This is a genomic window from Arthrobacter sp. S39 (assembly GCF_004320525.1).
In the GTDB taxonomy this organism is placed as follows: Bacteria; Actinomycetota; Actinomycetes; order Actinomycetales; family Micrococcaceae; genus Arthrobacter.
The window spans coordinates 57,062-172,404 of the sequence record NZ_SIHX01000002.1; the positions used below are offsets into that span (position 1 = coordinate 57,062).

The window sequence follows — 115,343 nt, forward strand, 5'->3', positions numbered from 1 at the left end:
CGCCCGGGAAGTACATCTGCGTGATGATGCGCTGGGTGAACTCGGTGCCGAACATCGAGAAGTGGATGTGGGCGGGGCGCCAGGCGTTGAGGTGGTTCTTCCACGGGTAGGCGCCGGGCTTGATGGTGGTGAACCGGTAGGAGCCGTCCGGGCCGGTGATGCAGCGGCCGATGCCGGTGAAGTTGGGGTCCAGCGGGGCCGGGTGCTGGTCGCGCTTGTGCATGTAGCGGCCCGCGGCGTTGGCCTGCCAGATTTCCACGAGCTGGCCGGCAACGGGGCGGCCGTCGCCGTCGAGGACCTTGCCTGCGACGATGATGCGCTCACCCTGGGGTTCGCCGTTGTGCTGGATGGTCAGGTCCGACTCCAGGGCGTGCACGTCCTGGTGTCCGAAGGCGGGCGAGTACAGCTCGATGGTCTCCGGGTCTGCGTGCTGCAGGCTCTTGGTGGGGTGCCGCAGGATGCTGCTGCGGTAGGGCGGGTAGTCCAAACGGGGCTGGGTCTCGGCGGGGGTGCCGTCCTTGAGCGCCCGGGCATACGCCTCACCCATGGCGTTAATCTCTGCACTGAGATCGGCCTGGGTCTCGATGGCGCGGTCCAGGGGCAGGTGCCCGGCATGGGGTTCGGCGGCCGGTACGAGCTCGTCGGTGTCAAGCTGTTCGGTAGTGATGTGCTGCGGCACGGCTGGCTCCTTTCGTGGTTGCTGTTGTTAAAGGTGCTGGGATTCGGTGGACGGGTCAGGTGCGGTGCAGGAGGTCGTACTGGACTGCGTGCCGGACGGGAGCGTTGGGGGCGCCGTAGCCGTCATAGTTTCCGCGGCGTTCCACCATTTCGAAGAACACGCTTCCCACGGTGGCCGTGTAGAAATGCAGGAACTCGCCGTCGGCGTCCCGGTCATACAGGAGGTTCAGTTCCTGCAGCGTGGCCAGGAACTCCGGCGCCAGTCCGAACCGTGCGTCCAGGTCCTCGTAGTAGTTCGCCGGGATCTCCAGGAACTCCAGTCCGCGGGCCTTGCAGTCCCGCGCGGTGGCCACCAGGTCGTCCACGGCGAAGGCGATGTGTTCCTGGTAGGTCCTGCGCGCACCGGTGCCCCCGCCGTCGGACTCCGCGGCGCCAGAACCACCGGAAGCGCCGTCCTGCTGGATGAGCGGGGCGAGGTTCAGCACGAGCCGCACGGCGCGGTTTTCGGTGAGCATCACCTGCGAGCGGACCAGGCCCGTGGGGCTGGGAACCTCCGCGAACGGCTGCGGTTCCAGGGCCAGGGCGCTGGTGTAGAAGAGGACTGCCTCGTCAAAGTGCTGCCAGGGCTGGGCCAGGTTCACGTGGTCGATCACGGCCGGGGCGCCGGCGGCGGGCACTTCGAGGCCCTCGCCGAATTCGCTGGTCCAGGCCGCGGTCCCGTCGGGGCTGCCCTGGCACAGGAAGATCTCGGTGGAGTCCGGGGCGGCGAAGCCCTGGAACACCTCCTCGTTCGCCTGGCTCTTGCGGGGCACCGCCGGGGCCTTGAGCTGCTGGGCACGGGCCGAGGCGATCACGGGTGAATCGACGTCGAAACCAAGGGCAGCAATACCGGCCGCTGCATCCCCGGCGTCGGGGCCGGCCTCGTTGATGATCACCCGGGCGTGGCCCATGGTCCACAGCTGGACGTCCTTGGTGCGGTGGCGGCCGTTGAACTCGAAGCCCAGCTGGCCCAGGACTGTTTCCAGCCCGGCGGTGTCGGCCGCCTTGACCTCGGCGAAGTTGAAGCCTGCCGGTTCGGCCACCTGCGGGAGCGTGGCCAGTTCCATCGGATAACGACGGCGGCCCGCGGCCTGGGTGCCCGCCCCGGCGCCCGGCGCGGCGCCGGACAGCACCGGGGCGCTGGCGTCCAGCCACTTGGCGCTCTGTTCCTCCAGCCAGATCAGCGAGCGCATGCCGTCGACGGCGGTGCGCTCCACGTCCGACTGGCGGAAGACGTCGTTAAAGATCTCGAGTGACACGGGGCCGGCATAGCCGGCGCGGACCACGTGGCCCATGAACTTGGCGAGCCCGAACTGGCCTTCACCCGGGAAGACCCGGTAGTGCCGGCTCCAGGACAGCACATCCATGGAGAGCTTGGGGGCGTCCGCCACCTGGACGAAGAAGATCTTCTCCGGGTTGAACGCCTCGATGGGTGCCGTGTCCCAGTCGCGGGACAGGATGTGGAAGGAGTCCAGGCAGGTGCCCAGGTTGGGGTGGTCCACGGCTTCCACCAGCCGGTGCGCGTGCTCGTAGTCGCTGACGTACTTGCCCCAGGCCAGGGCCTCGTAGGCAACCTTGACCCCGTGGTCGCCGGCCAGTTCGGCCAGGCGTCCCAGCTGCTCGGTCCGGAGGTCGTCGCTGTCGATGCTGGCGGTGGCCACGTTGGAGCAGACCAGGATGGTGTCCATGCCCAGCCGGGCCATCAGCCTGAACTTGGCCTCTGCGCGGCGGAGGTTGGCGGCCAGGAGGTCCTCGGACACGCTGTCGAAGTCGCGGAAGGGCTGGTACAGGTCAAGGGTCAGGCCAAGGTCCGCCGCCATCTTGCGGACATCCTCGGGCGTCAGCGGCGAGGTGACCAGGTCCTGCTCGAAGATCTCGATGCCGTCGAAGCCTGCGATGGCGCAGGCCTGCATCTTCTCCTTCAGCGTGCCCGAAAGGCAGACGGTGGCGATTCCGGTGCGCATCAGGCGGCCACCTCTTCCGCCGCCACAAGTTCCAGGAAGTGCGAGCGCATCCGGTCGGCGTCGGCTGTCAGCCCGGTGAAGATCCGGAAGGCATCCGCCGCCTGTCCCACGGCCATGCGGCCGCCGTCCAGGACGTCGCAGCCTTTGGCGCGTGCGCCGCGGACCAGTTCGGTGTCGATGGGGCGGTAGACGATGTCCGCCACCCAGTGCCGGGGTTCCAGCAGGTCCAGGTCCAGCGGGACGCCGGGGTGGGCGGCCATTCCCACGGGGGTGCAGTGGACCAGGCCGTCGGCGAGGGGCAGCAGCTGCGGCAGCTCCGCCGTCGTCCGGGCTGTGACGGTGCTCTGCGGGAAGAAGCCGGCCAGTTCTGCGGCCTTTGCGGCGCAGCGGGCGGGGTCCACGTCCACCAGGTCCAGGGCCTTAACGCCCGCGGTGAGCAGGGCGTAGGCGACGGCCGATCCGGCGCCGCCGGCACCCAGCTGGACCACGCGGTCCAGCTTCGCAGCGGGGAGGCCGGAGGCGAGGGCAGCGGCAAAGCCGGAGAAATCGGTGTTGTGGCCGATGAACCGGCCGTCCTCGATCACCACGGTGTTGACGGCACCGAGCCGGAGGGCGTCCGGGGAGACCTCATCCAGGTGCTGCAGCACCAGCTGCTTGCAGGGGTGCGTGATGTTCAGGCCGTTGAAGCCAAGGCTGCGGGCGCTCTGCAGCAGGTGGCCGACGGATTCGCCGGGAAGTCCGAGTTCCAGCAGGTCGATGGGGCGGTACAGATAGCGCAGGCCCTGCACGTCGCCTTCGCGTTCGTGCATGTGGGGGGTGAGCGACGGCATGACGCCATCCCCGACCAGTCCCACCAGGTAGGACTCAGTTCGATTACTCATCCGTGCAGCTCCTTTGGTAACGGCACCGGGCGGTCGGCGCAGGCCAAGGCGAGCGCCGCGGGTCCGGTGTTAGGGATTACAGTACAGCACATGTTCACATAACGCACTATTGTTCGAGATACGAACATGAGAAGGGTTTGGGTTGCCAATTGCCAACGCCCGCCGCTTCCTTCACGGCCGGGGTCAGCGCTGCGGGAGCCGGGCAGCCAGCTCGGCCGCCGCCTCCTGCAGCACGGGAACATGGGCAACCAGGGCCTCCAGGCTCAGGCGGAAGACCGGGACTGCCGTGGCCAGGGAGGCGAAGGCGTGGCCCTGGGAGTTGAAAAGCGGGACGGCCACGGCGCGCATGCCGGTCTCGTTCTCCTCATCCATGACCGCGAACCCCTGGCGCCTGACCTTGTCGATTTCGGCGCGGAAGGCATCCCTGTCGGTGATCGAGTGCTCGGTGAGTGGATCCAGCTCCAGCTCGGCCAGGAGGCGTTCCCGCTCCGGGTCCTCGGCGAACGCCACCAGCGCCTTGCCCACCGCAGTGGTGTGCAGCGAGCCGAGGTGGCCGAGGTCGCTGGTCACCCGGAACATCTGCGGGCCGTCCACCTTGTTGACCGTCAGGTGGTGGTGGCCGTCCCTGACGCTGAGGATGGTGGCCTCACCCGTCTGCTCCGTCACGCGGCGGAGGACCGGCATGGCCGTGCCGGCGAAGCCGTGGTGGTTGGACACGCGCTGGCCCAGCTGGAAGATGCGCAGGCCCAGGTGGTAGCGGCGGCCATCGGGTTCGTAATCCACAAAACCGTCCCGCGTGAGCGAACCCAGCAGGCGGTAGGTGGTGCTGAAGGGCAGGTCCGCGCGGCGGGAGATTTCCGCGGCACTGGCGCCGCGGGGCTCGTCCCCCAGGAGGACCAGGAGGCCCAGGGCCTTGCCCACCATGTCCGTCCGGTCACCTTTGGCCGGCTTTGGCTCGGGGGTAACGTCGTCGACCTCTGTGGCTTGGTTCACACTCATACGTCGATATTGCCACATGGTGGCAACTATTTCTAGATGGTGATTATTTTCTTGACAAGTGACTGTACTCACAGCCATCATTGCTATATCGCACAAGTAGCTCCCACCATGTGGCTACTGTCCGGGTTTCCCCCGCACCTCCAGCCGTGCCGCGCCAAGCCTTACCCCAGGCAAGCGCCGGCTGCGAGCCCCCTGATCCATCCGCGACAAAGTCGTCACATCAAAGGAATTCCATGAGCCAGAAACTTCCGTCCGCCGAGCCAGGCATCGCTGCCCCGGCCGGGACGCCGAAGAAGGCAGCCCTCGCAAGCTTCCTGGGCAGCGCCGTCGAATACTACGACTTCTTCATCTTCGGTTCCGCCGCCGCCCTGATCTTCCCCACGGTCTTCTTCCCGAATGCTGACTCAAACGCGGCCATCATGTCCTTCGCCACCTTCGGCTTCGCCTACGTGGCGCGGCCGGTGGGCGCCGTCATCCTCGGCCACTTCGGTGACCGGGTGGGCCGGCGGAAGGTCCTGATGTTCACCCTCCTGCTGATGGGTGCCTCCACCTTCCTGATCGGCTGCCTGCCGGACTTCAACACCGTTGGCTGGTGGGCTCCTGCCCTGCTGGTGCTCGCAAGGCTCTGCCAGGGCCTCTCGGCCGCGGGCGAACAGGCCGGCGCCTCCTCCATGACCCTGGAGCACGCTCCGGACAACCGCCGCTCCTTCTTCACCTCCTGGACCCTCACCGGTACCCAGGGCGGCCAGATCCTCGCCGCCCTCGCCTTCATCCCCGTCCTCGCCCTTCCGGACGACATCAAGTACGGCATCGGCTGGCGCGTCCCGTTCTGGCTCAGCGCCGTCGTCGTGATGGTTGCGTTCTTCATCCGCCGCACGCTGCACGAACCCCCGGCCTTCGAGGAAGCCCAGAAGAACGCCGAGATCTCCAAGCTCCCCGTGGCCGACTTGCTCAAGAGCCACTGGCGCGACGTCCTCCGCGTGGTCTGCTGCGCGTTCATCGCCGCCGTCTCCACCGTGTTCGGCACCCTGGCCATCAGCTACGCCAAGACCGTTGCCGGCGTTGACGGCACCACCACCCTGTGGCTGGTGGTGGGCGCCAACCTCGTGGCACTGGGCACCCAGCCGCTCTTCGGCAAGCTTGCCGACAGGATCGGCCGCAAGCCTGTCTTCATCTACGGCGCACTTTCCAGCGCCATCCTCACGCCGGTGTTCCTGCTCAGCCTGGAATCCGGCAGCGTCCCGCTGATGTTCCTCGCAGCCATCGGCTTCTTCTCCTGCGGTTACGCCGCCTCAAACGCCGTGTGGCCGTCCTTCTACGCCGAGATGTTCAGCACCAAGGTCCGGTTCTCCGGCCTGGCCATCGGCACGCAGCTGGGCTTCCTGATGGCAGGCTTCGCCCCGGCAATCGTGGCAGCCATGGGCGGCATCAAGCCCGGCGGCTGGGTCCAGATCAGCATCTTCACCGCCATCATCTGCTCCATCGCGGCCATCTCCGCGCTGACGGCCAAGGAAACCTTCAGGGTCCCCACCAAGCAGCTTGGCCTGAAGTAACGCAGCAGCCCGGTTTTGGGACCGGAAAGCCCGCCATTCAATCGAATGGCGGGCTTTCCCCGTTAAAAAGTGGGCTAGTCCGGCAGCAAGAGCACGACGGCGGACGGCCAGGTTGTTAGGGCCGCCCGGTCTCCAGCACCGAAGCGAGGTCGAAGTTCACCGGCTCCTCCAGCTGCTCGTAGGTGCATGACTCCGGGTCCCGATCCGGCCGCCAGCGGTTGAACTGGGCGGTGTGCCGGAACCTCTCGCCCTCCATGTGGTCGTACCTGACCTCCACCACCAGCTCCGGCCGCAGCGGCACGAACGACAGGTCCTTGCCGGCGCTCCAGCGGCTGCCTTCGGCGTTCCGCGGCGTCCGGTCGCCTTCCTCCTGCTTGGCCCACGCCCACGGGTGCCCGTCGAAGTCGGTGACCAGTTGCTGCAGTTCGGAAAACAGTTCCTGGCGGCGCTTCATCGGGAAGGCGCCGATCACGCCCACGCTGGCCAGGCCGCCGTCGTCCTTGTACAGGCCGAGCAGCAGCGAGCCGATCACATCCGGGCCGCTCTTGTGCACGCGGTAGCCGGCAACGACGCAGTCGGCCGTGCGCTCGTGCTTGACCTTGAACATCACGCGTTTGTCCGGCTGGTATGAGCCGTCCAGCGGTTTGGCCACGATCCCGTCCAGGCCGGCGCCCTCAAACTGCCGGAACCACTGCTCGGCGGTGTCCTTGTCCTGGGTGGCGGCGGTGAGGTGGACCGGTGCCTGGCTGCCGGCGAGCGCCTGCTCCAGTGCGGCCCGCCGTTCGGAAAAGGGCCGGCCGGTGTAGTCCTCGTCCCCGAGGGCCAGCAGGTCAAAGGCCACAAACTTCGCCGGCGTCTGCTCGGCCAGCAGTTTCACCCGGCTCGCGGCGGGATGGATGCGCTGCTGCAGGGCGTCGAAGTCCAGCCGGTCCCCTGATCGGCCAACCAGCACAATCTCGCCGTCCAGCACGCAGCGCGGCGGCAGGTTCGCCTTCAGCGCTTCCACGACTTCCGGGAAGTACCGTGTCATGGGTTTCCCGTTGCGGCTGCCGATCTCCACCTCGTCGCCGTCGCGGAAGATGATGGACCGGAAGCCGTCCCATTTGGGCTCGTAGCTCAGTGCGCCGTCCGGCATTCCACTGACAGCCTTGGCGAGCATCGGCGAAACGGGCGGCATCACGGGAAGTTTCATAGGCCCCATTCTTGCCCGGCGGCCGCGCCGGCGGTAGGGCCTGGATCGGCAATGCCCGGCTGAAAGGCCTCGACACCGCAGTCCGCGGGCCTGTAGACCTTAACGATGGTCACCGTCGGCTTTCACGCCTCGCATGAACAGATCAGCCCCGCACAGCTTCTGAAGGACGTCCAGCACGCCGAACAGGCGGGTTTTGACGCAGCCATGTGCTCGGACCACATTGAGCCGTGGTCCGCCCGGCAGGGCCATTCCGGTTTCGCCTGGTCCTGGCTGGGCGCGGCGCTGGCCACCACCAGCCTCCGCTTCGGTGTGGTGACCGCCCCGGGCCAGCGCTACCACCCCGCCATCACCGCCCACGCCTCCGCCACCCTGGCCGGCATGTTCCCGGGCCGGTTCTGGCTGGCGCCCGGAAGCGGCGAAAATATGAACGAGCACGTCACGGGAGATGCCTGGCCGCCGAAGGAGACCCGCCAGCGGCGGCTTGAGGAGTGCGTGGACATCATCCGCCGCCTGCACCGGGGCGAGGAGGTCACCCACCACGGCCTGGTGACGGTGGAGCAGGCCCGGATCTGGGATGTGCCGGAGCCTCCGCCGCCGCTGATCGCGCCGGCCATCAGCGTGGACACCGCCCGCCGTTCCGCCGCCTGGGCGGACGGCCTGGTGACCGTGAACCAGTCGCCGGACAAGCTGAAGCACATGCTGGCCGCGTACCGGGACAACGGCGGCCAGGGCCACGCCATCCTGCAGGTGCACCTGTCCTGGGCGCCGCGCGAGGAGGATGCCGTGGCCACCGCGCTGGACCAGTGGCGGACCAACACTTTCGCCCCGCCCGTGCCGTGGGACCTGCCCACCGCGGCCCATTTCGACGGCGTCAGCGGCCACGTGGGCGTGGACCAGGTCCGGAAATCGGTGAACATCTCCGCCAGCCTGGACCAGCACGCCGAGTGGCTGGCAGGGTACGCGGACCTGGGCTTCGACGAGCTGTACCTGCACTTCGTGGGCCAGGACCAGGCCCCGTTCATCGAGGCGTTCGGCGCCGACGTGCTGCCCCGACTGCGCCCGGCGCACTTTCCGGACCCACGCGTGAAAGAGGCAACGTCGTGAGGATCGCGGAAACCTCGGACCTCTGGTGGAAGAACGCCGTCATCTACTGCCTGGACGTGGAGACGTTCTTCGATGACGACGGCGACGGCACCGGTGATTTTGCCGGCCTCACCCAGCGGGTGGACTACCTCGCGGCGCTGGGCGTCACGTGCATCTGGCTGATGCCGTTCTACCCGTCGCCGGACCGCGACGACGGCTACGACGTCACGGATTTCTTCACCGTGGATCCGCGGCTGGGCACCATGGGCGACCTCGTGGAGTTTGTCCGCAGCGCCAAGGACCGGGGCATGCGGGTGATCGCGGACTTCGTGGTCAACCACACCTCCAACCAGCATCCCTGGTTCGTGGAGGCCCGGAAATCGAAGGACAACCCGTACCGGGACTACTACGTGTGGCGGGCAGACACTCCCCCGGACACGTCCTCGGAGGTGGTGTTCCCCGGCGAGCAGACGTCCCTGTGGACGAAGGATGACGCCACCGGCGAGTGGTACCTGCACATGTTCGCCGAGCACCAGCCGGACCTGAACGTGACGCATCCCAACGTCCGGAACGAAATCGCCAAGGCGATGGGGCTCTGGCTCGAGCTCGGCCTGGACGGTTTCCGGCTGGACGCCGTGCCGTTCTTCCTCGAAACCCGCGGCCAGCCCAAGGATGAGGCCGCCAACCTGGACCCGCATGAGTACCTCAGCGCGCTGCGCAGCTTCCTGGGCCGCCGCAACGGCAGTGCCGTGATGCTCGGCGAGGTCAACCTGCCCTACAAGGAGCAGCTGGAGTACTTCGGCGGCGCCGAGGGCAACGAGCTGAACATGCAGTTCGACTTTATGACCATGCAGCACCTCTACCTGTCGCTGGCCCGCCAGGATGCCCGGCCGCTTGCCGAGAACCTGAAGAGCCGGCCGCCGCTGCACCCCGACAACCAGTGGGCCATGTTCGTCCGCAACCATGATGAACTCACGCTGGACAAGCTCAGCGACGCCGAACGGCAGGAGGTTTTCGCCGCCTTCGGCCCGGAGAAAAACATGCAGATCTATGGACGCGGCCTCCGCCGCAGGCTGCCGCCGATGCTCGGCGGTGACGCCGAACGGATCCGGATGGTGTACTCGCTGATGTTCTCGCTCCCCGGTACCCCGGTCCTGTTCTATGGCGAGGAAATCGGCATGGGCGAGGACCTGCGGCAGAAGAGCAGGGCCGCCGTCCGCACCCCCATGCAGTGGAACAGCACCAAGAACGGCGGATTCTCCAGTGCGAAGGCGTCCGATCTGGTGGTCCCGCTGGCCCGCGGCGACTACGGTCCGGCCAACGTCAACGCGGCCGCTGCCAAACGCGACCCGGATTCGCTCTGGAACTTCATGGCCAGGCTGATCCAGCGCTACCGGGAGTCCCCCGAACTGGGCTGGGGCGGGTTCGCCGTGATCGACCAGCCCGAACCAGCGGTCTTCGCGCACACGTGTACTTCGGACGGGGCCACCATGGTGCTCCTGCACAACTTCGGCACGGGAAAGGTAAAGATCGCCGGCAAGGTGGGCGGGGATGCGCCGAAACGGACCTACCGGGGTGCCACCCTGCTGGACGTGCTCGACGGCGGCGACGTGCCGTTGGAGCCCGACGGCGGCTTCACCGTTGAGCTGGGCCGTTACGGCTACCGGTGGTTCCGCGTGCAGCAGCCGGGCGACCGTCTGGCGCCGTAGCGAGCCACAGCTACCGGTTCCGGCGCAGAACCCGCACTTCCCACGGCCGGAGGTCCGTGCCGCCGTCGGACGGGTAATTTCCCAGGACCTGGGCGGCGCCCGCCCAGGCGGGATCCCCGGCGTCGGACTTTTGGACTGAACCGGAGAAGTTGCCCAGCACCAGCAGCTCCGCGTCCGGCAGCGAGCGGGTGAACGCGTAGACGTGTTCGTCGTCGGGAAGCAGCATGGTGAAATCCCCGTAGGCCACCACCGGATCCGTGTGGCGCAGTTCAATGACCCGGCGGTAGAAGCTGTAGACGGAGTCCGGGTCCTCCACCTGCGCGGCAGCGTTGATGGTGTTGGCGTTCGGATTGACGGCGATCCAGGGCGCACCGGTAGTGAAACCGCCATGGCGGCTGGCGTCCCACTGCACCGGGGTGCGGGCGTTGTCGCGGTTGAGCGGGGCCAGCGCGGCCAGGACCTCGGCGTCGGTGTGGCCGAGGTGGGTGGTGGCTTCCCGGTGGTGGTTGAGGACCTCGATGTCCCTGTAGTCGCTGATGGCTCCGAAGGTCATGTTGGTCATGCCCAGTTCCTCGCCCTGGTAGACGTAGGGCGTGCCGCGGTGCAGGTGCAGGACGGCGGCGAGCATCTTGGCGGACAGCTCGCGGTACTGGCCGTCGTCGCCGAACCGGGACACGGCCCGGGCCTGGTCGTGGTTGCCCCAGTAGAGGCTGTTCCAGCCGTGCTCCCCCAGCGCTTCCTGCCAGCGGCCCAGGGACTTCTTCAGGTCGGTGAGCAGGAGTTTCCGGGGCCGCCATTTGTTGCCGCCCTCCTGGTCCAGGGCCACGTGCTCGAACTGGAACACCATGTCCACCTCTTCCCTGGCAGGATCGGTGAACAGCACGGCGTCCTCCACGGTGACGCCCGGCATTTCGCCGACGGTCAGGAGGTCTTTGTCCCGGCCTTCGAAGACTTCCTGGTGCATCTCCTGGAGGAACTCGTGGATCCGCGGACCGCAGATGTAGTGCGGGCCGCCGTCGCCGAAAAGCATCCCGTCAGACCGGGGACCGTCCGGCAGGGACTGGTCCTTGGAGATGAAGTTGATGACGTCCATCCGGAAGCCGTCCACGCCCCGGTCCAGCCACCAGTTCATCATGTCGTAGACGGCGGCCCGGACCTCCGGGTTTTCCCAGTTCAGGTCGGGCTGCTTCTTCGAGAACAGGTGCAGGTAGTACTCGCCGCTGGCGGCGTCGTACTCCCAGGCCGGGCCGGAGAACGCGGATCCCCAGTTGTTCGGTTCCGCCCCGGGCGCACCCGGCTCCGCACCGTCCCGCGGAGCCCGCCACCAGTACCAGTCCCGTTTGGGGCTGTCCTTGGACGAGCGGGATTCGACGAACCACGGATGCTCGTCCGAGGTGTGGTTGACCACCAGGTCCATCACCAGCTTCATGCCGCGGCTGTGCAGCCCTTCCAGCAGTTCGTCCAGCGTGCCGAGGTCGCCGAACACCGGGTCGATGTCCCGGTAGTCGCTGATGTCGTAGCCGTTGTCGTCCTGCGGCGAGCGGTACACAGGGGACAGCCAGACGACGTCGACGCCCAGGTTCCGGAGGTAGTCCAGCCGGCCGATGATCCCGCGGAGGTCGCCCACGCCGTCGCCGTCGGAATCGGCGAAACTGCGGGGGTAGATCTGGTAGACCACAGCACTTTTGAACCACTCCCGGCCCGCTCGGCGGGCTGTTTCCGGCTGGGTTTCCTGGCTGGTCATGGCTTCCTCCTGGGACGCGGCGCGGCGGGATGCAGGCTCAGTGAAAGTCTGGTTCCCGCGGGTACTGCGGTCAATGGCCCCGGCTGTGAAAAGATCAACCATGCGCGCTATGCAACACTCCAGCAAACTCCAGAACGTCCGGTACGAACTCCGCGGGCCCATCCTCCAGGCGGCCAAGAACATGGAGGCCGAGGGGCACCGGATCCTCAAGATGAACCTTGGGGACACCGCGCCGTTCGGCATGGAAGCGCCGGAGTCCGTGGTGGTGGACATGATCCACCACTTGAGGGGCGCCCAGGGCTACAGCGATTCCAAGGGCATCTTCTCCGCCAGGACCGCCATCTCGCAGTACTACCAGACGCGCGGGCTCATGCAGATCGGCGTGGAGGACATCTTCATCGGCAACGGCGTCAGTGAGCTGATCTCGATGTGCCTGCAGGCGTTTATGGAAAACGGCGACGAGATCCTGGTCCCGGCGCCCGACTACCCCCTCTGGACGGCCGCGGTCACCCTGACCGGCGGCAAGCCCGTGCATTACCTCTGCGACGAGGCGGAGCACTGGTGGCCGGACATGGCCGATGTCGAGTCAAAGATCACCAGCCGCACCAAGGGGATCGTGATCATCAACCCCAACAATCCCACGGGTGCGGTGTACCCGCGGCACATCCTGGAACAGTTCGCGACGCTGGCACGGAAGCACAACCTGGTCCTGTTCTCTGACGAGATCTACGAGAAGGTGCTGTACGAGGAAGCCACGCACATCCACACAGCCTCCGTGGCTGAAGACGTGTGCTGCCTGACCTTCAGCGGCCTGTCCAAGGCCTACCGGATGCCCGGATACCGGGCAGGCTGGGTGGCAGTCACCGGCCCCCTCGCCGCCACCGCCGCCTACCGCGAAGGACTCGAGCTCCTGGCCTCGCTGCGCCTGTGCCCCAATGTCCCGGCCCAGCATGCGATCCAGACCTGCCTGGGCGGCTACCAGAGCATCGAGGCGCTGGTGCGGCCCGGTGGCAGGCTGCGCGACCAGCGCGACCTCGCGTACAAGCTCCTGACCGCCATTCCCGGCGTCACGTGCGTCCCCGCCGCCGGAGCCATGTACCTGTTTCCACGCCTTGACCCGGAGCTTTACCCCATCAGGAGTGACGAGCAGTTCGTCCTGGACCTCCTCCAGGACCAGAAGATCCTGGTCTCCCACGGCTCGGCCTTCAACTGGCCGGCGCCGGACCATTTCCGCTTTGTGATCCTCCCGTCGGTCCTGGACATCGAGGAAGCCGTCCGGAGGATCTCCACGTTCCTGGCAACGTACCGCAGCAGCGTCGCGGACTGACCGGCATCCTGGGCGCCGAGATCTAACCGGCCCCTAACCGTCAGGAAACGCGGGCGCAACAATGCCCCGCCACACTGGAACTGCCGGCAAGCGCAGGCGCCCAGCTCCAGTCCAGGAGGCCCCAGCCATGTTGAAGGAAGTCAAAGCCCATGTAACCCGGGTCCGCGCCCTGGACCAGCTCCACCGCGGCGACGAAATCGAAGCCCGCCTCTCAGTGGGGCCAAGCTACGACGACGTCGTGATCCGGCGCGGAAGCGTCCAGGAGACCGCCCCGGGCATCGGCGTCGTCTGGATCATGGACCGCCACACAGGAATGCGCAAGGCGATCAATACGGACGAATGCAGCGTGTGGCGCATCGCCTGAGAGGGCAACCGGCGTTCCACACACCAGCAGCACCACAACGGCGGGCGTAGTCAGTCAGGACTGCCCGCCGTTTTGGAGCCGCCCGGCTTAGCCGCCGGCCACCGACTGGATGATCAGCACTTCCTGGCCGTCCGCCACTTCAGTTTCCAGGCCCTGGAGCCTGCGCACTTCGTCGCCGTCCACGTAGATATTCACGTAGCGGCGCAGCGCGCCGGTCTCGTCCCGCAGGCGCCTGGCCAGCACCGGGTAACCCCCGGTCACCGAGTCCAGGAGCTTCCCCACCGTCACCGGCCCGTCGGCGGGCGCAGTCAGGATGGACTGCCCGCCGGCCAGCGGCTGCAGGATGCTCGGCAGCACCACGCTGATATCAGGCACCCTGGGCCGCCGCCGTTTCCGGAATGCGCGGCTCCGGCAGCCCCGCCCCCGCGACGACGGCGGCGCGGACACACAAAACGTCCGGGAGATGGCTGACCACTTCAGCAAACGTGTCGCCCTCATCCGCGCTGGCATACACCGCGCCGCCGCGGGTGCCGAAGTAGACTCCGGCCGGCTCGGCCGAATCCACGCCCGCGGCGTCCCGAAGCACACTGTTGTACTCCCCCTCAGGCAGGCCCGTAGCCAGGCGCTTCCAGGTGGCCCCGGCGTCGTCCGTACGGTGTACGGCGAGCTTTCCCTCCGGCGGGATGCGTTCGCCGTCGGCCTTCAGCGGAACCACCCAGGCAGTCCCTTCCCGGCGGGGGTGGGTGAGCATCACAAAGCCGAAGTCCGCCGGGAGGCCGTCAGCGATCGATTCCCAGTGCTCGCCGTTGTCATCGGTGCGGTAGACACCGTGGTGGTTCTGCGCGTAGAGGCGGCCTTCGACGGCGGCATCTGCGGCGATCTTGTGCACGCACTGGCCGAATTCGGGGTAGGGATCCGGATTGAAGCGGGCCGAAATCCCCTTGTTCCTGGCCTCCCAGGAGGTTCCGCCGTCGAGCGAGCGGTATACGCCGCCGGTGCTCATGGCGATGTGCACGTTGTCGCCTGCCGGGTTGACCACGATCGAATGGGCGGCGGCGCCGCCGTAGCCGGCACCCCACTCGCTGCGGTGCGGGTGGTCCCACAGTCCGCGGTTCAGTTCGAAGTGCTCGCCGCCGTCGGTGGATTTCCACACGGAAATGGGTTCGGCGCCTGCCCACACCACGCCGGGCCGCGACTCTGAGTCCGGATAGATCTGCCAGATGCGCTCGACGGCGGCTCCGGTGTCCTCGGGAAACATGATGGCTCCCTGTTCCGGCTCGGTCCACGTAGCGCCAAGGTCGTCTGAGTGGGCCACGGTGGGGCCCCAGTGCTCGGACCTGACGCCCACCATGATCCGGGTCCGGCCGTCCCGGGTATCTATGCCAATGCTGGGAATCTCGCTCATCAGGAAGTGCGGACCGGAGAACGACCACTGCTTCCGGTCCCGGCTGGTAGCCAGCCAAAGGCCTTTTTTGGTTCCGATCGCCAGGACAAAGCTCTCTGTGGTTGCCATGCACCCCATGCAACCACTCAGGCCGGAAGGCTGCAACGGTTTTTGGGCAGCAAAGGCTTACGCCCGGCTTACCCCCGACCGCCTAGTCCACGAATTCGGACTGGGTCTCGATGAAATCCCAGTCCGCCTCCGTGAGGACCGCGACGGGATTCTCAGGGTGGGGTCCTCCCGCCTCGGCGATCCCCTGCAGCACCGCCAGGGGCAGCTCCTCGGCACGCAGGTTTTCCCGGAGCCATTCCTTGGATGCCAGCTCCAGGTCCAGCCACCACATGTAGATTTCCATGCCCGTCACGCCCTTTCGTATGACTCAACGTTAGGCGCGGCCATGGCCACGTTCAAGGGTCCCGATATTGGGGCCCGGCTGCCTGTCGGCGGAACAAGTAGTGTTCCCCCGTTTCCGCGTAGTGGCAGGTATCGCCGCATTTCAGCGGCTTCCAAAGTCGAGTACCCTCTACTCGCGACTGCCTCTTGCGGCCACCCTAGCCTGAAGTGACATGCAAGCTGACCGTGCTGCTGGGGCACTCAGAGTCATCGCTACTCCCCCTCATCATGGTCCGTTTCAAACTACTGGGGAGAAGAAAACAATGAAACGTACCTTTGCCACACTGGGGGTCATGGGGTTGGGGCTGATCAGTCTGACAGCACCGGCCATGGCCGCTCCTAATCAGGTGGTCGTCTGCCATGCCGGCGGAACAGGCGCAACCGTGTGGGATGCAATTGCATTCAACGTGAACGGCCTGAGCGGCCACGCCGGGCATCCCGATGACATCATCCCGCCGAACTCGTCCATACCGGGCGGCCTGAACTGGACGAACGACGGGAAGATCACCTACATCGCCAACTGCGCACCGCTGCCTCCGGGCGAGGAACCTCCGGTTTACCCGCCGGTGATCCCGCCCGTCGTGGTCCCACCCGTCGAACCTGTCGTTGTCGTACCGCCGGTCGAACCGGTCGTTGTAGTACCGCCGGTCGAACCGGTCGTTGTAGTACCGCCCGTTGAACAGACGGTGGTGGTTCCGCCCGTTGAACAGACGGTGGTGGTTCCGCCGGCCGTTGTGGAAGCACCTGTGGTGCAGGCACCGGTCGTGGTCCAGGCACCGGCGACGACAGCCGTCACGGGTAAGACGCCGGCGGCCACTGGGGCAGTCGCTGTCAGCCAGGGAACCAACCAGGGCTTCAATGCGCAGACTGCCGTGGGCGGAAGTGACAGTGCCCCCACCTGGCTCGCGGGCCTGGGCGTGATGCTCGGTGCGGGTGCAGTGGTTGCGATCCGCCGCAGGTCCCTGGAAGCACAGGCAGACTAAGGCCGCAGTTCGGACTGGGCCGAACTGACACGCAGGGCGCCCCGCCAGCTCACGGCGGGGCGCCCTTCCTGTAAGCACACTTTCCAAAACGGTGAGGAGCATCGTGGCAAAGCAAACCGGACGGCACGAAGTGCCGAAGCGGCGCCGCGGTTTGAACCGCGCAGACATCGCCATCCTGGCCTGCGGCATCATGGGTTTCCTGTCCTTCACGTTTGGTGGCCCGCTGCTGGACCAGCACGGGGCCCCAACGCCGGAAACAAACACGGCCGCCTATTCCGCCGGGACGTCGTCGGTCTTCGAACTGCCGTTGCCCCTGGCGGTTTCGGGTGTCCCTGCCACCCCGGCGGCATCCGCGCCGGCTGCGGTACCGGTATCCGCAGGGCCCGTCCTTCCGGAGGCTTCGGCCCCGCAGCGCATCATCTACCCGAAAGCTGCCATGGACACGGCCGTCCATCCGCTGGAACCGGACAGCACCGCCGTCGAAAGCCAGACGATCGTGCCGCCCACCACCAAGGACGGTTACTGGCTGACGCCGTTCGGTGTTCCGGGGGACGGCTCGAAGAACACCACCTACGTCATCGGCCACAGCTGGGAAGGCCAGGATGCCCCGTTCAACCACCTGAGCTCCGCGGCGGCCGTTGGCGACGAATTCGATGTCGTCACCGCCACCGGAACCATCCGATACCGCGTGGACAGCGTGACCACGTACCTCAAAGCCGCCCTCAAGGACAGCCCCATCTGGGACATGGTGCCCAGCCGGCTTGTCCTGATCAGTTGCTACACGGAAGACCCGTGGGGGAAGAACGTGGTGGTCTCCGCCTCACCCGCATAACGAAGCCCCTGCTCAGGGGCCTGTTCAAGTACGCCTGCCGGGCAGAGAATGAGCTATGACTCCAGAACGATTCAGCGGTCCGCCTCCACTGTTAGTCGGTGTGATGCCCGATCAGCACCCCGAGGTCCTCCGTACGGCAACGCAGCTGGCGGCGCGGCTCTCCGCCCCGATGCTCTGCGCCTATGTTGATGAGGCGAGCTACCTGGTGGAGTGGGATCCGGCCCGCTCCGCGCACAGGTTGTCCCTTCATCCCGAGAAGGATGATGAGGACGTCCGTGCCGTGACGATGGGGATCCGGGCAGTCATTGAAGACGCCGTCGGTACCGCCGGAGACCCCGCCGTCAACTGGACCCTCCGCACCCTGGCAGGCGATCCTGCCCGCGCCCTCGCCCGGCTTGCCGCGGAGACCAACGCCCCCATGATTATCGTGGGGACATCGGAACGGGGGCTCGCGCACCGGATTTCGGAAGCACTCAACGGCTCAGTTGGAGCCTGGCTCAGCCATCACCAGAGCCGGCCGGTCCTGGTGGTTCCGTACCGGATGCCTGCACACGAGGACGCCGGCTGAGGCCACAGGTGCCGCGAAAACAGTGCCTGAGGTGCCTCGAAATAATAAAGCGAAAGTAGTTATTCGAGGTGGTGGCGGACGGCTCTACCGGCAAGTAAGCTGATTCAAGCAGAACGATCCAGCCCAATGGAGTGGATCGCTAATCTGCCCCAAATACTGCTCCGGAGTGCGTATCCCCCAATAACGCACTCCGGAGCTTTTTAATGCCCAATTTCAGGCGCCACGATTGCCGGAGCAAAGGCGATGCCGGCATTTACCAGCCTGCTTACCTTTGGATGAATACCCCCAGGGGGTACTTGCGGTATACCCCCATGGGGTATATGTTGGGACTATGAATGCACCGGAAGACGCTGTTTTGGAGCCGGCCCACGGACCAGGCTCCCCGCCTGAGCATGGCTACACCGGAAACAAAGAGGCTTACCTGCGCCGGCTCAAACGCATTGAGGGCCAGGTCCGTGGCATTGCCCGCATGGTTGACGAGGACAAGTACTGCATCGACATCCTGACCCAGGTCTCGGCCGTCACCAAGGCCCTGCACGCCGTCAGCCTTGGGCTCGTGGAGGAGCACATCGGCCATTGTGTCGTCGGAGCCGCCTCTGAGCCCGATCCCGCACTCCGGGCCGAAGCTATCGACGTCAAGGTCAAGGAGGCGGCCGATGCCATCGGCCGCCTGCTTCGCTAAACCACCCCTTCGCCGGCACCGCGCCGGCCCCCACAAAGGAGCCAGCCATGAGCACCACCTCCACCACTGTCAGCGTTTCGGGTATGACCTGCGGCCACTGCGTCTCTTCGGTCAGCGAAGAACTTGAATCCCTCGCCGGCGTCGAAGCGGTCGACGTCGACCTCAACGCCGGCGGCATCTCCACGGTCACCATCACGTCCAGCCAGGAACTCTCACCCTCCGAGATCGGCGAGGCCGTAGCCGAGGCCGGGTACCTGGTAATCGCCAACGAAGCCTGAGTTTTCCACCGAACAGAGGAAACGCCGTGAGCACTGAGCATCTCCATCCTGGCGGGAGCCGGGTGGTTGACCTTGATATCGAGGGCATGACCTGCGCCTCCTGCGTGAACCGGGTGGAGAAAAAGCTCGGCAAACTCGAGGGCGTGGAAGCCTCGGTCAACCTCCCCCTGGAATCCGCCCACGTAAAAGTCCCCGCAGGCATTACAGACCAGCAACTGGTGGACACGGTAAACGCCGCGGGCTACAAGGCAAGGCTCCGCCAACCGCGCTACCCGAACAAGAGTGCCGGCCACGGAGCCGATGCGCTCGGCCCGCGGCCCCTGAGCGGCGACGCCGGCCACGACCAGAGCCAGCACGGCGGCACGGAAGGCGGGCACAGCGACGACGCCGGGGACTTGCGGCAGCATGCGTCTAAGCGAGGCACGAGCGAGCATGCCGAGCAAGTGGCCGGTGGCGCCGCGCAAGGTGACCACGTGGCGCACACCGGCGGTGCGCAAGAGGACCACCTGCGGCACGGCGGCAGCGCGCAACAGCTGCGGCCGCGCCTCATCGTGGCAGCCGTGCTTACGGTGCCGGTCTTCCTGATCTCCATGGTCCCTGCCTTCCAGTTTGCAAACTGGGGCTGGGTGGCGGGGGCTCTCGCGTTGCCCGTGGTCAGCTGGGCGGCGTGGCCGTTCCACCGGGCCGCGGCCATCAATGCCCGCCACCTGGCATCTACCATGGACACGCTGGTCTCCATCGGAGTGATTGCCGCTTACGTCTTCTCGGCCTGGCAGCTGTCCAGCAACCCCCGGATGACGGAACACCCGCGGATGGAGGGGATGGAACCTGGCGGACTCTACTTTGAGGTGGCTGCCGTCGTCACCACGTTCCTGCTTCTCGGCCGCTTCCTGGAGGCCAATGCCAAGCAGAAAGCCGGCGACGCACTCCGGGCACTGTTGAACCTGGGCGCGAAGGACGCCACGGTCGTGCGCAGCGGCAGCGAAACCAAGGTCCCGGCCGAAGAACTCCAGGTGGGTGACGTCATCGTGGTCCGTCCCGGCGAAAAGATCGCGACGGACGGCGTGGTGATCGAGGGCAGCTCCGCAGTGGACGCGTCCCTGGTCACCGGCGAGTCGGTACCTGTGGAGGTTGGCCCGGACAGCACGGTCACCGGAGCCACCATCAACACTTCGGGCCGTCTACTGGTCCGCGCCACCCGCGTGGGTTCCGAAACCACCCTGGCGCAGATGGCCCGGCTGGTTTCCCAGGCCCAGACAGGCAAGGCACCGATCGCCCGCCTGGCCGACCGGGTCAGCGCCGTGTTCGTGCCGGTGGTCCTGGTCATCGCCGCCCTGACTTTCGCGGCGTGGCTGTTCCTGGCCGGCCCGGCCGTCAGCGAAGCCGAGCTGCGCGCCGCCTTCACCGCCGCCGTCGCCGTCCTGGTCATCGCCTGCCCCTGCGCGCTGGGCCTGGCCACCCCGGTGGGGCTGCTCACCGGAACCGGCCGCGGCGCCCAACTGGGCATCCTCATCAAAGGCCCGCAGGTGCTCGAGGACACCCGTACCGTGGACACCATCCTGCTGGACAAGACCGGCACGGTCACCAGCGGCCAGCTCGCCGTTGACGATGCCATGGCTTTTGAGGGCTTCACCGCGTCCGAGGTCCTGCGCCTCGCCGGCGCCGTGGAGGCAGCCTCGGAGCACCCCATCGCCCATGCGATTGCCGCGTCCGCCCTCGCGCAGATCAGTGAACCGGCGGCCCTGACGGCGCGTCCGGCTCGGAGCCGGGACGGCCAGAACGACGACGACGGGCGGCTTCCCGCCGTCGGGCAGTTCCGCTCGGCACCCGGAGGGGGCGTGGCCGGCACCGTGGAAGGCCGCACGGTGCTGGCCGGCCGCACCGGCTGGCTGCAGGAGAACGGCGTCCACATCTCCCGCGAACAGCAGGAAGCCCTGCAGGCTGCCGAGGCATCCGGGGCCACGGCCATCTGGGTGGCGCTGGACGGGACCGCGGCTGGCATCATCAGCCTCCGGGACACCATCAAGCCGGGATCCGCGGAAGCCATCAGACGGCTTAAGGCCCTGGGGCTCCGGCCCATCCTGCTGACAGGTGACAACGCCGCCGTCGCCGCGCAGGTGGCTGACGCCGTCGGCATTTCACCGGAGGATGTGTATGCCGGAGTCCTGCCGGCCGGGAAAGTGGATGCTGTCCGGAGGCTGCAGTCCGGCGGAGCCATCGTGGCCATGGCGGGGGACGGTGTCAACGATGCCGCGGCGCTGGCGCAGGCGGACCTCGGGATCGCTATGGGATCGGGCACCGATGTGGCCATCGAGGCCGCGGACCTCACCGTGATGGGCAACGACCTCGGCCAGGTGGCGCAGGCCATCGAACTGTCCCGCCGGACCCTGGCGACGATCAGGACCAACCTGTTCTGGGCCTTTTTCTACAACGCGGTGGGCATCCCAGTGGCTGCTTTGGGCCTGCTGAACCCGATGATCGCGGGGGCCGCCATGGCCGCGAGCTCGGTCCTGGTGGTGGCGAATTCGCTTCGGCTGCGCAGCTTCGGCAGGTAACAGCCTCCCGCGGGTGACCCCGCCGGCAGGCCGTCAGGCGGTACCGAAGCGCACCGCGGCCCTCGCCCTTGCTTTGGCGGCCTCCTCCTCGCGGTCCTTGGCCGGCGCATGGCTGACCAGGGCGTCCAGGAGATGCTGGGTGATGTGGGCGATCTCGTGCACGGCCTCGGCGAAAGCTTCCTCGTTGGCTTTCGACGGCTTGGTGCTGCCGCTGATTTTGCGCACATACTGCAAGGCCGCGGCGTGCACCTCCTCAGAGGTGGCGTGCGGTTCAAAGTTATGGAGGGTTCGGATATTCCGGCACATAAGGCCATGCTAGGCTCTGGAACGCCTGGGATCGACCCCCTGCTTCGTGCTTTTGGAGGCCTTCCGCCCATGGGAACTGGTGCATGGGCAGCGGTCCCCATCGACAGTGTTTTGGGGCCGGGATAGGTTCTAGGTAATGGATCTTCCGGATCAGCCGGGGGCCGCTGGGGATGCCGATCTGGATCGGATCCAAGACTAAGGAGAATACTCATGGCTTTGTGGGGCGCAGATGTAGAACAGCTCAGGACTCTCGGCACCAAGCTGCAGCATGGTGCAAACGAGATTGAGCAGCAGAAGAACAACCTGAACACCCTGCTGAACTCCACGCAGTGGATGGGCCCGGACGCGGATGCGTTCAAGCAGCAGTGGTCCGGTGAGCACATGACGCAGCTGACCCGGGTCGCTGAATCCCTGAAGGAAGCCAGCCAGAAGGCCACGCGGAACGCCCAGGAGCAGTCGGACGCTTCACACTAGCCACAGCAGCATTACCAACGGGCCCGGACACAACACAGTGTCCGGGCCCGTTGGCGTTTACGCAGCAGTCAGCGCAGTTGGAGGCGGACCGGCTGTCAGGGGACGGGTTCGACGTCGTTCGCGTGCTCCAGCGGTGAGGGCGCCTTCCGCCGGGGTGCTTCGTCGTCCACCACCGGGGTGATGGCCTTGGCCTGGCCCCGCAGTTCATCGAGTCTGACCAGGATGACGCCGCCAACAATCAGCGCTCCGCCCAGGAGCTGGATGGCACCCGGCAGTTCCCCGAGGAGCAGCCATGCCCAGATCACGGCGAAGAGGACTTCGGTCAGCGAAACGAAGGATGCCACCTTGGAGCCGAGGGCACGGGCGGCCATGATTCCGGAGACGTAGGCCAGGACTGTTGCCAGCACCACCAGGCCGCCCAACGAGACCCACCACGGCGTGATCCACGGACCAAGTTTGGTGTCCGCCGTGCTGAAGGCCATGGGAAGCAGGCCGGTTGCGGCTGCCAGCCACATCACGGCCGCTCCCACCATGAGGCCGCTGGAGGCGAGGACGATGGGTGGCAGGGAGTCGTTCTCCCTAGCGGTGATGAAGAAGTACATGGCCAGGCACACCGCTGCCGCTATCCCCCACAACACGCCGACCACATCGATCTTGACGGTGCCGGTGAGGTCAAGGACCAGTACCAGCCCGGCGAGGGACAGCAGCGTCCCGCCGAAGGTCAGGGCGCGCGGCCGCTTCCGGCTCGCGGCCCAGAGCCAGAGAACAATGATCACCGGGGCCAAGTACTCCAGGAGCAGGGCCACTCCGACCGAAAGGCGGGCCACCGCGTTGAAGTAGAACAGCTGGCAGGCGGCCACCCCGATGAGGCCGAACAGCCCGATCGCGACCCAGTTGTCGCGCAATTGGTGCCACTTGCCGCGGAGGGCTGGAATGGCCGGAATGGCAAGTATCAGGGCGGCGCCGGTGAGGCGCGCGGTCACCGCGGCGCCGGGAGACCAGCCCGTTTCCAGGAGCGCTTTGGCGAAAGATCCGGAGATTCCAAAGACCGCGGAGGAGAACAACGCGATCCCAAGGCCTGAGGCCAAAAAGCCGCGGCTGGCTGTGATGTGGCCGGCTGTCGCGGCCGGGTTGGTGGCGGCAGTCATTGTCGCCTCCTGTCAGGAGTAAAGTGGGGTAATGGTCATGACATTACGCCCGGCCCTGTAAGGAGTCAAGATGGTTTTTGCCCCTGACACTGAGGTGGCGCTGCGCACCGTGGTGCATCTGATCAACAGCGCCGCGAATGGCAGGGAAACTCTGGGTAGCGTGTCGGACCTGGACCGCTTCCTTGAAGCCGAGGGCTTCAGCGGGGCCCGGGCGCGCGACGCCGCAGAACTGGCCAGCATCCATCAACTGCGCAGCGAGCTCGCAGGTGTATGGACCTCGGATGAGGATTCAGCGGTGGAATCCGTGAACCGCCTGCTGCGCGATGCCAGCGCATTGCCGCAGCTGATGAAGCACGACCAGTGGGACTGGCACCTGCATGCGACCACCCGCGAGGCGCCGTTGGCGGACAGGATGGGCACCGAGGCGGCCATGGCCCTGGTGGACGTGATCCGGAGCAAGGAGATGGACCGCATGCTGGTGTGCGAAGGGGATGACTGTGATGCGGTGGTCCTGGACCTGACCCGCAACCGTTCGAAGCGGTACTGCGACACCGGCAACTGTGCCAACAGGGCACATGTCGCGGCTTACCGGGCCCGCCAGGCACAGGCCGGCTGAGGCTGTCAGGCCTGCTGGCCGCTAGAAGACGGGACGGGCCCGGACCGTCGGGTTGCAGGATCGATTGCTCCGCAAGGGCCCTTTTGAACCCTCACAAGGGCCTCACAAGGCCTTTACGGAGCAATCGATGCAGCGGGCTTAGCGCCCGGATGGCCCGTCGGCGTCGGGTGTGCCAGGCTCAGAAGTGCCAGGCCGGGAACCATCCTGGCCCTCGCGGCCGGACTGCGGAGACGTTCCGCCGAACCCGTGGGAGGGCTTGCGGGCGGAGCTCAGGTTCACACCCGAACCCTTGCCAAGGTGCTCGGCGTTGTCCTTGTAGCTCATCGAGAGCATGGCGGCGATGACCAGCGTGACAATGAACGCGATTCCGGCGCCGGTGAAGGCCAGGTCGAACCGCGGGGCGCGTGCGCTGCCGCCGGAAGCGAAAATGAGGACCGCAATAAAGGCGATGACGGCCCAGAACGCGGAGAACATCAGCGGCCCCTTCACCGAGGTCCGCATCTTGCGCGGTTTTCCTGGTTGCTGGTCTGCCAAGGTGGTTCCTCCCCTGCAGGCACGGCGCGGAGGCGTGCCCGGTTCGAATGGTGCGTTGGGTCTGTACGGCGAAACTTCTACACTGGGTAGAACCGTACGCTTCTAGTTTACGGCTTCACGACGGCGGCCCGGGCATCGTGCCGCAGGGTCAGCGCGGACAGCACCCAGAGCACACCGGCGATGATGGCGCCGCCGCCGGCGACGCCCAGCAGGGCGTGGGCCCCCAGGCCAATGAAGAACGGGATCGCCACAGCTGTTCCGATGCCGATGACGCCGGAGGCCAGCCAGTCCCGGGCCAGCACGTGTCTGCGGCGGTTCCGGAGTCCGCACAGCAGTTCGATCACGCCTGCAAAACCCAGGCCCAGCGCTGCGATGATGCCGAAGAGCAGGTCGCCCTGGAGCAGCAGCAGCGCCACGCCGGTTCCAGCAAGGATCAAACCTGCGGCTGAAAACAGCGTCCCGGGCCCGTCTTCGCGCCGGAAGCCGGCCTTGGGGACACCCCAGAGCACCAGGATCCCGGTGGCCAGCAGGTAGATTCCGCCGGCCCACGCCATGACCCCCACCGACGGTGCAGCCCAGAAAATCGTCACCGCCCCGAACACCAGGGCAACAATGGCACGCAGCAGCACGGGTTTCCACAGGTCCTTCTGGGGGGCGGTACCGTGGGCGGCTTCAGCTGGCGTCAATGGGCGGGTCACCGGTCCAGTTTAGTGGGCGCGGGTGCTACGTCGAACCGAGCACCATCCACCGGTCGGACCTGGCGCGTGCCCCGAGGGTCACGGCGCGTGCTGCCATGTACCCCAGGGCGAAGGCCGCCCACAGCCACCCCAGCCCCGGCACGCCGGAGGCGCCCGAGCCGGCGACCGCCAGGAGCAGCGGAACGTACACCGCAAGGTTGACGACGCCGGCAATTGCCAGATACTTCGCATCACCGGCGCCGATCAGCACTCCGTCGAGGACGAACACATAGCCTGCGACCGGCTGCCCTGCGGCGAGCACCCACAGTGCAACGGTCAGCGCGGAGTGGACGCCGGCGTCGGACGTGAACAGGAGCCCCGCCCAGGGCGCGGCCACCGCGAGGAGGACCCCGGTGGCGACGCCAAAGCCGATGCCCCACCTGATCATGATGGTGGTGAGGAGCCGCGCCTTGGCGGGGTTGGAGGCCCCCAGTTCCTTGCCGATGAGTGCCTGCGCGGCGATGGCCAGGGCATCCAGGGCGAAGGCCAGGAACGAGAAAATGGTCATGGCCAGCTGGTGCGCCGCCAGGTTGACCGGACCCTGGGCCGTCACCACCAGCACCGTGGCCAGAATGGCGATGCGCAGGCTGAGTGTGCGCAGCATCAGCCACGATCCGATCCGCGTCATGGCACGGATGCCCCGCCAGTCGGGGAGCAGGCTGACGCCGTGCCGGGAGGCATTGCGCTGGACCATCACGAGGTAGACGGCGGCCATGGCCCATTGCGCGATGCTGGTGCCAACAGCAGAGCCGGTGACCGACCAGCCAAGGCCGTAGACGAGCCAGAGGTTCAGGATGATATTCAGGGCGAACCCGGCCGTAGCGACGACCAGCGGCGTGCGGGTGTCCTGGAGCCCGCGGAGGACGCCCGTTCCGGCGAAAATGAGCAACATGGCTACAAGTCCCGGCATGGACCAGCGGAGGTAATCGGCGGCAAAGACCCGGACAGCGCCGTCCGCACCCATGAGTCCCACCAGCGGATCGGCCGCAAAGAAGCCTGCGGCAGCCAGGAGGACGCCCAGCAGCAGCGCCAGCCACACGCCGTCGCGCCCGGCCGCCAGCGCCTTGCCCAGCTGGCCGTCGCCGAGTGCCCGTGCCACGGCCGGCGTGGTGGAATACGCGAGGAAGACCATCAGGCCAACAGCGGTGTGCAGCACGGCGGACGCAAGGCCCACTCCCGCCAGCTGGGCCACCCCCAGGTGGCCGACGATCGCGGAATCCGCCAGGAGGAACAGCGGTTCGGCAATCAGGGCGCCAAACGCGGGGACGGCGAGCCGCAGGATTTCCCGGGAGTGGCCGGCAGTTGTTTTTGCGGCAGCAGGGGCGGATTGGTGTGGCACGGTTGCCAGCCTATCTGGGCGCCCGGACATCGCGCCCGCCGTTGGGGCGCAGAGTCGAAAGGGCTCCGTCCGGCCATGATAAACAACACACCGGCACACAATTTGTTGACACTTCAACTATAAGTCTGGAAGACTCGGTACTTCAAGCTTCAACGCTGCGATCCGGCCCGCTTGTACGCAAACAGCCCCGACCGACATCCGAAACGGTGAAACTCTTATGAACCAGACCCCGCTTACCACCACCGCAGTAACTATCCTGCGCGTCATCCTCGGCTTCCTCTTCGCCGCCCATGGCTGGCAGAAGTTCAACGAATGGACCATCGCCGGCACCCAGGCCGCCTTCACGAAGATGGGTGTTCCCGCCGCCGAAATCGCCGCTCCGACGGTGGCCGTCCTCGAACTGGCCGGCGGAGTTGCCCTCATTCTGGGCATCCTGACCCGGATCGTCGCACTCCTCCTGGCCCTTGACATGCTGGGCGCCCTGCTCCTGGTGCACGCCTCAGCCGGCGTGTTCGCGGCAACCGGCGGCTACGAACTGGTGCTGCTCCTGGCAGCAGCCGCCTTGGCCGTAGCCCTCACGGGCGCCGGCCGCATCTCCGTGGACCGCGCCCTCTTTGGCCGCGCGAACTCCAAGCTGGCCATGCTGGCCTAATCAGCTCACACAGCAGCGAACGACGGCGGCGGGGCACCCAGGTGCCCCGCCGCCGTCGTTTTTTGTTGTCCTCCCGCGTCTGCCGGACGGTCAGCCAGTGACGCCCGTCAGTTCATTGGGGACGCGGTCAAGGTCGGCGCTCCTGGCCACCTTCCCGGATTTCAGGTCCACCGCATGGATCTTTGATCCGGCCGGATCCGTAACGTAAGCCACGGATCCCTGGACGAACAGGGTGGGCCGCGGATCCTGCCACTCCACGGGCTCCTCCCATGCGGGAACCACGGGAATGGAGCCGGTCTTGTTCCCCGTCAGCGGATCGATCACATGCAGCGCCCCGTCGGTGCCGAGAACCAGCGCCTCCCCTGCCGGTCCGCGCCCCAGGGAGCGGAAGGAATAGCTGGCCCCAAGGTCCACGAGCTGCAGCTGGCCGGTATCCGTGTTGACGAGCGAGATGCGGGTGGGCCGCTCCAGGTCGGCATCCTTGTCCACTTTGTAGTCGCCAAGGATCACGGGCGAAGCGTCACTTCCTGCCTGATTGCCCATCCGGCCGTAGGGATCGGGGCTGGCAACCTTGGTGATGGCGCCATCCCTGTAGACCAGCATGCCGTCTTCGCAACCCACCACCACGGCTTCCTCACCGGCAACCGCCTCGCCGTGGACGCCGGGGCATTCCTCGTTGCGGAGCAACTCCCGCCGCTCCCCGCCCGGCCCGTCCGGCGCACTCAGGAGGGCCAGGCCCGTACGGCTGTCCTCGTTGCCCACGGTGACCAGAAGCCTGCCGTCCGCCAGCTCGACAGCGACACCGTGATGGGCTTCGGGCGTGGTGTACGAAGCAGTCGAGGGGAGGCCGGTCTTGAGTGCCTCAGTCAGGGTGGCAGGGTCGAAAACCTCGACCTTGCCGGACCCGTCGCTGAACAGCACCGTCTTGCCGGCGTGGCGGACCACATGCCCGGACTTGCTGGCACTGAAAGCCCGGTCCGTCAGCTGCGGCGCTGCGACATAGGAGTGCCCGTGATCCCCGTGCGCCTCGGTCCACACGCCGGCGTCGAAGACGCGGAACGAGTCCCCGGTGGCCACCAGGACATGGCGGCTGTCCCCGGCCGGGCTGAGGCGGTTGAAGCCCTCCAGGGGCGTATCCCCCACCGCCTTCAGTGTCTTCGCGTCAAGGACCGTAATGCCGGAGTCATGGGTCATGACCAGCCGGGGGGCGGGGGCCTGGCTTTCCTTCGCCTGGCCTGATGGGGCCGTGCCGGCTGAGTCGGCGCCGTTGCTCGACGGCGGCCCGGCGCCTTCACCGGGAGCGGCCCCGCACGCTGTGAGGAGAAGGGCCGAAACCGCGAGAACTGCCGGGAGCGCGGGCCGATAAGGGCGCAGCAGCCTGGGGCGTAGTTGAGTAATAGTCATGTCGCTAACGATAGTCATTATCAATAGTGTTGCAAGTTGAATGACGTCGACTGCGTCACGGCGAACCCTTCGCGGGGGTCCGGTGCACCAGAACAACACACTCGATATCAAAAACTCCCAGAAAACAATCAGGAAACGCTTGACCTCTACAACGTTGCACTGATAAACCTGTGAGCGATCACATCACCCGGCCCCTGGGCGCGAACTAGCAGCTAATGACGTCAAATTCCCCTCCTGAGGGGAATAGCTGCCAGTTCGCGCATGCAGGGCACACAAAAGCAGCACCCGAATAGTTTCCGTTCGAATTGAAACGATCCAAGATCCGACACAGTGGTTGGATCCCGCCACAGCCCATCAAAGGAGATGCTTGTGAACCATCCCCCTCAAGACAGCCCGTTCGGCAAGGACGGTCCTCCGCACCGCAGCAGCAGAAGGCGCCTTTCCACGGGCACCAAAGCCGTCACGGCAGCCGTCGCCTCCGCGGCCATTGCCTTCACGGGCCTGCCGGCCGTCGAGGCCACCACGTCCCTGCCACCCGTGGGCAGCGGATTCCGCTTCGACTTCGGCCCCGGCAGCACCGAAGCCGGCTACACCCATGTTGACGCCGGCACTGCGTACTCCGCCGCCGGCAAGTTCGGCTTTACGGACACTGCCGTGACATCCGGGGTGGACCGGGCCACCGGCGACGCCCTCCGCTCCGACTTCGTCCAGGCACAGGGCAGCAGCTTCCTGGTGGACCTGCCTAACGGTGACTACACCGTCAAGCTCATCGCCGGTGATGCCGCCGAAGCAACCAATATCGCCATCACGGCAGAGAAGGTGGCCAAGGTCCAGCTCACGGACAAGGCGGCCGGCCAGTACCTGGAGATGGAATTCCCCATTTCCCTGGTGGACGGCCAGCTGAACCTGGACTTCTCCGGCACGGCGGCCAAGATCAACTCACTCGTGATTGCCGCCCGCGCACCGCGGACTGCCACCACTGACCCCGGTGTCTACCTTGCCGGGGACTCCACCGTCCAGACCTACGACGCCGGCTTTGTTCCCCAGGCGGGCTGGGGCCAGATGATTGACCGCTTCTTCGATGACAAGGTGGCCTTCAGGAACCACGCCATCGGTGGCCGCAGCTCCAAGAACTTCATCAGCCAGGGACGGCTCGACGAGATCCTGCGGGTCATCAACCCCGGCGACTACCTCATGGTGCAGTTCGGCCACAACGATGCCACCATCGGCGTGGATGACCGCTACGCGTCCCCGGCGGACTACAAGGAATACCTTCGGACCTACGTCAACGGTGCCCGTCAGCGCGGCGCCACCCCTGTGCTGGTCACCCCCGTGGGACGGCGCGACTACGACGAGGCCACCGGCAAATTCAACGTCAGCTTCCCCGAGTACGTGGCCAAGATGCAGGAACTGGCCGCCGAAGAGAACGTGGCACTGGTGGACCTGTCCGCCCTGAGCCGCGCCTACTACGACGCCATCGGCCCGGAGGACACCAAGTCCGTATTCCTCCACGTCGACGCCGGCGTGTACCCGAACCGGCCCACCGGCACCGTGGACAACACGCACTTCCAGGAATACGGCGCCATCCAGATCGCCCGCCTGATCGCGGGGAGCGTGAAGCAGCTCAGCCTGCCGCTGGCATCGCACATTGAGGAGATCGCACCGCCGTCGGCCGTTCCCGCGAAGCCGCAGGGCCTGGTGGCCGGCAGTGTGTCCAACGCCGGGGCGCTGCTGAAATGGCAGCCCGTTGCAGATGCGGACATCTACAAGGTGTACCGGAAACTTGCCTCCGAACCGGACAGCTCCTGGGCGCTGGCCACGACGGCCACTGTCCCAACGGCCAACCTCACCGGGCTGGCCGAAGGCACTGCCTACAACGTCCGCGTCGCCGCCATGAACGGCAAGGGCCTGTCCGAACCCAGCGACACCCTGAACGTGACCACCCAGGAAGCAAAGTACCGCTTTGACTTCGGCCCGGTAGGGGCGCCGGTCGAGGCCGGATACACCGAGGTCAACCGCACCATGGCCTACACGCCTGAGCGCGGCTTCGGGTTCAAGGACCTCGCAGTGCTGAGCGACCGCGACCGCGGTGCCGTCACCACCAACCTGCTGCGCGACTTCGTCCTCAGCGGTTCCAGCTTCGAATTCCAACTCGACGTCCCGAACGGCACCTACGCGCTCAAGACGTACCACAGTGACTGGATCGGCTCCACCCGGACCGATGTCGCCGCCGAAGGCACGCCCTACGGCCAGGTCGCCTCCAGCAAGGCCTCATCCGCTACCAAGATCATCAACCAGGTCCTGGTGTCCGATGGCCAGCTGAACCTCACCATCAGCGGCTCGGGCCAGCGGCTTAACGGCCTCGAGGTCACCCCACTGCTGGTTGGCCCCACCAACCTGCACACCACGGCCGTGGATGCCGGCGCTGAACCGCCGGCTGTTGACCTCGCCTGGGATGCAGTGGGAGACGCAGCCGGCTACAAGGTGTTCCGCCAGGCCTCATTCGAGACCGGGCCCCAGCTGATCGCGGAAAACGTCACATCCGCTTCCTACCGCGACAGCACGGCCTTCGCCGGCCTGAAGTACAAGTACTTCGTCACGGCCGTGGACAACACGGGCCTGGAGTCCGTTCCGTCCAACACCTTCGAGGTTGCCTTGGTGGACCCGGGCACGGCGGTCCCCGCGGCAACCGCAAAGCTGGACGTCAAGGCAGTCGAGAAGAACAGCGTCTCACTCAAGTGGCAGAAGGTCGCCGGAGCGGCCGCCTACCAGGTTTACCGGTCAACGTCCCCTGACGGGCCGTTCGAGTACGCCGGCCGGGCCACCGAGGTGAACTTCACGGACTTCTCAGTCCTGACCACCATCAAGTTCTACTACCGCGTGACCACAGTGAACAAGGGCGGCGAATCCGCTCCCTCGGCAGTCATCGGAACCCAAAAGGTCACCGTGGTGAACCGGCAGCTGGAGAACCTGGACCGCGCGCCCGTTGCGCTCCTGACCGAACAGGGTGTCCGCGTGGGCTGGCGAATGCTGGGCCTGGATACTGAGCAGATCGGCTTCCACATCATCCGCGACGGCGTCCAGCTCACCGAGGAGCCCATCCGGAACAGCACCACTTTCCTCGACCCAACAGGCACCGCCGCGTCCCGGTATGTGGTCAAGGCCGTGGGCAACGGCGGGGACCAACTCACGACCGAGTTCACGCCGCTTGCCCAGGACTACCTGGCGGTCAAGCTGGACAAGCCTGCCGACGATTACACGAAGGACGGCCAGCCGTACACCTACTCCGCGGGTGATTCCAGTGTTGCCGACGTCGACGGCGACGGCACGTACGAGATCATCCAGATGTGGTCCCCGTCCAACTCCAAGGACAACTCGCAGGCGGGCTACACCGGCACTGTCTACGTGGACGCCTACAGGATGGACGGCACCAAGCTCTGGCGGATCAACATGGGACCGAACATCCGCGCCGGCGCGCACTACACGCAGGTGCTTGCCTACGACTTCGACGGCGACGGAAAGGCCGAAGTCGCGATGAAGACGGCGGACGGCACACGCGACGCCGCCGGCACCGTGATCGGAAACGCCACTGCGGACTACCGCAACAGCAGCGGCTACGTGCTGACCGGGCCGGAGTTCCTGTCAGTCTTCCACGGTGCCACCGGCACCATCATGGACACGGTGGCCTACGAACCTCCCCGCGGCGACGTGGCCGCCTGGGGCGACGCCTACGGCAACCGCGTGGACCGGTTCCTCGGCGCCGTCGCCTACCTCGACGGCGAACACCCCTCCATGATGTTCAGCCGCGGCTACTACACCCGGACCGTCCTGGCCACCTACGACCTCGTGGGCGGCAAGATCGTCAAACGCTGGATCTTCGATTCAGACATCGCCGGAACCCAGTACCGCAGCCAGGGCAACCACAACCTGTCAGTGGCGGACGTTGACGCCGACGGCAAGGACGAGTTCGTCTTCGGTTCCATGACCATCGACGACAACGGCAAGCCGCTCTACAGCACCGGCCTTGGCCACGGTGACGCCATCCACACGTCCGACCTGGACCCCTCCCGGCCCGGACTCGAAACATTCGCGGCCCACGAGGACATGGGTTCCAGCGGCAACAAGGGCGCCACGTTCCGCGACTCCCGGACCGGCGAAGTCCTCTGGAGCATCCCGGCCACCAAGGACACCGGCCGCGCGGCCGCCGGTGACATCGACCCCCGGTACGCCGGGGCCGAGGGCTGGGCGATCGGCGGCGACGCTGCATGGAACTCCCCCGTCGGTGAGCTGCGCTCAGCCAAGGGTGAACTGATCGCCAACAACATCCCGGCAGCCAACTTCCTGGCCTGGTGGGACGGTGACCTGCTCCGGGAGATCGTTGACCATGACTGGGACGCCACCACCAGCAAGGGAACGCCCAGCATCTCCAAGTGGAACTGGGAAACCGGATCCAGTGACCGGCTCCTGACCGCCGCCGGCGCGAAGTCCAACAACAGCACCAAGGGAACCCCGGCCATCCAGGCCGATCTCCTCGGTGACTGGCGTGAGGAACTCGCCTGGCCGTCGTCGGACAGCACCGAACTGCGGATCTACACCACCACTGCGGGCACCGGCGTCCGTCTCCGGACGCTGATGCACGATCCGGTGTACCGGCAGTCCGTTGCACGCGAGAACATCGCCTACAACCAGCCGCCGCACCCCAGCTTCTACATCGGGGCCGGCATGGACCTGCCCGCGCAGCCGGACATCACCTACACCGGCGCGAAGTAACCACCGGCCGCTGGGCCCTGCCAGCCAGCTGAACAGCCCCGTCCGCCGAAACCGGCGGGCGGGGCAGTTCCTGTTGCGGCTATGTGTCAGCCCCAACCCCCGGGTAACCGGCCGCGTCAGTAAGATCGCAGCATGACTGAGACCGCAGCCAACTCCGTAACCCTCCGCTTCCTGGCCGCCCCCATGGATGTGGGCCACAGCGGGTCCGTGGACGCCGGGACCGTCCTGGAGTGGGTGGACAAGGCCGCGTATGCGGCCGCCGTCGGCTGGGCCAAGTCCTACTGCGTCACCGCCTACGTGGGCAACATCCACTTCGCGGACCCGGTCAACAGCGGCGACATGGTCGAGGTGGAGGCCACCATCGTGTACACGGGACGGTCCTCCATGCACATCCGCACGGTCGTCTCCTCCGGGGATCCCAAGGGCGGCCCGGCCACCATGAGCAGCCAGTGCATGGTGATCTTTGTGGCTGTGGGCGAGGACGGCAAGCCCATCCCCGTCAAACAGTTTGAGCCGGTCACGGCCGACGAGATCGAGCAGCGCGACCATGCCCTGGCCAGGGTCAAGGTCCGTGAACAGATCGTTGAGGCCATGAACGCCCAGGAATATACCGACGCCGGAACGGCCGAACGCGTCACGCTGCGGTTCATGGCGGCCCCCACGGATGTGAACTGGGGCGGCAAGGTCCACGGCGGGATTGTCATGAAGTGGATCGACGAAGCCGCCTATGTCTGCGCATCACGGTATTCCGGGAAGGACACTGTCGCGGTGTTCTCCGGCGGCGTCCGCTTCTACCGTCCGCTGCTCATCGGACATGTGGTGGAAGTGGAGGCGCGGCTGGTCTACACGGGGACCAAAGGCATGCACATTGCCGTACACGTCCGCTCCGGGGATCCCAAGGGCAAGGAACTGAACCTCACCACCTACTGCCTCACCGTGATGGTGGCGCGCGACGCCGAAGGCACGTCGGTGCCCATCCCCCGCTGGGTGCCGGTCTCGGAGGAGGACAAGCGGCTGCACGCACACGCACGCGAGCTGCTGGAAATCCGGGGCACGGCCCCAGGGAACCGGCTGCCCAACCACCTGCTGGCGCACGGCTAAACCAGTTGCGCCCTGCGGTGGCCGGACCTTAGAAGCCGCCGCCGCCGGCGTCGGCTGCCATGTTGGCGAACCGCGAGTAGTGGCCCTGGAAGGCCACCACGATGTCCTTGGTGGGGCCGTTACGGTGCTTGGCGATCAGGATGTCCGCCTCGCCGGCGCGCGGTGATTCTTTGTCGTAGACGTCCTCGCGGTGCAGCAGGATCACCATGTCGGCATCCTGCTCGATGGAGCCGGATTCACGAAGGTCCGAGACCATGGGCCGCTTGTCCTGCCGCTGTTCGGAACCACGGTTCAGCTGTGACAGCGCAATCACCGGGACCTGGAGTTCCTTGGCGAGCAGCTTGAGCGCACGCGAGAACTCCGAGACTTCCTGCTGGCGGGATTCCACTTTCTTTCCGGAGCTCATGAGCTGGAGGTAGTCCAGGATCACGAGTTTGAGGTCGTGCTGCTGCTTCAGGCGCCGGCACTTGGCACGGATTTCCATCAGCGACATGTTGGGGCTGTCGTCGATGAACAGGGGGGCATCGTTCATCCGGCCCATGGTGGTGGCGATCTTGGACCATTGCTCGTCCTTGATGGTGCCCTTGCGGAGGTCCTGCAGCCCGATGGTGGCCTCGGCGGACAGCAGGCGCATGGCGATCTCGTTCCGGCCCATTTCGAGCGAGAACATCACCGTGGCCAGGTTGTTCTTGATGGCCGCCGAACGGGCGAAGTCCAGCGCGAACGTGGACTTACCAACAGCCGGGCGGGCAGCGATGACGATCATCTGGCCGGGGTGCAGGCCGTGGGTGAGTTCGTCGAGTTCGTAGAACCCGGTGGGCACGCCGGTCATGCCTTCACCGCGGTGGCCGGAGGCTTCGATCTCGTCCACCGTGGATTCCATGACGTCCTTCAGGACGACATAGTCCTCGGCGGTGCGGCGCTCGGCCACAGCGTACACCTCGGCCTGGGCCTGGTTGACGAGGTCTTCCACTTCGCCGTCGGAGCCGTAACCCAGCTGGACGATCTTGGTTCCCGCGTTGACCAGGCGCCGCAGCACGGCGCGTTCGGCCACGATTTCGGCGTAATAGCCGGCGTTGGCTGCAGTGGGCACGGTCTGGATGAGTTCGTGCAGGTAGGCGGGTCCGCCGATCCTGTTGATCTCGGCGCGTTTGGTCAGCTCATCCGAGACGGTGACCGCATCCGCGGGCTCGCCGCGGCCATAGAGGTCAATGATGGCTTCGTAGATGGTTTCATGGGCTGGGCGGTAGAAGTCCTGGCCACGGAGGATTTCCACGACGTCGGCGATGGCGTCCTTGGAGAGCATCATGCCGCCCAGGACGGACTGTTCAGCCGGGATGTCCTGGGGAGGCTTCCGGCTGCTTTCGGATCCGCGGGTGCCCTCGATCGGGTCCAGGTGCGTTACTGACAAAGCTGCCGTCCTCCATTGTGTGCCGCAGCGGAACGAGAAGGTTCCACCGTGGTTAAGCTGTTCTTCCTGTGGGGTGCGGGCGTCTTGGACATCCGCAACACACCCAACAGGTCAGGTCTACCGGAGGGCACCGACAATTACTGTCCGGCCGCCCTCTCGGGCCCATGGGCTTTGTGCACAAAGAGTTATCCCCAATATCCACAGGTTATCCACAGAAGTGTCCGCCGCGGCGGGATCCAGGGATCCGCCGTGGTGGTCCGCGTACTCCGCCGCAGCGTTTTCGCCCCCCAAAAACAGGTATTCCGCTACGCTAGCCCTCCTTTCCCAAAGGGCAAAGCCCACTGTCCCCACGGCCTGTGGAAAACCTGTGCACTAAGCGGCATAGCTTGTGCACAGCCTGTGGGTGACCCTGTGGAAACAAAAAAAGTTTCACTTCAAATATGCGTCTGACCTGCGGAAACTCCGGTTCGAGCGTGTGGAGGAAATATTCTTTTGCCAAACCTTCATCCACAGCTTGCAGGCCAGGGCTATTGATTGTGGACCGAATTCGGGGCCCAATCGTGGCCGGATATCCCTGGACCGTGATCAATTCCACAGCAAGGGCGCCGAATTGACGCCACACCCGGCGGACTGTATGCGGGTCGCGGAATATGCTGTGGATAACAGCGATCTGGCATAAGCTCTATACATGGGCGAAATACTGATGGTGCTGTTGCCTGCGCTGGTTCTGGTGGCGGTAATCTGGGGTCTTTCAACAGCCCTCAGCCCCCGCGATTCCGGAATTTCCGACGCCGAAAAATACCAGCAGGACCTCGCGATGCGCTCGGCCGAACACTATGCCAACCAGGTCCGGGTCGCCACAGCTGCCCGCGCCCGGCTGGACGCCAATACCCGCCCCAGCCAGAACGAGGCGCAACAGAGCCAGCAGGCGGACAACGCACGGGCCGCACTTCACGCACAGGCAGGCGGCATGCCCGGCCAGCATGGATACACGGCACTTCCGGGTGGGCAGCTCAACCCCCAGTTCGCCCTGCAGCTGCAGTCCATGGCCCGCGGCGGGCAGAAGCTCCAGGCCATCAAACTCCTCCGCCAGGCGACGCACTTTGACCTGGCCACGGCCAAGAAGTACATAGATCGGCTTTAGAAATGGAATCGCTTGTGATCCCCGCCTTCATCATGGTTGTTGTGGCTGCCGGTGTGGCCCTGGGTGCCCGCGCCATCAGCAGGCGCCTGAAGGCTTCCGCAGCGGCCGGCGCCGCGGCCCCCGCCAGTGACCCCGTGGAGTTGGCCCGGACGGCCGCCGCGAAGCTCACTGAGGACCAGCACCGCCGGCTCTACGCCCTCATCGCCCAGGGCCAGGCCATGGCGGCCATCAAGCTCTACTATGAGGCCACAGACGCCGGCCTGAGGGCCTCCCGGGATGCCGTGGGCGCGCTGGCAGCCCACCCGCAGCCGTACCGGACTCCCGCGTCCGCGGAGGCGGCGCAGGAGGCCGACGACGACGATACTCCCCAGCGCTTTCCCTACCGCTACCGGGCCATCGCCAGCAAGGGTGACGTGACCCGGGAAGTCAGCAGCAACATGCTCAACGACGAGATTTACGGGCGGATCCGCACGCTGGCGCGCAGCGGCGACACCGAAGGCGCCGCCACGGCCCTCACCCGGCACTCGGACATCACCCTCAAGCAGGCCCGGGAGTTCATCGCCCTCCTGGACGACTAGGGCAAAGCGGCCGGCAGGGCCCGTCGGCCCGGCTAGAAGTCGAAGAGATCCCCCAGCCAGCCTTCCTTTTTCTTGTGCCCGCGGCGGTCATAGTCACGGTCATGGCCCTGCTTGCCGTACTTGCGGTCGTCGTAGCGCGGTTGCTCGTAGCGGGGCTGGTCGCGCCGCGGTTCAAAGTTCGGGTACAGCGGAGGCGGCGTCGGGCCTGGAGCCGGGGCTGCCGGGGCCGGCGCAGGGGCTCCGCCGCCCATTGCCCCGTTGGCGCGGTCGATGATCTTGTCGAGCTCGCCGCGGTCGAGCCAGACGCCGCGGCACTGGGGGCAGTAGTCAATCTCCACACCGCTGCGTTCGCTCATGATCAGGTCAATGGAATCCACAGGACACTTCATGTCCCGGTCAACGATCGGAAGGCCCGGATAGTTCGGTTGCAGGATCCTTTCGCGCGGCGGGCCTGCCTCAGCGCCCGCCGGAGATGCCGGCCAGGAGCTGCTCAAACGGCAGCGACTCCAGGGCCGCCGGCTTGCGGCCGGGCTGTTCCCCCGTCAGGAGGCCGGCGAACTCAGCCGCCGCACGGTCGATCCGGGACGAAAGGGGCGTGCCGCCGTCGTCCGTGTTTCCCCAGTCCTGGGGGCCGGCAAAAACTCCGGTCGCCGCCGTCCGGGTGCGCAGGTAGCTGAACAGCGGCCGCATGGCGTAGTCCAGGACCATCTGGTGGCGGTCGGTACCGCCAGTGGCCCCGAGCAGGACGGCCTTGCCGTCCAGGGACTTGGGGTCCAGGACGTCAATGAACGATTTGAAGAGGCCGCTGTACGACGCGCTGAACACGGGACTGACGGCGATGATGCCGTCGGATGCCTCGATCCCCGCGATGACCTCCGCCAGGCGCGGGGCCGCGTAGCCGGTGACGAAGTTGTTTGCGATGTCCACGGCGAGGTCACGGAGCTCGACCACGTCCAGCTTCACTTCATAACCGGCGCCCGCGAGCCTGCGTTCTGCTGCCGCCGCGAGCTGGTCTGCGAGCAGCCTGCTCGACGACGGAACGCCGAGGCCGGCGGACAATACGGTGATGCGGCGGGTTTCCACTGTGGACTCCTGTTGTTCGGTTCGGACTACGTTACATGTATTTGCATGTACCGACGTAACCGGGGGCTGTCCGCGTTTATTCCACTGCCCTACAGGACCACTGTCCCGCTGATGCACGTGATGGAGTTGCCGCCCACCCAGATGTCGTGGTCGATGGCGTCCACGTGGACCATTCCTGCCCGGCCCAGCATGGTGCCCTGGGCGGCAGTGTACGACGCCGGGGCACGACCGCTGCCGATCAGCCACTGCGCCGCGCCTGCGTTGAAGCTCCCGGTGACCGGGTCCTCGGCGGCTGCGTCTCCGGGGATGAATGCCCGCACCTCAAAGTCGGCGACTCCCGCGGCGGCATACGGCCCGATCACGCCCACTTTCAGGCCCTCCATGGCGGCATAGTCCGGTTTGATGTCCAGGACCTGTTCGGCGGACTCCAGCAACACGCCGATCCAGTCCGGCCCGTTGACCAGCCACGTGGCATCCAGGAGGGCCTGGCGGGGCAGCCGGAGACCTGCAGCGATCCTTGCCATGTCGGGCTCGTCCACGGGTCCGGAGCGCGTCAAGGGCGGCGCAGCGAAGGCCAGGCGCCCGGCGTCGCGCTTGACGCGCACCAGTCCGGCGCCGCATTCCTGGATGAGCACACCCTCCACTTTGGGAACGCCGCCGGCCTCCAGCCAGGCGTGCGCGGATCCGAGCGTGGGATGCCCGGCGAAGGGGAACTCCTCGTGCGCGGTGAAGATCCGGACCCGGTAATCCGCCTCGGGGTGGGTGGGCGGCAGCAGGAACGCGGTCTCGGACAGGTTGGTCCAGTTGGCGAACTGCTGCATCTGCCCGGTGGTGAGGTCGCCGGCGTCGACCACCACTGCGAGCGGGTTGCCCCGGTAGTGTTCGGCGGTGAACACATCCACCTGGGCAAAGGGACGACGGCGGCGGACGGGGGCTGGCTTCTGGCTCACCGCTGCAGGCTACCACTGCGGAGCGGCCCCGCTGACAAGTCCCCCGCGCTCTGCCAGACTTCCAGCATGGCTGAAAACAAGACCCAACCCACCAACGTGGCTGCGGAAGAATTCCTGGCCGCCGTGGAGCATCCGGGGCGCCGTGCGGACGGCTTCGAGTTGCTGGAGATGATGCGTGGCATCACTGGCCAGGAAGCCGTTATGTGGGGTCCCACCATCGTGGGATTCGGCAGCTACCACTACAAGTACGACAGTGGGCGGGAGGGCGACGCAGCCGCCGTCGGATTCTCACCGCGCAAGGCGAACCTGGTGCTGTACGGCGTCACCGAGGGGCCCGACGCAGACCGGCTGCTTCCCGAACTCGGAAAGCACAGGACCAGCACAGCCTGCCTCTACGTCAACAAACTGGACGATGTGGACCGTAATGTCCTCGCCGAGCTGATCCGGTCGGGCTACCGGTACGTCACCACGGAACTGCAAAACCACTGACCTCCCAGCCCCAAACAGCAACGCGGGGTCACTTAATGCCCCTCTGGAGGCAATTTTTGGGCATTAAGTGACCCCGCGTTGCATACGGCGGGACACAGAAAACCCCCGCTGCCGGGGCAACGGGGGTTTTCGTGCAGTTCAGGACTGCGCAGCCGGAAAGGCTACTTGCCTGCTACTACGTCGAGTTCGATCACAGCGGCAACGTCGTCGTGCAGACGGACGTTGGCCTGGTAGGAACCAACCGACTTGATGTGTGCCGGCAGTTCAACCTTGCGCTTGTCGATTTTGCCAAGGCCAGCGGCCTCAACAGCGTCGGCCACGTCGGCCTGCTTGACGGTGCCGAACAGGCGTCCGGTCTCGCCAGCCTTGACAACGAGCTTGACCGGCTTGGCGGAGAGTGCCGCGGCCTGCTTCTGCGCATCTTCCAGGGAAGCGTGCGCGCGGGCGGCGCGGGCAGCCTTGATGGACTCAACCTGCTTCTCGCCACCCTTCGACCAGGTCAGGGCGAAGTTGCGGGGCAGCAGGAAGTTACGTGCGTAACCGTCCTTGACCTCGACAACGTCGCCAGCAGCACCGAGACCGGTTACTTCGTGGGTCAGAATGAGCTTTGCCATGTTAGTTAATCCCTTCCTTAGCCGCGGCCAGCGCCGGAGTAAGGCAGCAGGGCAACTTCGCGGGCGTTCTTGATTGCCTGTGCGATCTTGCGCTGTTCCTGCACCGTGACGCCAGTGACGCGACGGGCGCGGATCTTTCCGCGGTCGGAGATGAACTTGCGCAGCAATGCTACGTCCTTGTAGTCGATGACGGTGATGTCAGCGGCCTTCAAGGGGTTGGACTTTGGTTTGGGCTTACGGAGTTCAGCCTTAGCCATCGTGGAGCTCCTATTCTATGGAGCCCGTGGATATTGATCCACGGGATGGTGGTGGTCCGACGGCGGCAGTCGCTTCGGTGCCGTACGGCACCCAAGGCGGTCCCGGCGTCGGGCCTTAATTTTTAGTGTTTAGAAGGGAGGTTCGGAATCGGGGCCGTTGCCCCAGCCGCCTGCGTTGGAGACACCGGGCGTTGCCCAGGGGTCTTCCTGCGCAGCCTGCTGGTTGCCGCCACCGAAACCGCCACCGGAGTTGCCGCCCTGGTTTCCACCGGAGTTGCCGCCTCCGAAGCCACCGCCGCTGTTGCCGCCGCCGAAGCCACCCTGACCACCCTGACCGCCGGAGCGCTGGGTGCGGTTGACCTTGGCATTGGCGTAGCGCAGGCTCGGGCCGATTTCGTCGACTTCGAGCTCAATGACGGTGCGCTTTTCGCCTTCTTTGGTTTCGTAGGAACGGCTCTTCAACCGGCCGGAAACGATCACGCGCATGCCCTTGGTGAGGGACTCGGCGACGTTCTCGGCTGCTTCACGCCAGACTGCAGCGCGGAGGAACAGGGTTTCCCCGTCCTTCCACTCATTGGACTGGCGATCAAAGGTGCGTGGGGTGGAAGCGATGGTGAAGTTCGCTACTGCCGAACCTGACGGTGTGAACCGCAATTCCGGGTCATTGGTGAGATTACCGATGACCGTAATGGTGGTCTCGCCTGCCATCTACTGCCTCCTTGTTCGATCCTGGATGAAGAATTCGATCCTGCGGGGTGAAGAATGAAAATCGGTGCTGAAATTACTCAGCAACAACCTTCTGCTCTTCGGGGCGGGTGATCTTGGTGCGCATGATGGTCTCGTTAAGAGACAGCTGGCGGTCAAGTTCCTTGGCGGTGTCCGGCTTGGCGGTGAAGTTCACCACGGCGTAGATACCTTCGGACTTCTTCTTGATGTCGTAGGCCAGTCGGCGACGGCCCCAGATGTCAACCTTTTCGATGGTTCCACCATCGTTGGTGATGACATTCAGGAACTTCTGAAGCGACGGCTCAACGGTACGCTCTTCGACCTCGGGGTCGATGATTACCATCAATTCGTAAGGACGCATATGTGAACCCACCTCCTTTGGGCTAAGCGGTTACGGCATTTCCGTAACAGGAGGTTCATTTGCGATGCCATGCACATGCCCGGCCACCGGAACGGAGGCAGGGCGCAGCACAGACTTCAATATCTTAGTGCATTTGGACCGGATAGGCGATTCGCGCTTGACTCAAGGCTAGGCGCCTGGGTTCCTCTTGCGGAAGCGGTGCTGCGGGTATGTGGAAAACCGCGCCGTACGGGCGGGTTGGCGCCGGCGGGCGCGGCTAGAGTACAGACCATGGATGCCGCGCCCCGCAACGCCCCACCGATCCGGCGCAGCCGGCTCCGGTTCGGGGCCATGGTGGTGGCCGGAATAGGAGCTTCCCTGGCCACCGGCGTCGCGGGGTTCTGGGTGCAGGCGCCCGCCGCCGGGTGGGCGACGGCGGCCCTGGTCTACGTCGGCTGGGTGTGGCTGGTGATCGGCCGCATGGATCCCGCCCAGACCAAGGCCCACGCCGTCGCGGAGGACCCGTCGCGGCCAACCACCGACCTGCTCATCCTCGCGGCGAACATCGCCTCCCTGGCGGCAGTCGCCGTCGTGATTGTGGACTCGCACCAGCGAAGCGGTGGCACGCAGCTTGGCGGGGCCGCACTGGTCCTGGCCAGCGTGGCCCTGTCCTGGATGCTGGTCCAGACGCTTTTCACCCTTCGGTACGCAGAGCATTTCTACGGCGGGGAGAGCGACGGCGGCGTCGGTTTCAACCAGGACGAGCCGCCGCAATACACCGACTTCGCCTACCTGGCCACCAGCATCGGGATGACCTACCAGGTCTCGGACACTAACCTGGAGAATCCCCGCATCCGGCGCGAGGCGCTGAAGCACAGCCTCCTGTCCTACCTCTTCGGCACAGTCATCCTGGCCGCCACGATCAACCTGGTGCTCGGCCTGGCGGCCTAAGCGCCGCGGAGCTTACGACGCCGGGCCGGCACCGACGGCGGCATCCTCGTCCTGCGGAGCCTCAACAGCGGGTCCGGCCGGGCCACCCTTGCGGTAGCGCCAGACTCCGATGCCCACCACAACGGCGGCCAGTGCCAGCGACAGCATCAGGGACTCCCGGGTGGACTCCAGGATTACCATGCCGATCAGCAGTGCCACGATGCTGGCGATCGATACCCAGGTCAGGTAAGGGAAAAGCCACATCTTCAGGGCGAGGTCCTTGGCGGCCGCCCCCATGCGCTTGCGCAGGATCAGCTGGGAGGACGCGATGACCAGCCAGACAAACAGTGCGATCGCGCCCGACGTGTTCACGAGGAACAGGAAGACGGTGTCCGGGGCAACATAGTTCAGGCCGACCGTCACGAAACCGACCACCGTTGAAGCCAGGACTGCTGCCGCGGGAACGCCGCGCTTGGAAATCCGGGTCCAGGCCGTCGGTGCGTCGCCGCGCTTGGAGAGGGAGAAGAGCATGCGGCTGGCGGTGTAGAGGCCGGAGTTCAGGCAGGACAATACGGAGGTGAGCACCACGATGTCCATGATGGTTCCGGCCCCGGGGATGCCGAACAGTTCAATCACGGCGACGTACGGGCTCTTGGCCACGTTGGCGTCATTCCAGGGCAGCAGGGTGACAACAATGGCGATGGAGCCGATGTAGAAGACGAGGATGCGCCACACCGTGGACTTCACGGCCTTTTTGACTGCGTCAACCGGGTTTTCGGACTCACCGGCGGCGATGGTGGCGATTTCCGCGCCGAAGAAGGAGAAAACGACCACCAGGATGCCGGCGAGGACGGCGCCCGGACCGTTGGGAAGGAATCCGCCGTTCTCGACGAGGTTGCTCAGGCCAGGCGCCGGGACACCCGGGACGAGGCCCAGGATGGCCGCTACGCCAAAGAGCAGGAACAGCACAATGGCGGCCACCTTGATGGAGGCGAACCAGAATTCGAACTCGCCGTAGGACTTCACAGAGCCAAGGTTGGTCAGCGTCAGCAGGACCATCAGGATCAGCGCCCAGACCCACTGGTCTATGCCGGGAACCCAGCGGTGCATGATCGCTGCCCCGGCCGTGGCCTCGATCCCCAGCACGATGATCCAGAACCAGGCGTACAGCCAGCCGATGCTGAAGCCGGCCCACCGGCCGAGTGCCTTGTCCGCATACGTGGAAAAGGACCCCGTCTCGGGGTTGGCTGCTGCCATCTCCCCGAGCATCCGCATCACCAGGATCACCACGATTCCGGCGGCCATATAGGCCAGGAGGATGCCCGGGCCCGCCTGCTGGATCGCGGCACCTGACCCCACAAAGAGGCCTGCCCCGATCACGCCGGCAATGGCGATCATGGAGAGGTGCCGCGGCTTGAGCGACTTGGAGAGTTGCTGGTCAGCGTGCATGGGTGCGCCGTCCTCAGTGTTGATGCGGGAAATTTGTTTGGCTGCCTTGCGGCGCCAGGGTGATCGGCCGGGAGGCCTTCCGGGTTCCGGCCCCCGTGCGGTGGATCACACCTTTTATCCCACCCTAGACGCGGCTTCCGCGACGGTTGATGTGCAATAACACAGAACGGCGGACCCCAAATCAGATGTTTTCACAGGAGGGGACACCAGTGCGAATCATCCGCTGCCCGTCAGACAACTTGGTAATACCCTCGAAACCTGAGTACCGGGTGCCAAAACCTGAGTACTGGGGTGCCCCAATTACTCTGGTGCCCGAACCGGATCGGGGCTATATTGACATCCAACGGTTGGGTACCGTGCTGGTCGTGACGAAGCGGCCAGGATTTCGGCCCGCGCAGTCACGGCAGTAACTGGACGTGGCTCTCGGCGATACACACAGGAAGTACAGGGCAATTTCGGTCTCCTTCAGCGATGGATGGGGACCGCATGTCGTTAATAGGGCGAAGCAAGGAGCTGGACCGGATCCTCTCGGTGATCCGGGGCCCAAAGGAATCCGCCCTGACCGTGATTGGACGGCGCGGAGTGGGTAAATCTGCGCTTCTGTCCGAGATCCCGCGGCTTTCCGACTACCGGACCGTTTTCCTCCGGGCGAGTGCCTCCGAATCAGACTGGCCACTCTCCGGCCTCACCGCATTGCTAAACGGAATCGATGATCCTGTCCTCAACCGATTTGCCGACGAACTGCTGCGGGATTCCACCGGCGCCCTGGATGTGCCCACGGTCTCCACGATGCTCCTGAATGGGCTCCATCAGCGATCGTCGTCACGCACTGTTCTAGTCATCGACGATGCCGACCAGCTGGATCCCAGCAGCCAGGCTGTCATCGGATTCCTCGCCCGCCGCCTGGCCGGGACGGACGTGGCACTGATCACGAGTGTCCGTGAAGATTTGCCGGAGAGCCCATTCGGCGGCCTTCCGGCCATGTATCTGAAGGCGCTGAATTACAACGACACTGTCCGGATGCTGGAGTCGATTCCGGCGCGGCATACCGCGACAGCGGCGGTCCACGCGGTAGCCGCCACAACCCAGGGCAACCCGCTTGCTGCCGTCGAGCTTTACACCTGCCTACTGGAACGCCAGGCCGAGGGGAAATATGCCCTCCCCATTCCGTTGCCCTGCAAGGGGAGCTTCGAGTCCGAATTCGCCGCAACGGTGGGCGGAATCACCCCGGCAGCACGGCAGGTCCTTGACCTGATGTCGCTGTCCTGCCGGAGCGACATCGCCACCCTCGAAAGGGTCTGTGGCGAGTTGTGGACGGGGGTGGACGAGCTGCTGGCCAACGGAATGGTGAGCAGGTCCGGACCCCATCTGCGGATCCAGGACCAGCTTCTGCGGGGCTTCGTGTTTGCCGCCATGACGCCGGCCATCCGGACCACCAACCACCGTGCCCTGGCGGAAGCCGCCGGGGAGACGGACCCATACGCAAAGCGGTGGCATCTTAGCTTTACGGCCATGGAACGCCAGACGCCGTTTGGCCTCCTGCGCTTCGCCGTTGACCTGATCCGCAGCGGGGAAGTGTCCTTCGCTGTGGAATACATCGAACGGGCCCTCACCATCAATCCCTGGGAAGCAGAGACTGCGGCACGGCTCACCACCGTGGCTGAACTGCTGTTCAACAGGGGAGAGTTCGTTTACGCCAGGCGGTACCTGGAATGGGCGCAGCGCGTGACGCGCAATCCAGCCCTCATCCTGCGTCTGACCGGCCTTGATTTTGAGATCCAGTTCATCCAGGGCGCCGCTGTGCGGTCAAGCATGGTGCTTCGCCTGGTGAAGGAATTCGGCCAGCATGATCCTGCTTATGCGGCCACCCTGCTCGCCGTCGGGTCGCTGTACTACGCGGAACGGTGGGAGCTGGAAGACGCGGCCCGCCTGCTCCGCCACGCCGGGCAGTTCCGGGACGCTGCATCCAAGGACTGCCTCGCAGTGACGGACCGCGCCGAACTCCTGATCGAGGCGATCAGCGGCAACAGCGAGCATTTGGGCCGCAAGCATGACGCCGGCGGTACCGTGGCCACCCTGTTGGTGCAGGGTCGCGCCCTGAGCTACGCAGAGCACCACGAACTTGCCCAGGAGGCCTTCGCGATGGTGCGGAACTCCGTTGAGGCGAACAATGTCAACTGGCGGGAAACCGCAGACTACCTGGCCGTGGACAACGAGATCCGGGCGGGGAATGTGCGGACGGCCGTCCGGCTCATCGAGGACCTCGAACTGACCGAGCCGGAATCCAAGTACCATCGCGGGATGCGGCACATCTTCCGGGTATGGCGTGCCCACTCGCTGGGCGACGAGGCGCTGGCTCGGTTTTACGTAGCGGATGCACAACATTTCTCCGGCGCGGAAAGCCACCCGGCCATCACTGCCCAGCTGGCCGCCTGCCAGGGCCACTTCGCACTGATGCGCGGCAACCTGGCCGAGTCATTCGCACAGTTGTCGCGCGCCGCGGAGATCGGCATGGCCTTCGGCAACCCGACGCTGCTTCGCTGCGAAGCGGACCTGGTGGAAGTGCTCGTCCGGCTGGGACGGCACCGCGAAGCCACCCAGGTCCTCTACCGCCTGGAAAGCCGCTCCGTGGGCCTCAGATCCCCGTGGCTGCTCACCGCCGTGGCACGCAGCCGTGCCATGCTTGCCGACGGTGAACACTCGCTCCAGCTGTTCAGCCACGCACTCGAGAGCAGGAGTGCCCACGACCCCCTGTTGGAACGCGCCCGGACGCTGCTGTGCTACGCGGAGCGGCTGGGTGCGTTCGGCCGGCTGCGGGATGCCAGAGACGGTCTGCTGCGTGCCAAGGTGATGTTTGACGAGGTCGGCGCCGATGCGTGGACCCAGCACGTGGATTCGCTGCTGCTGGACGAGCGCGTTGAACCCGCCCGGGCACCAGGCAACCCTGCCATGCTCATGCTGGCCGATCACGAGCGCGCCCTCGCGCAGATGGTGGCCCGGGGCATGCGCAACAAGGAAATCGCAGCCACGCTGTACGTCTCCGTGCGGACGGTGGAAGTGCGCCTGACCGCGATCTACCGCAAGCTGGGTGTGGAGTCCCGCGCACAGCTGACCGCCCTCGCCGCCGGTAAGGATTCCGCTGCCCGGGAACCCTACGTCCTGCCTGTCTTTTAGGGACAAAACACTGCAATTGCAGGTACCCGCAGTATCCACACTGTTCCCTTCCCTGTACCACAAAGCGCCCGCTGTTCCCCGTAATAACCGCCGTTTCCGGGCTAATTTTGCTTCACAAGCAGGACCCAAAACGGACTTTGCGGGAAGCGATCATCATGGCGGAAATTCCAGTAGCCCCCTTCCGGAGTGGGGCCTTTGACTGGCCGGCTGAACCCCTGGCCGCGCAAAGGACCGCAACCTCGCCACTGCGTTCACCGGAGGCCTCAGCGAAACGGACTCTGCTGCCACCGGATGCCGTCCCGGCGAAGCCCGGGCGCAAGGCGACGGCAGCGTGGATCTCCACGCATATCAATCTTCTGCGCGTCACTGATGCAGTGATGGTCTCCGGCGCCGTGTTCGCCGGGTTGCTGATCTCCGGCGTCGGATTCACCCCACGGATTGAGAGCGAGGCAGGCGGAGTCCTCATTGCCGCCACGGTCACGCTGCTCTGGCTCATGGCACTGGAAATTTATCGGACCCGTGACTCCAAAGTCCTGGGTGTCGGCGCGGACGAGTACAAGCGCGTCGCCTCCGCAACCCTGCGGATCTTTGGGCTGATGGCCATCGCCGCCGTGGTGTTTTCGGTCCATGGCGGGGCCGCGTTCGTTACCGTTTCCCTGCCGCTGGGGCTGGTGGCCCTGACCGGCAACCGCTGGGTGTTCCGGCGCCGGCTCACCAGGGAAAAGGCCCGCGGACACCACCTCTCCAGGGCCATCGTGGTGGGGGAACCTGAGGAAGTTCGCTATGTGGTCCAACAGATAGCCAGGAAATCCGGTCCTGTGTACAAGATCCTGGGAGTCTGCCTCCCCGGTGCCCGGCGCGGGGCCAGCCTGCGCGTGGATGGCCAGCAGATCCCAGTTCTTTCCTCCACCGACGACATCGCCCGGACCGCGCGGCTGTCTGACGCTGACGCGGTCATCGTTGCGGGTCCGCTGCCCGGCGGAAACAGGTTTATCCGCGAACTCGGCTGGAAGCTGGAGGAATGCGCGGCGGAGATGGTCCTTGCTGCCACCCTCACCAACGTTGCGGGTCCCCGCATCCACTGGCGCCCGGTGGAAGGACTCCCCCTCATGCACGTGGACATTCCCCAGTACTCGGGGGCGAAACATGCGCTGAAGCGGGTCATGGATGTGGCGGTGGCGCTGGCTGCCCTCCTCGCGCTGTCGCCGCTGCTCCTGGTGCTTTCCGTGATTGTGCGGCTGGACAGTCCAGGTCCGGTATTTTTCCGGCAGGACAGGGTCGGCAAGGACGGCACCAGGTTCGGGATGTTCAAGTTCCGGTCCATGGTGGTGGACGCCGAGGCCCGCCTGGCGGCACTCACTCAGCAGAACGAAGGTGCCGGGGTGCTGTTCAAGCTGCGCGACGATCCGCGGGTCACGCGGTGCGGGCGCTGGATGCGGAAGTACTCGCTCGATGAACTGCCGCAGCTCTGGAACGTGGTGCTCGGCAACATGAGCATGGTGGGGCCCCGCCCGCCGCTGGACCGGGAAGTCAACGGATACGAACGCCACACCCACCGCCGATTGCTCATCAAGCCGGGCATCACCGGCCTCTGGCAAATCAACGGCCGCTCGGACCTTTCCTGGGACGAGGCAGTGCGGCTGGACCTCTATTACGTCGAGAACTGGTCCATCGCCGGGGACCTGCTGATCCTGTGGCGGACGTTCCGCGCAGTGTTCCGCCCTTCCGGCGCCTACTAGACCGGGCGAGAGGAAAGAAAGACATGAAAAGCTTCATTGATCCGTTTCACACACCGGCCCATCGGCAGCCCGCCCGAAAACTGACAATCGCCGTCGTCGGTGCCGGATACTGGGGCCCGAACCTGGCCCGCAACCTTCAGGCGAGTCCGGTCTGGGACCTGGTTGCCATCTGCGATGTGAACGCCGAACGTGCGCGCGCACTGGGTACCCCGTTCACCGACGTTGCCATCGTCGAATCCCTTGATGAACTGCTCGACACTTTTGAGGTGGATGCGGTTGCCATCGCGACCCCGGCCCGCGCCCATTACGGGACGGTCATGACGGCCCTCCGGGCAGGAAAGCACGTTCTCGTTGAGGAGCCGATGGCCGACAGCCTTGAGCACGGACTTGAGATGGTGGCGCAGGCGCAGGCCAACGGGCTGGTGCTGATGGTTGACCACACCCATTGCTACTCGCCGGCGGTGCTGAAGATGCAGGAACTGGTGCAGGCCGGCTCGCTGGGTGACATTCTTTTTCTGGACTCCACCCGGATAAACCTGAGTCTGGAGCAACCCGAAGTTGACGTATTTTGGGACCTCGCCCCGCACGACCTCGCGATTCTGGATTTCGTGCTTCCCCAGGGCCTGAATCCGATCGAGGTCTCCGCATTTGGGGGTGACCCGCTTGGTACCGGGCGGAACTGTGTTGGCCACTTGAACTTCAGGCTCCGAAACGATGGCGCGGCCCACTTGCACGTGAACCTGTTGAGCCCCACCAAAATACGGCAGATGATCATCGGCGGCTCGCTCAGGACATTGGTCTGGGACGACCTGAACCCGAAGCAGCGGCTCAGCGTTTTTGACAGGAGCGTCTCGCTGGACCGGTCACCAAAGTCGGCCAGCGAAAAGAGGACATCCGCCACCGCATTCAGAATGGGCGACATCTGGTCTCCCGCCCTGCCGGAGCGCGAGCCCCTGGGCCAGGTCATTGAGGAGCTGGAATTCTGCATCCGCAACAAGCGTGAGTCACGCACCGGCTGGGATTCGGCATTGCGCATTCTCGCGGTGTTGGAAGCGGCCACGCGGAGCCTCAGCCGTGATGGCCAGACATCGCTTGTCGCCAACACCGAACTCGCAGACTCAGCCCTTGCGGGGGCCGAGATCCGGCACGGGCGTGCACTTTGAGCGGCCGACCGGACATTTGTGCAAACAACAAGGACGAGACCGCCGAGAGAAGGAAGTTGGTGTCCCATGACTGCTGAAACAGTCCTCGCCGGGATTAGCGTGATGAAGCCGTGGCTCGGTGATGAAGAAGTACGTGCACTGGCAGACGTTGTGGCCTCCGGCTCGATAGCCCAAGGGCCGAAGGTCAAGGAGTTCGAGGGCAACTTCAGCTCCTCGCAGGGTGTCCGCTACGCCGTCGCGACCTCGAACTGCACGTCGGCACTGCACCTGGCCCTGATAGTGGCGGGCATCGGGCCCGGTGACGATGTGGTGGTGCCGTCGCTGTCATTTGTTTCCACGGCGAATGCGGTGACTTATGTAGGTGCACGTCCGGTGTTCTGTGACGTCGACCCTGCCACAGGCAACGTGACTGCCGAGACCATCCATGCGGCGCTCACCCTGGACACCCGTGCCGTGATCGTGGTGGACCAAGGCGGTGTTCCGGTGGATCTGGACCCGATCCGCGAATTGTGTGACCGGCATGAGATCACCGTCATCGAGAACGCCGCCTGCGCAATAGGCTCCACATATAAGGGCAGCCCCGTGGGCACCGGTGCTGACGTGACTGTGTGGTCCTTCGACGAGCAGAACATCATGACAACCGGCGAGGGCGGCATGCTCACGACCCGCCGCGCTGACTGGGCTGCCCGGGCGCGAACGCTCCGCGACAACGCGAGGAGCGTTTCGGGCATGGACCGTCGTGAATCGCTGACGGAACTGCCCGAGGTCTACCTTGAGATCGGCTACAACTACCGGATGAGTGACCTTCAGGCCGCCGTCGGAATCGTCCAGCTGGCCCGACTCGCCCAGGTTGTGGAGCGGCGGCGGGTACTCGCCGGCCGGTACGTTGCCGGCCTGGCCGGCCTGAGGGGTTTACGTTTCGTGGCGGATCCGCCGTATGGCACCACCAACTTCCAGTCCTTCTGGGTTGAGGTCCTGCCGGGGTTTCCTGTCAGCCGTGAGGAGTTGCTGGGCCGGCTGGCAGACTCCGGCATCTCCGCCAGGCGGGCGCTCATGGCGGCGCACCGCCAGCAGGCATACCGTTGGCGCGACACCGGCAACGCAAGGCTGCAGCACACCGAGCGCCTGACCGACCGGACACTCATCCTGCCCGTCTTCCACGAGTTGGACACTGTCAGCATGAACCGTGTCATGAACACCATCCATGCCGCCGCCAACGGGGTGGGCAGGTGAGCGAGCTAATTCTCATCGCTGCGAGCGGGCTGGCCCGCGAGGTCTTGGCGATGGTCCGCAGCAGCGGCCAGTACGACGTCGTCGGGCTGCTCGATGACGACAAGGAGATGGCTGGTGTCACCGTGGACGGGGCGCCTGTCCTGGGGACAATCGACGACGCACCCAAGTACACCCACGCCTTTGTGCTGGTGTGTCTGGGCTCCGGAAAGGCGCGGGAGGCAGTGGTGGAGCGGCTCACGGCGATGGGATTGCACGAGACGCGGTACGCCACCGCGATCGACCCTTCTGTCCAGTGCCCGGAGGGATGCCGGATCGGCCGGGGCAGTATCCTGCTCCGCAACGTGACCCTGACGGCGTCGGTGACGCTGGGTTCGCACGTTGTGGCCATGCCATCGGTAACGTTCACGCATGACGACGACGTGGCGGATTTCGCCACGTTCGCTGCGGGAGTGTCGTTGGGCGGCGGGGTCCGGGTTGGCCGGGCCGCTTACCTAGGTATGAATTCCAGCGTCCGGGAACGGACGTCGGTGGGTGCCTACGCCACGGTTGGGATGGGTGCCGCAGTGCTTAGCAACGTGCCCGACGGTGAGACCTGGGTAGGCGTTCCGGCCCATGAAATCGACCGCGAAATTTTCTGCTTTGGGAGCGGACGATGAGTGCCGGTGATTGAAGCCCGGATCCCATACCGGCACACCTGCCGGCCTAGGCAGCCGTCCGGAAAAACAGCTCCGTGACCGCGGCCAGCCGCTGCGGGTCCTCCACACCGCAGAGCTCTCGCGCGGAGTGCATCGAAAGCAGCGGAACTCCGACGTCGACAGTCCGGATCCCCAGCCGGGTGGCGGTCAGCGGGCCGATGGTTGACCCGCACGGCATCACATTGTTGGACACGAATTCCTGGTAAGGCACCTTCGCCTCCCCACAGAGCCGGGCCCAGAATGCCGCACCGTTGGCGTCGGTGGCGTACCGCTGGTTGGCATTGATCTTCAGCAGCGGACCGCCGTTGAGCACCGGGTGGTTGGCGGGATCGTGCCGCTCGGCGTAGTTGGGGTGGACTGCATGGCCCGCATCCGCGGATACACAGAACGACGCCGCCAGCGCCTGACGCCGCTGGCTCACTGTTGCGCCGAGGCCGTCGGAGATCCGCACCAGGACGTCCTCCAGGATCGGTCCGCAGGCACCGGAACGGGAGTTGGAGCCGATTTCCTCGTGGTCGAACGCCGCCAGGACGGCGATGGGGGAGCCGGCACCGGCAGCCCCGCCGGAAGAAGAACCATGCGCAATCAGCGCCGCCAGCCCCGCGTGCGTCGCCGAAAGGTTGTCCAGCCGCCCGGAGGCGAAGAACTCCCCCTTGCCCCCGAAAACCGCAGGTGGCTGTGTGTCCGCAATAACGACGTCGTACCCGCCAATCCCGGCAGGATCAACCGAGGCGCCTCCAGGCACATGCGAGGCCAAAACAGCCAGCAGGTCCACGTCAGCCGGGTTGCCCAGCCCCCACACGGGATTCATGTGCCGCTGTTTGTCGAGCGTGAGCCCGTCGTTCACGGCGCGGTCCAGGTGGATGGCCAGCTGCGGGAAGCGCAGCATCGGGCCGGTGGCCGTGAGGTGCTGCGTGCCGTCCAGCATGACCAGCCGGCCGGCCAGCTGCAGCTCCCGGTCCAGCCAGGAATTCAGCAGCGGCCCGCCGTAGACCTCGACGCCGGCCTGCAGCCAGCCGTGGGCACCGGTGGTGGGCTTGGGCTTGAGTTTGAAGGACGGGGAGTCCGTGTGCGCCCCCAGGATGTTGAACCCGGTGGTGGGTCCGGCGCCTTCCGGAACCACCCAGGCAATCAGGGCGCCGTCGCGGACGATGTAGAACGAGCCCGCGCCGCCTTCCCAGGGTTCCAGCTCGTCCAAGCCCGTGAAACCCGCCTCGTCCAGCCGGCGTGCGGCCTCGTGGACGGCGTGAAAGCTCGACGGCGACGCGCTGACGTACGCGCCAAGGTCCCGGATGTGGTCTGCGGCGCTGGAATTCGAAGGCATGGTCTCGAGTCTAACGCCGGGCCCAGACAGGGCCCGGCAGCCTGCCACGGCTTTCTAGACGGTCACATTCAGACCGGCCGTATACCCGGCGGAGGCCGATCCGGCCATGGTGGCCAGCTGGTAGATGCCACCGTCGTCACCGAAGACGTTGTCCGACTTCAGCGTCGTCCGGGGAAAGTTCCGGGCGCTCGTCTCGTAGCCGGCGGTGGCATAAACGTCGTCACAGGCGGCCTGGGTCAGGGCGACCTGGGATACCGCCAGCACCTGCCCCGCCGCCGTCGCGTTGCTCATGGATTCGAACACCTCAAAGTGGATGTGCGGCCAGCGGCCGGAGTAGGCGCCCGGGAAAATGGAAGTGAACGTGACCTGCCCGTTGGAGTCTGCTTCCTGGACGCCGCGGAGATAGTTTTCGTTGGCGAGGCCGGAGTCGTACATGGAGTATTTTCCGTCCCGGTCGCAGTGCCAGGCGTAGACGGCCGCTCCGGCCAGGGGAACACAGCCGTTTGAGTTGTCGAGCAGCGTCAGCGTGAGGGTCAGCGGCACGCCTTCGGCCTTGGCGGACCCTGTCCCGAAGCTGGAGGTAATGTCCTGCCGGACCACGCCGGAGGTTTCCAGGACGTTGGGCCCGTTGGAGCCGTCCCCGGGGTACGGCCCGGCGGTTTCCTGCGGGATTTCCGCCGTGCATTCGGCGATCGCCCGGGTCAGGGTGGGCGTCGCGGATGGTGAGGCGGCGGCCGTCGCGGTCGCGGTGGACGTTGCCGTGGCGGTAGCGGTCGACGCCGGTGTGCTGGCTGTGGAGGTCGACCCGCCGGGCGTGCAGGCAGCCAGCGCCACAGCCGCACCGCCTGCACCGAAGAACATGCCCAGCGAGCGGCGGCTCATCAGAGTGGACAGGTCGAATTCGAGGCCACGGTCGTGGTTGGGGTGGGGCTGGTGATTGGTCATGCGTCCATACAACCGTCCGCGCCTATGTCATGCATAGAGCATTCCTGTGAGCATGCTGTGTGCCGAAAGGAAGCTGTCCGGGACTCAGTAATCCGGGTTGCTCGGCACTACCAGGCCGGTCTCGTAGGCGTACACCACGGCCTGGACGCGGTCGCGCAGGTGCAGCTTGGTGAGGATGCGCCGGACGTGGGTCTTCACGGTGGCTTCGGACAGGAAGTACCGGTGCGCGATTTCGGCGTTGGACAGGCCCTCGGCCATGGCCTCCAGCATCTCGGTTTCGCGGGGCGTCAGGTCCTCCAGCAACGGATCACGCGGTGCTGCGGCAGGGGCAGGCCGGGCAGCGCCGCGGACGTAGGTCTCCAGCAGCCGCTGCGTTACCCGCGGGGCCACCACCGCGTCCCCGCTGGCCACAACGTGCACAGCGTGAATCAGTTCCGAGGGCGCAACGTCTTTCAGTAGGAACGCGGACGCACCTGCCTGGAGACCCGCAAACGCATATTCGTCCACGTCAAAGGTGGTGAGGATGATGATCCGGGCACAGGATCCGGTTGCGGTGATGGCGCGGGTGGCCTCGATGCCGTCAAGCACGGGCATCCTGACATCCATCAGCACCACATCGGGGTTGAGCTCGCGGACCTGCCTGACGGCCTCCGCCCCGTCGGAGGCTTCCCCCACGATGTGGAGGTCGTCCTCGCCCTCAAGGATGAGGCGGAAGCCCATCCGCAGCAGCGGCTGGTCATCCACCAGCAGGACGGTAATCGGTTGGTTCTCGGTCACTTTTTGCCTTGCAGTTGGTGTGGACGGTTGGCCGGAGCCGCGGGTTCGTCATCCGGCCAGCTGAGGACGGCACGCACCCGCCAGCCCCGGCCGCTCCGCCCGGCTTCCACGGTGCCGGAGTAGATCCGGGCCCGCTCCGCCATTCCTGCCAGCCCCTGGCCTGACCCGGGAAGTCCCGGGCCGGAGCCGGAACCCGGCCCGCCGCCGCCGTCGAACGTTCCAGGACCTGTAACCCCGGTGCCGTCGTCGAGCACTTCAATGGTGACCGTTGAGCCGGCGCGGACGATGCCCACATCCACGCGGCCCAGCGACCTCCCGTAGCGCAGGACGTTCGTGAGCGACTCCTGCACGATCCGGTAGACGGTCAGCTGGAACGCGGCGTCGTCGGGCAGCGCAGGGCCGGTGTGGGAGTAGTGCAGCGGCAGGCCCGCGGTGCGGAATCCTTCGAGGAGTTTGCCAAGGCTGTCACCGGACGCGAGGGGTTGCCGCGGCGCCGTGCTGCCTGCGTCGTCCCGCAGCACGCCAAGTACGCGCCGCATGTCCGCCAGGGCGGTCCGGCCCGTCCGGGACAGTTCACCCAGCACCTCACCGGCGCGGTCGGGGCTTTTCCGGACCACGACGGCGGCGCCGTCCGACAGGCTGATCATCACCGTCAGCGAGTGCGCCACGACGTCGTGCATTTCCCGGGCGATCCGGTTCCGTTCGTTGACGGAGGCGAGGCTGGCCGTCCTGGCCGCCCAGGCGGCGATTTCCTGCTCATGTTCGCGCCGTTGCCGGACGGAGATGCCGATTCCCGTGGCGATGACGTTGGACAGGGCAATGGTTGCCCCGGTGGCGATGCTGGTCAGGAGGTGGAAATCACCGGGGTTGGACCCGGTGTCGTGCACGAAGGAGTTCTCCATCGGACCCACGGCGGCCAGCAGGTACAGGAGCGCCAGCGGAGCCGTGGCCACAGCCATGGTCACCAGCGCGAACCGGCGCGTGTGAACCACGGCCACCGCGTACAGCGAAAACCACAGGCCGGCCGAGACGTTGGACCCCCACGGGTGGAGCAGCGTGACCGCCACTTCGACCACCGCGATGAAGGCCACCAGCGCCACCGGGTACGGGCGCCGGAAAAAGAGGGCTCCTGCCACGGCGAAGAGAAGCGCCGCCGCGAGCCACGAGCCAGACATGACGGCGTCCGCCACGGTGGGAGCCACCAGCGCGGCGTAGCTCAGGACCACCACGCCGTCCATCACCCGGGGGTGGTGGTACAGGTAGCGGCGGAGCAGGCCCCGGCGCTTGGCCGTGATTTCGGCAAAGGACGCGTCGGCCTGCCCGGCCGGCGCGTCCCTAGATGTTGCCGCTTCGTTCATGGTCTGAGCCTAGCTCCAGCCTAGACGTCGCGTTTCTTCAGGACGATCATGGCCGGGATCAGGAACAGGAGAACGTAGCCCAGGAAGATCAGGCCGCCGTGCCAGGGGTCGATGATGCCGTCGGTGTGGCCAATGGACAGGAACCGGCCGCCGGCTTCGCTGGGGATGTACTGCGGTACGTACTTCCAGAAGTCACCGGGGATGAAGGTCATGAAGCTCGCCGCGATGGACAGGACGAAGAACATACCCACAAGCACGGTGATTCCGCCGGCGGAGTTGCGGAGCAGCGTGCCGAGTGACAGGCCGATCAGGGCCACGCCGGCAACGTAGAGCCCGCCGGTGAAGATGCTGTACATGACTCCGTCGGTGGACCAGTCGAGGTCAAAGCCCAGTCCCTGGAACACCGGCATGGCGATCAGGAAGGTTGCCGCCGCGGCCACGGTGGTGATGACGTAGGAGATCACGGCGAGAATAATCGCCTTGGCTACAAAGGCCGGGGTCCGGCGCGGAACGGCGTTCATGGTGGAGCGGATCATCCCGGTGGCGTACTCGGAGGAGATGAACAGGACAGCCAGGGAGCCCAGTACCAGGATGCCGATCTGCAGGCCGGCGTTGGGGAGGTTGTAGAGCTCAAAGCCTGAACCGGGCGGAAATGACTGCTCCAGCATTTCCGGGGTCATGGTCTGGCCCTGCTCCTTGGCAGTGTTGACCATCTGTTCCAGGAAGCTGTAGCGGATCAGGACGGCGAGGGCGCCGACGCCGACAATGGCTACGAGCGTCAGCAGAAGCAGGATCCGGGTGGACATCAGGGACCAGAGCTTGATCCACTCGGAGCGCAGGACACCGACGAAGGTCACGCCGCGGGTTCCGGCAGTTGAGCGGGCGCGCGGCGGGAGCGGGGAAGTTTGGGTCTCAGTCATGGTGGTCATCGTCCTTACTTTCCTGCCGCAGCCGGAGCCCCAGCCGGGGCAAACGCGCCGGCAGGTCCGCCGGTCAGGTGTGAGTGGTATTCCACTTCGTCCTTGGTGAGGTCAAAGTAGGCGTCTTCCAGGGAGGACAGCTGCGGGGTCAGTTCATAGACCAGCACGCTGTTATCCAGCGCTACCTGGGCGATCTGCCGCGAGTCCATGCCGGTCACTTCGAGGGTTTCCGGCTCGTTCTGGTCCACTGTCACGCCGTTGCCGGCAAGCAGGCCGGACAGCTGAGTGGCGGCCGAGGTGCGGACGAGGGTACGGACCTGGCGGGTGCCGGCGATGACCTCCTGCATGGTGGCATCGGCGATGATCCTTCCGCGGCCGATCACGATCAGGTGGTCAGCTGTCTGGGCCATTTCGCTCATGAGGTGCGAGGACAGGAAGACGGTCTTGCCCTGGTTGGAGAGGTAGCGGACCAGGTTCCGGACCCAGAGCACGCCCTCGGGATCGAGGCCGTTGACGGGCTCGTCCAGGATCAGGGTCTGCGGGTCACCCAGGAGGGCGGCCGCGATTCCCAGGCGCTGGCCCATGCCCAGTGAAAATCCGCCGGCCTTCTTTTTGGCCACCGCGTCCAGGCCGGTCATTTCGATGACTTCGTGCACCCGCGCGGTGGGAATGTTGTGCGTTGCGGCCATGGCCCGCAGGTGGTTGTAGGCACTGCGGCTGGTGTGGACCGCCTTGGCGTCCAGCAGCGCTCCCACCTCGTGCAGGGGTGCCTTGTGTGCGGCGTAGGGGAGTCCGTTGACGGTCACCGTGCCCGACGTCGGCCGGTCCAGGCCCATAATCATGCGCATCGTGGTGGATTTGCCGGCACCGTTGGGGCCAAGGAAGCCCGTGACCTGCCCGGCACGGACGGTAAAGCTGACACCGTCGACGGCGGTCTTGCTGCCGTAGACCTTGGTCAGGCCTTTTGCCTCAATCATGGAATGTTCCTTCGAACAGCAGCCGGGGGCTGCGGGATGCGGGGAATGTGGTGTGCACCCTCCACGCTACCGACGGGGAACCCGGATTTCGCCGGTCTCAGGGATGATTCAGGGTTGAATCAGGGTAGTCCGCACGGATGATTGGGCTCCGACGCCGGGCGTCAGGACTGCGGCGAGTAGTACGTCAGGCCATGGCCGGCTACGCGGAATTCCGCCGACCGCACCCCGGCCAGGGCCTCGCCGTCGACGGCCAAAACCATCGGCGAACCGTCCGATTCGAGACGGATACTGGAGGCTTCGGTGAGGTGCGTGATTCGGGACGTGGCCACGGTTCCCGTCAGGACCGACCACAGCAGCCGCAGCCGGGCAAAGGATTCATCGGCCGTGATCATGCGGACGTCGAGGACGCCGTCATCCAGGACGGGCCGCACCAGCGGCGCGTGGTCGCGGGGGTAGTAGCGGCCGCGGCCGACGTAGGCGATCCAGAGCTTGTGCCGCACCCCGTCAACGATCAGGGTGGTCGGTGTTCCTGCCGTAAAGGTCCTGAACATCGCCACAACTCCGGCGAGCGGTTTGCCCAGCGCAGGCTGCAGCATCTCCCGTCGACGGACCAGGTTGGGATAGAGGCCAATGCTCGCGGTGTTCAGCATGATCAGTTCTGCCTTTTCCGGGTTCCCGGCCATGCCCCGCTCGACGGTGACCATGCCTACATCCGCCATGGCTGCCTCGCCGCGGTTGGCGGCGCTCACGGCCTCCTTCAGGCTGCCGGTTCCTGCGTCACGGGCGAAGTGGTTGAGGGTGCCGCCCGGCAGGACCAGCAGGGGAAGGGAATGTTCGACGGCGGCCGCCGCCGCGGTGCCCACGGTCCCGTCCCCGCCCCAGACTCCTAGGGCCACCGTTCCGGGGAAGGTGGCGGTGGCCTGGATTTCGGCAACGAGGTCCTCGCCGGCATCCACCGTATTGATATGCGCTTTGGGGAATACTTCCTGGAGAGCGGCGGCCGTCTCCGCTGTGAACGATCCTCCGAGGGTGTTCACCACAATGCTGAGCCCGGCGCCGCCGGGCAGTTCCGGGGCAGGGGTAGACGTGCGGCTCACATCGGGGAAGGGCGGGCGCACGGGCCACCATTTCCGCGTCACCAGGGCGGCGCCGGCACCGATGGCCGAGCCAAAGAACACGTCCGAGGGCCAATGCGCCCCGGTATGGACGCGCGAATACGCAACGCCAACGGCCACCGGTGCCAGGGCAGCGCCCAGCACCGGATTGACCAGTCCGGCGCCCACTGCAAAGGCTATGGCGGATGCCGAGTGTCCTGATGGCATGGATGAACTTGTGGGTTGCGGATGAACGAAACGGAAGACGGGAAGGTGTTCCGGCAAGGGCCTGGCGCGGGGCAAGAGGGTCTTGAAGCCCATGTTGGTCACGGCAGACGCCACGGCCTGGGCGATCAGTCCATGAAGGGCTGCGCGGCGCGGTTTTCCCGGGAAGGCCGCCATGATGGCCGCAGCGCCGATCCAGAGCTTTCCGTGGTTGGCGGCCGCGGAGAGGCGCCGAAAAAAGGCGTCATGGTTTCCGCCGGGGAACGCCGAAACCCCCCGAACCAGATGCCGGTCGATGCGGCTGATCAACCCCGGGCCCCTGCGCCGCTTCCTCTGCATGACCCCACCCTACCGCCGGGACCAATTCCCCCGCGGCAGGGTGGCGTGCAGCTATTTGGCGGGCAGCGGCTTCGCGGCGCCGGCCAGCAGGAGGGCTAGCAGGATCGGTGCCAGGATGGCCAGCAGTGCTAGGTGGATGCCGGTCAGGTCACCGAGGTAGCCCAGCAGAGGGGGACCGGCGAGGAAGGAAATATACCCCAGGGTGGATACAACCGAAACGCGTGCCGCTGCGTGCTTGGGGTCGTCGGCGGCGGCGGACATTCCCATCGGGAAAGCCAGGGCAGCCCCTACGCCCCACAGCGCGGCACCGACGGCGGCCAGCCAGACGTTTCCGGCCAGGACAAACAGCAGCAGGCCCGCCGCCGCGGCAGCCATGCTGGCACGGAGGACAACCACCCGGCCGTAGGCGTCGATGACCCTGCCGCCGACGAAGCGCATCGCTGTCATGGCCAGCACAAACAGGGCAAACATTAGAGCGCCTGTGGACTCGGCAGTGCCAAGCCCGTCCACGGAGGCCTTGGCGATCCAGTCGTTTCCTGCCCCCTCGGTGAGGGTTGCACCGAGCACCACCACGCCGATCAGCAGCGTGCGTCCATCCCGCCAGGCGGAGGGTCCCTTGGCAGCATTGGGCTCGCCGTCGGCCGGTGCTGCCGCGGCGATGTGCGGCAGGAAGTACCGCGGCGTCACCAGCGCCACCACGGCAACCACACCGGCGACCACCAGGAGGTGGACCGGCAGCCCGACTCCGATGGTGGAGAGGCCGGCGCCGATCAGGGCGCCCACGAAGGCCCCGCCGCTGAAGGCTGCGTGGAACTGCGGCATGATGGTGCGCCGCATCTTGTGCTCAACGTCGGCGCCTTCGATGTTCTGGGAGACGTCCCAGAGCCCGATGCCGATGCCGAAGAAGAACAGGGACACTGCGGTGCCCGGAACGGATTCGGCCGACAGGCTCAACGCAATCCCCACGCCAGCCACCGTCACCAGCATGCCGGCGGCGCGCACCGTGTTGGCGGTTCCGATCCTGCCCACCACGAGGCCCGCCGTCGGAAGCGCGAGAAGCGAGCCGACGGCGGTGCAGAGCAGGAGGGTGCCCATCTGGCCGGATGTCAGGTGCAGCGTCTCGGTAACGGCAGGGATGCGGGCCGCCCAACTGGCGAAGACCAGGCCATTGATTCCGAAAACGATGAATGTGGCGGCTGCCGCTGCCTTGAGGGAGGGGCTGGCCGTGGTGCGGGTGTTGGTGCTCATGCTTTCACTACTTCCACCGAGAGCTTGTTGAGGTGTGCGAGTTCTTCCGCACTGAGGTCTTTGTCTGTGACGATCACGTTCACCGAATCCAGGGCGGCCACCAGGGCCACGGCGTTGGCGTTCCACTTGGAACCGGCGCAGGCCACGATCACGCGGGCGGCCGATTCGAGGCCTGCCCTTTTGACCGCCGCGTCTTCGAGGTCGTGGGCAAGGAGGCCGTCCTTGAGGTTCAGGGCGCAGGGTGTGACGACGGCCGTGTCGAAGCGCAGCGACCTGATGTTGGCTTCCGCGAGCGGGCCACGGAAGCACAGCTCTCCGGGGACCAGGCTACCGCCGGGGAGGAGCAGGGCGGGCCGTTGGCCGGCGTTCGGGTCGTCGTCGGTCACGGTGGTCAGGGAGCGCACGGACATGGGCATCAGCGTCAGCTCACGGCCGCGCAGTGTCCTGGCGATCTCCGTGGCTGTGGTTCCGCTGTCCAGCCAGACGTGTTCCCGGTCCCGGAGCAGGCCGGCCACTGCGGCCGCGATCCTGACTTTGACGGCCTGGTCCTCGAGTTCGCGCTGCCCGTAGCCGGGGTTCTCGCCGCGGACAATCAGGCTCCTGGCACCACCGTGGACCCGCCGCAGGACACCATGGGCAGCGAGCACTTCAAGGTCGCGGCGGATGGTGGCTCCGGAAGCATCGCAGGCCTCGGTGAGCTCCTCCACCGAAACCTCGGCGCGGTGGCGCAGCAGCTCGCCGATCAGCCGATGCCGCTCTTCCGTCTTCATGCTCAAATGCTAACAAGTTTTGATCATTTAATCATTCGCCGTGATCGCCTGCCGCACCTTCCCAGCCCAACCGACTCCAACGCTCGCTCACTACCTGCAGGAAAAACGCGAACGCTCTCTCACCGGGTGAGAGAGCGTTCGACAAAAACGTGCAGAAAGTGAAAGAGCGCCGGTCTTAGCGGACGCGCTCGACGCGCTTCTCGTCCCACACCGGCTCGGCGGATTCGTACACCTTGCCGTCGGAGCCGAACACCAGGAAGCGGTCGAACGTCCGGGCGAACCAGCGGTCGTGGGTGACGGCGAGAACGGTGCCTTCGAAGTGGTCGATGGCCTTTTCCAGCGCCTCGGCCGAGTGCAGGTCCAGGTTGTCCGTGGGCTCATCGAGGAGCAGCAGCGTGGCCCCGGAAAGCTGCAGCAGCAGGATCTGGAACCGCGCCTGCTGCCCGCCGGACAGGGATTCGTACTTCTGCTCGGACTGCGAAGCCAGGCCGTAGCCGTCCAGGGCGCCGGCAGCAGCCTCGCGCCCCAGTCCGGACCGGTGCTCATCACCCCGGTGCAGGATCTCCAGCAGCGTCTTGCCCAGGAGGTCGGGGCGGACGTGCGTCTGCGCGAAAAAGCCGGGCCGGATGCGGGCGCCGAGCTTCACGGTGCCCTCGTGCGGCACTTCGGCGATGAGACTAAGCGGCTGCGGCGAGGGACCTGCCCCGAGCGTGCGAGGGGTGGGAGCCGCAGGCAGCGCGGACACCGGCAGGTGCTCACGCTCCGGATCGGTGCCTCCGGTGGCCAGCAGCCGCAGGAAATGGCTCTTGCCGGATCCGTTCGAGCCGAGCACGCCGACGCGGTCACCGAACCACACCTCGGTGGAGAAAGGCTTCATGAGTCCGGTCAGTTCGAGCTTCTCCGCCACGATGGCGCGCTTGGCTGTCCGGCCGCCCTTGAGCCGCATCTGCACGTTCTGTTCGATCGGCAGCGCCTCCGGCGGTCCGGCCTCGAGGAACTTCGCCAGCCGGGTCTGTGCCGCGTGGTAGCGGTTGGCCATATCGGAACGGAACGCCGCCTTGTTTTTGTACATGTTGACGAGTTCCTTGAGCTTCACGTGCTCCTCGTCCCAGCGCTTGCGCAGTTCCTCGAACCGGGCGTTCCGGTCCGCGCGGGCATCCACATAGGAGCCGAAGCCGCCGCCGTGGATCCAGGCGCCGGCCCCGTTGATGCCCGGTTCCAGTGTGACGATCCGGCCGGCGGCGTTGTTGAGCAGTTCGCGGTCGTGGCTGATGAAGAACACGGTCTTTTTGGACTCGTTGAGTTTGTCCTCAAGCCACCGCTTCCCGGGCACGTCCAGATAGTTGTCCGGCTCGTCGAGCAGGAGCAGTTCGTCCGGTCCGGCGAAGAGGGCTTCCAGGACCAGGCGCTTCTGCTCGCCGCCGGAAAGGCTCGACGCCGGGCGGTGCTGCGCGCGGTCAAACGGCAGCCCCAGCGCGGCCATGCAGACCTCGTCCCAGACGGTTTCGACGTCGTAACCCCCGGCGTCTCCCCAGTCCACGATGGCCTGGGCGTAACGCATCTGCGAGGGTTCGTCGTCGTGCTCCACCATCGCGAGCTCGGCCTCATCCACTTCGCGGGCAGCAGCCGCCAGGGCAGGCGGTGCCGCCGAGACCAGGAGGTCGCGGACGGTTGAGTCGTCCCGGACCTGGCCCACGAACTGGCGCATAATGCCCATGTTCCCGGAGCGCCCGATCACGCCTTCATCCGGAACCAGGTCGCCGGAAATGATCCGGAACAGCGTGGTCTTGCCGGTGCCGTTGGGGCCGATCAGGGCCGTTTTGGTGCCGTCCGGGACCTTGAAAGTCACACCGTTCAGCAGCTGGGTGCCGTCGGATAGGAAGTAGTCAATACCGGAAACGTCTATGTGGGCCACGCGAACAATCTTCCCACGCCCGCGCGGCGGCCCCCATCGGCAGGGTCAGCCGGCAGCGGTGAGGAACTGCTTGAGCAGGGGACCGGACGTGGTGGCGCCGAGGCCGCCATCCTCCACAAACACTGCCACGGCGAGGTCGCCGTGCACGGCCACAATCCAGGCGTGCGTTTTGGGCGGGTTCTCGTTGCCGAACTCCGCGGTACCGGTTTTGGCACCGACGGGCGCTCCCGGAACGGTCGACAGGAAACCGGCGTGGCCGGACGTGACCACCGCCCGCATCATGTCGGAGAGGGCAGCCGCCTCAGCGGCCGTGATCGGCTTGTCGGACGCCTGCGCGGGTGCTTCCGGGGTAACGGTCGACGACGGCGAACCGGCCGCCGCGGTCGGCTCACCGGTGGCGCCTGCCGCGGCAGCGCCGGCGTCGGGGTTCAGGACCAGTTGCGGTGATACGGGCGCGCCCTTGGCGACTGAGCCGGCCATGATGGCCGCTGCCAGCGGTGAGAGCAGCACCTTGCCCTGGCCGATCATCGAGGCCGCATGTTCCGTCCCCGCACCCTCACCGGGCACCGAGCCGAGGAAGGCCGCGGCGCCAAGGGACGGCGCTTCCACGGCCACTCCCATGGCTATCGCGGCAGCCTCAAGCTGGGACTGGGACACGGTGTCACGTGCGGCGATGAAGGCCGTGTTGCAGGAGTGCGCGAAGGCGTCGCGGAGCGTCACGGATCCCAATGATCCGGCGGGGTAGCCTTCGGCGTTTTTGAAGGTCCGGCCATCCACGCTGAGCGTTGGGGTGCACTCGACCTTGGAGTCCGGGGTCAGCCCGTTCCGCAGCATGGCGAGCGAGTCAACCATTTTGAATGTTGAACCGGGAGCGTACTGGCCCAGCATTGCGGTGTTGTAGCCATTGCTTCCCGGCCCTGATGCGGCGGCCAGTACAGCCCCGGTGGAGGGGCGCAGCGCCACGATCGCGGACGCCGGGCCGACACCCGCGAGGGTCGTCTCGGCCAGCGACTGGAGGGCCGGGTCAAGGGTTGTTTTCAGGGGCGTGCCGGGGGTTGGCGCCACTTGGAAGACGACCCGCCGGGGATCCGTTGCGGCAGCCCTGATCTGGTCAACGGTGAGGTCGGCCCGCTGGGCGCGGATCACAACGGAGTCTGTGCCGCGCAGCTGGGCGTCATACTGCTGCTGCAGTCCGCCGATGCCGGTGACGTCACCGGCGGCCAGGGCTCCGGCTGAGGCTTCGATCTGTTCAGCGGTGGCTTCGCCGACGGAACCGAGGACTGCGCGGGCGAATGTGCGGCTGGGTGCCAGCGGCACGGTGGCAGCAATGCCTCGGGCCCCGGGGATCTCGGCGATCTGCTGGTCCGTGATGCTGCGTCCCTCCTCGCGGAGGGTGATGGCCAGGACAAACGCTTCGGCGCCGGAGGCGGCAACCTGCTGGGCATATCCGGCCGGGTCCACGCCCACCAGCTGGGCCAGCTTGGTGGCAGACGCGGCAGCATCGGCGGAACCGAGGCGCGGCTTGTCGATGCCCACGTTCACTACGGGCCTGTACGTCACCAGCTGGGCATCGCCGGCGCCGAGGATGTCAGCCCGCTGCGGCGACTGGGTGCCTTTGGTGAGGATCTCCCCTTCAGCAAGGTCGGGGGCCAGGTCTGCGGGATCCCAAACTGCCAGCCAGTCGCCGCCGGACTTCTTGAGTTCCGCCGAAACGGTGTATTTCCACTCAGCGGAGGCGATTTTCCAGGTGTAGTTCAAGGGAACGGTGGCGGCGTCGCCGTCCAGGGTGAGCTCGCCGGCTTCCACGCTAGGTTTGTCCGGCTCGAGTGCCTTGAAGACTTCCTTGACCTGCTCATTCACAGCGGCCGAGTCGCGGCCTTCAAAGGCGACCGGGCCGACGTCGAGGGCGGCAAAGGCCGAGGCAAGCTGCTTCGCCGCGGCTTCCGCGTTCCCCCGCCCGTCGTCGCAGGCGGCCAGCGAGGCGCCGAGAATGATTCCAACCATGGCAAGTGACAGTTTTTTTGAGTTCCCCACGGCGCCATTATGCCCCGTCCCGGCCGTCACTCAGCGCGAACGTACAGTTGCGGCCCCACCGGGCGGGGCCCCAAGTGTACGTTCGCGCCCAAAAGGCAGGGGACGGCAAAGCGCCTAAATCCCAAGAGCCGGAACCTTCAAACCAAACATGTCCTTCAAGGCATATTTCGCTGCGTAGAAGCCCGGCATGCCTGTTACCCCCGGGCCTGGGGGTGTGGAGGAGGAACACAGGTAGACGCCTGGGAGCGGCGTACGCCAGGGCACCGGCGAAACAACCGGCCTCTGGATCAGTCCGCGGACGTCCATCAGGCCGGCGCTGAAGTCGCCACCCACATAGTTCCGGTTGTAGTTGGCAAGTTCCGCCGCGGTGGTCACATGGACCTGCACCACGAGGTCGCGGAATCCCGGCGCAAAACGCTCCAGTTGGGCGGTGACGGCCTCGCCCATGTCCCGCGTGGAACCGGCCGGCACGTGGCAGTACGCCCACAGCACCTGGTGCCCGCCGGGAGCACGGCCGGCATCAAAGCGCGACGGCTGGGCAACCAGCACGTAAGGGCGTTCCGGGTGTTTCCCGGCGCCAACCTCATTTTCGGCGTCAGCCAACTCGGCGCGGGTGCCGCCCACGTGCACCGTTCCGGCGTCGTTCAGTTCCTTGGCTGCCCAGGGAACCGGCCCTGACAGGATGTAGTCCACTTTGCAGGAACCATTCCCATAGCGGAATGACTCCAGCGACTTCCGGTACCGACCGGGCATGTCGTCGCCGGCCATGTTGAGCAACCCGCGTGGGGCCACGTCCAGCAGCGTTGCCCGCGCGCCGCCGAGTTCCCTGAGGCTTTCCACCGGCCGGTTGGTATGGATCACACCGCCGTGGGCACGGATGTCGTCCGCCAGCGCGGCCGCGATCGACGCCGAACCACCCAGCGGGATCGGCCAGCCCTGGGCGTGGGCCAGGGCATTCAGCATCAGGCCGGCACCTGCGGCGGCCAGTGACGGCAAATGCGACACCGCATGCGCCGCCACGCCGCTAAGCAAAGCCGGAGCAAACTCTTCCCTGAACCGCATGTTCCACAGCCCCGAGCCCTGTTCCAGCGTCCGCAGCCCGAAGATCGCGGCCGCGGCAGGATCCTTGGGGATCCGGAGGAGCTGGTGCTGGATCAGGTCCATCACGCCATCAATACGGCTGACAATCGGTCCCATCAGTCTCCGGTAAGCCGCACCGTCCCGGCCCAGCCCCTGGACTGTCCGGTCCAGCGAATGGTAGGCAAGGGCCGCACGCCCGCCGTCCAGGGGGGACCCGAACGACAGTTCCGGAACCACCAGTTCCACCCTGCGGGCCAGTTCGAAGGCGCGGAAAAACGGCGAGGCCAGCGCCATTGGATGGACCGCCGAGCAGATGTCATGTACATATCCGGGCAGCATCAGCTCGGACGTCCGGGTGCCGCCCCCGATGGTCCCGGCTGCCTCAAAGACTTCCACCTGCAGTCCTGCACGCGCCATCACGGCCGCTGCGGCCAGGCCGTTGGGGCCGGATCCGACGACGGCGACCTCAGGCATGGCTCTTGGCCCGCCAGGGAAAGACTGATTCAGCCGGGCGGAAAATATTCAGCCGCAGCCGGTCCGGTGCGCCCTCAAAGGGGCCACCTTGGGGATCGTCCAGGTCATGCCGGCGGACAGGATCGTAGCCGGGGTCGTAGATATCCCACACAACGCGGGCCATAAGATATGCCGTTGCAAGCATATGGCCGGCCACTGCGAGGACGTAGTACGGCATATCAATGTTGTGCTGGGAGGAGCCCCCGCTGGTCACCTGTCCCAGGTACATCCAGATGGCGGCCCAGTGCAGTCCCTCAATGCCCTGCCACACAAGGAAGTCCCGCCAACGCGGCCTGGCCAGGGCGAGGAGGGGGATCAGCCAAATCACGAACTGCGGGGAATAGACCTTGTTGGTCAGGATGAATGCAGCCACGATCAGGAAGGCCAGCTGCGCAAGCCGCGGCCGCCTCGCCGCCGTCAGGGCAACGACTGCGATGCCTACGCAAGCCAGCACAAAGAGGTTAAGGGCCAGGGCGTTGATGACTTCGGCGTCCAGGACCCTCCAGCGGAGCCTGGCTGCCACGAGGTTGTACGCGAACCAGGGGGAGCTGTAGCCGGCCGGGCGATCCTCCGTGAACTGGTAGAAGTATCGCCAGCCCGAGGGGTTCATCATTGCGATGGGTACGTTGACGGCCAGCCACGCAACGAGGGCTGATCCGGCCGTAACCAGGAAGGCCCGGATCCTGCCGGTCCGCAGGGCAAGGAGCAGGATGGCACCGAATATGAGGACTGGGTAGAGCTTGGTGGCTGTGCCCAGGCCGATCAGGATGCCGGCCAGCACCAGCCGTCCCCGTGAGAAACACAGCATGCCAAGTGCCAGGAAGCCTACTGCCCACATGTCCCAGTTGATGGTCCCGGCCAGGACGATGCCGGGCGCCAGCGCCACCATGGCCGCGTCCCACGGCCGCCGCCGTGACATCCGTGCGGTGGCCAGCACGGTAACAATCCAAACTGCGGCGATCAGTGTGGCGTTGACGTCGAAATAGCCGAGGATCCTGGCGTCGCTGACGCCTTGGCCGGGTACAAGCCAGGCCGTGGCACCGGCGATGAGTCCCATCAGGACGGGGTATTCGAAAAGGCTTCCCTGGCTGAAGAAGGGGAAGGTGCCGTCCCCGAGGCCTCGGTTCCGGAAGAGTTCGGGAAAGTCCGAATAGCACGTGGAGTAGAACTGGCTGGGGGACTCCCACCCGTTGGCGCGGCAGTAGCCCTTGATCAGAATGCCTGCAAGGGCCGCCAGCACCGTGAGGATGATCAGCACCCGCTCAACGGTAAACACGCCGGGGGAGACCAGACCGGGCGCGGAGCGTGAGCCCATGGGCCCGCCAATGAGTTCGGTGAAGTTCCTCAACAACAGGTCGCTGCGGCTGGGAACAACCAGGCGGGCGCGGCGCGGGGGCGCCGGCGGCTTCGTCTCCTGCATGTCTTCGAGCTTACCGGGGTGTTGCAGGCCCGTGGTTGTCCCCCATGCACCCGTGTATCGTCGATTCGGTACGCCGAGGACAGTTCCGGCGGTCTTTTTGCGAGAACTTCATTGGGGAGCGGGCCTGGGGTCGGCCTGTTCCACAACACGACTGACCTCGAGGGAACACTGTGTTGAATCAGCCGCCGGACGCGCCGGAACTAGAGCAGGGGCGCCGCGTTGCACGGTCTGAGGAACGGCGGCTGCCGGATGTAGGCCAGCGCTGGACGGGGCCACTCGCCATCGGGTTGTTGGCTTTTTGCGTCGCGTTCGTTGGCTTGTGGATCCCCTCTTTCTGGGATGACGAGATCGCCACGATCTCCGCCATCGACAGGACCCCTGCCCAACTCCTGGTCCTCCTGCAGTCCGTCGACGCGGTCCACGGACTGTATTACTTCCTGATGCACGCCTGGACGTCCGTTTTCGGTTTCTCGGAGATCGCCATGCGGACACCGTCAGCGCTGGCCGTCGGCCTTGCGTGCGCCGGGACCGTGGTGATTGGACGAAAGCTGGGGTCCAACGCCCTGGGCCTTACTTCCGGGCTGGTCCTGGCAGTGCTGCCCCGCATGGTGTGGGCGGGGACCGAAGCCCGGCAGTCGGCGCTTACGGCCCTGCTGGCCGTTATCCTGACCCTGCTGCTTCTGCGTGCGTGGAAATCCAACCGTGTCCTCGACTGGGTTCTCTACGGCATCTGCGCGGTTATTGGCGTCTGGATGTTTATGTTCTTTGTGCTGGCTGTAGCCGCCCACGCCTTCGCGGCCATCCTGCTTCGGCGCCGGCCCATCGCGACGGCCATTGCCTGCGCAGCCGTCGGCGCAGGTGTCCTGCCCTTCCTGCTCTTCGCCCTGGGCCAAAAGGCCCAGGTGGCATGGATCGAAAACAGGTCCCTGGCGCAAACACTGAGCACGGCAGCCGTCAAGCAGTTCTTCTATGGCGAAGACCGCCCGACGGGGAACCTCCCGCCGCAATGGGTCCTCGCGTTCGTTGCGCTTCTGGGCATCGTTGAGGTCGGCCTCGTGGTCTGGGGCCTCTGGACCGCCAGGAAGTTGCCTCAGACGCGTACCCTGGTGGTTCTGTGCCTCGTGGGAGTTGTCCTCCCCATCGCAGGCCTCGCATTGGTGAGCGTGGTTGCCCAGCCGGTATACGTGGCCCGGTATCTCACCTTTACCGCCCCGGCCTTCGCCCTGCTGGTGGGCCTGGGAATCGTCAGCATTCCTGCCCGGCGGGCATGGCTGCGCTATGCCGCCGTCGCCGTCGTGGTTGCCGTGAGCCTGGTTCCACAACTCACCCTCAAGAGCCTGGTGAATGAACCGCCGGATACCGAGCGCAAGATAGGGGATCAGGTAGCAACGGACGCCAAGGCGCCGGCAGCCATGGTCTTCGAGCATGACTACCTTCGGGACATGACCATTGCCTATCCTGACGACTTCAAAAATGTCCAGGACCTGTCGCTTGCCCAGAGCCCCGCGGAATCAGGAACACTCTGGGGCGAAAACGAGGCTGTCACGCCGGAGGAGCTGTCCGGCAAGGGAACCGTATGGTTCATCGGAGACGCCGGCGACGCACCCGACGACCTTTCGGCCTTCACTTCGGCTGGCTGTTCGGAGACGCGAAACCAAGCCTATGAGCGGATGCACATCGTGGAATTCGCCTGTCCGTAAGCGCCGGGGTCCGCGCGTCGCCGCGCGGACCCCGGGCTGAAGGGTGCGCGCCGTCAGCGCAGGCCACCCACGTGCTGGTGCAACAGGACGAATACGTCCTCGCGTTGCTGTTCCAGGAGCTGCCCGTTGAATTCGCGGCGGTCGCTGCTGACAGGCTGGCGCAGGGCGAACAGAGCCTTCGTGATCCTCTTGATCATGGTGGTCACCTCCTTTCGATGCCGGCTGGCTGCCACGGTGGACTGCCTGGACTGCGGTTTTGCCGCTGCAGTGGTCATTGAATGTTTCCTTGCGTTCGCAGGAATGAAATTGGGCATGGCAAATAGAGCCAATTAAAGTCGAGACAATAAAGGCGCTGAATGGGCATAAGAATGCCCGGCGTTAATTAGTGGTTCGCGAATGCGAAAATGGGCCCCTGAAGAAGCGGTGTTGCAGACCCCAACAAGAAGCCGGGTTCCGAATTATGGGATGCTGCGTCACCGCGTGGTTCCGCCTTGACAGTGTGCCGACAGGAACCGTCCCGAAGGACGGCCACAAGGGATACCTCGAACTCTACTGATGCCGCCGTCGGGCGGAATCAGGAGCAGGAAGGCTTAGGAGTCGGACGCTCCGTAAAGATGGCGCGCAAAAGCAACAGAGGCCGGGGCCGCAGTGATGGTCATCTTCCATCCGCTAGTCAAAGTAATCATTTTCCCAACCTCCTTTTCTGCTATGCCGTTGCGCCGACTGACTGGCCAGGCAACTCGCGCCGTAACCCCGGCAAGCCGCTCTGGGGTTAGAAATAAAATTACACTACAAATGCAGCCGCTGACTACTTAATTCACAAAGTTTCTCAAAGAAGTTTATGAATGGCCTTTAGAGGCCCCAGCGGACAATTGCGGGAGTCTTCTTATCCCAGCCCAAAGTGCAGACTTTAGCGGTCCCCAGAATGAAGTGGCGTCCTTCGGTGGGGGCCAGTTCAAGCCAGCGGGCTGTAAGGATCCGCGAAAAGTGCCCATGGGCAACAATCAGCACGTTGTCCAGGCCCGATTCGAGGACCCTCGCCACGATCTTGTCAGCACGGGCAGCCACCTCATCCAGGGTTTCCCCGTTGGGAACGCCGTGGGTCCAGATCAGGTAGTCGGGGTTGTCCTTGCGGATCAGGTCGGAGCTGATGCCCTCATAATCGCCGTAGTTCCACTCCACGGCGAGCGGCTCGTGCTGGGCGTCCGGGAATCCTGCCAGTTCGGCGGTGCGGCGGGCGCGGCGCAGCGGGGAGGTCAGGACCAGGTCGAAGTCCACCTGGTCCAGCACTTTGCGGGCCTCCACGGCCTGCTGCTCGCCTTCCACCGTGAGGGGAAGGTCGGTGAGGCCCGTGTACTGTCCGCTCTTGGACCACTCAGTTTCGCCGTGGCGCAGGATCCAGAGCTGGGGACGGGGGGTCATGGCAGAGATGGTCACTTGGGCTCCTCGGTAGCGGAAAGTTCGACGGCGGCGGGAGGCTCTTCGGCCTCCGGAACGGGAGGTGCTGCTTCAGGCTGCTGCGCCCACCAGGCGAGCAGCCTGGCCTCCGCGTCGTCGGGCTGCAGCGGACCGTGCTCCATCCGTTCCTCCAGGAGGAACTTGTAGGCGCGGCCGACGACGGGTCCTGGCTTGAGGCCAAGGATGGCCATGATCCGGGCACCGTCGAGGTCCGGCCGCACGGCTTCCAGGGATTCCTGCTCGCGCAGGGCGGCGATCCGGGCTTCCAGGTCGTCATAGGCGAAGGCGAGGCGTTCTGCCTTGCGCTGGTTGCGGGTGGTGACGTCCGAGCGTGTCAGCCGGTGCAGCCGCTCCAGGAGGGGTCCGGCGTCTGTCACGTAGCGCCGGACGGCAGAGTCGCTCCAACCGGCATCCCCGTAGCCGTAGAAACGCATGTGCAGCTCCACCAGGCGGGCCACGGCCTTGATGGTGTCGTTGTCGAACCGCAGGGTCTTCATCCGCTTCGCCGTGAGCTTGGACCCCACCATGTCGTGGTGGCGGAAGCTGACCGCACCGCCCGGTTCGAAACGCCGCGTAGCCGGCTTGCCGACGTCATGCATCAGTGCCGCAAACCGCAGCACAAAATCGGGAGCCGGCACGGCGCCGTCGGCCCCGGTCTCCAGTTCAGCCGCCTGCTCAAGTACCTGCAGTGAATGCTGGTACACATCTTTGTGGCGGTGGTGCTCGTCCGATTCAAGCCGCAAGGCGGACACTTCCGGCAGCACGAACTCCGCCAGGCCGGTCTCCACCAGCAGGTCCACGCCCACCCGGGGGTGGGCACCGCAGATCAGCTTGACCAGCTCGTCGCGTACGCGTTCGGCGGAGATGATGGTGATCCGCTCGGCCATCTGGCTCATGGCCAGGCGGACGTCGTCGTGCACCGAGATGCCCAGTTGGGACGCAAAGCGGGCGGCGCGCATCATCCGGAGTGGATCGTCAGAGAAGGACGCCTCCGGGGAGCCGGGGGTCGCCAGGACAGAGCCGTGGAGGTCTCGGACGCCGCCGAACGGGTCGATAAGTTCCAGCGACGGCAGGCGCAGGGCCATGGCGTTGATGGTGAAGTCCCGGCGCAGCAGGTCATCGGTCAGCGAGGAACCGAACGCCACCACGGGCTTTCGCGACTCGGGATCATAGGCCTCGGCCCGGTACGTGGTGATCTCGATCTGGAAACCGGCTTTGCGCATGCCGATCGTTCCAAACGCCCGGCCGATTTCCCAGAAGTTGTCCGCCCACTTCTTGATGAGCGCCACGGTCTGGTCCGGCGTGGCATCGGTGGTGAAGTCCAGGTCCGGCGACGTCCGTCCCAGGAAAAGGTCACGGACCGGCCCGCCCACCAGCGACAGTTCATGGCCGGCGTCGACAAAGCGCTGGCCGAGCTCCAGGACCACCGGGTCAACCTGGAAATCGACGGTGTGGGAATCAGTCTTGTGATGTGCGTGCGCCATAGTTACTTAAGCTTGGCAGAAACCAGAGCGTTGGCAGGCCAAAATCGGGTGAAGATCACGCCTATTCGTCCGTGCACTGGCAAAGTGCGTCATACGCAGTCCATCTTGATGTCATGTTCCGGTCATCAGGAACGGGCAAGAGTCGTTAGAGTGGACTTCATGGCCCATCCCGTACCGAGCGCTCCCGGCAGGAGGACAAACCCACCGTTGCCGTCGGCAATCGGTGCCCATGTCGCGCCCGCCCAGCATTCGGCCCCGGCCTCGCTGCCCACCGTCGAGGAAATTTCCGCCGGCGGCGTCGTGGTGGACACGTCCGACGGCGACCTCAAGGTTGCGATCATCGCCCGCCTTAACAGGGGCGGACGGCTGGAATGGTGCCTGCCCAAGGGCCATCCGGAGGGCAAAGAGAACAACGAACAGGCCGCCGTCCGCGAAATTGCCGAGGAAACAGGCATCGAAGGCGACATCCTGGCACCGCTGGGCAGCATCGACTACTGGTTCACCGTCAGCGGACACCGCGTGCATAAGACAGTGCATCACTACCTGCTGCGTGCCACCGGCGGCGAGCTCACTATCGAGAACGATCCCGACCAGGAAGCCGTGGACGTGGCATGGGTCCCCATCCAGGAGCTCGCACGGAAGCTTTCCTTTCCCAATGAACGGCGCATCGCCGACCTCGCACGGGAAGTCCTGCCCGAACATCTTTGAGCGGGCCCTGCAGCGCGCCTCACGGCCGTGGCTGCCTGCCGCGTTGCGGCATTAAGGGCGCCCGGGTGAGACGATGAAGTCGATGTCAGCTACCAACTTCCCTTCCGACAAAGCGCGCGGCGCCGCCGGTGAAACCCAGCCGAGCGCTGCCCAGCCCGGCGAAGCCCGTTCCAGTGCCATCATGGCCGCCGGAACGCTCGTTTCGCGGTTCCTGGGCTTCGGCAAGACGTGGATGCTGGGAGCTGCCCTGGGGCTGAGCTCCACGGTCAACGACACATTCATTAACGCCAACAACCTGCCCAACCTGATTTTCCTGCTGGTGGCCGGCGGTGTGTTCAACGCTGTGCTGGTCCCGCAGATCATCAAGGCCAGCAAGGCGCCGGACAGGGGAGCGGACTACATCAGCCGCCTCCTCACCCTTGCCGTCCTGCTGCTCCTGGGCCTGACCGCCCTGGTCACCCTGGCGGCGCCCGTGATCATCGACCTGACCACCCAGGGATACTCGCCGCCGCAGAAGGCACTCGCCATTGCCTTCGCCTTCTGGTGCCTGCCGCAGATCTTCTTCTACGGCCTCTACGCCCTCCTGACGCAGGTGCTGAACGCCAACGGAGCCTTCGGCCCGGCCATGTGGGCGCCCATCCTGAACAACCTCGTGGCCATCGGCGGCCTGGGGATGTTCATCTGGATCTACGGCGCCAACTTGGACAACCCGCACACCCTGGATAACTGGGGACCCTCGCAGACGCTGTTTGTGGCCGGCTTCTCCACCATCGGGGTGGTGGCCCAGACGGCCATCCTGCTCATTCCGGTGTTCCGGCTCAAACTCGGCCTCCGCCCCCGGTTCGGGTGGCGCGGGGTGGGACTGGGACAGGCAGCAAAGCTGAGCCTCTGGACCCTGCTGACCGCCGCCGTCGGGCAGCTTGCCTTCCTGTACGTCATGAGGATCGCCACCATCCCGGGCGCGGAACGCCTCCGCCTGAAGCAGGCCGGTGATCCCGCCGCCGATTTCCTGCCCGGGAACGCTGTGCTGGAAGTCGCCAGCCAGCTCTACCTGCTGCCGCACTCCATCATTGCGTTGTCCCTGGCGACCGTCCTCTTTAACCGGATGACCCGCGCCTCCCAGGACGGCAACAAAGCCGAGCTCCGCGACGCCCTCTCCCACGGGCTCCGCACCATGGCCGTGGCCACGGTCTTTGGTGCCCTTGCCCTGTTTGCGCTGGCCGGGCCGCTGGGCATGTTCTTCTCCGGCGGAGACAAGCAGGACGGCGTGATGCTGGCACAGACACTGACCATCCTCGCCCTGAGCACACCGTTCATGAGCGCCAATTTCATGATGTCCCGGGTGTTCTACGCCAACGAGGATGCGCGGACACCGTTCTACATCCAGCTCCTTTTGGCCGTGGTCTACGTCGCCGGCGCCTTCGCCATCCAGTTCCTGCCGGTGGGCCAGGTCATCTACGCCATTGCCATCCTGTACATGGTGGGCAACATCCTCTCGGTGGTGATCAGTGCCTATTTCCTGCGCCGGCTCCTGGGCCACCTGGACGGCCCGCGGATCGCCAACTCGTACATCCGCATGGGGTATGCGGGCCTCGGTTCGGCTGTTGCCGGTGCAGGCGCCCTGTGGCTCATGGGCAGCTACAGTCCGGACGGCTTTGCCTGGAGCGATCGTCTCGCAGCCCTGGTGACGGTCATGGTTGTGGGGCCGGTGATGCTGGTGGCCTACCTCTTCCTGCTGAAGGTCTTCCACGTGTCGGAGCTTCGCGACCTGCTCCGCCCGCTGCTGGGACGGCTGGGCCGTACCGCCGGTCCCGATGGCACCGGCCCGGGGACCCCGCCGTCGTCCGGTTCCGGGGGAGCCGCCCACGGAACGGAACGTACGACGCCGGAACGCGCCACGGTCTCGGTGGACACCGGCCTCATTCCCCGGATTTCCGGCGAGTTCGATGCCGTCTCCTTCCGGGCCGGTCCCGTGCCGGAAGCTGCGCCGGAACGCGCCGCGGATTCTGCGCTTCCGGTGGATGCCGGTGGCGGGTCCGAGGGCGGCTATCTTCCTGCCGAGGACGTGCCAGGCACAGCACGGGGAGGCCTGCTCCGCGATGAGATCCCGCTGCCGGGCCGGCGGACCTTCCAGGGGCAAGCCGGGAAGAACCCCCATTTCAAGCCGCGGCGGCCCCGGAAAAAGTGATATCGCCAGGGTGTTTGGCTGCCTGTCTCCACCGGCCGCCACGGCCCATCGGCTAGGATCGAAAGTGAACAAGGGTTGTTGCAGTCAAGCGTCAGCCGGCCCGCCGGCACCTGCTCGAACGGCGGTGGCATCATCCACGCAACGGCAATTCCCGGACAGTCTAGGAGGAACACGTGTCCCACCCGATCGATGTTGGATCAGTACTCGGCGGCCGGTACAAGGTCACTGCCACTGTATTGACCTCACACGACCAGGATCTGGTGCTGGACGGGGTGGACCAGGTTCTCAACCGGCCGGTCAGCATTCTGGTTGCCGGCCCGGACAATACCGAACAGGTTGCCCAGAGCGCCCGTGAAGTTGCCACCGGTGAGCGGCCGGGCACAGTCCAGGTCCTCGACCTCGGCGTCACCGAGGCAGCCACCTACCTGATCACCAACCACACATCCGCCGCGGACCTGCTGGACCTTGTGGTCGCCTCGAACCCGCCGTATGTCGAACCGTTCTTCACGGACACGCTCGGCAGCGAAATCTTTGGCCAGGCACGGTCAAACGAGCCGGAACCGTACGACGACGAAGAGAACGTCGACGCCGGCTACATCAGCTATTCGGATGCCCACCCGAACCAGGTTGACCCCTACCGGGCCAACCAGCCGGTGGTTCCGCCCCGCCCGCCCGTCCGGCCGGCGTCGCCCCCGTCTGCCGGTGCTGCAGGCGCTGCCGGCGGTGCTGCAGCCGCTGCGGGCGCAGCCTCCCAGCAGGCCACGGCCCCCCAGCCCGTCCAGCCGCGCGGCCAGCAGCCCGCCGTCCCGGCGGCCGGGACAACCGGTCCCGCGGACAGCCCCACCTCGGCTTCGCCGAAGGTCTCGCTGTGGAACGAAGAGGACTACGGCTACGCGGCAGGCGATCAGGACGCCGCGTATGACGAGCCCGTCGAAACTGCCGCGCCGCCACGCCAACCGGACCGCTCCGTCGGAAACCTCCCCGCTTCCGCCCGCTCTGCCGCGCCCGCCAAGGCGGCAACGTCCACGGCCTCCGCGGACGCGCCCAGCGACTACTACGACGACGACGAGCCCGAGCGGGAGCCCCGCTCCATGCGCTGGCTGGTGGGCGGCCTGCTCGCGGTGGTGCTCATCGTTGGCCTGGTTTTCGCGGTGACAAACCTTGGCAGCCTGTTCCGTTCCGATCCGCAGGCAAACACCGCAACCACCGGCTCCACCACATCCCCGTCGGATTCCGGTACGGCCAGCCCGACGGCGTCTTCCGCGGCACCTGCCGCACCGCCGGCCATCGAGGGCATCACCCGCCAGGGCGACTTCGACTTTGCCGCTACGTACGACGTCGACCTGGTCAAGGCATTTGACGGCAACGCCGCCAGCTACTGGTCTGACATGGAGTTCGCCACGGAAGGATGGGGCGGGCTTGCCCCCGACGGTGTTCCGCTGTTCATCAAGCTGAAGAGCAAGGCCACCATTTCCTCCATCACGCTAAGCCAACTCGGCGCTTCCGGCGGCAACATCAGCGTGTTCACCAACGACCGCCCGTCGCTGGACGGCGCCAAGCAGGTGGGCAGCAACAGTTTCACCTCCACCGATCTGACCATGCCCCTGGCAGCACCGGTCCAGGCGCAGTACGTCATTGTGTCCATCAAGACCCTGCCCAAGCTGGCCGCTCCGAAGACACGTTACGGCTACGGCATCCGGCTGGCAGAGATAAAGATCCAGTAGTTCACGCATCGCCGCCGCCATCGAGCCGCGCCCGTTACCTTAGGGGAATCACTCCGGGGGTAACAGGCGCGGCTCTGCTGTCTCCAGACGGTAATCTGGTATGGCGTCGTTTGTTGGGGTGGCTCCAATACTGTCCGCGGACGGTCCCTTCGTTTGCCGGCGCCCGGAATATTCAGCATCACGATTCAGTTGTGCCATGTGGCCGCCTCCACGGGCTGGCGCATCGATATAGGAAGAGGTTCACCGTTCAGTGAGCAACGCAGAAAACACCGCGTCCGAAGTACGTGATGTCATCATCGTCGGCTCGGGCCCGGCTGGTTACACGGCAGCCGTCTACACGGCGCGTGCCAACCTCAAGCCCTTGCTGCTGGCGGGTTCAGTCACCGCCGGCGGAGAACTGATGAACACCACCGACGTCGAGAACTACCCGGGGTTCCCCGAAGGCATCATGGGGCCGGATCTCATGGAGAACTTCGAGAAGCAGGCGGCACGGTTCGGTACGGAAATCCAGTTTGAGGATGTCACCGCACTTCAGCTTGACGGCGACGTGAAGACCGTCACCATCGCTACCGGTGAAACATTCCAGGCACGCGCCATCATTCTTTCTACGGGATCTGCCTACCGCGAGCTGGGACTGCCCAACGAGAAGCGCCTTTCCGGCCACGGCGTGAGCTGGTGTGCAACCTGCGACGGTTTCTTTTTCAAGGACCAGGACATCGCGGTCATCGGTGGGGGAGACTCCGCCATGGAGGAAGCGCTGTTCCTGACCAAGTTTGCCAAGTCAGTTACGGTGGTCCACCGCCGCGATTCGCTCAAGGCCTCGAAGATCATGGCTGACCGCGCGCTGGCCCACGAAAAGATCAGTTTCGTGTGGAACAGCACGGTGGACGATGTGATCGGCGAGAACAAGGTGACGGGCCTGAAAATCAAGAACCTCGTAGACGGATCCGTAACGGACCTCGCGGTCACCGGCGTCTTCGTGGCAATCGGCAACGACCCGCGCACCGAACTCGTCAAGGACGTCCTGGAGATCACTCCCGCCGGAACCATCGCCGTTGAGGGCCGCAGCTCCAAGACAAGCATCGCTGGTGTGTTCGCCGCCGGAGACGTCGTGGACCCCACGTACCGTCAGGCCATCACAGCCTCCGGTTCAGGCTGTGTAGCCGCCATCGACGTAGAGCACTACCTCGCAGATCTTCACGCGTAATCCGCGTACCCACCCTTCGAAGAGAGAGACAAGGTTATGAGCAACGCAAAAGACGTAACTGACGCAAGTTTCGGCACGGACGTCCTGTCGGCGGACAAGCCGGTCATCGTGGACTTCTGGGCAGAGTGGTGCGGCCCCTGCCGCAAGCTCGGTCCGATCCTCGACGAGATCTCGGTTGAATACAGCGAGAAGGTCAACGTCGTCAAGGTCAACGTCGACGACAATCCGGCCATCGCTGCCGAGTATGGCATCACGTCCATTCCCGCGGTCTACCTGTTCCAGGACGGCCAGGTCAAGAACACGGTCATCGGCGCCAAGCCCAAGCAGTTCTTCGAAAAGGAATTTGCGGACGTCCTGTCCTAGTCATTTTGGGGGACTGGGCTTGTGCTCAGCCGCCTGCCGAATGGCCACCGCTTCCTAGCGGTGGCCATTCGTGTTTTAAGCCATGACTACAGCGCTTGGCTGCGACGGGTGGGTGTTCACGCCGACCCTAAGCAGCAAAAAACGAACAATTTTGGTTCCGTACCTGTTCTCTTTGCTACCGGAAGCCACCTGGGTGCTCCAAGGCCAACAAGGCATGATTCCGTGAGGTCCGACTGCGCAAAATCTGTTTGCGCCCCTGCGGTGTCCCTCTGGACGTGGTGTTTCACGTGAAACATCTCCCTCTCACCAGAATCCTCAAATGAAGCAGACGCTGTAGTCAATGAGAAAGGTGCGCCCCGACACGGTCTTCGCTCAAACCGCATCCGATCATTCCACGGTGCCAGCCTGGGTGCTCATGGATCCCCGCCTTCCGCAGCGATGGCTTCCGTAGAGGTGGCTCCGCCCGCCGGCCTGAAGTGGTGCCGGTGCACAGGCTGCCGGCGTTCACATTATCGGCTTGATAAATCCGGTGGCTAGCCGCTTGGCCCCGGCTACAGGCTCACACACTTGCTGGCCCGGTCAACAGAAACGCTGTTTGCTGGCCGATCCTTCGGATCCTCCCGATACTGCATTTCGGACTGACCATAGGTGGTCCGCTCGATATGCTCCGTCACGATTTTTCTCTCTATGCAGGACGTCTCCCAATCCTCGCTGCGTAGAGCCTAGGGTCCGGAAATGCGCCGGGAAACCGACACATGGTGTCCACTCCCGGCAGAAGACTGGTCGGCACATTCGAACAAGCGCGGCTGGCCTCGAGCAACCCGGAGCTTCCGAACTGCTCTGTTTCACGTGAAACATAGACCCAGCTGCTCGTGGAACAGGCATAGAGTCGGATGTACCGGCGCTTGGTGTCATGTTTCACGTGAAACCAAAGAGCAATATGGGCCAGAGCCGAGGAAATGAATGTCCATCAAACTTTGGCTCTGCGGTTGCCTAAACATCCATGGTGGAAATCACCCTGTGCAAACTGATCTACCAAGAATTCAGTGCGTTAGGGGACAATACGGTCTGAGTCGGGCACGAGCCGGACCTCGAAGGAGAACACTGCAGGCACATCTTCTGCACCTCTGTTCAAAATCGACGTCAAACAACCGGCGTGCCGTACCCCACGGAATGCAGCTGAATGAACGCCACCATCTCAACCTGACTCGCCCAGCGCATGCGAACACACGCCACCCGCGCAACCCACAGTAACCCGTCGATCAGGATCCTGGCCTCCTTGACCACAATTTCCGTCTAATCCCTGGCAGCGTCCTCCCGGACTTGAGCATGAACGTCATCGTCGGTAAGGGTGCACCCTAGCGGGGACCTCGCAATCCCGAGTGGAGCCCGGCTTCTACCACACGCCATCCGACCGATGCGGCCGGACGTACCGGGCATCCAGGGCGAAAGCACCATACGGAAGAAGGGCGTAGCAAAATCTAATATGACGACCAAATCCACCCGCCTTCACCTGCACCATGCAAGGGTGGACTGAAGTGGATAGGCGACTCCCAAAACCTAGGAGAACTGACTGGCGACCCGTACGTTCCTTGCCTGATCCTTTTTCCATGGCTCCGGGAACCGTTGGAAAGGTAAACCACAGTGACGGCTAGCCGGCGATCCGTTGATTAGTCCGACCCCGCGGTTCGGCACGGGAAAACACAAGATTCTGACTGCTTCGTTTCACGTGAAACACTGACGACCCAGCAGGCGTCCAACCGTAGATCCGGAAGTGGAGGGCGGATATGCGGGGATGCGGACCAGAAGAGCAGCATCCGGCCTAGCAGAATAACATCCGATCCATGAGCTTACACAAAGGGCGGGTGGCGCTGGCGAGCGGCCATGCACCTCACTGGCGTGTACCAAGCAACGCCGATATTGACGAGCTCAGAGTGAGGGCCTGTCGGAATGCCGGGGTCTCTGGACGCATCCCCAAAAGCCCGGCGGAGCACTTGTTGCCCGACTCTGGGGAAGCGCAGCACAGCCCTGGACATTCCAGCCAGGTCGTCTGGCCCAGTACAGAGTCTTCGACCCCATCCACTGATGGCGAGCGAGTAGAGGACCGTCGTCATGTTTCACGTGAAACATGACGAGCCAGCCCAAGAGCCGGATAGCAACAACCGCAGATGTGCCGACTGCCTTACAGGATACCGACGCCGACGACAGGCGGATTATCAATAAAGCCGCGGTTCACCAACGGGAACAGGACGCAGCTATTGGTAGCCGCCAACGACGGTTCCGACCCTGGCACGTTCGCTCGTCCTTAGGAATGGTCCTTCACTCCCGTCCAGAACAGTCTGCGTGCCCGACGAATGGCGCCAGCCGCCATGTTAGGGGACTCGCGATACTCACCGAGGCCGTCCCAAGCGACTCAGAGAGTCAGCGGTGGTCGTGGCAAGGAATCCCAAAAGCAGGCAGCCAAGCGTCGACCATTTCACGCCAACCCCCGGCTCGCACCCGACTTTGTTGGGGCCGGCTGTCACCTTAGTGCGTCGTTCATTGAGGGTCCATGCCGCGTTCGACTCCATCGCGAACCACCGAAGCAGCCGACGAGTTCGCTCCGGACCTGTGCGCCCAGCACTCGCAATGAAAAAACCAGCCATCGTGGGATGGTGCGGCCGAGGAGATTTCTCCTGGAAATTGCTGCACGAAATGGATCCCTCGCTGGGAGCACGGGCTAGTTTGTCAACAGCCTGCCAACTTATCCCCAGAAGTTATCCACACCAATATCCACAGCCTTATGCACACTCCGTTTCGTGAGGAATTAATCACAGCCCAGTCGGGTGCCGGATCACGCAAGGCCGACCACTTGCCGTGGATCATGTCGACGCCGGCGGAGTGCGCCTACGTCACCGTTTCATGTTGCCAGGGGACTTCCTACGGGATGAAAATCAGCCTAAAGAGTGGAATCTTGCGCTAAGTCGTCCTGACTGCGGCTATCGTGATCTGTTTCACGTGAAACACGGCATCGCCAGCCTCACTGCCACACTGCATTGCGCTCCAGACGGCGGTGGGGGACGGTTGGAGTTTGGGCCCATCAGATGCTCTTGGCCGACCTTTGTCCACAAAGTTATCCACAGCGATATCCACCGGTCAATGCACAGGTACATACCCCCGGAACTGTTATCAGCGGCCCATGGAACGTAGCCTGAACCACGTTCACTCAGGCTAGATGGCTCATCGACTCGGTAGATACCAGGTCGAGGACGGCACATATTTTGTGTCGCCAAAATCCCCCGGCAAGGCCGCGTGCACGTGTCCGTCATCGTGTTTGCCCCGAGCATTCAACCCCCATGATGATTGCGGTGAACCACAGTGCACTTGGCTCTTCCTACCTGCTGAGCACTGCGAGTCAGGACGTGAGGTCGGACCAGACGATGTGGCGGAAGGTTCAAGACCTGATGCATAGTGCGTCGCACAGTTGGCAGACAGACGTGGCCGGGGGACAGCCACACGAACCCAACTTTCCCCAAACCACTGCTCGTCTCATGTCCGATTCGATAGGCGGGCTGGACCAGCGCCATGTTGTCTGTTGCGTCCTGCCCCACGACACCCGCATCTGGGCTCCTGCATCCCGACCCCAGAGTGGCTCTCTCGGGAGCGAGCGTCGTGGCCTGCAAGGCATCGCCCAGAAACCGACATGCCGGCGACGACCAGAATGGGGGAGCGCCGGAAGCGCCGTCCCCAATGAAGAATGGACTTGGTTCTCAATAATCCCCACGGAAGCAACGGGGCCTCGTCCCGACAGAGTGCCCACCCGAGTCCAGGCACGGTTACCGCCTCACCCGGATCTATGTCGAGGGCCAAAGCATGATCCCTCGTTCTTCAGAACGTCCCGAGTCTTGACCCAGTCTTTTGAAGCGAACTTTCCGGAATGAGTAACGCATCCCCGGTACCCAGCCTAAGGTAGTGGGTGCCGTGGTTATCGAGCTGGTCAGGACGATGCATCGACATGCACGAGTCGAGCAGGGGCTAACTGTCACCGCAATGCACGTGGGGGTGACCAGAGATGAAGGTGGTCTGGTCGTAGCTCCATGGAGATCTCAGCGAGGCCTGGAATGGGACTTCGGAGCACCGGTGATCTGACGATGCGCTCCCTGTCGATTTGGTAGCCATTGCTTCGGACCTCCAACAGGGAGCGAAGCCCCTGGAACCATTCCTCAGCGCCACAGCGTCCTCTGCCTGGCCAGGGGCGGGCCTCTGAGTGGGCGGCGATGGGCGACCATCCCCAGGGAGGCATACAGCCTCTCTACGGTCTGGCAGCCTCCCAGCCGTCTCAAAGCTTCAGCGCCATTGAACGCCGAGGACCGAAACTGACGAAGCCTGTGGACACCCAACAGACCGAGGACGGGCTCCGACAGCAAATCGTGGTTACACAAGCGATGAGGAGTGCGGGCTTCCGGCACGGAATGCCCAGTTGGCTTGCCTGCCCTCTTTGCTGTTTCGTGCCAGACCTACACGAGTGGCGGCTGGGAATGCTCTGTTTCACGTGAAACATCCGTCGATCTGCGCAATAAAGGAACAGATCCCTGGTGGGTAAAATGAACTACTTCGCGCTGTAGCCACATGGAAATGAAGCCGCTTGGCAAACCCTGCCAGACAAGACATGCGACATTTCGGGGCAGTCAGTTTTCCCTCACCTCCCCGGATTACCGATTACAGCTAAGGCTGAGCCGGACGTTTATGCGATGAGAGCTCCGGAGTGTTTCACGTGAAACGTTCACTGGAAGGCGTAGTGGTCAAAGTCCGCCACCGAATGACCTCTCACGCGGATCTTTGGCCAAGACGGCAGCGGGGCGGGGGACTGTATCGCCGCCACACAAAGGCGGTTTCCTGCCAGGACTTTAGTGGACGATACCCCGAATGGCCGAGGCCGCAGCGCCTCCCAACATCGGGGCGAACTGGGATTGTTTCACGTGGAACAATATCTCGACCAGCTAGTGCTCGACGTACGCCTGCAGTGACATCGATTGTGCAGGGGGAATGGCACCATCGACTCATTTGCAAGAACCCGACGAACGTCCAACCAGGCGAAAAGTGCAGTATGCCCGGGACACACCTGCTGTCGGGCTCCCGTCCGTCCTGGCGCTGGATGAGACCATCGTTTGATCCTGCGGAGTCGGCCGAGCGGCTGGCGCCTAAGGTCCGCTCAAATCGTTCGTTTCTCCTGAACGGGTTCCAAAGGCACCGAAGGGATGGCCCCCAAAGTGCAGGTCCAGAGAGTGCCGAACTCCCGCTAAGAGTCCGTTTCAGAGACATCCGCCGAGATACATGAGTGGGCGACCCACTGCTGCACGAAAGCGAACCTGCCTTCCACTCAGTCGATCAACGAAGGGTTTACATCGACGGTTTCTAGTTTCGCCCCATCAACCGAGTTGTATGTCAGCTACAAGGGACAGCACAAGTACCGTTCGGCCGCTGAACCTCGCACTACGATCCACTGCGGGCGGTGCGTGGGAAGACAAGCAGACAAATAAAGAGGGGCCTGTTTCACGTGAAACAGGCCCCTCTTTGTGAATCTCTTTTAGTTATCCTGACCGGGAGCCAGGACTTCCATAATCCTGTTCAGGTCCTCGACGCTGGCAAACTCAATGCTGACCCGTCCCTTGCGAACGCCCAGCGAGATCTTGACGTTTGTATCCAGACGGTCGGAGAGCGACGAGGCCAGGTAATCCAGCCGTTCATGGCGGGCCCCTGGACGCGGGATGTTGTTCTTGGCCGGTTTCGTCGGATCCTGGTACAGCGTGACTGCTTCTTCAGTGGCCCGGACCGACATACCCTCGGCCACGATCTTCTGAGCCAAGCGTTCCATCGCGGCAGCGTCGGGCAGTGCCAGCAACGCACGCGCGTGGCCTGCTGACAAAACACTTGCGGCCACCCGTCGCTGTACAAGCGGCGGCAGCTTAAGGAGTCGCAACGTATTGGATACCTGGGGACGCGACCGGCCAATGCGGTCAGCAAGCTGCTCGTGGGTGGTGCCGAAATCTTCCAGGAGCTGCTGGTAGGCCGCCGCCTCTTCCAGCGGGTTCAGCTGGCTGCGGTGCAGGTTTTCCAGCAACGCGTCGCGCAGGAGGTCGTCATCAGTGGTGTCGCGGACGATCGCGGGGATGGTTTCCAGTCCAGCAGCCTGGACTGCCCTCCACCTGCGCTCACCCATGACGAGCTCGTAGGGTTCACCACCGGTTTCGGTTGATGTACGGACCACAATTGGCTGGAGGACGCCTATTTCACGAACAGAGTGGATCAGCTCCGCCATGTCGTCTTCATCGAAGACTGAACGCGGCTGCTTGCGGTTCGGGTGGATGTCCATCACCGGAATTTCGGCGAACCGAGCACCGGGTACTTCTACAAGGTCAACACCGTTGTCGACCGGGGCAGTGTCCACCGCAGCTACAGTCGGGGCTTCCTCTGCCGCAGCTTCCTCAGCGCCGGAGGAAGTCTTCGTGGCGGCAGCCCGTGGCTTTGCCGGCGTCTTCGAAGCTGCAGGCTTGTCCTCAGTCTTAGCTGAGGTTTGCGCAGTTACTTTGGGCGCGGTCTTGGAAACGGCCGGTGCCTTGGTTTCAGAGGAAGTATCAGTCTTGGATGCCGCGGCAGCAGGCGCGGCTACATCAGACGGCTTGTCAGACACAACCCGGTCAGAGTCATCCTCAACCGAGGTGACCTTCTTGCGGCCCTCCGGAAAGAAGAGATCCACGGGACGCGACACTGCAGCCCCGTTGCCCGACGCATTGCCAGAGGCGGAACTTGGAATGAGTGCGCCAAGACCGCGGCCTAAGCCCCGTCGCTTTTCGCTCATGGATAAATCCCTCCAGTGGTAGAGCTGGGCAAAGTCCGGCTCCGGTTGTTGCAGTTTTCGAAGATTCTAGCGCTCAGCAATTTCAGCTGCGGCTTCCAGGTAAGACAGGGCTCCACTGGAGGAAGGATCGTAAGTCATCACGGTCTGCTGGTAGCTTGGCGCTTCCGAAATCCGGACCGAGCGTGGCACCACTGCACCAAGTACCTGGTCCGGGAAGTGCTGGCGGACTTCGGCAGCCACTTGGGCAGCCAGGTTGGTCCGTCCGTCGTACATGGTCAGGAGAATGGTGGAGACTTCCAGGTCAGCATTCAGGTGCTTTTGGATCATCTCAATGTTCTTAAGCAGCTGGCTGAGGCCCTCAAGGGCGTAATACTCGCACTGAATAGGGATCAGTACCTCGCCGGCAGCGCAGAAGGCATTTACCGTGAGCAATCCGAGGCTGGGCGGGCAGTCAATGAAGATGTAGTCCAGGCGCTCTTCGCCGTTCTTCGCCCGGGTCTTGGAATACACATCAATGGCCCGGCGGAGGCGCTGCTCGCGGGCCACCAGGGAGACAAGCTCAATTTCCGCGCCTGCAAGGTGGATGGTGGCAGGGGCGCAGATCAGGTTGTTGATATCCGGGCACGGCGCCACGACGTCGGCGAGTGGAAAATCGTTGATCAGGACGTCATAGATGCTGTCCACGTCGGCGTGGTGTTCAACGCCGAGTGCGGTGGAGGCATTGCCCTGCGGATCGATGTCGATGACCAGGACGTTCAGGCCTGCCGCAGCCAGGGCTGCTGCAATGTTCACAGTGGTGGTGGTCTTGCCCACTCCACCCTTTTGGTTCGACACCGTGAAGATCCGGGTCTTCTCAGGCTTGGGCAGTTCGCGGCCCAGGAGGCGCTCCCTGCGCTTCGTCTCATGCGCAAGCTCGCGCGCAATCGGACTGGAATCGTCCATGGAGTCGAAAACGTTAGTTCTACCCGAGACGGATGTTTCACGTGAAACAGCAGACATGGTCACCAGGTCTGCAACCGGATTCGGGTGTATTCCGCCCCGGCCCGGTACAAGTCCCGGTCCAGCAACTGATCGTGCTGACCCCAAAGACACAAACGGGGGGATCCGTTGTGTGGAGGCTTCGCTACTGGTCACTGGGACACACTCACTCTCGTTCAGCTTTTTGCTGCCGTTGTCTAGCCTAACCGCTTCGCCGTGTAGACCAAGGTTACCGGGGCCCGGCGCTAGGCAATCTTTTGGGACTTATTTACAACGATGCGGACCACGGTGGTGGGCTCTTCCAGGAGATGCTCACCCACGGTAACGACGGACGTCTGCACACCGCCGAGTTTCCTGATGACCTTGGCAGCTTTTTCAATTTCCTCGCCTGCGCTGCGGCCCTTAATCGCCACAACTTCGCCTTTGCCGCCGAGCAAGGGGATGGTGAGCCCTGCCAGGTTGCTCAGCGCTGACACAGCGCGGGCCGTCACCACATCGGCGTTCACATGCCCCACGGCGAGCTCCGCACGGGACCGCATGACGGTGACGTTGCTGAGACCCAGGTCATCCACTACTTCCTGGAGCCAGATCACCCTGCGTTCGAGAGGCTCAATCAGGGTAAGTTCCAGGTCGGGGCGCGCGATGGCGAGACACAGTCCGGGGAGACCGGCGCCGCTTCCGACGTCGGCAACGTGGCTTCCGTGGGCGATTTCGCTTTCAATGACGGCGCAGTTCAGTACGTGCCTGCTCCACAGCCGGGGAATTTCACGCGGGCCGATGAGCCCGCGTTCGGTCCCGGAGGTGGCCAGGTGCTCAACATAGCGCTTGGCGAGGTCGAGGCGGTCACCGAAGATCTTCTCCGCCGCCAGCAGTTCAGCTGCCGTGATGTCAACCATGATTAGCTGTTCAGCAATTCTCTAGTCAGCGGATACAACGATGTGGCGGCCGGCGCCTTCACCTTCGGACTCACTGACCAGACCAAGGTCAGCAACGGCGTCGTGGACGATTTTGCGTTCGTAGGCGCTCATCGGTTCGAGGGCCACGGCCTTGCCGGTCTCCTTGACCGAGGCAGCTGCATCCTCGGCAATTTTCTGGAGGTGACCGGCACGCTCCTGGCGGTAGCCGTTGATGTCCAGCACCAGCCGTGATCGGTTCTCCGTTGCGGAGAGGACCGAAAGCCGCGTCAGTTCCTGAAGCGCCTCCAGTACCTCACCGTCTTCGCCCACGAGGCTGTCCAGGCTGTCCGATTCTTCTTCGGCCACAATGGAGATATAGGTGCGTCCGTTGCGGACTTCGATATCAATGTCGCCATCGATGTCGGCGATGTCCAGGAGTTCTTCCAGGTAGTCGGCGGCAACATCGCCTTCTTCCTCGAGGCGGCTGGCAGCCGATCCCTTCGTGGAAGTGGCATCACTCACGGACTCGTCGCGGTCTTCGGTGACCTCGTCGGAAAGGGCGTGTTCGGTGCTCTCGGCTGACATTACTTCTTCTTCCTGTTCTTACGCTGGGGCTGGTTGCGCTGGCCCTTGGCCTCGATGATTGCCGCGGCAGCGGCGGCTTCTGCTTCCGCGTCCGCCTTCTTGCCTCCCAGAATAGGGAGGACCGGCAGGCCCTTGGCGGCACGGCGTTCGGCCAGCGCCTTTGCGGCGGGGGATCCGGGCGTCGGCATGCGGCGGATGACGAAGAACTGCTGCGCCATAGTCCAAAGGTTGGTGGTGGTCCAGTAGATCAGCACACCGATGGGGAAGTTGATGCCGCCAACGCCGAACACGACGGGGAGGATATAGAGCATCATCTTCTGCTGGCGCATGAACGGGCTGGCCATGGCTTCTTCGGACATGTTCTTTGCCATGATCTGCTTCTGGGTGATGAACTGCGACGCCGTCATGGCGAGGATCATCACGATCGAAAGCACCACCACGGCAACGTTGCCCGCGCCGCCGTGCAAAAGTGCTGCCGACAGCGGAGCGCCGAAGATGCTCGAGGAGTCGAACTGAACCACCTGCTCATGGCTCATGGCACCGATGCCCTTGCCCTGGTCCTTCGCGGCAGTGATACCGGAAAGCACCTGGAACAAAGCAAAGAAGAACGGCATCTGGATCAGCATGGGCAGGCAGGCCGAGAACGGGTTGGTCCCGTGCTTCTTGTACATGGCCATCTGTTCCTGCGCCATGGCCTGGCGGGACAGCTGGTCGGTCTTGCCCTTGTACTTGTCCTGGAGCTTCTTCAGGTCCGGCTGCAGCAGCTGCATGCCGCGCTGGGCCTTGATCTGCTTGACGAACACGGGAATCAGGGCGGCACGGATGACCAGCACCAGCCCGATGATGGACAGCGTCCATGTCCAACCGTTGGCGGCAGGCAGGCCAATAGCGCTCAGGCCGTCATGGAAGCCCACCATAATGACCGAAACCAGCCACTTGAACGGAAACATGATTGTTTCAAAGAAGTCCATACGATATCCCTACTCGTCAGGCCGCAAGACGGCCTTCTCCATCAGTCTGAGCAGCCAGGTACTTGTCCGGGTTGTTCAGCACAACAATTGTGGGGGTCCGGTTTTCAGGCCATTCCCGGTGGCCGGCGGGGACATGGTCCACACCGCCGGCATTCCATGGGTGGCAGCGCGCGAGGCGGCGGACGGCAAGCCAGCTCCCCTTGACGGCACCATGGACGGTGATCGCTTCAAGGGCGTACGCCGAGCATGAAGGGAAAAAGCGGCATACCTGGCCGTACAAGGGGGAAATCACCTTGCGGTAGGCCATAAGCAGCAGAATGAGGATGTTGCGGGGCAGGTTCCAGACGGCCTTGCCCAGGGTGACGGCAACAGGCTGTAGGGAATGGACGACGGCGGCAGTCACGTTATGCACGCTGTGTCCCTTCCTGTGTTGTGCCGGTTGAACCGATAACAGCAGCCCGCGGAAGGCGGCTGCCCAACCGGCTCATGGTCGATTCCAGCGCGGCGTTATAGTCTGCCGACAACTGATCCCAGCTCGCGGCCGCGGACGCAGGCAGAGCCCGGACCACTATGGCGAACCCGGTACCGTACTCGCGCAGCGAGGCAGCACCGGCTTCCCTCAGTCTCCTCTTAACGAGGTTCCTGACCACAGCGTTCCCGACACCTTTGGAAACGATGAACCCGATCCGGCTGGGTTCGTCGGCAGCAATAGCTGCCGCATATAACACTACGTTCCGGCGTCCATTGCGGACACCGGAACGTACGGTTGTTGAAAAATCGGATGCAGTCCTCAAACGGTTACGGGTGGCCAGCACCTTAAACTCGCAAAGAAATGTAAACCGACGAGTCAGTTATTTAGGCCGACAGTTCGGTGCGGCCCTTGCCACGACGGGCTGCCAGGATGGCACGGCCGGCACGGGTACGCATACGAAGGCGGAAGCCGTGCTTCTTGGCTCGACGGCGGTTATTCGGCTGAAAAGTCCGCTTGCTCACGTTAGTTACTCCAGTGGATCAAAGGTGCGCCCACCCGATCAAAAAGGGGAAGAACTGGCCGACGCTAAGTTTTGTATGTGCACTCGCTTCCCCCGGCTGCTCGAACGCGGTGCGTTTGAGAGATTCAGATGGGGCCAAAAAGCGGACACAAAGGACTTCACAACGTTAGGGCAAATTAAGCCCCTGAGTCAAACCGGGACGGCACGCGGTCCTTGTCCCCAGCTGTGGTTAACCGTCCCCACCGGCCTGTGGATGAAGTGCCTCACAGGCCCGGTTTCGGAACCACAACGGTGTAATTATCCACAAGCTACTTCCCAGCTATCTTCTAGCGTTTTGATCCCCTAGAGTGGCTCAGTAGCCGATTATCCACGGACTGTGCATAACCCTGTGGATGAAGCTGGACCAGCATCCTGGTTCCGGACTTGGGGCTGCAGGTAATGCAGGCAAAGCAAGTTTTGAGGAACTGATTGATGACAGTAGACGAAGCCAACCACGCCAATACTGTCGGAAGTTCCTGGCGGCGCGTTGTCAGCCTGCTGGAACAGGACGACCGCGTAACACCCAGGCAGCGGGGCTTCGTCATCCTGGCCCAGGCCCAGGGCCTGATCGGTTCCACCCTCCTGGTGGCTGTCCCCAACGAACTCACCCGCGAGGTCCTGCAGACGCAGGTCAAGGACGCGCTGGACGACGCCCTGCACAACGTTTTCTCCGAGGACATCCGCTGTGCCATCGATGTTGACACCGATCTGGTGCCCATCCATGAAGAGCCGGAGCTCGTCGTCGAACCGTCCTTCACTTCGGACCAGCTGATCGAGCAGAAGCCGCAGCCCATGCTGCCGAGCACCTCCCACGAATTCGGCCGGCTGAACCCCAAATACGTCTTCGACACCTTCGTCATTGGCTCCTCCAACCGGTTTGCCCACGCGGCCGCGGTGGCAGTGGCCGAAGCTCCCGCCAAGGCGTACAACCCGCTCTTCATCTACGGCGACTCCGGTCTGGGAAAAACCCACCTCCTGCACGCCATCGGCCACTATGCCCGCCGCCTCTACAGTGGCATCCGGGTCCGGTACGTGAACTCCGAGGAATTCACCAACGACTTCATCAACTCCATCCGCGACGACGAAGGCGCCAGCTTCAAGACCACGTACCGCAATGTTGATGTGCTGCTGATCGACGACATCCAGTTCCTGGCCGGCAAGGACCGGACGCTGGAGGAGTTCTTCCATACGTTCAATTCCCTGCACAACAACAACAAGCAGGTTGTGATCACCTCGGACCAGCCGCCCAAGCTCCTGGCGGGCTTCGAGGACCGGATGAAATCACGCTTTGAGTGGGGCCTGCTCACCGACATCCAGCCGCCGGAACTGGAGACCCGCATCGCCATTCTCCGGAAGAAGGCCCTCAGCGAAGGCCTCTCGGCACCGGACGACGCCCTGGAATACATCGCGTCCAAGATCTCCAGCAACATCCGCGAGCTTGAAGGCGCCCTCATCCGGGTCACGGCATTCGCCAGCCTGAACCGCCAGCCCGTGGACGTGGCCCTGGCCGAGATGGTCCTCAAGGACCTCATCACCGACGACGGCGCCCAGGAGATCACCTCCAGCCAGATCCTCACGCAGACGGCTGAGTACTTCAAGCTCAGCATGGAAGAACTCTGCAGCAAGTCACGCACCCGGACACTGGTGACCGCCCGCCAGATCGCCATGTACCTCTGCCGTGAACTCACGGACATGTCGCTTCCCAAGATCGGCCAGGAGCTTGGCGGCCGCGACCACACCACGGTGATCCACGCGGACCGCAAGATCCGCGAGCTGATGGCCGAGCGCCGTGTGATCTACAACCAGGTCACGGAGCTCACAAACCGGATCAAGCAGCAGCAGCGCGACTCCTGACCCGCCGCCTCTATACCTTATTAACAGGTGCATGTGGATAACCCTGTGGACAGTTAAGGGGACAAGTGCGGTTAATGGGCTTAAAACCCTTAAGCCGCCTGTGGATCAGCGAAACCGCCAAAATTCTTATCCCCATCCACACCCTGTTTAAAACCTGCGTCGCCCACAGTCCATGAACAGGGCTTAACCGCCGGATCCTGCGGCGAAACAGGGTTATCCACAGTTTCCACAGCAGTTATTAACACTACTAATCCCAAAAAATTGAATTCCCTCAAACAACAATCTCGATCCGCACGATGAACCTGCCAGGGGCCGGCGGCCCCGGAGGGCCTGGATCCTTGCCGGGGATGGGTTAATCCCGGATCTTCCGGCTAAGCTGTCAGCAGCGCTCCCATCCCTGGGTTTCTTTGTGGTTCAGCAAGCACGAACCATGCAGGTTCAGGAGTTTGGGGCACCCACTTTTGGAACTCCACGATGGAGTTTCCGGTTCAGACATGGCAGCAGCAATGAAAGGCGGCACCCTTCCGTGAAGTTCAGAGTCGATCGGGACGTCCTGGCAGAAGCCGTCACCTGGACAGCCCGGTCGTTGTCTCCGCGGCCGCCCGTACCGGTCCTTTCCGGTCTGCTCCTCAAGGCTGAAGCCGGCACCGTAAGCCTGTCGAGCTTTGACTACGAGACCTCGGCACGGCTTGAAATCCCGGCTGATATCGCCGTCGAAGGAACCATCCTGGTGTCGGGCCGTCTCCTGGCCGACATCTGCCGCAGCCTGCCTTCAGCACCCGTGGAAGTCGAAACGGACGGCAACAAAGTCACGCTCACCTGCCGCCGCAGCAGTTTCCACCTGGCCACCATGCCCGAAGCCGAGTACCCGCCCCTGCCGGCATTGCCCACCATCAGCGGCACCGTCCCAGGGGACGCCTTCGCACAGGCCGTTTCCCAGGTGATCATCGCCGCCAGCAAGGACGACACGCTGCCCATCCTGACCGGCGTCAGGATGGAAATCGAGGACGACCTCATCACCCTCCTGGCCACTGACAGGTACCGGCTGGCCATGCGTGAAGTGCCCTGGAAGCCCGTCACTCCCGGCATTTCCACCAGCGCCCTGGTCAAGGCCAAGACCCTCAACGAGGTAGCCAAGACCCTGGGCAACAGCGGCGACATCAATCTTGCCCTGGCCGATGACGACAGCCGCCTGATCGGTTTTGAAAGCGGCGGCCGCACCACCACCTCGCTGCTGGTGGACGGCGACTACCCCAAGATCCGTTCGCTGTTCCCCGACAGCACCCCGATCCACGCCACCGTGCAGACGCAGGAGCTGGTTGAGGCTGTGCGCCGTGTGTCGCTGGTTGCCGAGCGCAACACCCCCGTCCGTCTCGCGTTCACCGACGGACAGCTGCACCTGGACGCCGGCACCGGCGAGGATGCCCAGGCCTCCGAAGAGCTTGAAGCACAGCTGTCCGGTGAGGACATCACTGTGGCGTTCAACCCGCACTATCTCGTGGAAGGGCTGAGCGTCATTGAAACCAAATACGTCCGGTTCTCCTTCACCACCGCGCCCAAACCAGCGATGATCACCGCCCAGGCTGATATCGATGGCGAAGACCAGGACGACTACCGCTACCTGGTCATGCCAGTCCGCCTCCCCAACTAGTCCCCACCGCCACCCTCGCCTCGCAAGCTCGGCCAGGGAACCCTGGCGGCGTGGGCCCAGACAGTCGGTAGTCGTTCTGGGCCCCAAAACGACAACCGACACCCAGCGCAGAAAAGAGTTCCACCGTGCATATCGGACTGATCGGCCTTGGCAAAATGGGTTTCAACATGCGCGAACGCCTGCGCAAGGGTGGAATCGAGGTCACGGGTTTCGACCGCAACCCGGACATCACCGATGTCTCCTCGATGGACGAACTGATCGCCGCCGTTCCGGCGCCGCGCCTCATCTGGGTCATGGTCCCGTCCGGCGACATCACGGATGCGGTCATCACGGAGCTCGGGAACAAGCTCGACGCCGGTGACCTGGTGATCGACGGCGGCAACTCACGGTTCACCGAGGACCAGAAACACGGTGCCGCGCTGGCCGCAAACGGCATCCGGTTCGCCGACTGCGGTGTATCCGGCGGTGTGTGGGGCCTCCAGAACGGTTACGGCCTGATGGCCGGCGGCGAGGCAGACGATATTGAACGCGCCCTCCCCGTCTTCGATGCCCTTCGCCCGGAAGGTGAACGGGCCGACAGCTTTGTGCACGTAGGCGGAGTCGGTGCCGGACACTACGCCAAGATGGTCCACAACGGCATCGAATACGGCCTGATGCAGGCCTACGCCGAAGGCTACGAACTGCTCGCTGCCAAGGACATCGTCAACGATCTTCCCGGCACCTTCCGTGCCTGGCAAAAGGGAACGGTTGTCCGGTCCTGGCTTCTGGACCTGATGGTGAAGGCACTTGACGAAGATCCCGGCCTGGCCACCATCGACGACTACGTCGAGGATTCCGGCGAAGGCCGCTGGACCGTGGAAGAAGCGATCGCCAACGCGGTGCCGGCTCCCGCCATCACGGCGGCACTTTTTGCCCGCTTCTCCTCGCGGGAAGACAATTCCCCTGCCATGAAGATGGTTTCCGCGCTGCGCCACCAGTTCGGCGGGCATGCCACCCGCCCTGCCAAGTAGCACCAATCCCCGGGACCTGCGGGTCCCGAGAAACCTGAAGACCGCGTGTACCTAGAACACCTCTCGCTGACTGACTTCCGCAGTTACGCCCAGGTTGACCTTGCCCTGGAACCCGGCGTCACGGTGCTGGTGGGATCCAACGGAATCGGCAAGACCAACCTGATGGAAGCCATCGGCTACCTCGCGACGCTCAGCTCGCACCGCGTCAGTGCGGACGGCCCGCTGCTGCGGTTCGGTACCGACCGGGCGCTGGTCCGTGCCCGGCTGGTCCGCGGCGGGCAGACCACCGTCCTCGAACTGGAAATCAATGCCAGCCGGGCAAACCGCGGACGCATCAACCGCAGCAATCCCGTGCGTGCCCGCGATCTCCTGGGGATCTGCCAGACCGTTCTGTTCGCGCCCGAAGACCTTGCCTTGGTCAAGGGTGATCCGTCCAACCGGCGGCGGTTCCTGGATGAGCTGCTCGTCAGCCTGATCCCGCGGCACGCGGCAACCCGCAGCGACTACGACCGCGTCCTGAAGCAGCGCAATGCCCTGCTGAAATCTGCCCGGACCGGAAAATTCACTGCCGGGCATGAGGCCACCCTGGATGTGTGGGACCAGCACATGGCCCGCGCCGGCGCCGAACTGCTGCACGCACGGCTGGAACTGGTGGAACGGCTGCGCCCGCACCTGGCCGGCGCGTACGCCCAGCTCACCGACGGGTCAAAGGCTGCCGATGCGGCCTACCGCTCAAGCCTCCAGAACATGCTGGACGACGACGGCGGGGCGGCACCGGGTGCAGCCGTTCCGTCCTCCGACGGCGAACCGGGCCAGGAAGACCTCCGGACGCTGAGCGTCCAGGAGCTCACGGACGCCTATGTCCGGGCTTTCGCCGCCTCCCGCCGGAAGGAACTTGAACGGGGCATTTCGCTGGTTGGCCCGCACCGGGACGAACTGGAACTCGTCCTGGGTGAAGCGCCGGCCAAGGGGTATGCCTCGCACGGCGAAACGTGGTCCATGTGCCTGTCCCTGCGGCTGGCGTCCTACTACGTGATGCTCGACGACGCCCGGACCGGCGGATCAGCTCCCATCCTGATCCTGGATGACGTTTTTGCTGAACTCGATGTCCAGCGCCGGCGTAAACTGGCGGCAATAGTCTCCAGCGCGGAACAGGTCCTGGTGACCGCCGCCGTCGACGCCGATATTCCGGAGGAACTCTCCGGCCGGCGGGTGAAGGTCATCCCGGGAGGAATCGATGAATAAGGATGAAAACGGCGGGCTCCAGCCCGGCCGGGATCCTGACAGCATCGACGCGCCCCAGGCCGCGCTGAACCGGATGCGCGAAGCCGCGGCCGCCCGCGGCGAAATCCGCCGCAAGGCACCGCCCGCCGCCGGCGCCGGCAAGAAAAAACGGGGAATCAGCGATACCCGGGGCTTCAGCCAGTTCCACTCCACCGGCCGGGACCCGCTGGGACTCGGCAAAGTCGTGGGACGCCTGGTGGCGGAACGCGGCTGGACGTCCCCGGTCGCCGTCGGATCTGTGATGGCCGAATGGGCCACCCTGGTGGGCCCCGAGATCTCCGCGCACTGCACGCCGGAAAGCTTCACCGACACCACACTCCATGTCCGCACGGATTCAACCGCCTGGGCCACCCAGCTGCGCCTGCTGAGCATCAGCCTGCTGGAAAAGTTCCGCACCGAACTCGGCGACGGCGTGGTCACCAGCATCCAGGTGCTGGGTCCCTCGGCCCCCAGCTGGCGCAAGGGCGGCCGGACCGTGAACGGCCGGGGCCCCCGCGATACGTACGGGTAACCGGCGATGGCCGGGGACGCCGCCGTCGGACTCTTGAATATTCGCCTAAGGGCGTGTAGGGCGCTGTAACGCCCCGCGGGCGTATAGGAACCCAAAGACCGGACCGCTGGGGCGCCCTAGGCGGGGTCAATGGCCTCACATGGGCACATTCGGTGCCGCCGAGGGCCCTGGAATGCGGGTTTACGCCCTGATTCACGATAGAATCACATCAGATAACTGGGCGCCGGTGAAACGTTGACTGAGTCCGTTTTCCGCACGCTGACAGCCGAGCGGAACGCGGTTCCGCATGTCTTCCTACTCGCCAGCGCCATCAGTTTGTGCCTGTTGGCCGAAGCAATTCCTTGCGGAACTGCCTTGGCCGGCCATCATCGAAAACAGAGGAGTCGACAGCGCCTGTGGCTAACGACAATACAGATATCCAGGCAGTGGAACCCGCAGTTGAGGATGCCCGTACCCCCGACACCCCGGCAGACGCTGCGACGCCCCGTGAATACGGCGCAAGCGACATCACCGTCCTCGAGGGTCTGGAAGCCGTACGGAAACGTCCCGGCATGTACATCGGTTCGACCGGTCCCCGCGGACTCCACCACCTCGTCTATGAAGTGGTGGATAACTCTGTAGATGAGGCCCTGGCCGGATACTGCACCCACATCGAGGTCGTGCTGCAGGCCGATGGCGGCGTCAAGGTGGTTGATGACGGCCGCGGAATCCCCGTGGACATGCACCCCACCGAGCACAAGCCCACTGTAGAAGTTGTTATGACCATCCTCCACGCCGGCGGCAAGTTCGGCGGCGGCGGCTATGCGGTGTCCGGCGGCCTGCATGGTGTGGGTATTTCCGTGGTGAACGCGCTCTCAAGCCGCGTTGACACCGAGGTCCGGCGCCAGGGACACGTCTGGCGCATGTCCTTCGCCGACGGCGGCAAGCCCCAGGGCGGCCTGGTCCAGGGCGAGGCTACCGACCGAACGGGAACCACCCAGACGTTCTACCCGGATGCCGGTATCTTCGAAAGCACCGATTTCGACTTCGAGACGCTGCGCGCCCGCTTCCAGCAGATGGCGTTCCTGAACAAGGGCCTGCGCATCACCCTGACTGATGAGCGAACCTCAGTTGAGGACAACGACGGCGACCTCGACCTGGATGCCGTTGTCACCGAAGGTGAAGTCACCGCTGAGCACCGCACAGTGGTGTACCAGTACGACGACGGCCTGCTGGACTATGTGAAGCACCTGAACTCAGGCAAAAAGGTTGATGTTGTCCACGAGGACGTCATTTCCTTCGAAACCGAGGATACGGAACGGCACATCGCGCTGGAAATGGCCATGCAGTGGACCAACGCGTATTCCGAAAGCGTCCACACGTACGCCAACACCATCAACACCCATGAGGGTGGAACGCACGAAGAGGGCTTCCGCGCCGCCATGACCTCGCTCATCAACCGTTATGCGCGGGAGAAGAGCATCATCAAGGAAAAGGACGACAACCTCACCGGTGACGACATCCGCGAAGGACTGACTGCCGTTATCTCGGTCAAGCTCGCCGAGCCGCAGTTCGAGGGCCAGACCAAAACCAAGCTGGGCAACTCCGAGGTCAAGGGCTTCGTCCAGCGCGTGGTCACCGACGGGCTGGGTGACTGGCTGGAAAGAAACCCCGGACCGGCACGCGACGTCATCCGCAAGGCCATTTCCGCTGCTCAGGCGCGCATGGCTGCCCGCAAGGCCCGCGACAACGCCCGCCGCAAGAGCCCGCTGGAATCCTTCGGCATGCCCGGCAAGCTGTCGGACTGCTCCTCCAAGGACCCGGCCAAGTGCGAGGTGTACCTCGTGGAGGGTGACTCCGCCGGCGGTTCCGCCAAGCGCGGCCGCAACCCCGAGACCCAGGCCATCCTGCCGCTCCGCGGCAAGATCCTGAACGTGGAGCGGGCACGCCTGGACAAAGCCCTGGGCAACGCCGAGGTCCAGTCCATGATCACCGCCTTCGGTACCGGCATCGGTGAGGACTTCGACCTCAGCAAACTGCGGTACCACAAGATCGTCCTCATGGCAGATGCCGACGTCGACGGCCAGCACATCACCACGCTGCTGATGACCCTCCTTTTCCGCTACATGCGGCCCCTCATCGAGAACGGCTACGTGTACCTGGCGCAGCCGCCGCTGTACCGGATCAAGTGGTCCAACGCCCCGCACGACTACGTCTTCAGCGACAAGCAGCGCGATGCCATGCTGATTTCCGGCCAGGCCGCGGGCCGCCGCATTCCCAAGGACAACGGCATCCAGCGCTACAAGGGCCTCGGCGAGATGGACTACACGGAACTGTGGGACACCACCATGGACCCGGACCACCGCACCCTCCTGCAGGTCACCATGGACGATGCCCTGGCAGCCGACCAGATCTTCTCCGTCCTGATGGGCGAGGACGTGGAATCACGCCGGAACTTCATCCAGCAGAACGCCAAGGACGTCAGGTTCCTGGATATCTAGACGGGTCACCCCGCTGATATTCCACAACTGACATATACCTGAAACGGAAAATATAGACGATGAGTGACGAGACACCAGAGAACCAGGCGGAATCCGCCGATCTTCCGGAAACCGTACTTGAAGGCGATGTGCTGGTAGACCGCGTGGAGCAGGTGGACCTGCAGACGGAAATGCAGCGCTCCTACCTGGACTACGCGATGGCCGTTATTGTTGGCCGCGCCCTACCCGACGTGCGCGACGGGCTCAAGCCCGTCCACCGCCGGGTGCTGTACGCGATGTTCGACGGCGGCTACCGCCCGGACCGTTCGTTCAACAAGTGCGCCCGCGTGGTGGGCGAAGTCATGGGCCAGTACCACCCCCACGGCGACACCGCCATCTACGACGCCCTGGTCCGCCTGATCCAGGACTGGACGATGCGCTACCCGCTGGCGCTGGGACAGGGAAACTTCGGCTCCCCGGGCAACGACGGCGCGGCCGCCCCGCGGTACACCGAAACCAAAATGGCCCACCTCGCCATGGAGATGGTCCGGGACATCGACGAGGAAACCGTCGATTTCCAGGACAACTACGACGGCAAAAACCAGGAACCCACCATCCTGCCGGCACGGTTCCCCAACCTGCTGGTCAACGGTTCCTCCGGCATCGCCGTTGGCATGGCCACCAACATCCCGCCGCACAACCTCCGCGAAGTCGCTGACGGCGTCCAGTGGTACCTGGCCAACCCGACCGCCACCCGCGAGGAACTGCTGGAAGAACTGCTGCTCCGCATCAAGGGACCCGATTTCCCCACTGGGGCAACCATCCTGGGGCACAAGGGCATCGAGGACGCCTACCGGACCGGCCGCGGATCCGTCACCATGCGTGCAGTGGTCAACGTGGAGGAACTCCAGGGCCGCACCTGCCTGGTGGTCACCGAACTGCCGTACCAGGCCAACCCGGACAACCTGGCCATCAAGATCGCCGAACTGGTCAAGGACGGCAAAATCTCCGGCATCGCGGACCTCCGCGACGAGACCTCCGGCCGCACGGGCCAGCGCCTGGTGATCGTGCTCAAGCGCGACGCCGTGGCCAAGGTGGTGCTGAACAACCTCTACAAGCACACCGAACTGCAGAGCAACTTCTCCGCCAACATGCTGGCCATCGTGGACGGGGTTCCGCGGACGCTGAGCCTGGACGCCTTCATCCGGCACTGGGTCACCCACCAGTTGGACGTCATCGCCCGGCGCACCCGGTACCGCCTCCGCAAGGCCGAAGAAGAAGCGCACATCCTGCGCGCGCTGCTCAAGGCATTGGACATGTTGGATGAGGTCATTGCCCTCATCCGGGCATCCAACACCACCGAAGCGGCCCGTGACGGGCTGATGCAGCTGCTGGATATCGACGAACTGCAGGCCCGGGCCATCCTGGACATGCAGCTGCGCCGCCTGGCCGCCCTGGAACGCCAGAAGATCCAGGACCGGCACTCCGAACTCGAGGCCCTGATCGCCGAGTACAACTCGATCCTCGCCTCCGAGGAACGCCAGCGCGAGATCATCAGCACCGAATTGGCCGAGATCGTGGCGAAGCACGGCGACGACCGCCGCACCAGGATCCTGATGGGCTTCGACGGTGACATGTCCATGGAGGACCTGATCCCCGAAGAGGAAATGGTTGTCACCATAACCCGCGGCGGCTACGTCAAGCGGACCCGCAGCGACAACTACCGTTCGCAGCAGCGCGGCGGCAAGGGCATCAAGGGTGCCCAGTTGCGCGGCGACGACGTCGTGGAGCACTTCTTTGTGACCACCACCCACCACTGGCTGCTGTTCTTCACCAACCTGGGCCGGGTCTACCGCGCCAAGGCCTACGAGCTGGTCGAAGCCGGCCGAGACGCCAAGGGCCAGCACGTCGCCAACCTGATGGCCTTCCAGCCGGACGAACACATCGCCCAGGTACTGGACCTCAAGGACTACCAGCACGCGCCGTACCTCGTCCTCGCCACCAAGCGCGGCCTGGTCAAGAAGACCCGGCTGGAGGACTACGACACCAACCGCTCCGCCGGCGTCATCGCCATCAACCTGCGTGACGAAGACGAACTGGTGTCCGCACAGCTGGTCTCGGAGACCGACGACATGCTGCTCGTGTCCCGGAAGGGCCAGTCCATCCGGTTCACCGCCACCGACGACGCGCTGCGGCCGATGGGCCGCGCCACGTCCGGCGTCACCGGCATGAAGTTCAGGGAGGACGACGAACTGCTGGCCGCCAACGTGGTCACTGACGGTTCCTTTGTCTTCATCGTGACTGAAGGCGGCTACGCCAAGCGCACAGCCGTGGAGGAATACCGGCTCCAGGGCCGCGGCGGCCTCGGCATCAAGGTCGCCAAGCTCGCAGAGGAACGCGGAGACCTGGTGGGCGCCCTGATTGTCCAGGAGGAAGACGAAGTCCTGGTGGTCATGGAAGGCGGCAAGGTGGTCCGTTCCTCAGTGTCGGGGGTCCCTGCGAAGGGCCGCGACACCATGGGCGTCATCTTCGCAAAACCGGATAAGAATGACCGGATCATCGAAGTGGCCCGGAACAGCGAACGCGGACTTGAGGGCGATGAATCCCTGGAGGATGACGTAACGTTGGCTGAAGAGGCTGGATCCCCCGAGGGTTCCGCAGGGTCAGAAGCAGTGGCAGAGACAGCACCGGCCGTTGAGTCAGAGGACGCCTCCGGCGACGCTGAGCCGAACGAAGACTACACCGGAGGTAACGAGTGAGTAATCCCGACTCATATCCCAAGCAGAACAGCAATGTTCCGGGTGGAACGGGCCAGCCCGCGGCCGCTCCCCGGGTGAACGCCCCCGTTCGTCCCCAGCAGCGTCCGGCGGCTCCGGCGGGCCTGCCCGGCCAGCGCCCCGCCGCAGCGGGCCAGCGTCCGCAGGTCCAGCCCGGACAGGGCCAGCCTGCCGACGGCCAGCGCCCGGGCCAGCGGCCTGCCAGCACGGGGCAGCGTCCCGCGCAGGGCGGCCCCGGGCTGGTCAAGCCCGCCCCCAAAGCCAAAGTCAGGCGTGCGCGCCTCCTGGTCAGCAAGGTCGATCCCTGGTCCGTCCTGAAAATGGCGTTCCTGCTCTCAGTGGCGCTGGGAATCGTCACGGTCGTTGCGGCCATCGTCCTCTGGACTGTCCTGGACCTCACCGGCATCTTTGACCAGGTGGACAGCCTCCTCGGAACCCTCGCCGGGTCCGAAGGCGGCGGGTTTGAGCTGAAGAAGGTCGCCTCGCTGGGACAGGTGGCCTCCTTTGCCACGATCATTGCCGTGGTGAACGTGGTCCTGCTGACGGCCCTGTCCATGCTGTCTGCCGTGCTGTACAACATCTCTGCCACCCTCGTGGGCGGCATCGGCGTTACCCTCACGGACGACTGAAAATCCCATATTTCCGGCGGAAATTTCCGCCGGAGGGCCTCGATTTGAGATCGGGCCGGGATGTGCTGTAAAGTCATGTCTCGGCCCGATGAGGCATCGGGGCGTATAGCTCAGGCGGTTAGAGCGCTTCGCTGATAACGAAGAGGTCCCAGGTTCAAGTCCTGGTACGCCCACGGAACCTGTGCAGGTTCCAGTAAAGGTCCAGCCCAGCTGGCCCGGAACGGGGTGCATGTGAAGAAGTTGCTGGTTCTTGCAGCTGCGATCGCAGGCGTCCTGCTCTACCGGAAAGCACAGGAATCCGAGGCCCGGAAAACGGTCTGGAGTGAGTCAACCGATACGGTTGATTAGCCCGGATTCCCGGACCGGAAGCTGGACAAAGGCTTCCCGGTTCTAGGGTATGATTGACGGGTTGCTTCTTATGGGGGCATGGCGCAATTGGTAGCGCACCTGCTTTGCAAGCAGGGGGTTCGGGGTTCGAGTCCCCGTGCCTCCACCATAAGGAAGGTCCCGGACAGCGGAAACGCTGTCCGGGACTTTTTGGTTAAGTCGCCACAGTAGGGTTTGGACAGTGAACTTCTTCCTCGCGGCGCTCGGTGTGCTGGGCGTTGCCTCATCGGGTCCGCTGATCGCCGCCACGCTGGGTGCCACCACGGTCAGCGCCCTGGCCATCGCCTTCTGGCGCAACGCCATCGGTGCCGTGGTCATGGCCACCCCCACCCTGGTGCGTGAGCCGCGGCAGTTCGGTCAGATCTCCTGGCGGGAGTTCCGCTGGTCCTTGCTGGCCGCAGGCGCCCTGGCCCTGCACTTCGCCTGCTTCATCACTTCGCTCCAGTTGACCTCCGTGGCCGCCGCCACGGCCCTCGTATGCCTCCAGTCCGGCTGGATCGCCGTCTTCCAGCTCTTTCGCGGCACCAGGCACCGGTGGCCGGTGCTGGCCGGCCTGGGCACCGCTTTTGGCGGCGTGGTGGCCATTACCGGGTTTGATATGGGGAGCTCACCTGAGGCGCTCCTTGGCGACGTGCTGGCGGTGGCCGGAGGTGCGCTGGCGGGACTGTATACGCTGGCGGGCGGCAAGGCCCGGCAAACCATGACCACCGGGACCTACACCACGCTGTGCTACGGAATGTGCGCCGCACTGGTGGCGGTCCTGGCAATGTTCAGCGGTCAGCCATTGACAGGGTTCGACGCCGGCGGCTGGCTGGGCATTATCGCCATCACCGTCTGTGCGCAGCTGGTGGGCCACACGGCGTTCAACCACCTGCTGGCCACGATGAGCCCGCTGCTGGTCTCGATGATCATCCTGCTGGAGATCCCTGGTGCGGCCCTGTTGGCGGCCGTCTTCCTGAACGAGACCCTTCCGGTGGGAACCTATGCCGGACTGGCGCTGATCCTGGTTGGCCTCGCCGTCGTTGTCCTGGGGCAGCGCTCAGGCGCTAAAAGGAAGCAACGTAAGGCCTCAGCGGCCGGCGCGCGGGGCGACGAACCGCCGTCGGACCGCCTCGCGGAGCTGGGGACTGACTGAAAGCTGTTACTGGCCGCCGCGGCGGACCGGCTGGGCCGTATTAACCGTGTGGATCGCGCGCAGCAGCTTGGCCGGGAAATAGACGGAGAAGAAGACCACCATGGGGGCCTTCAGTGCCATTTTCTTCACGTTGTGGGCCTTGTACGTCCGGTCGAAGCGCGTCACGTAGTAGCGGTAATCCCGGGGGGAATCCTCGAGCCGGCGCGCGGACATTCCGGACACCATCTGCGGCCAGTACTGCACCTTGAGCTCGTGGTCGGCAAGGTGAAGGGAAAGATCAATGTCCTCATGCATTTCATCCTTCTCGTCACGGCAGGTCTCGGACCGGATGGTTTTCCAGGCAGAAGCACGCAGGGCCATGTTGGAGCCAAAGAGGAAATGGTACTGGTGCTTGGCGAGCTTGAGCATCAGCTGGCGCATCTTGTCGTCGGCCTTGAGGCCAAAGCGGCGCATGGGCATGTCGTAATAGACAACGGGTCCGGTGGCGGCCTGGACCGACTGGTCCGCGAACGCCTTCTGGACCTGCTCCACCCAGTCCGGCTCCACCACGGAATCGGCGTCGATCCGGCCAAGGACATCACCGGTGGCGTGGTTAAGGCCAAAGTTCCTTGTGGGGATCAGTCCCTGGTCGCGGTCCTGGCTCAGCAGGATGATGGGGCTTTCCGGGTACTCAAGCTGCATCTGCTGCACGATGGCCGCGGTGCGGTCTGTGGAGAGGTTGTCCACCACGATGATTTCGTGCGCCGGAACCGACTGGTAGACGGCAGCGATGAGGCACTGCCGGATCACACTTTCCTCGTTGTAAGCCGGGATGACAATGGACACGCGCGGCAGCTGAGCTGCGTCGTTCAAGGCATCCCCAGAGGATTTATCGGCTGACATCAGTTCAAATTTAGCACCGATCGGGGTCCGGCCTGCTGGGAGGCGGCGGGAGTCCGGACAAACACTGGGAAAACACTGAAGGGGCCCCGCACCAGGCGGGATCCCTTCAGCTGACGGCGCAAAGCGCCTGGAACTGCTAGACGGTGTCCTTGTCCGCGGATCCGTTCATGTTCGCTGCGATGTTCTTCATCGCCGTCTTGGCATCCGTTGCAGCCTTGGCAGCGGCGTCCTTGGCATCCTCGGCGACATGCTTGGCCGTGTCCGCTGCGTCTTCAACAGCTTCCTTGGCGTCTGCCGCGACGTCCTTGGCCTTGTCAGCGACGGCGCCCGCAGCGGAGGAAGCAGCTGCTGCCGCGTTGCTGACGGCGTCGGCCGCTGTCTCCTTGATGTCGTTCACCGTGGTGGCGGGTACCGGGGCGGGAGTGGGCGTCACCGGGGAAGGGGTCTTCCACGGATCCTCAACCGGCTTGGACGCCTTCCAGGCGGCAACACCGGCGGCCACGCCGGCGGCGATAATGCCGAAGACCAGCCAGCCGCGCTTTTTGGGCTTCTCGGGCTGGGCAATCTGGACGCCGACGGCCTTGCCTGCTTCATGGGCTGCTGCCTTGAGCTGGGTGCCTGCGGTGTGGGCCTGTTCCTGGATGGAGTGCACGACGCCGGAATCGGCAAGCCTCTGGGCTACGGCGTCCACGTGGGACGGAGCATTTTCCAGCGTGCGGTGAACCGCTTCGGAAGCCTGGCCGATCTGGTCCGAGAGGCGCGGCAGGTACTCCACGACAACACGGTCGCGGGCATTGAGGATGACCGGTGTGGCTTTGTCCAGCGCTTCGTGGAGACGCGGAGTGGTGCCTTCAACAGCGTCATGGATCTTCGGAGCAAGGTGGGCCAGGCCGTCCTGGATGCGGGGCGTTACAGTTGCGACGCCGTCGGCGAGGTTGTGGGCGGCACTCTTGAGCCCCTCCTGGATCCTGGGAGATGCGGTATCCAGGCCATGCTGCAGCCTGGGAACTGCCCAGTCCACGGCTGCTTCCACGCGGGGGGCTGCCCAGTCCTTGGCGTTCTCTACCGCGCTGTTGACTGACTGCTCAAGGTCACGGGCAATACGATCCGATTTCTTCACAACTACCTCCCGATTAATGTGACGGTTCTGTTGTTAGCCTACGTGGATTGACCTTCACCGGCTATTCTCCGCCCGGAATTCAGGCTGATTTCACCCAGCGCGGAACTGCCTGCCACACCAGTTCCGCTTTGGCCGGCCATGAAAGAATGGGCGGTATGACTGCCATCGCAACCGCAAAAGCAACCATCCATACCAGCCTCGGCGACATCGTCGTGAACCTCTTCGGGAACCACGCCCCCAAGACGGTCAAGAACTTCGTCGGCCTCGCCACCGGCGAGCAGGCCTGGACCCACCCGGAGACCGGCGAGGACAAGACGGGAACGCCGCTGTATGACGGCACCATCTTCCACCGCATCATCAAGGACTTCATGATCCAGGCCGGCGATCCCCTGGGCCGCGGCATCGGCGGACCGGGCTACAAGTTCGACGACGAAATCCACCCCGAGCTCAGCTTCAACGCCCCGTACAAGCTGGCCATGGCCAACGCAGGCATCCAGATGGGCAAGGGCACCAACGGCTCCCAGTTCTTCATCACCACGATCCCCACCGACTGGCTGCAGGGCAAGCACAGCATCTTCGGCGAGGTGGCTGACGAGGACTCCAAGAAGGTTGTCGACGCCATCGAAGGCGTCCGCACCGGCATGGGTGACCGCCCCGTCGAGGACGTCACCATCAACAGCATCGACATCGAGCAGCTCTAACCACAACACATGAGTTACGGAATCCCGGCGGCGGAGCCGTCAGCGCAAATTCCGGTCTGCCCCAGGCACCCGGACCGGCCCTCCTATGTGCGGTGCCAGCGCTGCGGGCGCCCCGCGTGCCCTGACTGCCAGCGGGCGGCCGCCGTCGGGTTCCAGTGTGTTGACTGCGTCAACGAAGCAGCGCGTTCGACGCCGGCAGTACGGACTGTTTATGGCGGTGCCGTCACTACCGGCAAGCCCGTCATCACCTACGGCATCATCGCGGTGTGCGCGTTGGTGTACGTCCTGCAGTGGATACTGCCTGGCGGTGCCGTGTACGAACAGTTTGCGTACAACAACGTGTTCGCAACGCCCGCCTACGGCGTGTTCGAGCCGTGGCGCATGCTGACAGCTGCATTCCTGCACTCGCCTGATTCCGTCCTCCACATCGTGCTGAACATGTACACGCTGTGGATTTTCGGGCAGGCCCTCGAGCCGCTCCTGGGCCGGGCGCGTTTCCTCGCGGTGTACCTGATTTCTGCCATTGGCGGTTCGGTGGGCTACCTGCTCCTCAACCCGCTGCTGGTCCCCGGCCAGCAGCTGGCCGGCGTGGTGGGGGCATCCGGCGCCATCTTTGGACTCTTCGGGGCGATGCTCCTGGTCCAGCGGCACCGCGGCGGGGAAACCCGCCAGCTGTGGATCCTGATAGCCATCAACGGCGTCATCGGCTTCCTCATCCCCCAGATCGCCTGGCAGGCCCACCTCGGCGGCCTCATCACCGGTGCGCTGTGCGCTGCGGTGGTGGCGTACACGCCGCGCGGACCGCGGCAAGGACTGCTGCAGGCTGCCGGCCTGGCTGCCGTGTTTGCCCTGCTGGTCATCGTGAGCTGGATCAGGGTAACGGCGGGCTGATTCCCGGCGCTTCAACCACACGTACAGAAGACCCCGGTGTCCCCATGGACGCCGGGGTCTTTTGTGTCTTCGGAAGGCTCCTCGGTTTCCTTCGCGGTGCGCCGGAAGTTTTCCACAGGGGTTATCCACATTGTTGGTAACTTACACGGCTGTAGTTCGAAGGCGGCATTGGCCGCAGGCCCGCAAACGCGGCGTTATCTGAATTAACAGTCGGCCTGTGTCCACAATTGTGGATAACTCCTGGGGATGACCCTGTGGTTAAGTGGACAAACACGGCGATTACGCCCCCAGCTGTGGATATCGCTGGAGATTCTCGGCCAAAGAGGCTGCCAGCGGCCGTCCTGCCCGGGATTTCAACATGGTTATTCACAGTGTTAATAACTTACAAGCGTGTAGTTCACAGAGGGTCCGAGGCCCTGCGGTGCCGATGCAGCGGGTCACCCGCGTGTACTGGCGCGTGTTGTCCACAACTGTGGATAAGTTGTGGGTAGTCGTGTGTTAGCAAGTGGATAACCGCGCGGATCGGCAGCCGGAGTCAGCGCACGCCGAAGCCAGCCAGAATGCAGGAGGACTCATGAGCGCCACCACCGAAAACATTTTCCTTGATAAGCAGCACCCGGCCATGTGGCGGTCGCTGAACGGCCTGGGGCTCAAGGCACGCGAAGCCGCGGCAGCGGCCGGCGTGGAGGAGACAACCATTGAGCTGATGTACGTCAGAATTTCCCAGATCAACGGCTGCGCCTACTGCCTTGATCTGCACGTGGGCGACGCCGTGGCCAATGGCGAATCCTCACAGCGGCTGGCGGTACTTCCCGCGTGGCGTGACACGGCACTGTTCACGGACAGGGAGCGTGCGGCACTTGCGCTGGCCGAGAGCATCACGGACCTGCCGGACCAGCGCTCACGGGAGCGCGAGGAGGGCTACGCCCGGAGGCATCTCACCGCCGACGAGTTCTCGGCTGTCAGCTGGCTGGCGATCACCATGAACGCCTTCAACCGGGTTTCCATCACCAGCCACCATCCGGTGCGGCGCCAGGAGTGAGCGTGGGCCGGCGATCACGCGGGGCCGACAGGCTGTCAAACGTGCAGTCCAACCGTGCAGTGGGACCCGTCCAGACTTTATCCACAGGTAATCCACACTGTTAATAACTGCGTACAAAACGTCGCTGTCCACCAAGGCCCTGTTTCCGGGCATCTGAGGGTCCCCATCGACGAATCTCCGGACAGCGGTTATGCACATTGTGGATAACTTTAAGAACAGCTGGGGAGAACTGGGGAGAACCGGGTGCCCGGCCTGAAGAACTCAGGCTCCTGCCGCCGGCCACACCCCGGATGTTCCGCGGCGGTGGCTGTCCACCAGATGGGTATCCACCATGCCGATCGCTTCCATGAGCGCGAACATCGTGGTGGGACCGACGAAGGAGAAACCCTTTTTGCGCAGGGCCTTGGACAGGGCCACCGATTCGGGCGACTGCGTGGGTATATCGGCATGCATCAGCGGCTGGGGGGTGTCAGCGGGCTGGAAGCTCCATACAAAGTCCACGAGGCCGCCCTCGCTGCGCAGGGCGATGACAGCCTTGGCGTTGGTGATGGCGGCACGGATCTTCAGCCGGTTGCGGATGATGCCTGGATCCTGGAGCAGGCGCTCCACGTCGGCTTCGGTAAAGTCGGCCACGATGTCCGGGTTGAAGTTGTGGAACGCTGCACGGAAGGCAGGGCGCTTGCGCAGGATGGTGGCCCAGGACAGGCCGGCCTGGAAACCCTCCAGGCTGATGCGCTCGTAGAGGCCCTGTTCATCCCGGACAGGCAGGCCCCACTCCGTGTCGTAATAATCGCGCAGGAGCGGATCGGCGGACGCCCACGGCGGACGCGCGAGGCCGTCGTCGCCCAGAACGGTGCCGTTGGCGCCAGGGATCATGCGCCGTGGCTAGGAACGCCAGCGGGTGGTCATCAGGAAGCCAACGATGGCAATGCCAAAACCGGCCACGATGTTCCAGGATTCCCAGGCCTGGACGGGAAGCCGGCCTTCACTGATGTAGAAGGTGATGATCCACAGCAGGCCGATGATCATGAGGCCGAACATCACGGGCTTGAACCAGATGGGGTTGGGCTTGTAGGCCTGCGTTGAGGCAGCCGGCTGGGCCGAGGTGGAAGTCTTCTTGCGTGGCTTGGACTCGGGCACGTGCTCTCCTTGGCGGCTGAGGCAAGCTCGGCGACCCGGGCTTGATATCCTGCAAGAAGGAAATTGCCAGCGGTCTGCGCGATCTTGGTCAAATCTGGATTCTTACTAGCAGCCAATTCTAGCCGTAGTTCAGGGCCAACCAGCGCCCATGGTGACCGCCCCGGAGGAGAACGCGTGGTATTGCAGGAGAAGGCGAGGGCCGGCACTGCGCCGGGCCCCGGCGTCGTAATTCTGCGTGGAACTGTCCAGGTGCTCGGCGAGCTCCTCATCACGGCGGGCATCATCCTGCTGCTTTTTGTGGGCTGGCAGCTCTGGTGGACCAACGTGGAATCGGACGCCAAACAGAGCGCCATCATCAAGGAATTCGCCCAGGACCTCGGCACGCCGGCCCCCAGCCCGGAGCCCACCGGAACCGCCGCCGCGCCTGGGGCCCCCGTGGACTACGGCCCACCCGTGGTGTCTCCCGCGCCCGGGCACGCCGGAACCATCGGCATTATGTACATTCCGAGGTTCGGCCCAAACTACACCCGGCCCATCGTCCAGGGCACCACCGGGGATGTGCTGGACACCCTGGGGCTGGGCCACTACAGCAACACCGCCATGCCCGGCGCGGTGGGGAACTTTGCGGTGGCCGGCCACCGGCAGACCCACGGCGCCGTGCTGGACAACATCCACACCCTGGTCCCGGGCGACAAAATCTACGTCCAGACCAGGGACGGTTTCTATGTCTACGTTTTCCGGAACAACCAGATTGTGCTGCCGTCCCGGACCGATGTGCTGGAGCCGGTGCCTACCCAGCCCGGCGTCACACCCACGGAAAGCTTCCTCACCATGACCAGCTGCAACCCGCGTTTCGGTTCCCAGGAACGGATTATTGCCTATGCGCTGCTGGAAAGCTGGCAGCCTGCCTCGGCCGGTCCGCCAGCTGAAATAGCGGCCCAGGTGGCCGCCGCTACCGGAGGGAGCTAACGATGTACGGCTGGATATTCCGGCACCTGCCGGGCCCCTTGTGGCTGCGGATCCTCACGTCCGCGGTCCTGATCTCAGCTGCCCTGGTCCTGATGGTCCAGTTCCTGTTCCCCTGGATGTCCACCTTTACCCAATTCACCGACTCAACGATTGGTTCAGCAACCCAGCCATGACCACAACCAAGATCCTGGTCGTAGACAATTACGACAGCTTTGTATACACCCTGGTGGGTTACCTCCAGGAGCTCGGCGCCGAAACCACGGTGGTACGCAACGACGACGTCACGCTCGCCGAAGCGACGGAGATGGCAGGAACGCGCGACGGCGTACTGATCTCGCCCGGGCCCGGCAACCCTGCGGAGGCAGGTGTCTGCATCGAGCTGATCAAGTGGTGCGGGGACAACAACAAGCCCATGTTTGGCGTGTGCCTGGGCCACCAGGCCTTGGCCGAGGCCTACGGCGGCACTGTGACCCACGCACCCGAGCTGATGCACGGCAAGACCTCGCTGGTGGAGCACCACGGAACGAGTGTTTTCCAGGGCCTCCCCTCCCCCGTCACCGCTACGCGGTACCACTCGCTGGCCGCCGTCAGGGACACCATCCCGGAGGTCCTGGAGATCACCGCTGAAACGTCCACCGGTGTGGTGATGGGCCTGCAGCACCGGACGGCCCCGCTGTGCGGCGTGCAGTTCCACCCGGAGTCCGTGCTGACCGAAGGCGGCTACCAGATGCTGGGCAACTGGCTCGAATCACTGGGAATGGCAGGTGCCGCATCCCGGGCCTCGAAACTGAGCCCGCTGATCCAGCACTGAGACGCCGCTCTTAAACGCAACGCGGGGTCACTTCTCGCCCGTCCCGGAGGGGATATTGGGCGGAAAGTGACCCCGCGTTGCGTTTAGATGGCAAAGAGTCGTTTCGCTGCTGTGGGTCAGCCCTTTTTGGTGGCTGTCGGGGTGGGCGTCGGCGTCGGGGTCACCGGCGGGGGCGGCTCCTTGGCCACCACAATGTTGATGGTCTTGCCCTGTTCGACGGCGGCATTGACGGGATCGCTCTGATCCGTGACCCGTCCTGCCTCCACCTGGGAGTTCTCCACTTCCTGGACGTTCGGGACGAGGCCCAGTTCCTTCAGCGCAGCCTCGGCCTCGGCGCGGGTGCGGCCGCGCAGCTCCGGCATGGCCACCTTTCCGGTGGACACCACGATCTCCACGGTGCTGCCCGGGGCCACCATCTGGCCAGGCGCGGGGCTGGTGGTGATCACAATGCCCCCAGGTACGGTGGAGCTGTTGGCCATGGTGGTGGTCGGAGCACCCACAAGGCCGCTTTGGCGCAGGACGTCCCGGGCGGCGGCTTCAGTCTTGCCGGGCAGGCTCTCCGGAACCTTGACAGCACTCGGGCCCTCGGAAATGTTCAGGACAACTTCGGAATTGGGATCCAGCGACGTTCCGGCGGCGGGGTCGGTTCCGATGGCTGTCCCCTTGGGAACGGTATCGTGCTGGGCACGCTTGATCTGCGGGCGCAGGTTGGCGCCATAAAGTTCCTGCAGCGCGGCGGACTCCGTCATGGCTGCCACCACGGGGATCTGCACCTTGGGCGCCGCGGGGGCAGGCCTGTTGACGGTGTTGTAGAGCCACAGACCGCCGCCGGCCAGGACCAGCAGGGTGAAGATCACCAAGGTCGCAATCCAGGCACGACGGCGGGACTTCTGCCGGGCGCTCCGCTCCCGTTCCGGCGGGAGGCCCAGCGGGAGTTCGTCGGCTTCGTGTGGTTCATAGATGGCTGCCGCCTCGGGGCGCAGCCCGTTGCCGTTGGAGTGGTTGTTCGCCGGGGTCCGCAGCCGTCCGGTGGGGGCGTCGTCCAGGAAACTGGCACCGGTGAAAGCGAAGGCTTCGGTGGCGGGGCTGCGTGAAGGCGTCGGGACGTGGTCGTTCGGATCTGTGGGCGCCTCGTTGGCCGGAACGTCCGGGACCGACACGCCGGCGCGGGCCGCGCGGAGGGCGCGGCGGAAGGCAGCGGCGTCCTGGAACCGGTCTGCGCGGTTCTTCAGCAGCGCCTTGGCCAGGACACTGTCCAGCGCCGGCGATACCTCGGGATTCACGCTGCTGGCCGGCTCCGGGATTTCCCGGACGTGCTGGTACGCGACCGACACCGGGCTGTCGCCAATGAACGGGGGCCGTGCCGTGAGCATTTCGTAGAGCAGGCACGCGGCGGAATAGAGGTCGCTGCGTGCGTCCACGGTTTCACCCCGGGCCTGTTCCGGCGAAAGGTACTGTGCTGTGCCCACCACGGCCTGGGTCTGGGTCATGGTGGCAGAGGAATCGGCGATGGCCCGGGCGATGCCGAAGTCCATCACCTTGACGGCGTTGGTACCCTCACAGCACATCACGTTGGCGGGTTTGATGTCCCGGTGGACGATGCCGGCCTTGTGGCTGTATTCCAGGGCCGCGAGCACGCCAAGGCAGAACTCGATGGCCTGGTCAATGCTGACTTCCTTGGCCCTGATGAGGTCGCGGATGGTCTTGCCTTCCACAAACTCCATCACGATGTACGGAACCCGGACGCTGTCTTCCGTGCCGTCGGGAACCGTGTGCTCGCCGGTGTCGTAGATGGCAACGATGGACGGGTGGTTCAGCGCAGCCACAGCCTGGGCTTCGCGTTTGAACCGTGCCTGGAACTGCGGGTCCCGGGCCATGTCTGGGCGGAGCAGCTTGATGGCCACGGTCCTTCCCAGACGCTGGTCCACCCCGCGGTGGACGTCCGCCATTCCGCCGCGGCCGATCAGCGCGCCCAGCTCGTAGCGTCCGCTGAGGACACGCTGGTTATCCACCGGGAGGCTGTCCTCACGGTGCGACGGTGTACGGGGCGTGTCAGTCACTGGGTGTCCCGGCGGCTACGGCTTGCAGGTGGCGGGCACACCCGGCAGCTGCCCGGTGGTGCAGTTTGGCAGGGCGGACTGGCTGGCAGTGGCCGACGGCGAGCTCGTGGTGGGAGCGCTGGTGGCCGTCGGGAGCGGCACGGCGTAGATGATGGTGACGGCTGTCCCCTTCGGTACGGTTCCGGTCGGATTGATTTCCAGTACGGTGCCGGCCGTCTCCGCGCTTTGCTGCGGAAGGACCGTGACCGAGAGACCCATCGTCTCCAGGGAGGACTGGACCTGGCGGTAATCCTTGCCCAGGTAAGCCGCGGAAATGATGTTCACGGTTTCGGGCGTCGGGGTCGGCGTGGGGGTGGCGGTGGTCCGGGTGGGCGTAGGCGTGGCCGACGTCGACGAAGCCGACGGGCTGCTGCTGGTGGCGCTGGAGCTGGCCGAGGTCTGCCCGGACGTTTTGCTGCCGCCGGAGGGGAACAGGATTCCCTGCTGCGTCAGGAAAAAGCCGACGAGCACGAACAGCACCAGCAGGACCAGGGCGATCAGGGGCCAGGTCCAGGGGCTCCGGCCGCGGCGCTGGGGCTCGTCGGCCGGTTCGTCGTCGTACGTTTCCTCCTCCTGGACCCACGTGCGTTCCGCAGCCAG

At 64.8% G+C, this 115,343-nt stretch carries 101 protein-coding genes and 2 tRNA genes (2 of these 103 running past the window's edge); 49 read left to right on the top strand and 54 right to left on the bottom strand.

What is annotated here, in order from left to right:
* The 4 genes from pcaH to EYS21_RS04235 all read right to left on the bottom strand — a co-directional run.
* Window positions 1-679 carry the 5' portion of a protocatechuate 3,4-dioxygenase subunit beta gene (pcaH, locus tag EYS21_RS04220; protein WP_131131966.1) on the bottom strand. The gene continues 197 nt to the left of window position 1, outside the view, so only the first 679 of its 876 coding nucleotides appear in the window; its start codon is at window positions 677-679; the stop codon falls past the left edge of the window.
* Window positions 680-734: 55 nt separating this feature from the next.
* A complete protein-coding gene (locus EYS21_RS04225) occupies window positions 735-2,681 on the bottom strand; it encodes a sugar phosphate isomerase/epimerase and 4-hydroxyphenylpyruvate domain-containing protein (protein WP_131131967.1) in 1,947 nt (648 codons plus the stop codon).
* Window positions 2,681-3,562 carry a shikimate dehydrogenase gene (locus tag EYS21_RS04230; RefSeq protein ID WP_131131968.1) on the bottom strand — a complete coding sequence of 294 codons (882 nt, stop codon included), beginning with the start codon at window positions 3,560-3,562 and terminating at the stop codon, window positions 2,681-2,683. The genes EYS21_RS04225 and EYS21_RS04230 overlap by 1 nt, the downstream gene beginning before the upstream one ends.
* 183 nt (window positions 3,563-3,745) lie before the next feature.
* Window positions 3,746-4,561, bottom strand: a complete 816-nt coding sequence (locus tag EYS21_RS04235; RefSeq protein WP_131131969.1) for an IclR family transcriptional regulator — start codon at window positions 4,559-4,561, stop codon at window positions 3,746-3,748.
* A gap of 233 nt (window positions 4,562-4,794) precedes the next feature.
* Between EYS21_RS04235 and EYS21_RS04240 the strand changes: the two genes are divergently transcribed.
* Complete coding sequence (locus EYS21_RS04240) at window positions 4,795-6,114, top strand: MFS transporter (RefSeq protein WP_131131970.1); 1,320 nt, start codon at window positions 4,795-4,797, stop codon at window positions 6,112-6,114.
* Between the two features lie 115 nt (window positions 6,115-6,229).
* On the opposite strand, the gene EYS21_RS04245 is transcribed toward EYS21_RS04240, so the two are convergent.
* Window positions 6,230-7,306, bottom strand: a complete 1,077-nt coding sequence (locus EYS21_RS04245) for an ATP-dependent DNA ligase (RefSeq protein WP_131131971.1) — start codon at window positions 7,304-7,306, stop codon at window positions 6,230-6,232.
* Between the two features lie 105 nt (window positions 7,307-7,411).
* Between EYS21_RS04245 and EYS21_RS04250 the strand changes: the two genes are divergently transcribed.
* Together EYS21_RS04250 and EYS21_RS04255 are read left to right on the top strand one after the other, a co-directional pair.
* Window positions 7,412-8,410, top strand: coding sequence for a TIGR03885 family FMN-dependent LLM class oxidoreductase (locus tag EYS21_RS04250; protein WP_131131972.1), 999 nt, complete (start codon window positions 7,412-7,414; stop codon window positions 8,408-8,410).
* The gene (locus tag EYS21_RS04255; protein ID WP_131131973.1) at window positions 8,407-10,098 is read left to right on the top strand and encodes an alpha-amylase family protein; all 1,692 of its coding nucleotides are present in this window, start codon (window positions 8,407-8,409) and stop codon (window positions 10,096-10,098) included. Before EYS21_RS04250 ends, EYS21_RS04255 begins: the two co-directional genes overlap by 4 nt.
* 10 nt (window positions 10,099-10,108) lie before the next feature.
* Here the strand turns inward: EYS21_RS04255 and EYS21_RS04260 are convergent, their stop codons facing one another.
* Window positions 10,109-11,842 carry an alpha-glucosidase gene (locus tag EYS21_RS04260; RefSeq protein ID WP_131132373.1) on the bottom strand — a complete coding sequence of 578 codons (1,734 nt, stop codon included), beginning with the start codon at window positions 11,840-11,842 and terminating at the stop codon, window positions 10,109-10,111.
* 100 nt (window positions 11,843-11,942) lie between these two features.
* Between EYS21_RS04260 and EYS21_RS04265 the strand changes: the two genes are divergently transcribed.
* Both EYS21_RS04265 and EYS21_RS04270 read left to right on the top strand, forming a co-directional pair.
* Window positions 11,943-13,169 (top strand): pyridoxal phosphate-dependent aminotransferase, encoded by a 1,227-nt coding sequence (locus EYS21_RS04265; RefSeq protein ID WP_131131974.1) that lies wholly within the window; start codon window positions 11,943-11,945, stop codon window positions 13,167-13,169.
* Between the two features lie 127 nt (window positions 13,170-13,296).
* Complete coding sequence (locus EYS21_RS04270; RefSeq protein WP_131131975.1) at window positions 13,297-13,533, top strand: hypothetical protein; 237 nt, start codon at window positions 13,297-13,299, stop codon at window positions 13,531-13,533.
* Window positions 13,534-13,620: 87 nt separating this feature from the next.
* On the opposite strand, the gene EYS21_RS04275 is transcribed toward EYS21_RS04270, so the two are convergent.
* The 3 genes from EYS21_RS04275 to EYS21_RS04285 form a co-directional block, all read right to left on the bottom strand.
* Complete coding sequence (locus tag EYS21_RS04275; protein ID WP_131131976.1) at window positions 13,621-13,908, bottom strand: MoaD/ThiS family protein; 288 nt, start codon at window positions 13,906-13,908, stop codon at window positions 13,621-13,623.
* On the bottom strand, window positions 13,901-15,055 hold the full coding sequence (locus tag EYS21_RS04280; protein WP_131131977.1) for a sialidase family protein: 1,155 nt from the start codon (window positions 15,053-15,055) through the stop codon (window positions 13,901-13,903). The genes EYS21_RS04275 and EYS21_RS04280 overlap by 8 nt, the downstream gene beginning before the upstream one ends.
* 73 nt (window positions 15,056-15,128) lie before the next feature.
* The gene (locus EYS21_RS04285; RefSeq protein WP_131131978.1) at window positions 15,129-15,329 is read right to left on the bottom strand and encodes a hypothetical protein; all 201 of its coding nucleotides are present in this window, start codon (window positions 15,327-15,329) and stop codon (window positions 15,129-15,131) included.
* Between the two features lie 301 nt (window positions 15,330-15,630).
* On the opposite strand from EYS21_RS04285, the gene EYS21_RS23340 reads away from it, so the two are divergent.
* The 6 genes from EYS21_RS23340 to EYS21_RS04320 all read left to right on the top strand — a co-directional run bounded on the left by EYS21_RS23340 (window position 15,631) and on the right by EYS21_RS04320 (window position 21,265).
* The gene (locus EYS21_RS23340; RefSeq protein ID WP_165478255.1) at window positions 15,631-16,350 is read left to right on the top strand and encodes a hypothetical protein; all 720 of its coding nucleotides are present in this window, start codon (window positions 15,631-15,633) and stop codon (window positions 16,348-16,350) included.
* A 103-nt stretch (window positions 16,351-16,453) separates the two neighbouring features.
* The gene (locus EYS21_RS04300) at window positions 16,454-17,182 is read left to right on the top strand and encodes a class F sortase (RefSeq protein WP_131131980.1); all 729 of its coding nucleotides are present in this window, start codon (window positions 16,454-16,456) and stop codon (window positions 17,180-17,182) included.
* Between the two features lie 55 nt (window positions 17,183-17,237).
* Window positions 17,238-17,750, top strand: coding sequence for a universal stress protein (locus tag EYS21_RS04305; protein ID WP_131131981.1), 513 nt, complete (start codon window positions 17,238-17,240; stop codon window positions 17,748-17,750).
* Window positions 17,751-18,081: 331 nt separating this feature from the next.
* Window positions 18,082-18,432, top strand: a complete 351-nt coding sequence (locus EYS21_RS04310) for a metal-sensitive transcriptional regulator (protein ID WP_131131982.1) — start codon at window positions 18,082-18,084, stop codon at window positions 18,430-18,432.
* A 47-nt stretch (window positions 18,433-18,479) separates the two neighbouring features.
* Window positions 18,480-18,710 carry a heavy-metal-associated domain-containing protein gene (locus EYS21_RS04315; RefSeq protein WP_131131983.1) on the top strand — a complete coding sequence of 77 codons (231 nt, stop codon included), beginning with the start codon at window positions 18,480-18,482 and terminating at the stop codon, window positions 18,708-18,710.
* 26 nt (window positions 18,711-18,736) lie between these two features.
* Entirely contained in the window at window positions 18,737-21,265 is a 2,529-nt protein-coding gene (locus tag EYS21_RS04320) for a heavy metal translocating P-type ATPase (protein WP_278184712.1), read from the top strand.
* A gap of 33 nt (window positions 21,266-21,298) precedes the next feature.
* Here EYS21_RS04320 and EYS21_RS04325 read toward each other — a convergent pair whose 3' ends face one another.
* Complete coding sequence (locus tag EYS21_RS04325; RefSeq protein ID WP_131131984.1) at window positions 21,299-21,571, bottom strand: DUF2277 domain-containing protein; 273 nt, start codon at window positions 21,569-21,571, stop codon at window positions 21,299-21,301.
* 210 nt (window positions 21,572-21,781) lie between these two features.
* Between EYS21_RS04325 and EYS21_RS04330 the strand changes: the two genes are divergently transcribed.
* Window positions 21,782-22,045, top strand: a complete 264-nt coding sequence (locus EYS21_RS04330) for a WXG100 family type VII secretion target (protein ID WP_131131985.1) — start codon at window positions 21,782-21,784, stop codon at window positions 22,043-22,045.
* Window positions 22,046-22,140: 95 nt separating this feature from the next.
* Here the strand turns inward: EYS21_RS04330 and EYS21_RS04335 are convergent, their stop codons facing one another.
* Complete coding sequence (locus EYS21_RS04335) at window positions 22,141-23,193, bottom strand: EamA family transporter (RefSeq protein WP_131131986.1); 1,053 nt, start codon at window positions 23,191-23,193, stop codon at window positions 22,141-22,143.
* A gap of 70 nt (window positions 23,194-23,263) precedes the next feature.
* Between EYS21_RS04335 and EYS21_RS04340 the strand changes: the two genes are divergently transcribed.
* Window positions 23,264-23,809 (top strand): CGNR zinc finger domain-containing protein, encoded by a 546-nt coding sequence (locus EYS21_RS04340; RefSeq protein ID WP_131131987.1) that lies wholly within the window; start codon window positions 23,264-23,266, stop codon window positions 23,807-23,809.
* A gap of 138 nt (window positions 23,810-23,947) precedes the next feature.
* On the opposite strand, the gene EYS21_RS04345 is transcribed toward EYS21_RS04340, so the two are convergent.
* From EYS21_RS04345 to EYS21_RS04355, 3 genes are all read right to left on the bottom strand, one after another.
* Window positions 23,948-24,343 (bottom strand): hypothetical protein, encoded by a 396-nt coding sequence (locus tag EYS21_RS04345; RefSeq protein WP_131131988.1) that lies wholly within the window; start codon window positions 24,341-24,343, stop codon window positions 23,948-23,950.
* Between the two features lie 107 nt (window positions 24,344-24,450).
* Window positions 24,451-25,041 (bottom strand): hypothetical protein, encoded by a 591-nt coding sequence (locus EYS21_RS04350; RefSeq protein ID WP_207307677.1) that lies wholly within the window; start codon window positions 25,039-25,041, stop codon window positions 24,451-24,453.
* 25 nt (window positions 25,042-25,066) lie between these two features.
* A complete protein-coding gene (locus tag EYS21_RS04355; protein WP_242633284.1) occupies window positions 25,067-26,419 on the bottom strand; it encodes an MATE family efflux transporter in 1,353 nt (450 codons plus the stop codon).
* Between the two features lie 217 nt (window positions 26,420-26,636).
* Here EYS21_RS04355 and EYS21_RS04360 point away from each other — a divergent pair, with 217 nt between their 5' ends.
* Window positions 26,637-27,071 (top strand): DoxX family protein, encoded by a 435-nt coding sequence (locus EYS21_RS04360; RefSeq protein ID WP_131131990.1) that lies wholly within the window; start codon window positions 26,637-26,639, stop codon window positions 27,069-27,071.
* Between the two features lie 90 nt (window positions 27,072-27,161).
* Here EYS21_RS04360 and aztD read toward each other — a convergent pair whose 3' ends face one another.
* On the bottom strand, window positions 27,162-28,493 hold the full coding sequence (gene aztD, locus EYS21_RS04365) for a zinc metallochaperone AztD (protein ID WP_242633285.1): 1,332 nt from the start codon (window positions 28,491-28,493) through the stop codon (window positions 27,162-27,164).
* A 351-nt stretch (window positions 28,494-28,844) separates the two neighbouring features.
* Between aztD and EYS21_RS23900 the strand changes: the two genes are divergently transcribed.
* Window positions 28,845-33,245 carry an SGNH/GDSL hydrolase family protein gene (locus tag EYS21_RS23900; RefSeq protein ID WP_131131991.1) on the top strand — a complete coding sequence of 1,467 codons (4,401 nt, stop codon included), beginning with the start codon at window positions 28,845-28,847 and terminating at the stop codon, window positions 33,243-33,245.
* Between the two features lie 132 nt (window positions 33,246-33,377).
* Window positions 33,378-34,346, top strand: a complete 969-nt coding sequence (locus EYS21_RS04375; protein WP_131131992.1) for an acyl-CoA thioesterase — start codon at window positions 33,378-33,380, stop codon at window positions 34,344-34,346.
* A gap of 28 nt (window positions 34,347-34,374) precedes the next feature.
* Here the strand turns inward: EYS21_RS04375 and dnaB are convergent, their stop codons facing one another.
* Window positions 34,375-35,757: a replicative DNA helicase gene (gene dnaB, locus EYS21_RS04380; RefSeq protein ID WP_131131993.1), complete on the bottom strand. Its 1,383-nt coding sequence runs from the start codon at window positions 35,755-35,757 to the stop codon at window positions 34,375-34,377.
* Between the two features lie 688 nt (window positions 35,758-36,445).
* Between dnaB and EYS21_RS04385 the strand changes: the two genes are divergently transcribed.
* Entirely contained in the window at window positions 36,446-36,901 is a 456-nt protein-coding gene (locus tag EYS21_RS04385) for a hypothetical protein (RefSeq protein WP_131131994.1), read from the top strand.
* A gap of 2 nt (window positions 36,902-36,903) precedes the next feature.
* A complete protein-coding gene (locus EYS21_RS04390) occupies window positions 36,904-37,479 on the top strand; it encodes a hypothetical protein (RefSeq protein ID WP_131131995.1) in 576 nt (191 codons plus the stop codon).
* A 32-nt stretch (window positions 37,480-37,511) separates the two neighbouring features.
* Here EYS21_RS04390 and EYS21_RS04395 read toward each other — a convergent pair whose 3' ends face one another.
* From EYS21_RS04395 to EYS21_RS04405, 3 genes are all read right to left on the bottom strand, one after another.
* On the bottom strand, window positions 37,512-37,856 hold the full coding sequence (locus EYS21_RS04395; RefSeq protein ID WP_242633286.1) for a zf-TFIIB domain-containing protein: 345 nt from the start codon (window positions 37,854-37,856) through the stop codon (window positions 37,512-37,514).
* A 79-nt stretch (window positions 37,857-37,935) separates the two neighbouring features.
* Window positions 37,936-38,562 carry an FMN reductase gene (locus EYS21_RS04400; RefSeq protein WP_131131997.1) on the bottom strand — a complete coding sequence of 209 codons (627 nt, stop codon included), beginning with the start codon at window positions 38,560-38,562 and terminating at the stop codon, window positions 37,936-37,938.
* Window positions 38,563-38,651: 89 nt separating this feature from the next.
* A complete protein-coding gene (locus EYS21_RS04405) occupies window positions 38,652-39,512 on the bottom strand; it encodes a PhzF family phenazine biosynthesis protein (protein WP_207307678.1) in 861 nt (286 codons plus the stop codon).
* 66 nt (window positions 39,513-39,578) lie between these two features.
* Here EYS21_RS04405 and EYS21_RS04410 point away from each other — a divergent pair, with 66 nt between their 5' ends.
* A complete protein-coding gene (locus EYS21_RS04410) occupies window positions 39,579-40,001 on the top strand; it encodes a DUF1801 domain-containing protein (RefSeq protein WP_131131998.1) in 423 nt (140 codons plus the stop codon).
* 161 nt (window positions 40,002-40,162) lie between these two features.
* Here the strand turns inward: EYS21_RS04410 and rplI are convergent, their stop codons facing one another.
* The 4 genes from rplI to rpsF all read right to left on the bottom strand — a co-directional run bounded on the left by rplI (window position 40,163) and on the right by rpsF (window position 41,959).
* Window positions 40,163-40,615, bottom strand: coding sequence for a 50S ribosomal protein L9 (gene rplI / locus EYS21_RS04415; protein WP_131131999.1), 453 nt, complete (start codon window positions 40,613-40,615; stop codon window positions 40,163-40,165).
* A 17-nt stretch (window positions 40,616-40,632) separates the two neighbouring features.
* Window positions 40,633-40,872 carry a 30S ribosomal protein S18 gene (gene rpsR, locus EYS21_RS04420; RefSeq protein ID WP_003800144.1) on the bottom strand — a complete coding sequence of 80 codons (240 nt, stop codon included), beginning with the start codon at window positions 40,870-40,872 and terminating at the stop codon, window positions 40,633-40,635.
* Between the two features lie 129 nt (window positions 40,873-41,001).
* Window positions 41,002-41,580, bottom strand: coding sequence for a single-stranded DNA-binding protein (locus EYS21_RS04425; RefSeq protein WP_131132000.1), 579 nt, complete (start codon window positions 41,578-41,580; stop codon window positions 41,002-41,004).
* Window positions 41,581-41,653: 73 nt separating this feature from the next.
* Window positions 41,654-41,959, bottom strand: a complete 306-nt coding sequence (rpsF, locus tag EYS21_RS04430) for a 30S ribosomal protein S6 (protein ID WP_050683795.1) — start codon at window positions 41,957-41,959, stop codon at window positions 41,654-41,656.
* 270 nt (window positions 41,960-42,229) lie between these two features.
* Here rpsF and EYS21_RS04435 point away from each other — a divergent pair, with 270 nt between their 5' ends.
* The gene (locus EYS21_RS04435; RefSeq protein ID WP_131132001.1) at window positions 42,230-42,889 is read left to right on the top strand and encodes a DUF1345 domain-containing protein; all 660 of its coding nucleotides are present in this window, start codon (window positions 42,230-42,232) and stop codon (window positions 42,887-42,889) included.
* Between the two features lie 12 nt (window positions 42,890-42,901).
* On the opposite strand, the gene EYS21_RS04440 is transcribed toward EYS21_RS04435, so the two are convergent.
* A complete protein-coding gene (locus EYS21_RS04440; protein WP_131132002.1) occupies window positions 42,902-44,317 on the bottom strand; it encodes an amino acid permease in 1,416 nt (471 codons plus the stop codon).
* Window positions 44,318-44,803: 486 nt separating this feature from the next.
* Between EYS21_RS04440 and EYS21_RS04445 the strand changes: the two genes are divergently transcribed.
* The 5 genes from EYS21_RS04445 to EYS21_RS04465 all read left to right on the top strand — a co-directional run bounded on the left by EYS21_RS04445 (window position 44,804) and on the right by EYS21_RS04465 (window position 52,282).
* The gene (locus EYS21_RS04445; RefSeq protein ID WP_131132003.1) at window positions 44,804-47,491 is read left to right on the top strand and encodes a LuxR family transcriptional regulator; all 2,688 of its coding nucleotides are present in this window, start codon (window positions 44,804-44,806) and stop codon (window positions 47,489-47,491) included.
* A 155-nt stretch (window positions 47,492-47,646) separates the two neighbouring features.
* Window positions 47,647-49,230, top strand: a complete 1,584-nt coding sequence (locus EYS21_RS04450) for a sugar transferase (RefSeq protein ID WP_131132004.1) — start codon at window positions 47,647-47,649, stop codon at window positions 49,228-49,230.
* A gap of 23 nt (window positions 49,231-49,253) precedes the next feature.
* Window positions 49,254-50,393, top strand: a complete 1,140-nt coding sequence (locus EYS21_RS04455) for a Gfo/Idh/MocA family oxidoreductase (protein WP_131132005.1) — start codon at window positions 49,254-49,256, stop codon at window positions 50,391-50,393.
* A 66-nt stretch (window positions 50,394-50,459) separates the two neighbouring features.
* The gene (locus EYS21_RS04460) at window positions 50,460-51,626 is read left to right on the top strand and encodes a DegT/DnrJ/EryC1/StrS family aminotransferase (RefSeq protein WP_131132006.1); all 1,167 of its coding nucleotides are present in this window, start codon (window positions 50,460-50,462) and stop codon (window positions 51,624-51,626) included.
* A complete protein-coding gene (locus EYS21_RS04465) occupies window positions 51,623-52,282 on the top strand; it encodes an acetyltransferase (protein ID WP_131132007.1) in 660 nt (219 codons plus the stop codon). The genes EYS21_RS04460 and EYS21_RS04465 overlap by 4 nt, the downstream gene beginning before the upstream one ends.
* Before the next feature lie 46 nt (window positions 52,283-52,328).
* On the opposite strand, the gene EYS21_RS04470 is transcribed toward EYS21_RS04465, so the two are convergent.
* The 13 genes from EYS21_RS04470 to EYS21_RS04530 all read right to left on the bottom strand — a co-directional run bounded on the left by EYS21_RS04470 (window position 52,329) and on the right by EYS21_RS04530 (window position 69,260).
* Window positions 52,329-53,645: a M18 family aminopeptidase gene (locus EYS21_RS04470; RefSeq protein WP_131132008.1), complete on the bottom strand. Its 1,317-nt coding sequence runs from the start codon at window positions 53,643-53,645 to the stop codon at window positions 52,329-52,331.
* Window positions 53,646-53,699: 54 nt separating this feature from the next.
* Window positions 53,700-54,590, bottom strand: coding sequence for an intradiol ring-cleavage dioxygenase (locus EYS21_RS04475; RefSeq protein WP_131132009.1), 891 nt, complete (start codon window positions 54,588-54,590; stop codon window positions 53,700-53,702).
* Between the two features lie 84 nt (window positions 54,591-54,674).
* Window positions 54,675-55,367, bottom strand: a complete 693-nt coding sequence (locus EYS21_RS04480; RefSeq protein ID WP_131132010.1) for a response regulator transcription factor — start codon at window positions 55,365-55,367, stop codon at window positions 54,675-54,677.
* Window positions 55,364-56,725: a histidine kinase gene (locus EYS21_RS04485; RefSeq protein ID WP_131132011.1), complete on the bottom strand. Its 1,362-nt coding sequence runs from the start codon at window positions 56,723-56,725 to the stop codon at window positions 55,364-55,366. The genes EYS21_RS04480 and EYS21_RS04485 overlap by 4 nt, the downstream gene beginning before the upstream one ends.
* 20 nt (window positions 56,726-56,745) lie before the next feature.
* Window positions 56,746-57,645: an ABC transporter permease gene (locus EYS21_RS04490; protein ID WP_242633287.1), complete on the bottom strand. Its 900-nt coding sequence runs from the start codon at window positions 57,643-57,645 to the stop codon at window positions 56,746-56,748.
* Window positions 57,646-57,659: 14 nt separating this feature from the next.
* The gene (locus EYS21_RS04495; protein WP_131132013.1) at window positions 57,660-58,622 is read right to left on the bottom strand and encodes an ABC transporter ATP-binding protein; all 963 of its coding nucleotides are present in this window, start codon (window positions 58,620-58,622) and stop codon (window positions 57,660-57,662) included.
* 161 nt (window positions 58,623-58,783) lie between these two features.
* On the bottom strand, window positions 58,784-60,280 hold the full coding sequence (locus tag EYS21_RS04500; protein ID WP_131132014.1) for a bifunctional phosphatase PAP2/diacylglycerol kinase family protein: 1,497 nt from the start codon (window positions 60,278-60,280) through the stop codon (window positions 58,784-58,786).
* Between the two features lie 51 nt (window positions 60,281-60,331).
* Complete coding sequence (locus EYS21_RS04505; RefSeq protein WP_131132015.1) at window positions 60,332-61,528, bottom strand: MFS transporter; 1,197 nt, start codon at window positions 61,526-61,528, stop codon at window positions 60,332-60,334.
* Window positions 61,525-62,298: a DeoR/GlpR family DNA-binding transcription regulator gene (locus EYS21_RS04510; protein ID WP_131132016.1), complete on the bottom strand. Its 774-nt coding sequence runs from the start codon at window positions 62,296-62,298 to the stop codon at window positions 61,525-61,527. The genes EYS21_RS04505 and EYS21_RS04510 overlap by 4 nt, the downstream gene beginning before the upstream one ends.
* A gap of 175 nt (window positions 62,299-62,473) precedes the next feature.
* Window positions 62,474-64,213: an ATP-binding cassette domain-containing protein gene (locus EYS21_RS04515; protein ID WP_131132017.1), complete on the bottom strand. Its 1,740-nt coding sequence runs from the start codon at window positions 64,211-64,213 to the stop codon at window positions 62,474-62,476.
* A 45-nt stretch (window positions 64,214-64,258) separates the two neighbouring features.
* Window positions 64,259-66,247 carry a penicillin-binding transpeptidase domain-containing protein gene (locus EYS21_RS04520; protein ID WP_131132018.1) on the bottom strand — a complete coding sequence of 663 codons (1,989 nt, stop codon included), beginning with the start codon at window positions 66,245-66,247 and terminating at the stop codon, window positions 64,259-64,261.
* Between the two features lie 114 nt (window positions 66,248-66,361).
* Window positions 66,362-67,801: an NAD(P)/FAD-dependent oxidoreductase gene (locus EYS21_RS04525; RefSeq protein ID WP_131132019.1), complete on the bottom strand. Its 1,440-nt coding sequence runs from the start codon at window positions 67,799-67,801 to the stop codon at window positions 66,362-66,364.
* The gene (locus tag EYS21_RS04530) at window positions 67,794-69,260 is read right to left on the bottom strand and encodes a glycosyltransferase 87 family protein (protein ID WP_131132020.1); all 1,467 of its coding nucleotides are present in this window, start codon (window positions 69,258-69,260) and stop codon (window positions 67,794-67,796) included. The genes EYS21_RS04525 and EYS21_RS04530 overlap by 8 nt, the downstream gene beginning before the upstream one ends.
* Window positions 69,261-69,433: 173 nt before the next feature.
* On the opposite strand from EYS21_RS04530, the gene EYS21_RS04535 reads away from it, so the two are divergent.
* Window positions 69,434-70,960, top strand: a complete 1,527-nt coding sequence (locus tag EYS21_RS04535; RefSeq protein ID WP_131132021.1) for a glycosyltransferase family 39 protein — start codon at window positions 69,434-69,436, stop codon at window positions 70,958-70,960.
* A 53-nt stretch (window positions 70,961-71,013) separates the two neighbouring features.
* On the opposite strand, the gene EYS21_RS04540 is transcribed toward EYS21_RS04535, so the two are convergent.
* The 3 genes from EYS21_RS04540 to EYS21_RS04550 form a co-directional block, all read right to left on the bottom strand.
* Complete coding sequence (locus EYS21_RS04540; protein ID WP_131132022.1) at window positions 71,014-71,235, bottom strand: hypothetical protein; 222 nt, start codon at window positions 71,233-71,235, stop codon at window positions 71,014-71,016.
* 577 nt (window positions 71,236-71,812) lie between these two features.
* Window positions 71,813-72,382: a histidine phosphatase family protein gene (locus tag EYS21_RS04545; protein ID WP_131132377.1), complete on the bottom strand. Its 570-nt coding sequence runs from the start codon at window positions 72,380-72,382 to the stop codon at window positions 71,813-71,815.
* 11 nt (window positions 72,383-72,393) lie between these two features.
* Window positions 72,394-73,902 carry a CCA tRNA nucleotidyltransferase gene (locus EYS21_RS04550; RefSeq protein ID WP_131132023.1) on the bottom strand — a complete coding sequence of 503 codons (1,509 nt, stop codon included), beginning with the start codon at window positions 73,900-73,902 and terminating at the stop codon, window positions 72,394-72,396.
* Window positions 73,903-74,061: 159 nt separating this feature from the next.
* Between EYS21_RS04550 and EYS21_RS04555 the strand changes: the two genes are divergently transcribed.
* The 5 genes from EYS21_RS04555 (at window position 74,062) to trxA (ending at window position 80,092) form a co-directional block, all read left to right on the top strand.
* Window positions 74,062-74,610 (top strand): NUDIX hydrolase, encoded by a 549-nt coding sequence (locus tag EYS21_RS04555; RefSeq protein WP_242633288.1) that lies wholly within the window; start codon window positions 74,062-74,064, stop codon window positions 74,608-74,610.
* A gap of 82 nt (window positions 74,611-74,692) precedes the next feature.
* Window positions 74,693-76,798, top strand: a complete 2,106-nt coding sequence (murJ, locus tag EYS21_RS04560) for a murein biosynthesis integral membrane protein MurJ (RefSeq protein WP_131132024.1) — start codon at window positions 74,693-74,695, stop codon at window positions 76,796-76,798.
* A 173-nt stretch (window positions 76,799-76,971) separates the two neighbouring features.
* Complete coding sequence (locus EYS21_RS04565; RefSeq protein ID WP_131132025.1) at window positions 76,972-78,522, top strand: ABC transporter substrate-binding protein; 1,551 nt, start codon at window positions 76,972-76,974, stop codon at window positions 78,520-78,522.
* A 250-nt stretch (window positions 78,523-78,772) separates the two neighbouring features.
* Window positions 78,773-79,729, top strand: coding sequence for a thioredoxin-disulfide reductase (trxB, locus tag EYS21_RS04570; protein ID WP_131132026.1), 957 nt, complete (start codon window positions 78,773-78,775; stop codon window positions 79,727-79,729).
* Between the two features lie 36 nt (window positions 79,730-79,765).
* Window positions 79,766-80,092 (top strand): thioredoxin, encoded by a 327-nt coding sequence (trxA, locus tag EYS21_RS04575; RefSeq protein WP_131132027.1) that lies wholly within the window; start codon window positions 79,766-79,768, stop codon window positions 80,090-80,092.
* A gap of 5,566 nt (window positions 80,093-85,658) precedes the next feature.
* Here the strand turns inward: trxA and EYS21_RS04580 are convergent.
* From EYS21_RS04580 to rpmH, 8 genes are all read right to left on the bottom strand, one after another.
* Entirely contained in the window at window positions 85,659-86,930 is a 1,272-nt protein-coding gene (locus EYS21_RS04580) for a ParB/RepB/Spo0J family partition protein (RefSeq protein WP_131132028.1), read from the bottom strand.
* Between the two features lie 66 nt (window positions 86,931-86,996).
* Window positions 86,997-88,064 (bottom strand): ParA family protein, encoded by a 1,068-nt coding sequence (locus EYS21_RS04585; protein WP_278184713.1) that lies wholly within the window; start codon window positions 88,062-88,064, stop codon window positions 86,997-86,999.
* A gap of 89 nt (window positions 88,065-88,153) precedes the next feature.
* Window positions 88,154-88,804, bottom strand: a complete 651-nt coding sequence (rsmG, locus tag EYS21_RS04590; RefSeq protein WP_131132029.1) for a 16S rRNA (guanine(527)-N(7))-methyltransferase RsmG — start codon at window positions 88,802-88,804, stop codon at window positions 88,154-88,156.
* A gap of 21 nt (window positions 88,805-88,825) precedes the next feature.
* Window positions 88,826-89,389 (bottom strand): R3H domain-containing nucleic acid-binding protein, encoded by a 564-nt coding sequence (locus tag EYS21_RS04595; RefSeq protein ID WP_131132030.1) that lies wholly within the window; start codon window positions 89,387-89,389, stop codon window positions 88,826-88,828.
* A complete protein-coding gene (gene yidC / locus EYS21_RS04600; protein ID WP_131132031.1) occupies window positions 89,389-90,360 on the bottom strand; it encodes a membrane protein insertase YidC in 972 nt (323 codons plus the stop codon). Before yidC ends, EYS21_RS04595 begins: the two co-directional genes overlap by 1 nt.
* 16 nt (window positions 90,361-90,376) lie before the next feature.
* A complete protein-coding gene (gene yidD / locus EYS21_RS04605) occupies window positions 90,377-90,772 on the bottom strand; it encodes a membrane protein insertion efficiency factor YidD (RefSeq protein ID WP_207307679.1) in 396 nt (131 codons plus the stop codon).
* Complete coding sequence (gene rnpA / locus EYS21_RS04610) at window positions 90,765-91,175, bottom strand: ribonuclease P protein component (protein ID WP_131132033.1); 411 nt, start codon at window positions 91,173-91,175, stop codon at window positions 90,765-90,767. Before rnpA ends, yidD begins: the two co-directional genes overlap by 8 nt.
* Before the next feature lie 40 nt (window positions 91,176-91,215).
* Window positions 91,216-91,353, bottom strand: a complete 138-nt coding sequence (rpmH, locus tag EYS21_RS04615; RefSeq protein WP_003800212.1) for a 50S ribosomal protein L34 — start codon at window positions 91,351-91,353, stop codon at window positions 91,216-91,218.
* A 470-nt stretch (window positions 91,354-91,823) separates the two neighbouring features.
* On the opposite strand from rpmH, the gene dnaA reads away from it, so the two are divergent.
* From dnaA to EYS21_RS04670, 12 genes are all read left to right on the top strand, one after another.
* Window positions 91,824-93,245 carry a chromosomal replication initiator protein DnaA gene (gene dnaA / locus EYS21_RS04620; protein WP_131132034.1) on the top strand — a complete coding sequence of 474 codons (1,422 nt, stop codon included), beginning with the start codon at window positions 91,824-91,826 and terminating at the stop codon, window positions 93,243-93,245.
* A gap of 526 nt (window positions 93,246-93,771) precedes the next feature.
* Window positions 93,772-94,896 (top strand): DNA polymerase III subunit beta, encoded by a 1,125-nt coding sequence (dnaN, locus tag EYS21_RS04625; protein WP_131132035.1) that lies wholly within the window; start codon window positions 93,772-93,774, stop codon window positions 94,894-94,896.
* A 125-nt stretch (window positions 94,897-95,021) separates the two neighbouring features.
* Window positions 95,022-95,906, top strand: a complete 885-nt coding sequence (gene gnd / locus EYS21_RS04630) for a phosphogluconate dehydrogenase (NAD(+)-dependent, decarboxylating) (protein WP_131132036.1) — start codon at window positions 95,022-95,024, stop codon at window positions 95,904-95,906.
* 45 nt (window positions 95,907-95,951) lie between these two features.
* A complete protein-coding gene (gene recF, locus EYS21_RS04635; protein WP_131132037.1) occupies window positions 95,952-97,151 on the top strand; it encodes a DNA replication/repair protein RecF in 1,200 nt (399 codons plus the stop codon).
* Complete coding sequence (locus tag EYS21_RS04640) at window positions 97,144-97,701, top strand: DciA family protein (protein WP_131132038.1); 558 nt, start codon at window positions 97,144-97,146, stop codon at window positions 97,699-97,701. Before recF ends, EYS21_RS04640 begins: the two co-directional genes overlap by 8 nt.
* Window positions 97,702-98,096: 395 nt before the next feature.
* A complete protein-coding gene (gyrB, locus tag EYS21_RS04645; RefSeq protein ID WP_131132039.1) occupies window positions 98,097-100,181 on the top strand; it encodes a DNA topoisomerase (ATP-hydrolyzing) subunit B in 2,085 nt (694 codons plus the stop codon).
* Between the two features lie 59 nt (window positions 100,182-100,240).
* Window positions 100,241-102,919, top strand: coding sequence for a DNA gyrase subunit A (gene gyrA, locus EYS21_RS04650; RefSeq protein ID WP_131132040.1), 2,679 nt, complete (start codon window positions 100,241-100,243; stop codon window positions 102,917-102,919).
* Complete coding sequence (locus EYS21_RS04655; RefSeq protein ID WP_131132041.1) at window positions 102,916-103,566, top strand: DUF3566 domain-containing protein; 651 nt, start codon at window positions 102,916-102,918, stop codon at window positions 103,564-103,566. The genes gyrA and EYS21_RS04655 overlap by 4 nt, the downstream gene beginning before the upstream one ends.
* Before the next feature lie 99 nt (window positions 103,567-103,665).
* A tRNA-Ile gene (locus EYS21_RS04660) sits at window positions 103,666-103,739 on the top strand.
* 58 nt (window positions 103,740-103,797) lie between these two features.
* On the top strand, window positions 103,798-103,914 hold the full coding sequence (locus EYS21_RS23670; RefSeq protein WP_242633290.1) for a DLW-39 family protein: 117 nt from the start codon (window positions 103,798-103,800) through the stop codon (window positions 103,912-103,914).
* A gap of 72 nt (window positions 103,915-103,986) precedes the next feature.
* Window positions 103,987-104,062, top strand: a tRNA-Ala gene (locus tag EYS21_RS04665).
* A gap of 72 nt (window positions 104,063-104,134) precedes the next feature.
* Window positions 104,135-105,088: a DMT family transporter gene (locus EYS21_RS04670; protein WP_131132042.1), complete on the top strand. Its 954-nt coding sequence runs from the start codon at window positions 104,135-104,137 to the stop codon at window positions 105,086-105,088.
* 6 nt (window positions 105,089-105,094) lie between these two features.
* Here the strand turns inward: EYS21_RS04670 and EYS21_RS04675 are convergent, their stop codons facing one another.
* The gene (locus EYS21_RS04675; protein WP_131132043.1) at window positions 105,095-105,970 is read right to left on the bottom strand and encodes a glycosyltransferase family 2 protein; all 876 of its coding nucleotides are present in this window, start codon (window positions 105,968-105,970) and stop codon (window positions 105,095-105,097) included.
* Between the two features lie 136 nt (window positions 105,971-106,106).
* Window positions 106,107-107,090 (bottom strand): hypothetical protein, encoded by a 984-nt coding sequence (locus EYS21_RS04680; RefSeq protein ID WP_131132044.1) that lies wholly within the window; start codon window positions 107,088-107,090, stop codon window positions 106,107-106,109.
* Between the two features lie 155 nt (window positions 107,091-107,245).
* On the opposite strand from EYS21_RS04680, the gene EYS21_RS04685 reads away from it, so the two are divergent.
* The 3 genes from EYS21_RS04685 (at window position 107,246) to EYS21_RS04695 (ending at window position 109,724) form a co-directional block, all read left to right on the top strand.
* Window positions 107,246-107,791, top strand: a complete 546-nt coding sequence (locus EYS21_RS04685) for a peptidylprolyl isomerase (protein WP_131132045.1) — start codon at window positions 107,246-107,248, stop codon at window positions 107,789-107,791.
* Window positions 107,792-107,800: 9 nt separating this feature from the next.
* Window positions 107,801-108,682 carry a rhomboid family intramembrane serine protease gene (locus EYS21_RS04690; protein WP_131132046.1) on the top strand — a complete coding sequence of 294 codons (882 nt, stop codon included), beginning with the start codon at window positions 107,801-107,803 and terminating at the stop codon, window positions 108,680-108,682.
* A 574-nt stretch (window positions 108,683-109,256) separates the two neighbouring features.
* The gene (locus tag EYS21_RS04695; protein WP_131132047.1) at window positions 109,257-109,724 is read left to right on the top strand and encodes a carboxymuconolactone decarboxylase family protein; all 468 of its coding nucleotides are present in this window, start codon (window positions 109,257-109,259) and stop codon (window positions 109,722-109,724) included.
* Between the two features lie 261 nt (window positions 109,725-109,985).
* On the opposite strand, the gene EYS21_RS04700 is transcribed toward EYS21_RS04695, so the two are convergent.
* Together EYS21_RS04700 and EYS21_RS04705 are read right to left on the bottom strand one after the other, a co-directional pair.
* Window positions 109,986-110,600 carry a DNA-3-methyladenine glycosylase I gene (locus EYS21_RS04700; protein WP_131132048.1) on the bottom strand — a complete coding sequence of 205 codons (615 nt, stop codon included), beginning with the start codon at window positions 110,598-110,600 and terminating at the stop codon, window positions 109,986-109,988.
* Between the two features lie 9 nt (window positions 110,601-110,609).
* Window positions 110,610-110,864 carry a cell division protein CrgA gene (locus EYS21_RS04705; RefSeq protein ID WP_131132049.1) on the bottom strand — a complete coding sequence of 85 codons (255 nt, stop codon included), beginning with the start codon at window positions 110,862-110,864 and terminating at the stop codon, window positions 110,610-110,612.
* A gap of 174 nt (window positions 110,865-111,038) precedes the next feature.
* On the opposite strand from EYS21_RS04705, the gene EYS21_RS04710 reads away from it, so the two are divergent.
* From EYS21_RS04710 to EYS21_RS04715, 3 genes are read left to right on the top strand one after another with little or no spacing between them, the layout of a single operon-like run.
* Entirely contained in the window at window positions 111,039-111,833 is a 795-nt protein-coding gene (locus EYS21_RS04710) for a class E sortase (RefSeq protein ID WP_131132050.1), read from the top strand.
* A 2-nt stretch (window positions 111,834-111,835) separates the two neighbouring features.
* A complete protein-coding gene (locus tag EYS21_RS23345; protein ID WP_165478256.1) occupies window positions 111,836-112,006 on the top strand; it encodes a hypothetical protein in 171 nt (56 codons plus the stop codon).
* Window positions 112,003-112,644, top strand: coding sequence for an aminodeoxychorismate/anthranilate synthase component II (locus EYS21_RS04715; RefSeq protein WP_131132051.1), 642 nt, complete (start codon window positions 112,003-112,005; stop codon window positions 112,642-112,644). The genes EYS21_RS23345 and EYS21_RS04715 overlap by 4 nt, the downstream gene beginning before the upstream one ends.
* Before the next feature lie 116 nt (window positions 112,645-112,760).
* Here EYS21_RS04715 and pknB read toward each other — a convergent pair whose 3' ends face one another.
* Window positions 112,761-114,704, bottom strand: coding sequence for a Stk1 family PASTA domain-containing Ser/Thr kinase (gene pknB, locus EYS21_RS04720; protein ID WP_131132052.1), 1,944 nt, complete (start codon window positions 114,702-114,704; stop codon window positions 112,761-112,763).
* Window positions 114,705-114,719: 15 nt separating this feature from the next.
* A protein-coding gene (locus tag EYS21_RS04725; protein ID WP_131132053.1) for a serine/threonine-protein kinase crosses the window boundary here: on the bottom strand, window positions 114,720-115,343 show its 3' portion. Its footprint extends 1,089 nt past the window's final position; the window shows 624 of its 1,713 coding nt (coding positions 1,090-1,713); its start codon lies beyond the right edge, outside the window — the gene reads right to left on this strand; its stop codon occupies window positions 114,720-114,722.

Bases quoted from the DNA above. Each gene is read 5' to 3' on its own strand.
- EYS21_RS04225 (WP_131131967.1), bottom strand. From the start codon at position 2,681: ATGCGCACCGGAATCGCCACCGTCTGCCTTTCGGGCACGCTGAAGGAG.
- EYS21_RS04230 (WP_131131968.1), bottom strand. From the start codon at position 3,562: ATGAGTAATCGAACTGAGTCCTACCTGGTGGGACTGGTCGGGGATGGC.
- EYS21_RS04235 (WP_131131969.1), bottom strand. From the start codon at position 4,561: ATGAGTGTGAACCAAGCCACAGAGGTCGACGACGTTACCCCCGAGCCA.
- EYS21_RS04240 (WP_131131970.1), top strand. From the start codon at position 4,795: ATGAGCCAGAAACTTCCGTCCGCCGAGCCAGGCATCGCTGCCCCGGCC.
- EYS21_RS04245 (WP_131131971.1), bottom strand. From the start codon at position 7,306: ATGAAACTTCCCGTGATGCCGCCCGTTTCGCCGATGCTCGCCAAGGCT.
- EYS21_RS04250 (WP_131131972.1), top strand. From the start codon at position 7,412: ATGGTCACCGTCGGCTTTCACGCCTCGCATGAACAGATCAGCCCCGCA.
- EYS21_RS04260 (WP_131132373.1), bottom strand. From the start codon at position 11,842: ATGACCAGCCAGGAAACCCAGCCGGAAACAGCCCGCCGAGCGGGCCGG.
- EYS21_RS04265 (WP_131131974.1), top strand. From the start codon at position 11,943: ATGCGCGCTATGCAACACTCCAGCAAACTCCAGAACGTCCGGTACGAA.
- EYS21_RS04270 (WP_131131975.1), top strand. From the start codon at position 13,297: ATGTTGAAGGAAGTCAAAGCCCATGTAACCCGGGTCCGCGCCCTGGAC.
- EYS21_RS04280 (WP_131131977.1), bottom strand. From the start codon at position 15,055: ATGGGGTGCATGGCAACCACAGAGAGCTTTGTCCTGGCGATCGGAACC.
- EYS21_RS04285 (WP_131131978.1), bottom strand. From the start codon at position 15,329: ATGGAAATCTACATGTGGTGGCTGGACCTGGAGCTGGCATCCAAGGAA.
- EYS21_RS23340 (WP_165478255.1), top strand. From the start codon at position 15,631: ATGAAACGTACCTTTGCCACACTGGGGGTCATGGGGTTGGGGCTGATC.
- EYS21_RS04305 (WP_131131981.1), top strand. From the start codon at position 17,238: ATGACTCCAGAACGATTCAGCGGTCCGCCTCCACTGTTAGTCGGTGTG.
- EYS21_RS04310 (WP_131131982.1), top strand. From the start codon at position 18,082: ATGAATGCACCGGAAGACGCTGTTTTGGAGCCGGCCCACGGACCAGGC.
- EYS21_RS04315 (WP_131131983.1), top strand. From the start codon at position 18,480: ATGAGCACCACCTCCACCACTGTCAGCGTTTCGGGTATGACCTGCGGC.
- EYS21_RS04325 (WP_131131984.1), bottom strand. From the start codon at position 21,571: ATGTGCCGGAATATCCGAACCCTCCATAACTTTGAACCGCACGCCACC.
- EYS21_RS04330 (WP_131131985.1), top strand. From the start codon at position 21,782: ATGGCTTTGTGGGGCGCAGATGTAGAACAGCTCAGGACTCTCGGCACC.
- EYS21_RS04335 (WP_131131986.1), bottom strand. From the start codon at position 23,193: ATGACTGCCGCCACCAACCCGGCCGCGACAGCCGGCCACATCACAGCC.
- EYS21_RS04340 (WP_131131987.1), top strand. From the start codon at position 23,264: ATGGTTTTTGCCCCTGACACTGAGGTGGCGCTGCGCACCGTGGTGCAT.
- EYS21_RS04360 (WP_131131990.1), top strand. From the start codon at position 26,637: ATGAACCAGACCCCGCTTACCACCACCGCAGTAACTATCCTGCGCGTC.
- aztD (WP_242633285.1), bottom strand. From the start codon at position 28,493: ATGACTATCGTTAGCGACATGACTATTACTCAACTACGCCCCAGGCTG.
- EYS21_RS04375 (WP_131131992.1), top strand. From the start codon at position 33,378: ATGACTGAGACCGCAGCCAACTCCGTAACCCTCCGCTTCCTGGCCGCC.
- EYS21_RS04385 (WP_131131994.1), top strand. From the start codon at position 36,446: ATGGGCGAAATACTGATGGTGCTGTTGCCTGCGCTGGTTCTGGTGGCG.
- EYS21_RS04390 (WP_131131995.1), top strand. From the start codon at position 36,904: ATGGAATCGCTTGTGATCCCCGCCTTCATCATGGTTGTTGTGGCTGCC.
- EYS21_RS04410 (WP_131131998.1), top strand. From the start codon at position 39,579: ATGGCTGAAAACAAGACCCAACCCACCAACGTGGCTGCGGAAGAATTC.
- rplI (WP_131131999.1), bottom strand. From the start codon at position 40,615: ATGGCAAAGCTCATTCTGACCCACGAAGTAACCGGTCTCGGTGCTGCT.
- rpsR (WP_003800144.1), bottom strand. From the start codon at position 40,872: ATGGCTAAGGCTGAACTCCGTAAGCCCAAACCAAAGTCCAACCCCTTG.
- EYS21_RS04425 (WP_131132000.1), bottom strand. From the start codon at position 41,580: ATGGCAGGCGAGACCACCATTACGGTCATCGGTAATCTCACCAATGAC.
- rpsF (WP_050683795.1), bottom strand. From the start codon at position 41,959: ATGCGTCCTTACGAATTGATGGTAATCATCGACCCCGAGGTCGAAGAG.
- EYS21_RS04435 (WP_131132001.1), top strand. From the start codon at position 42,230: ATGGATGCCGCGCCCCGCAACGCCCCACCGATCCGGCGCAGCCGGCTC.
- EYS21_RS04440 (WP_131132002.1), bottom strand. From the start codon at position 44,317: ATGCACGCTGACCAGCAACTCTCCAAGTCGCTCAAGCCGCGGCACCTC.
- EYS21_RS04445 (WP_131132003.1), top strand. From the start codon at position 44,804: ATGTCGTTAATAGGGCGAAGCAAGGAGCTGGACCGGATCCTCTCGGTG.
- EYS21_RS04450 (WP_131132004.1), top strand. From the start codon at position 47,647: ATGGCGGAAATTCCAGTAGCCCCCTTCCGGAGTGGGGCCTTTGACTGG.
- EYS21_RS04455 (WP_131132005.1), top strand. From the start codon at position 49,254: ATGAAAAGCTTCATTGATCCGTTTCACACACCGGCCCATCGGCAGCCC.
- EYS21_RS04460 (WP_131132006.1), top strand. From the start codon at position 50,460: ATGACTGCTGAAACAGTCCTCGCCGGGATTAGCGTGATGAAGCCGTGG.
- EYS21_RS04470 (WP_131132008.1), bottom strand. From the start codon at position 53,645: ATGCCTTCGAATTCCAGCGCCGCAGACCACATCCGGGACCTTGGCGCG.
- EYS21_RS04475 (WP_131132009.1), bottom strand. From the start codon at position 54,590: ATGACCAATCACCAGCCCCACCCCAACCACGACCGTGGCCTCGAATTC.
- EYS21_RS04485 (WP_131132011.1), bottom strand. From the start codon at position 56,725: ATGAACGAAGCGGCAACATCTAGGGACGCGCCGGCCGGGCAGGCCGAC.
- EYS21_RS04490 (WP_242633287.1), bottom strand. From the start codon at position 57,645: ATGACTGAGACCCAAACTTCCCCGCTCCCGCCGCGCGCCCGCTCAACT.
- EYS21_RS04495 (WP_131132013.1), bottom strand. From the start codon at position 58,622: ATGATTGAGGCAAAAGGCCTGACCAAGGTCTACGGCAGCAAGACCGCC.
- EYS21_RS04500 (WP_131132014.1), bottom strand. From the start codon at position 60,280: ATGCAGAGGAAGCGGCGCAGGGGCCCGGGGTTGATCAGCCGCATCGAC.
- EYS21_RS04505 (WP_131132015.1), bottom strand. From the start codon at position 61,528: ATGAGCACCAACACCCGCACCACGGCCAGCCCCTCCCTCAAGGCAGCG.
- EYS21_RS04510 (WP_131132016.1), bottom strand. From the start codon at position 62,298: ATGAAGACGGAAGAGCGGCATCGGCTGATCGGCGAGCTGCTGCGCCAC.
- EYS21_RS04525 (WP_131132019.1), bottom strand. From the start codon at position 67,801: ATGCCTGAGGTCGCCGTCGTCGGATCCGGCCCCAACGGCCTGGCCGCA.
- EYS21_RS04530 (WP_131132020.1), bottom strand. From the start codon at position 69,260: ATGCAGGAGACGAAGCCGCCGGCGCCCCCGCGCCGCGCCCGCCTGGTT.
- EYS21_RS04540 (WP_131132022.1), bottom strand. From the start codon at position 71,235: ATGACCACTGCAGCGGCAAAACCGCAGTCCAGGCAGTCCACCGTGGCA.
- EYS21_RS04545 (WP_131132377.1), bottom strand. From the start codon at position 72,382: ATGACCCCCCGTCCCCAGCTCTGGATCCTGCGCCACGGCGAAACTGAG.
- EYS21_RS04550 (WP_131132023.1), bottom strand. From the start codon at position 73,902: ATGGCGCACGCACATCACAAGACTGATTCCCACACCGTCGATTTCCAG.
- EYS21_RS04555 (WP_242633288.1), top strand. From the start codon at position 74,062: ATGGCCCATCCCGTACCGAGCGCTCCCGGCAGGAGGACAAACCCACCG.
- murJ (WP_131132024.1), top strand. From the start codon at position 74,693: ATGTCAGCTACCAACTTCCCTTCCGACAAAGCGCGCGGCGCCGCCGGT.
- trxA (WP_131132027.1), top strand. From the start codon at position 79,766: ATGAGCAACGCAAAAGACGTAACTGACGCAAGTTTCGGCACGGACGTC.
- EYS21_RS04580 (WP_131132028.1), bottom strand. From the start codon at position 86,930: ATGAGCGAAAAGCGACGGGGCTTAGGCCGCGGTCTTGGCGCACTCATT.
- rsmG (WP_131132029.1), bottom strand. From the start codon at position 88,804: ATGGTTGACATCACGGCAGCTGAACTGCTGGCGGCGGAGAAGATCTTC.
- EYS21_RS04595 (WP_131132030.1), bottom strand. From the start codon at position 89,389: ATGTCAGCCGAGAGCACCGAACACGCCCTTTCCGACGAGGTCACCGAA.
- yidC (WP_131132031.1), bottom strand. From the start codon at position 90,360: ATGGACTTCTTTGAAACAATCATGTTTCCGTTCAAGTGGCTGGTTTCG.
- dnaA (WP_131132034.1), top strand. From the start codon at position 91,824: ATGACAGTAGACGAAGCCAACCACGCCAATACTGTCGGAAGTTCCTGG.
- EYS21_RS04640 (WP_131132038.1), top strand. From the start codon at position 97,144: ATGAATAAGGATGAAAACGGCGGGCTCCAGCCCGGCCGGGATCCTGAC.
- gyrA (WP_131132040.1), top strand. From the start codon at position 100,241: ATGAGTGACGAGACACCAGAGAACCAGGCGGAATCCGCCGATCTTCCG.
- EYS21_RS04675 (WP_131132043.1), bottom strand. From the start codon at position 105,970: ATGTCAGCCGATAAATCCTCTGGGGATGCCTTGAACGACGCAGCTCAG.
- EYS21_RS04685 (WP_131132045.1), top strand. From the start codon at position 107,246: ATGACTGCCATCGCAACCGCAAAAGCAACCATCCATACCAGCCTCGGC.
- EYS21_RS04690 (WP_131132046.1), top strand. From the start codon at position 107,801: ATGAGTTACGGAATCCCGGCGGCGGAGCCGTCAGCGCAAATTCCGGTC.
- EYS21_RS04695 (WP_131132047.1), top strand. From the start codon at position 109,257: ATGAGCGCCACCACCGAAAACATTTTCCTTGATAAGCAGCACCCGGCC.
- EYS21_RS04700 (WP_131132048.1), bottom strand. From the start codon at position 110,600: ATGATCCCTGGCGCCAACGGCACCGTTCTGGGCGACGACGGCCTCGCG.
- EYS21_RS23345 (WP_165478256.1), top strand. From the start codon at position 111,836: ATGTACGGCTGGATATTCCGGCACCTGCCGGGCCCCTTGTGGCTGCGG.
- EYS21_RS04715 (WP_131132051.1), top strand. From the start codon at position 112,003: ATGACCACAACCAAGATCCTGGTCGTAGACAATTACGACAGCTTTGTA.